The sequence below is a fragment of the Myxococcus dinghuensis genome, assembly GCF_024198235.1.
GTDB lineage: Bacteria > Myxococcota > Myxococcia > Myxococcales > Myxococcaceae > Myxococcus > Myxococcus dinghuensis.
The window spans coordinates 1-86652 of sequence record NZ_JAKCFB010000037.1 but is presented as its reverse complement, the minus strand read 5'-3'; the positions used below and the strand labels follow the sequence as shown (position 1 = coordinate 86652).

77 protein-coding genes and 6 tRNA genes are annotated in these 86652 nt (G+C 70.5%); 56 read left to right on the top strand and 27 right to left on the bottom strand.

What is annotated here, in order from left to right; genetic code table 11:
* Nucleotides 1-198: 198 nt before the first annotated feature.
* Nucleotides 199-936, bottom strand: coding sequence for a hypothetical protein (locus LZ198_RS33640; RefSeq protein WP_253976223.1), 738 nt, complete (start codon nucleotides 934-936; stop codon nucleotides 199-201).
* 34 nt (nucleotides 937-970) lie between these two features.
* Between LZ198_RS33640 and LZ198_RS33635 the strand changes: the two genes are divergently transcribed.
* The 13 genes from LZ198_RS33635 (at nucleotide 971) to LZ198_RS33575 (ending at nucleotide 8568) form a co-directional block, all read left to right on the top strand.
* A complete protein-coding gene (locus tag LZ198_RS33635; protein ID WP_253976222.1) occupies nucleotides 971-1474 on the top strand; it encodes a regulatory protein RecX in 504 nt (167 codons plus the stop codon).
* A gap of 10 nt (nucleotides 1475-1484) precedes the next feature.
* Entirely contained in the window at nucleotides 1485-2261 is a 777-nt protein-coding gene (locus LZ198_RS33630) for an outer membrane protein assembly factor BamD (protein ID WP_253976221.1), read from the top strand.
* A complete protein-coding gene (locus LZ198_RS33625) occupies nucleotides 2258-2962 on the top strand; it encodes a hypothetical protein (RefSeq protein ID WP_253976220.1) in 705 nt (234 codons plus the stop codon). The genes LZ198_RS33630 and LZ198_RS33625 overlap by 4 nt, the downstream gene beginning before the upstream one ends.
* Nucleotides 2963-3004: 42 nt before the next feature.
* Nucleotides 3005-3727 (top strand): tetratricopeptide repeat protein, encoded by a 723-nt coding sequence (locus tag LZ198_RS33620; RefSeq protein ID WP_253976219.1) that lies wholly within the window; start codon nucleotides 3005-3007, stop codon nucleotides 3725-3727.
* A 5-nt stretch (nucleotides 3728-3732) separates the two neighbouring features.
* Entirely contained in the window at nucleotides 3733-4668 is a 936-nt protein-coding gene (locus LZ198_RS33615; RefSeq protein ID WP_253976230.1) for an FHA domain-containing protein, read from the top strand.
* A gap of 45 nt (nucleotides 4669-4713) precedes the next feature.
* The gene (gene selD, locus LZ198_RS33610) at nucleotides 4714-5772 is read left to right on the top strand and encodes a selenide, water dikinase SelD (RefSeq protein WP_256560149.1); all 1059 of its coding nucleotides are present in this window, start codon (nucleotides 4714-4716) and stop codon (nucleotides 5770-5772) included.
* Nucleotides 5773-5833: 61 nt separating this feature from the next.
* Nucleotides 5834-6643: an N-acetylmuramoyl-L-alanine amidase family protein gene (locus LZ198_RS33605; protein ID WP_253976218.1), complete on the top strand. Its 810-nt coding sequence runs from the start codon at nucleotides 5834-5836 to the stop codon at nucleotides 6641-6643.
* A gap of 89 nt (nucleotides 6644-6732) precedes the next feature.
* Nucleotides 6733-7446, top strand: coding sequence for a ribonuclease PH (rph, locus tag LZ198_RS33600; RefSeq protein ID WP_253976217.1), 714 nt, complete (start codon nucleotides 6733-6735; stop codon nucleotides 7444-7446).
* Nucleotides 7443-8036 (top strand): XTP/dITP diphosphatase, encoded by a 594-nt coding sequence (locus LZ198_RS33595; protein WP_253976216.1) that lies wholly within the window; start codon nucleotides 7443-7445, stop codon nucleotides 8034-8036. Before rph ends, LZ198_RS33595 begins: the two co-directional genes overlap by 4 nt.
* 88 nt (nucleotides 8037-8124) lie before the next feature.
* Nucleotides 8125-8198: transfer RNA gene (locus LZ198_RS33590), tRNA-Pro, on the top strand.
* Nucleotides 8199-8234: 36 nt separating this feature from the next.
* A tRNA-Arg gene (locus LZ198_RS33585) sits at nucleotides 8235-8311 on the top strand.
* Between the two features lie 86 nt (nucleotides 8312-8397).
* Nucleotides 8398-8471 (top strand) — tRNA-His (locus LZ198_RS33580).
* A gap of 23 nt (nucleotides 8472-8494) precedes the next feature.
* A tRNA-Arg gene (locus LZ198_RS33575) sits at nucleotides 8495-8568 on the top strand.
* A gap of 163 nt (nucleotides 8569-8731) precedes the next feature.
* Here LZ198_RS33575 and bet read toward each other — a convergent pair.
* Nucleotides 8732-9820 (bottom strand): phage recombination protein Bet, encoded by a 1089-nt coding sequence (bet, locus tag LZ198_RS33570; RefSeq protein WP_253976215.1) that lies wholly within the window; start codon nucleotides 9818-9820, stop codon nucleotides 8732-8734.
* Between the two features lie 372 nt (nucleotides 9821-10192).
* On the opposite strand from bet, the gene LZ198_RS33565 reads away from it, so the two are divergent.
* The 16 genes from LZ198_RS33565 (at nucleotide 10193) to LZ198_RS33490 (ending at nucleotide 26827) form a co-directional block, all read left to right on the top strand.
* A tRNA-Lys gene (locus LZ198_RS33565) sits at nucleotides 10193-10265 on the top strand.
* 103 nt (nucleotides 10266-10368) lie between these two features.
* A tRNA-Leu gene (locus tag LZ198_RS33560) sits at nucleotides 10369-10450 on the top strand.
* 101 nt (nucleotides 10451-10551) lie between these two features.
* Nucleotides 10552-11829, top strand: coding sequence for a trigger factor (tig, locus tag LZ198_RS33555; protein WP_253976214.1), 1278 nt, complete (start codon nucleotides 10552-10554; stop codon nucleotides 11827-11829).
* Nucleotides 11830-11862: 33 nt separating this feature from the next.
* Nucleotides 11863-12483: an ATP-dependent Clp endopeptidase proteolytic subunit ClpP gene (gene clpP, locus LZ198_RS33550; protein ID WP_253976213.1), complete on the top strand. Its 621-nt coding sequence runs from the start codon at nucleotides 11863-11865 to the stop codon at nucleotides 12481-12483.
* A 213-nt stretch (nucleotides 12484-12696) separates the two neighbouring features.
* Complete coding sequence (clpX, locus tag LZ198_RS33545; RefSeq protein ID WP_234062687.1) at nucleotides 12697-13974, top strand: ATP-dependent Clp protease ATP-binding subunit ClpX; 1278 nt, start codon at nucleotides 12697-12699, stop codon at nucleotides 13972-13974.
* A 300-nt stretch (nucleotides 13975-14274) separates the two neighbouring features.
* Nucleotides 14275-16344, top strand: coding sequence for a prolyl oligopeptidase family serine peptidase (locus tag LZ198_RS33540; RefSeq protein ID WP_253976212.1), 2070 nt, complete (start codon nucleotides 14275-14277; stop codon nucleotides 16342-16344).
* A gap of 198 nt (nucleotides 16345-16542) precedes the next feature.
* Nucleotides 16543-18993, top strand: coding sequence for an endopeptidase La (lon, locus tag LZ198_RS33535; protein ID WP_253976211.1), 2451 nt, complete (start codon nucleotides 16543-16545; stop codon nucleotides 18991-18993).
* Between the two features lie 440 nt (nucleotides 18994-19433).
* Nucleotides 19434-21020 carry a peptide ABC transporter substrate-binding protein gene (locus LZ198_RS33530; RefSeq protein WP_253976228.1) on the top strand — a complete coding sequence of 529 codons (1587 nt, stop codon included), beginning with the start codon at nucleotides 19434-19436 and terminating at the stop codon, nucleotides 21018-21020.
* Nucleotides 21017-21901: an ABC transporter permease subunit gene (locus LZ198_RS33525; RefSeq protein WP_253976210.1), complete on the top strand. Its 885-nt coding sequence runs from the start codon at nucleotides 21017-21019 to the stop codon at nucleotides 21899-21901. Before LZ198_RS33530 ends, LZ198_RS33525 begins: the two co-directional genes overlap by 4 nt.
* Nucleotides 21898-22710 (top strand): ABC transporter permease subunit, encoded by an 813-nt coding sequence (locus tag LZ198_RS33520; RefSeq protein WP_253976209.1) that lies wholly within the window; start codon nucleotides 21898-21900, stop codon nucleotides 22708-22710. The genes LZ198_RS33525 and LZ198_RS33520 overlap by 4 nt, the downstream gene beginning before the upstream one ends.
* Before the next feature lie 94 nt (nucleotides 22711-22804).
* Nucleotides 22805-23266 (top strand): response regulator, encoded by a 462-nt coding sequence (locus LZ198_RS33515; RefSeq protein ID WP_253976208.1) that lies wholly within the window; start codon nucleotides 22805-22807, stop codon nucleotides 23264-23266.
* Between the two features lie 64 nt (nucleotides 23267-23330).
* The gene (locus LZ198_RS33510) at nucleotides 23331-23876 is read left to right on the top strand and encodes a YqgE/AlgH family protein (protein WP_253976207.1); all 546 of its coding nucleotides are present in this window, start codon (nucleotides 23331-23333) and stop codon (nucleotides 23874-23876) included.
* Nucleotides 23876-24133, top strand: coding sequence for a BolA family protein (locus LZ198_RS33505; RefSeq protein ID WP_253976206.1), 258 nt, complete (start codon nucleotides 23876-23878; stop codon nucleotides 24131-24133). The genes LZ198_RS33510 and LZ198_RS33505 overlap by 1 nt, the downstream gene beginning before the upstream one ends.
* 16 nt (nucleotides 24134-24149) lie before the next feature.
* Nucleotides 24150-24470 carry a Grx4 family monothiol glutaredoxin gene (gene grxD / locus LZ198_RS33500; RefSeq protein ID WP_253976205.1) on the top strand — a complete coding sequence of 107 codons (321 nt, stop codon included), beginning with the start codon at nucleotides 24150-24152 and terminating at the stop codon, nucleotides 24468-24470.
* 79 nt (nucleotides 24471-24549) lie between these two features.
* On the top strand, nucleotides 24550-26004 hold the full coding sequence (locus LZ198_RS33495; protein ID WP_253976204.1) for a DUF2914 domain-containing protein: 1455 nt from the start codon (nucleotides 24550-24552) through the stop codon (nucleotides 26002-26004).
* A gap of 115 nt (nucleotides 26005-26119) precedes the next feature.
* Nucleotides 26120-26827, top strand: a complete 708-nt coding sequence (locus tag LZ198_RS33490) for a hypothetical protein (protein ID WP_253976203.1) — start codon at nucleotides 26120-26122, stop codon at nucleotides 26825-26827.
* Nucleotides 26828-26846: 19 nt separating this feature from the next.
* Here LZ198_RS33490 and LZ198_RS33485 read toward each other — a convergent pair whose 3' ends face one another.
* The 4 genes from LZ198_RS33485 to LZ198_RS33470 form a co-directional block, all read right to left on the bottom strand.
* Nucleotides 26847-27599, bottom strand: a complete 753-nt coding sequence (locus LZ198_RS33485; protein WP_253976202.1) for a hypothetical protein — start codon at nucleotides 27597-27599, stop codon at nucleotides 26847-26849.
* Nucleotides 27600-27696: 97 nt separating this feature from the next.
* On the bottom strand, nucleotides 27697-28521 hold the full coding sequence (locus LZ198_RS33480) for an NIPSNAP family protein (protein ID WP_253976201.1): 825 nt from the start codon (nucleotides 28519-28521) through the stop codon (nucleotides 27697-27699).
* 129 nt (nucleotides 28522-28650) lie between these two features.
* The gene (locus LZ198_RS33475) at nucleotides 28651-28890 is read right to left on the bottom strand and encodes a hypothetical protein (protein ID WP_253976200.1); all 240 of its coding nucleotides are present in this window, start codon (nucleotides 28888-28890) and stop codon (nucleotides 28651-28653) included.
* A gap of 161 nt (nucleotides 28891-29051) precedes the next feature.
* Nucleotides 29052-29582 (bottom strand): hypothetical protein, encoded by a 531-nt coding sequence (locus LZ198_RS33470; protein WP_253976199.1) that lies wholly within the window; start codon nucleotides 29580-29582, stop codon nucleotides 29052-29054.
* 467 nt (nucleotides 29583-30049) lie between these two features.
* Between LZ198_RS33470 and LZ198_RS33465 the strand changes: the two genes are divergently transcribed.
* On the top strand, nucleotides 30050-31132 hold the full coding sequence (locus tag LZ198_RS33465; protein ID WP_253976198.1) for a winged helix DNA-binding domain-containing protein: 1083 nt from the start codon (nucleotides 30050-30052) through the stop codon (nucleotides 31130-31132).
* A 96-nt stretch (nucleotides 31133-31228) separates the two neighbouring features.
* On the opposite strand, the gene LZ198_RS33460 is transcribed toward LZ198_RS33465, so the two are convergent.
* Both LZ198_RS33460 and LZ198_RS33455 read right to left on the bottom strand, forming a co-directional pair.
* Entirely contained in the window at nucleotides 31229-32866 is a 1638-nt protein-coding gene (locus tag LZ198_RS33460; RefSeq protein ID WP_253976197.1) for an aminopeptidase P family protein, read from the bottom strand.
* A 33-nt stretch (nucleotides 32867-32899) separates the two neighbouring features.
* A complete protein-coding gene (locus LZ198_RS33455) occupies nucleotides 32900-33664 on the bottom strand; it encodes a 16S rRNA (uracil(1498)-N(3))-methyltransferase (RefSeq protein ID WP_253976196.1) in 765 nt (254 codons plus the stop codon).
* 147 nt (nucleotides 33665-33811) lie between these two features.
* On the opposite strand from LZ198_RS33455, the gene LZ198_RS33450 reads away from it, so the two are divergent.
* The gene (locus tag LZ198_RS33450) at nucleotides 33812-35008 is read left to right on the top strand and encodes a tRNA-uridine aminocarboxypropyltransferase (protein ID WP_253976195.1); all 1197 of its coding nucleotides are present in this window, start codon (nucleotides 33812-33814) and stop codon (nucleotides 35006-35008) included.
* Between the two features lie 253 nt (nucleotides 35009-35261).
* Here LZ198_RS33450 and LZ198_RS33445 read toward each other — a convergent pair whose 3' ends face one another.
* Nucleotides 35262-37022 carry a FecR domain-containing protein gene (locus tag LZ198_RS33445; RefSeq protein ID WP_253976194.1) on the bottom strand — a complete coding sequence of 587 codons (1761 nt, stop codon included), beginning with the start codon at nucleotides 37020-37022 and terminating at the stop codon, nucleotides 35262-35264.
* On the bottom strand, nucleotides 37009-37674 hold the full coding sequence (locus LZ198_RS33440) for an RNA polymerase sigma factor (RefSeq protein ID WP_253976193.1): 666 nt from the start codon (nucleotides 37672-37674) through the stop codon (nucleotides 37009-37011). Before LZ198_RS33440 ends, LZ198_RS33445 begins: the two co-directional genes overlap by 14 nt.
* A 286-nt stretch (nucleotides 37675-37960) precedes the next feature.
* Here LZ198_RS33440 and LZ198_RS33435 point away from each other — a divergent pair, with 286 nt between their 5' ends.
* Entirely contained in the window at nucleotides 37961-39103 is a 1143-nt protein-coding gene (locus LZ198_RS33435) for a DUF7107 domain-containing protein (RefSeq protein ID WP_253976192.1), read from the top strand.
* 27 nt (nucleotides 39104-39130) lie between these two features.
* Here LZ198_RS33435 and LZ198_RS33430 read toward each other — a convergent pair whose 3' ends face one another.
* Nucleotides 39131-40129, bottom strand: a complete 999-nt coding sequence (locus LZ198_RS33430) for a class I SAM-dependent methyltransferase (RefSeq protein WP_253976191.1) — start codon at nucleotides 40127-40129, stop codon at nucleotides 39131-39133.
* Here LZ198_RS33430 and LZ198_RS33425 point away from each other — a divergent pair.
* Genes LZ198_RS33425 through LZ198_RS33415 form a run of 3 tightly spaced genes read left to right on the top strand, consistent with a single transcriptional unit; the run spans nucleotide 40128 to nucleotide 42845 of the window.
* Nucleotides 40128-40820 (top strand): UdgX family uracil-DNA binding protein, encoded by a 693-nt coding sequence (locus LZ198_RS33425; RefSeq protein ID WP_253976190.1) that lies wholly within the window; start codon nucleotides 40128-40130, stop codon nucleotides 40818-40820. The genes LZ198_RS33430 and LZ198_RS33425 overlap by 2 nt on opposite strands.
* Before the next feature lie 55 nt (nucleotides 40821-40875).
* Nucleotides 40876-41637, top strand: coding sequence for a crotonase/enoyl-CoA hydratase family protein (locus LZ198_RS33420; protein ID WP_253976189.1), 762 nt, complete (start codon nucleotides 40876-40878; stop codon nucleotides 41635-41637).
* Between the two features lie 59 nt (nucleotides 41638-41696).
* A complete protein-coding gene (locus LZ198_RS33415) occupies nucleotides 41697-42845 on the top strand; it encodes a cystathionine gamma-synthase (protein ID WP_253976188.1) in 1149 nt (382 codons plus the stop codon).
* Nucleotides 42846-42914: 69 nt separating this feature from the next.
* Here the strand turns inward: LZ198_RS33415 and LZ198_RS33410 are convergent, their stop codons facing one another.
* Both LZ198_RS33410 and LZ198_RS33405 read right to left on the bottom strand, forming a co-directional pair.
* Nucleotides 42915-44336 carry a tail fiber domain-containing protein gene (locus LZ198_RS33410; RefSeq protein WP_253976187.1) on the bottom strand — a complete coding sequence of 474 codons (1422 nt, stop codon included), beginning with the start codon at nucleotides 44334-44336 and terminating at the stop codon, nucleotides 42915-42917.
* Between the two features lie 98 nt (nucleotides 44337-44434).
* On the bottom strand, nucleotides 44435-45601 hold the full coding sequence (locus tag LZ198_RS33405) for a hypothetical protein (protein WP_253976186.1): 1167 nt from the start codon (nucleotides 45599-45601) through the stop codon (nucleotides 44435-44437).
* Between the two features lie 262 nt (nucleotides 45602-45863).
* On the opposite strand from LZ198_RS33405, the gene LZ198_RS33400 reads away from it, so the two are divergent.
* The 4 genes from LZ198_RS33400 (at nucleotide 45864) to LZ198_RS33385 (ending at nucleotide 50378) form a co-directional block, all read left to right on the top strand.
* Nucleotides 45864-46703 (top strand): hypothetical protein, encoded by an 840-nt coding sequence (locus LZ198_RS33400; RefSeq protein WP_253976185.1) that lies wholly within the window; start codon nucleotides 45864-45866, stop codon nucleotides 46701-46703.
* Complete coding sequence (locus tag LZ198_RS33395; protein WP_323383177.1) at nucleotides 46600-47646, top strand: S8 family peptidase; 1047 nt, start codon at nucleotides 46600-46602, stop codon at nucleotides 47644-47646. The genes LZ198_RS33400 and LZ198_RS33395 overlap by 104 nt, the downstream gene beginning before the upstream one ends.
* The gene (locus LZ198_RS33390) at nucleotides 47643-49799 is read left to right on the top strand and encodes a hypothetical protein (protein ID WP_253976183.1); all 2157 of its coding nucleotides are present in this window, start codon (nucleotides 47643-47645) and stop codon (nucleotides 49797-49799) included. The genes LZ198_RS33395 and LZ198_RS33390 overlap by 4 nt, the downstream gene beginning before the upstream one ends.
* A 120-nt stretch (nucleotides 49800-49919) precedes the next feature.
* A complete protein-coding gene (locus LZ198_RS33385; protein WP_253976182.1) occupies nucleotides 49920-50378 on the top strand; it encodes a MaoC family dehydratase in 459 nt (152 codons plus the stop codon).
* A gap of 28 nt (nucleotides 50379-50406) precedes the next feature.
* Here the strand turns inward: LZ198_RS33385 and LZ198_RS33380 are convergent, their stop codons facing one another.
* From LZ198_RS33380 to LZ198_RS33365, 4 genes are all read right to left on the bottom strand, one after another.
* Nucleotides 50407-51222: an isocitrate lyase/PEP mutase family protein gene (locus LZ198_RS33380; RefSeq protein WP_253976181.1), complete on the bottom strand. Its 816-nt coding sequence runs from the start codon at nucleotides 51220-51222 to the stop codon at nucleotides 50407-50409.
* Nucleotides 51223-51259: 37 nt separating this feature from the next.
* Complete coding sequence (gene ogt, locus LZ198_RS33375) at nucleotides 51260-51808, bottom strand: methylated-DNA--[protein]-cysteine S-methyltransferase (RefSeq protein ID WP_253976180.1); 549 nt, start codon at nucleotides 51806-51808, stop codon at nucleotides 51260-51262.
* Complete coding sequence (locus tag LZ198_RS33370) at nucleotides 51801-53288, bottom strand: AlkA N-terminal domain-containing protein (protein ID WP_253976227.1); 1488 nt, start codon at nucleotides 53286-53288, stop codon at nucleotides 51801-51803. The genes ogt and LZ198_RS33370 overlap by 8 nt, the downstream gene beginning before the upstream one ends.
* A 119-nt stretch (nucleotides 53289-53407) precedes the next feature.
* Nucleotides 53408-54847, bottom strand: coding sequence for a pyridoxal phosphate-dependent decarboxylase family protein (locus LZ198_RS33365; protein ID WP_253976226.1), 1440 nt, complete (start codon nucleotides 54845-54847; stop codon nucleotides 53408-53410).
* An 80-nt stretch (nucleotides 54848-54927) separates the two neighbouring features.
* Between LZ198_RS33365 and LZ198_RS33360 the strand changes: the two genes are divergently transcribed.
* Entirely contained in the window at nucleotides 54928-56358 is a 1431-nt protein-coding gene (locus LZ198_RS33360; protein WP_253976179.1) for an aminotransferase-like domain-containing protein, read from the top strand.
* Between the two features lie 33 nt (nucleotides 56359-56391).
* On the opposite strand, the gene LZ198_RS33355 is transcribed toward LZ198_RS33360, so the two are convergent.
* Nucleotides 56392-57759, bottom strand: coding sequence for a pyridoxal-phosphate dependent enzyme (locus tag LZ198_RS33355; RefSeq protein ID WP_253976178.1), 1368 nt, complete (start codon nucleotides 57757-57759; stop codon nucleotides 56392-56394).
* Between the two features lie 359 nt (nucleotides 57760-58118).
* Between LZ198_RS33355 and LZ198_RS33350 the strand changes: the two genes are divergently transcribed.
* Nucleotides 58119-59159, top strand: a complete 1041-nt coding sequence (locus LZ198_RS33350) for an aminoglycoside phosphotransferase family protein (protein WP_253976177.1) — start codon at nucleotides 58119-58121, stop codon at nucleotides 59157-59159.
* Nucleotides 59160-59202: 43 nt separating this feature from the next.
* Nucleotides 59203-60234: a sugar phosphate nucleotidyltransferase gene (locus LZ198_RS33345; protein WP_253976176.1), complete on the top strand. Its 1032-nt coding sequence runs from the start codon at nucleotides 59203-59205 to the stop codon at nucleotides 60232-60234.
* Between the two features lie 42 nt (nucleotides 60235-60276).
* Here the strand turns inward: LZ198_RS33345 and LZ198_RS33340 are convergent, their stop codons facing one another.
* Both LZ198_RS33340 and LZ198_RS33335 read right to left on the bottom strand, forming a co-directional pair.
* Nucleotides 60277-61041, bottom strand: coding sequence for a Stp1/IreP family PP2C-type Ser/Thr phosphatase (locus LZ198_RS33340; protein WP_253976175.1), 765 nt, complete (start codon nucleotides 61039-61041; stop codon nucleotides 60277-60279).
* Nucleotides 61042-61132: 91 nt separating this feature from the next.
* Nucleotides 61133-61495 (bottom strand): DUF192 domain-containing protein, encoded by a 363-nt coding sequence (locus LZ198_RS33335; RefSeq protein ID WP_253976174.1) that lies wholly within the window; start codon nucleotides 61493-61495, stop codon nucleotides 61133-61135.
* Nucleotides 61496-61512: 17 nt separating this feature from the next.
* On the opposite strand from LZ198_RS33335, the gene LZ198_RS33330 reads away from it, so the two are divergent.
* From LZ198_RS33330 to rsmA, 5 genes are all read left to right on the top strand, one after another.
* Entirely contained in the window at nucleotides 61513-62016 is a 504-nt protein-coding gene (locus LZ198_RS33330; protein WP_253976173.1) for a tRNA (cytidine(34)-2'-O)-methyltransferase, read from the top strand.
* A gap of 34 nt (nucleotides 62017-62050) precedes the next feature.
* Complete coding sequence (locus LZ198_RS33325; protein WP_253976172.1) at nucleotides 62051-67942, top strand: J domain-containing protein; 5892 nt, start codon at nucleotides 62051-62053, stop codon at nucleotides 67940-67942.
* A gap of 215 nt (nucleotides 67943-68157) precedes the next feature.
* Nucleotides 68158-70884 carry a response regulator gene (locus tag LZ198_RS33320; protein ID WP_253976171.1) on the top strand — a complete coding sequence of 909 codons (2727 nt, stop codon included), beginning with the start codon at nucleotides 68158-68160 and terminating at the stop codon, nucleotides 70882-70884.
* 50 nt (nucleotides 70885-70934) lie between these two features.
* Nucleotides 70935-71930: a tRNA (adenosine(37)-N6)-threonylcarbamoyltransferase complex transferase subunit TsaD gene (gene tsaD, locus LZ198_RS33315; RefSeq protein WP_253976170.1), complete on the top strand. Its 996-nt coding sequence runs from the start codon at nucleotides 70935-70937 to the stop codon at nucleotides 71928-71930.
* A 14-nt stretch (nucleotides 71931-71944) separates the two neighbouring features.
* On the top strand, nucleotides 71945-72817 hold the full coding sequence (gene rsmA / locus LZ198_RS33310) for a 16S rRNA (adenine(1518)-N(6)/adenine(1519)-N(6))-dimethyltransferase RsmA (protein WP_253976169.1): 873 nt from the start codon (nucleotides 71945-71947) through the stop codon (nucleotides 72815-72817).
* Nucleotides 72818-72835: 18 nt separating this feature from the next.
* Here rsmA and LZ198_RS33305 read toward each other — a convergent pair whose 3' ends face one another.
* A complete protein-coding gene (locus LZ198_RS33305) occupies nucleotides 72836-73114 on the bottom strand; it encodes a hypothetical protein (RefSeq protein ID WP_253976168.1) in 279 nt (92 codons plus the stop codon).
* A gap of 223 nt (nucleotides 73115-73337) precedes the next feature.
* On the opposite strand from LZ198_RS33305, the gene LZ198_RS33300 reads away from it, so the two are divergent.
* The 5 genes from LZ198_RS33300 (at nucleotide 73338) to LZ198_RS33280 (ending at nucleotide 76999) form a co-directional block, all read left to right on the top strand.
* Nucleotides 73338-73982, top strand: coding sequence for a deoxynucleoside kinase (locus LZ198_RS33300; RefSeq protein ID WP_253976167.1), 645 nt, complete (start codon nucleotides 73338-73340; stop codon nucleotides 73980-73982).
* A 164-nt stretch (nucleotides 73983-74146) separates the two neighbouring features.
* The gene (gene panB / locus LZ198_RS33295) at nucleotides 74147-75064 is read left to right on the top strand and encodes a 3-methyl-2-oxobutanoate hydroxymethyltransferase (protein WP_253976166.1); all 918 of its coding nucleotides are present in this window, start codon (nucleotides 74147-74149) and stop codon (nucleotides 75062-75064) included.
* A gap of 2 nt (nucleotides 75065-75066) precedes the next feature.
* Complete coding sequence (gene panC, locus LZ198_RS33290; RefSeq protein WP_253976165.1) at nucleotides 75067-75921, top strand: pantoate--beta-alanine ligase; 855 nt, start codon at nucleotides 75067-75069, stop codon at nucleotides 75919-75921.
* Between the two features lie 16 nt (nucleotides 75922-75937).
* On the top strand, nucleotides 75938-76426 hold the full coding sequence (smpB, locus tag LZ198_RS33285) for an SsrA-binding protein SmpB (RefSeq protein WP_253976164.1): 489 nt from the start codon (nucleotides 75938-75940) through the stop codon (nucleotides 76424-76426).
* A gap of 36 nt (nucleotides 76427-76462) precedes the next feature.
* Nucleotides 76463-76999 (top strand): ClpXP protease specificity-enhancing factor SspB, encoded by a 537-nt coding sequence (locus LZ198_RS33280; protein WP_253976163.1) that lies wholly within the window; start codon nucleotides 76463-76465, stop codon nucleotides 76997-76999.
* A gap of 69 nt (nucleotides 77000-77068) precedes the next feature.
* On the opposite strand, the gene LZ198_RS43515 is transcribed toward LZ198_RS33280, so the two are convergent.
* From LZ198_RS43515 to LZ198_RS33250, 6 genes are all read right to left on the bottom strand, one after another.
* Nucleotides 77069-78889 (bottom strand): protein kinase domain-containing protein, encoded by a 1821-nt coding sequence (locus tag LZ198_RS43515; protein ID WP_253976162.1) that lies wholly within the window; start codon nucleotides 78887-78889, stop codon nucleotides 77069-77071.
* A gap of 22 nt (nucleotides 78890-78911) precedes the next feature.
* Nucleotides 78912-79250 (bottom strand): DUF971 domain-containing protein, encoded by a 339-nt coding sequence (locus tag LZ198_RS33270; protein WP_253976161.1) that lies wholly within the window; start codon nucleotides 79248-79250, stop codon nucleotides 78912-78914.
* 75 nt (nucleotides 79251-79325) lie between these two features.
* Nucleotides 79326-81029, bottom strand: coding sequence for an HD domain-containing phosphohydrolase (locus LZ198_RS33265; RefSeq protein WP_253976160.1), 1704 nt, complete (start codon nucleotides 81027-81029; stop codon nucleotides 79326-79328).
* Between the two features lie 19 nt (nucleotides 81030-81048).
* The gene (locus LZ198_RS33260) at nucleotides 81049-81951 is read right to left on the bottom strand and encodes a peptidoglycan-binding protein LysM (protein ID WP_253976159.1); all 903 of its coding nucleotides are present in this window, start codon (nucleotides 81949-81951) and stop codon (nucleotides 81049-81051) included.
* Entirely contained in the window at nucleotides 81948-82397 is a 450-nt protein-coding gene (locus LZ198_RS33255; protein ID WP_253976225.1) for a FecR family protein, read from the bottom strand. The genes LZ198_RS33260 and LZ198_RS33255 overlap by 4 nt, the downstream gene beginning before the upstream one ends.
* 67 nt (nucleotides 82398-82464) lie before the next feature.
* A complete protein-coding gene (locus LZ198_RS33250) occupies nucleotides 82465-83268 on the bottom strand; it encodes a carbon-nitrogen hydrolase family protein (RefSeq protein ID WP_253976158.1) in 804 nt (267 codons plus the stop codon).
* 209 nt (nucleotides 83269-83477) lie between these two features.
* Between LZ198_RS33250 and LZ198_RS33245 the strand changes: the two genes are divergently transcribed.
* The 4 genes from LZ198_RS33245 to LZ198_RS33230 form a co-directional block, all read left to right on the top strand.
* Nucleotides 83478-83963, top strand: coding sequence for a ribosome maturation factor RimP (locus LZ198_RS33245; protein WP_253976157.1), 486 nt, complete (start codon nucleotides 83478-83480; stop codon nucleotides 83961-83963).
* A gap of 63 nt (nucleotides 83964-84026) precedes the next feature.
* Nucleotides 84027-85727 carry a transcription termination factor NusA gene (gene nusA / locus LZ198_RS33240; RefSeq protein ID WP_253976156.1) on the top strand — a complete coding sequence of 567 codons (1701 nt, stop codon included), beginning with the start codon at nucleotides 84027-84029 and terminating at the stop codon, nucleotides 85725-85727.
* A 23-nt stretch (nucleotides 85728-85750) separates the two neighbouring features.
* On the top strand, nucleotides 85751-86059 hold the full coding sequence (locus tag LZ198_RS33235) for a DUF448 domain-containing protein (RefSeq protein ID WP_323383171.1): 309 nt from the start codon (nucleotides 85751-85753) through the stop codon (nucleotides 86057-86059).
* Nucleotides 86060-86175: 116 nt separating this feature from the next.
* Nucleotides 86176-86652, top strand: a 477-nt coding sequence (locus LZ198_RS33230; RefSeq protein ID WP_253976224.1) for a translation initiation factor IF-2 N-terminal domain-containing protein, incomplete at its 3' end; no start/stop codon positions are given.

Below are 86652 nucleotides of genomic sequence, written 5' to 3'. Positions count from 1 at the left end.
CCCGGCGTGGCCCGTCCCTCCGGCCCCGCGCCCGCGGTGGCCCGTCCCGCCGCGCCGCCCGTAGCGCGTCCGCCCGCGCCGGCCCCGGCAGCACCCGCCGCTCCGGCCGCCGGGGGCGACGACGACTTCCAGATCGAACGCTTCTGAAGTGGGCGTCTCCGGCGGGCGCCGTCACGGGCCCGCCGCGAAGCCGTGCTCCTACGCGTCCTCTTCGCCCAGCATCGCGCGCAGGCGGGACAGGCGCAGGGGGCCCATGAGGCCCTCGCGGGAGAGCGCCTGGAGCAGCAGGGCGGTGGCGTGGATCTTCGCCTCCTGCTCCTCCTCGGGCTTGTCGGCGACCTCCGCGTCCAGCAGCGCCTCGATGTGCTCGGGGTTGATGGGGGCGGGGCCTTCCGCCCAGGCGATGTCGAACAGGGCGCGCGCCATGCCCTCTCGCACCTTGCGCTCGGCGTCGTTGCCCGCGCCCTTCACGAAGCCCAGGAACAGCGCGTCCACCGCCTCCTTCGTGAGGCCGGCCAGCGCGGGCACCTCGCCCAGGGCCTCCTTCACGTACTCGCGGTCGAACGTGTCCACGTCCTGCTCGTAGCCGAAGGCCTCCTCCAGGAGGATGGAGGCGATGAACGCGTCCGTCTCCTCCTCGCTGGCGCCTTCCTCGGTCAACGCCGCGCGCGCCTTGCCCGCCGGCTCGGCCAGCTCCGCGTCGTCGAGGATGGCGCGCGCGGACGCGTGCGCGGCCAGCAGCACCAGCGCGGCCTGGGCGTCCGAGGACAGGACGCGGCCTCCCACGTCCATGAGGATGGCGGCCTGCCGGGGATGGGCGCGGGCCGCCTCGGTGAAGGACGTCTCTTCCGGGGACAGGGAGTCGCCCGCCTGCTGCTTGCGGAGCGTCTCCTTCGCGACATCGGCGGTGAGGAAGCGGGCGAGGACAGGATGCATGCCGGGCCTGTTACCACATGCTAGGTATCCCGCCATGCTCCCGGAGGACGAAGGCCCGGAGGCCGTCCAGCGCGCCACGGATGTCGGCGTGAAGCTGCTCGGCGCGCGGGCCCGCACCCGCCACGAACTCGACGCCGCCCTGGAGAAGAAGGGCTTTGCCCCCGCCGTGCGCGACGCGGCCCTGGCGCGGCTGGAGGGGTGGGGCTACCTCGACGACGCGCGCTTCGGCCGCGCGCGGGCGGAGGTGCTGCTGCGCGACGGCAAGGGCCCCGGCGCCGTGCTCCAGCGTCTGGCCGCTCACGGACTGTCGGACGACGCGGCCCGGGAGGCCCTCCAGGACGCCAGCACCCAGGTGGACTTCGACGCCCCCGCCGCGGCGCGCGCGGTGCTCAGGAAGCGGGGGCTGGCGGCCCGCCCCTCCGACGGGAAGGCATGGGCGAAGGCCGCACGCCTCCTGTCGGGCCGTGGATTCTCGCCGGACGTCGTCCACCAGGTACTCGGTGAACCTCCACTGGACCCCTCGGGGCGGGACGAATAGCGTGCCGGCGATGCGTTCCGTCGTCGCCTTCCTGACCGCCGTCCTGCTCTTCTCCTCCGGCTGCGCCTCCCTCTCCGGGAGCCAGGCGGGAGAGCCTGACTACGCCGCCACCGCCGAGGAGAACCTCAAGCTCGGCTCCGAGGCCCTGGAGAACAAGGACCTCCTCAAGGCCCAGAAGTACTTCGAGTACGTCCGGGCGAAGTACCCATACCAGGAGGCCGCGCGAGACGCGGAGCTGCGGCTGGCCGACGTGGAGTTCGCCCGCGAGGCCTTCCCCGAGGCCCGCGACCAGTTCCAGGCCTTCATCAAGCTGCACCCCACCCACCCCAAGGTGGACTACGCGGCCTACCGTTCGGCCCTCACCCACGTGGAGGAGTTCCCCTCCACCTTCTTCGCGCTGCCGCCGGCCCAGGAGAAGGACCAGGGGGAGATCCGCGCCGCGCTCGCCACCATGGAGGAGTTCATCCGCCAGTACCCCGACTCCGAGTACACCCCGGAGGCGCGCAAGCACGCGGCGGAGGCGCGCAAGCGGCTGGCGGAGCACGAGCTGTACGTCGCGCGCTTCTACCAGAAGCGTGAGCGCTGGAAGGCCGTGGCCCAGCGCCTGGAGGCGCTGCTCAGCAAGTACCCGGGCACCGTCTACGAGGAGACCGCCCTCTTCGACCTGCACGCCGCCTACCTGAAGCTCAACGACGCGAAGCGCGCCGAGGACACCCTGCGCCAGGTGCTGCGCCGCCTGCCGGGCACTCCCGCCGCGGAGAAGGCCCAGCGCATGCTGGGTTCGTGAGGTCCACGCAGGAGTGGAGCCGCCTGGGCGGCCTGGTCATCGCCGGGTTGGCGGTGGTCGCCGCCTGCGCCGTGCTCATCCCCCGGCTGCTGGGCTTCGCCGCGGGGCCGGAGGCGGAGGTCATCACCGCCCTGAAGGAAGCCGAGTCCCAGGGCGTGTCGCTGGCCCTCCCCGGCGTCACCCGGCCCCTGACCTCGCAGAAGGTGCGCTTCGCCCGCATCACCGTCGTCGTCGCCCCGGACCGCAAGTCCGCCGAGGCGCTCGCCACCCTCGACTTCGAGGGCACCCTGGGGGAGACCCGGGTGGGCACCGCCGGGGTGGAGCGCGTCCCCTTCGTCTACCGCGACGGCGGCTGGCACCCCCGGACCTCCGTGGCGCCCCGGCTGGTCGCGGTGGTGTCGGCGCTGGAGGCGCGGCGGCGGGGCCTGGAGGCCGCGGACGCGGAGTCCCTGGCCCGGCTCGCGGGCCCCGGAATTCCGGGAGTGGGCGGCCCCGAATGGACCGAACTGAAGTCGACGCGAGGACGCGTCTATCGGGCCGAGGCGTGGTACATCCGGTTGGAGCGGGAGGACGCTGTCGTCACGGAGCACTGGCGGTTGCAGGGCTCCCTCCCGTCAAGGCCGGTGGACACCCGGGGTCAACGGGCCTTGTCGCTCACCCTTCACGGTGACGAATTCTTGTTTTCGCCCGGGCTCATGTAGGCTACCCCGCGTCGGAGGCAGGGCCCGAGGACGGGCCGAGTCATGGAAGAGCCCCTCAAGCAGCTACTGACCCTCGGGCGCGGCTACTTCGAGAAGAAGCAGTACGCCCAGGCCGAGCAGTACCTCGCGAAGATCGTCGAGACACATCCGACGTTCGCGGACGTATTCAACATGCTCGGCATCATCTACCACGACCAGGGCCAGTTCGCCCGGGCGCAGCGGGCGTTCGAGTCCGCGCTGAACCTCAATCCGGCCTACACCGAAGCGGCGCTGAACCTCGCGGTCATCTACAACGACATGGGCAAGTACGCCGAGGCGAAGGAGGTCTACCAGGCCGCCCTCTCCCGGCAGAAGACCGGCCCTGGCGAGCTCGACCCCTACGTCGAGAAGAAGATCGCCAACATGTACGGCGAGATTGGCGACGTCTACGCGTCCAGCGGCGCGTGGCAGAAGGCCATCGAGGAGTACCGCCGCGCGCTCGGCCTGTGCCCGCAGTTCGTCGACATCCGCCTCAAGCTGGGCAACGCCCTGCGCGACGCGGGTGACAACGCGGCCGCCATCGCCGAGTACGAGCAGGTCATCGCGCAGAACCCGTCCTTCCTTCCGGGCCGCATCCAGTACGGCGTGGCGCTGTATTCGGCGGGACGCAGGGCGGAGGCTGTGCAGGTCTGGGAGGACGTGCTGGCGCGAAGCCCGGACAACAAGAGCGCGCAGATGTACCTCAACCTGGTGAAGGACCCCGGCAAGGTGGAGCAGGCGGGGTGATGACCATGGACATTTCGAAGAGCTTTGCCCTCAAGTTCATCTCCGGGAAGTACCAGGGCGGCGAGTTCCCGCTGAAGGCGGACAAGCAGATCGTCATCGGCCGCTCGAGCGAGCTGGACATGGTGCTCGTCGAGGACATGGTCTCGCGCAAGCACGCGAAGATCAGCTTCGCCGAGGGGAAGATCACCATCGAGGACCTGGGCTCGACCAACGGCACCTTCGTCAACGGCGAGAAGGTGAAGCAGGCCCGGCTCAAGGAGGGGGACCGCATCCTCATCGGCACCTCCATCCTCAAGCTCGTGCACCAGGGCGCCGACGGCGCCAACGTGGACGAGAGCCTGGCCAAGCAGAAGCTGGAGGAGGCCGCCGCCGCCCAGGCCGCGCGCACCACCACCAAGGGCAGCTCCATGACGGGGAAGATCGAGGAGATCCCCCTGCCGGACCTGCTCCAGTTGTTCCACACGTCCAAGAAGAACGGCGTGCTGGTGGTCAACAGCTCCCAGGAAGGGAAGATCTACCTGCGCCAGGGCCGCGTGTACTACGCGGTCATCAACGAGAACCACAACCTGGGGCCGCAGAAGAGCTTCAACCGCATCATCACCTGGGAGTCCGGCGACTTCGAGCTGCGTCCGGCGGACAGCCAGGAGTTCATGGTGGAGCTGGACTCGTCCACGGAGGCGCTGCTGATGGACGCGCTCCGTCAGCTCGACGAGCTCAAGCGCCTCCAGCCGAGCCTGCCGCCGCCGGAGGCCACGCTCCAGCTGGCCATCCCCCTGGGGCCCGCGCTCCGGGAGCTGACGCCGGAGCTCCTGGACGTGCTCCAACTGGTCATCAACACCGGAAGCCTGGCGGGCATCCTGGACCGTGCGGACGCCGACGACGTCATCACGGCCGAGGCGCTGGTCCAGCTCATCAAGCGCGAGTACGTACGCATCAGCTGACATGAGCGGTCCGCTCCCCGGGCGGGCCTCGCGAGGGGAGCGGACATGACGAACCAGACGCGGGTGAAGCCCAAGCGGCTCACCGAGCTGAGCCACTGCGCGGGCTGCGCGGCGAAGCTGAAGGCCTCCGAGCTGTCCGAGATCCTCGGACAGCTCAAGCCCCTGAAGGCCCCCCAGGCGCTGGTGGGCTTCGCCACCAACGACGACGCGGCCGTCTACAAGCTGGCGCCGGGCATGGCGGTGGTGGAGACGGTCGACTTCTTCCCGCCCGTGGTGGACGACCCGTTCCAGTTCGGCGCCATCGCCGCGGCGAACGCGCTGTCGGACATCTACGCCATGGGCGCGCGTCCGCTGTTCGCGCTCAACCTGGTGTGCTTCCCGGACGAGCTGCCGCGGTCCGTGCTGTCGAAGATCCTCGCGGGCGGCCAGTCCAAGGCGGACGAGGCGGGCATCCCCATCCTCGGCGGCCACAGCATCCGGGACCCGGAGCCCAAGTTCGGCATGGCCGTCACCGGGGTGGTGCACCCGAAGAAGGTGCTCACCAACGCGGGGGCGCGGCCCGGGGACGTGCTGCTGCTCACCAAGCCCCTGGGCTCCGGCATCGCCACCACGGCCATCAAGCGCGGCGTCGCGTCGCGGGAGCTGGCGAAGCGGGTGATGGCGGTGATGTCCACGCTCAACCGCGCCGCGGGCGAGGTCTTCGCCTCCGGGAAGTTCAAGGTGAACGCCCTCACCGACGTGACGGGGTACGGCCTGCTGGGTCACCTGCTGGAGATGATGACCGGGGCGAAGACGCGCGCGGCGCTGGACCTGGAGCGCATCCCCCTCATCGCGGACGTGCCCTCGCTGGCCGAGTCCGGCGTGGTGCCCGGGGGCACGCGGTCCAACCTGGAGCACGTGAAGAAGAAGGTCCGCTTCCCCAAGGGTCTGCCGGAGGCCATCCAGTGGGTGCTCGCGGATGCGCAGACGAACGGGGGGCTGCTGGCCAGCGTTCCCGCGCGAGACGCGCTGAAGGCACTGAAGGCGCTGGAGCGGGCGGGCGTGGACGCGGCCCTCATCGGCGAGGTCCGGGCCGGGCGGGCAGGCATCGACGTCATCGGCTGAGCGCCTCGGCCGGGCGGGGATTTCGCGCCCGGGGTGGGCCTCCGGTAGCATGGCGCCCGGCATGACGCTGTCGCTCCGCCCCCTCGTGGCCGTCCTCGTGCTGTGCTGGCTCCTCCCCGTCCCCTCCGGGGCGGGGGAGCGGCCCGCGCGCATCGTCATCGACCCGGGCCACGGAGGCCTGAAGGAAGGCGCCAAGGGCCCCGGCGCGCTGCGGGAGAAGGAGGTCGCCCTGCAAATCGCGCTGCGCCTGCGGGCCAGGCTGGAGGCGGCCGGCGGTGACGTGTACCTGACGCGCGAGCGCGACGCGCTGGTGTCGCTCACCGAGCGGGTGGCGATGACCAACGACCACGGCGCGGACCTCTTCATCTCCATCCACGCCAACTCCATGCCCACGCCCCGCATGCGCGCGCGGACGGAGGGCATCGAGACGTACTTCCTCTCCGCGAGCGCCTCGGGCGAGGCCGCGCTGGCGGTGGCGGACCGGGAGAACGCGGAGGCGCCCATGTCCCGCGCCTCGCGCGGCGACTCCACGCTGGCCCTCATCCTGGACGACCTGGTGCGCACGGAGGCGCACTCGGACTCCTCGCGGCTGGCCTACGCCATCCACCCCCGGCTCATCGCCCGCACGCGGGGGGCGGACCGGGGCGTCCAGCAGGCGCCCTTCTTCGTCCTCTCCGGGGTGGAGTGCCCCGCCGTCCTCGTCGAGGTGGGCTACATCTCCCATCCGGAGGAGGGCGTGCGGCTGGCGCGCGAGGACTACCAGGAGAAGCTGGCCGAGGCCATCAGCGAGGGCGTGCTCGCCTTCCTGCGTGACACGCGGCGCCGGGACGCCTCCAGGCTCCCCCAGGTGGCGGGCTCGTCGACGCCCTGAGTCGTCACGGGCGCATGAAGTCGGACGACCCCCGCGCCGCGTGGCTCTGGTAGAGAGGAGGCGCCTACCTCCCTTCCCAGGAGCTCGCCGTGCGTTCCTTCCAACGTGGTGCACTGGACCTTCGCCCCGTCACCCTCACCCCCGGAGTCACGCGCTACGCGGAGGGCTCCGTGCAGGTGGAGTTCGGCCACACCCGCGTGCTCGTCACCTGCTCCACCGAGGAGCGCGTCCCGCCGCACCTGGTGGGCAAGGGCACCGGCTGGGTGACGGCGGAGTACGGCATGCTCCCGCGCGCCACGCACACGCGCAGCCAGCGCGAGGCGGCCAAGGGCAAGCAGTCCGGCCGCACCATGGAGATCCAACGCCTCATCGGCCGCTCCCTGCGCGCCGCCGTGGACCTGTCCACGCTGGGCCCGCGCACCCTCACGCTGGACTGTGACGTGCTCCAGGCGGACGGCGGCACGCGCACCGCGTCGATTACCGGCGCCTACGTGGCCATGGTGCTCGCGCTGCGCTCGCTCCAGAAGCAGGGCGTCATCAGCAAGCAGCCCAAGCTGACGCCGCTGGCGGCGGTGTCCGTGGGCGTGGTGGGCGGCGAGGTGCGCGTCGACCTGGACTACGAGGAGGACTCGAAGGCGGACGTGGACCTGAACATCGTCGCCACCGGGGACGGGCGCATGGTGGAGGTGCAGGGCACCGCGGAGCACCAGTTGTTCGACCGCAAGACGCTCGACGCGATGCTCGACGGGGGGCTGGCCGCCATCCAGCAGCTCGTGGCCGCGCAGGCGAAGGTGCTGGAGTGAGCGGGGGCAAGCCCCGGCTGCTGTTCGCCACCACCAACAAGGGCAAGGTGCGCGAATTGCGCGAGCTGGTGGGGGACGCGGTGGAGGTGGTGTCGCTCGCGGACCTGCCGCCCGTGCCGGAGCCGGAGGAGGACGGCGACACCTTCGAGGCCAACGCGGTGAAGAAGGCGCTGGAGTACGCGCGCGCCACCGGGCTGCCCGCGCTGGCGGACGACTCCGGGCTGTGCGTGGACGCGCTCGACGGCCGCCCCGGTGTGCTGTCCGCCCGCTACGCCCCGGGCGACGACAAGGCCCGCTACGAGAAGCTGCTGGCTGAATTGACCGGGGTGCCGGACGCCCGGCGCGGGGCGTCGTTCCGCTGCGCGCTGGCGTTGGCCTGGCCGGACGGGCGCACGCACGTGGAGGAGGGGCGGTGCGAGGGCCGCATCGGCCACGCGCCCCGGGGCAGCCACGGCTTCGGCTACGACCCCGTCTTCGTCTTTCCCGACAGTGGCCGGTCGATGGCGGAGCTGACGTCCGAGGAGAAGTCGGCCATCTCCCACCGGGGCGCGGCCTTCCGGAAGATGAAGTCGCGGTTGCTGGCGCTCTGAAGCGGCCCGCGTGTTGACGGAAGAGCGAGTCAGACACGTTGCCCTTGCGCGTCCGTCCGCGATGGTTCAACAATGCCGCACGACTTTTCGGGGCGTAGCGCAGCCTGGTAGCGCACCTGCCTTGGGCGCAGGGGGTCGGAGGTTCGAATCCTCTCGCCCCGACTTGACGTAACGTTGTGGATGCAGGCGGCCCGGCCAGCTCCAATAGCTCAGCTGGATAGAGCACCGACCTTCTAAGTCGGGGGTCGCAGGTTCGAGTCCTGCTTGGGGCGCCAACCTGCTGGGCATCACATTTGGGCCTTGTACTGGCCCCGGTTTCCGCGATAGGGAAGCCGCGCTTCAAACGCCGTAGGCAGTGACGGCGGCCATAGCTCAACTGGTCAGAGCGCCGGACTGTGACTCCGGAGGTTACCGGTTCGACCCCGGTTGGCCGCCCACCTTTTCCCCCTTCATTTCTTGCGCTCGTAGCTCAACTGGATAGAGCACTGGGCTTCGAACCCAGGGGTTGGGGGTTCAAGTCCCTCCGAGCGCGCTCTCCCAACTCCCCGAGACTCCACCGGATTCTCTATTCGGTGTTCGAGGCTCGAAACGGGACTTGGATTTCGCCACCAACAATCCACCAACAAAATCTCCTCGTCGAGGAGTGGCAGTGCCCCCGTCCGGGAAGGGACGGAGGCCCGCCAGACTGTTAATCCTCAGGCTCCGTGCGTCGCGCCGTTGCCGTTCTTCTCCGTGGAGGGGACGCGGCAGCGCAGCTCCGTCTCCGCCTCCAGCGCGAGCAGGTTCTCCCGCATCGCCTTGGCCCAGCGCGCGCGCGGCTGCTCCATCAGCTTCTCGTTCGCCAGGTCGATGCTCTCGCTGAGCTCCTCATCGGAGAGCTCGGAGGCCGTCTTCCCCTTGTACGGGCCGAACGCCACCACCACCGCGCTCGCCTTGAGGCGGGGCGTGGGCTCCGGCGCGTCGTCCTTCTCCGGCGTCGACGTCTCCGTCGCGGACCTCTTCGGAGGCAGCGGCGCCAGGGGCACGTCCACGTCCAGCCGCGGGGCCTGGTCCTCCTTCACCGTCGCCTGCGGCGCGGGCAGGGTGGGGAAGGACGCCTTCACCGGGCCGGGGCGCGCGCCCAGCACCTCGTAGGCGCCGCCCGTGGCCGGCTCCGGCGTGGAGTCGAAGTCCTCGGCCGGCATCTCCTCGCGGACGTACAGCCCGCCGAAGGCCTCCGGGTAGGCCTTGCGCAGCGCCGCCACGCGCGCGCACTTCTCGATCATCGTCGTGGGAATCTTGGCCCACAGCGGCGTCTGCTGGACGTAGCCGCTGAAGTCCAGCCACACGACGACGGGCAGCTTCCCGTCCCGGACCACGCGCGACCAGGCCCCCACCAGCGCGCCCTTGCGCTTGGCCGGGTTGAAGCGGTGCACCACCTCGCCCCGCCCCTGGTCCACCACGATGTCGTCCTCGGCGAACACGGCGCTCGCCTGGATGCCCTTGAAGTCCGGGAAGCGCTCGGCGCGCGCGAGCATGCCGGCCTCGGAGGGCTGGAACTCGTACTTGTTCACCCAGTTGGGGCGCTCCCGGTTGCCCACGTTCTGCCGCCGGGCCACGCAGAAGGCCTCCTTGAGGAGGGGGTCCAGTCCGCTGCGCTTGCACTGCTCGATGAAGAGGGCGAACTCGTCCTCGCTGATGCCCCGGGGGCAGATGGTGCGCCGGATGAGCTCCATGCGCTCCCGGCTCCAGCCGCCGAGCGCGGCGCCGGCGTCTTCCACCTTGGGGGGGATGTTGGCTTCCATCTCTGTCGTCTCCTGCATACGTCCTGCGCGAAAAGGGCGGACGACCTCCGTCCGCCCGCCTGTGCCTCGGCGGCGCGACTCCTGGACCCCAGGGGCAGGTGACGCGTGCGTCCGGCGGACCGGGCCCGGGACGCGCGCCGTGGCGACGTTCAACAGGGGAGACGTGGACCTGTTTCATGGAGGAGCCGCCACCGTCGCAGCCAGCCCGTCGGGCGGGCGGCGCGGCGTTACTCGGACTCCCTGTGGTGGAGATGATCGCCCCCGGCGTGGGAATGCACGGCGGACGAAAATAGATTTTGACAGCACGCCCAGGCTTCTGTAGTTACCGCCGCCACTTGGACGTCACGCAGCCGACGGGCCGAGCGCAGTGCCGGGAGCGTAGCTCAATTGGCAGAGCAATGGACTCTTAATCCATAGGTTGTGGGTTCGATTCCCTCCGCTCTCATCACGGGGTCTCTCCAGAAATGGAGAGGCCCCGTTTCTTTTTCCGCCGTCCCTGCCGTCCAGTGGACGTTTCGCGGTATGACGGCGGCCTCACGCGAGTGCTCGGGCGGGTGGCGAAACTGGTAGACGCGCCAGACTTAGGATCTGGTACCGCAAGGTGTGAGGGTTCGAGTCCCTCCTCGCCCATTTCGCGTTGACCCGTTCGTGCCTATCCCCTAAAGGCGCACGTCCCACTTAACCGGCGCTGCCCGGGACGACTGTCCGCGGCGGCGGCGAGCGAGGCCCGAATGAAGGTCCAGGTCGAGGAGCTCTCTCCCATCGAGACGAAGCTCTCCATCGAGGTCGAAACCGCCCGCGTGGCGGATGAGCTGAACCGCGCCTATTCCGCGCTCGGTCAGCAGGTGCGGCTCCCCGGCTTCCGCCAGGGCAAGGTGCCCCGCCGCATCCTCGAGCAGCGCTTCCGTGGTCAGGTCGAGGACGAGGTCATCCAGCGCGTGGTCCAGACCGCCTATCTGGACGCCGTGCGCGAGCACAAGGTGGAGGTCGTCGCCAGCCCGCAGGTCACCAACGGTGGCCTCAAGGCGGACGCCCCGTTCACCTTCGAGGCCCGCGTCGAGGTCAAGCCCAAGGTGGAGGCCAAGGAGTACGCGGAGCTGCCGCTCGCCAAGGTGGACGCGGCCGTCTCCGACGAGCAGGTGAACGAGCAGCTGGAGCGCATGCGCCAGTCGCTGGGCCGGCTCGACCCCGTGACCGACCGCACCTCCGCCGCCTCCGGCGACTACGCCACCGTGGACTTCGACGCCACCGTGGACGGCCAGCCCTTCCCGGGCAGCAAGGCCGAGGGCATCACCGTCCAGGTGCAGCCCGGTGAGCTGGTCGAGTCGAAGATCGCCGCCCTGGAGGGCGTGAAGGTGGGCGAGTCCAAGGACATCGACTACGCCTTCCCCGCCGACTACCGGGTGGAAGAGGTGAAGGGGAAGACGGGCCGCTTCCACGTCACCCTCAAGGACCTCAAGAAGGAGGTCGTCCCCGAGCTCAACGACGACTTCGCCAAGGAGACGGGCATCGCCCAGTCCCTGGACGAGCTGCGCACCAAGCTCCGCACAGACATGGAGAAGGCGCGCCGTTCGCAGGCGGACAACGACGAGCGCGAGGCCCTGGTCAAGGTGCTCGTGGAGCGCAACGCGTTCGACGTGCCGCGCGCCATGGTGGAGCGCGCCATGGACTCCATGCTGCGGGGCGCCCTGCAGCAGTTGCAGCGCTCGGGCGTCGACCCCAGCCGCCTCAACCTGGACTTCAACCGCCTGCGCGAGGAGATGCGCGAGAAGGCCGTCCAGGAAGTGAAGGGCACGCTGCTCCTGGAGTCCATCGCCCTCAAGGAGGGCATCCAGGCCAACGACGCGGACGTGGACGCGCGCATCGAGCAGCTCGCCACCGAGGCGGGTCAGCCCGTGGCCACCGTGAGGAAGTACTTCAAGGGCCCGGACGAGCGGCTCGGGTTGGCTCTGCGACTCCGGGAGGAAAAGACGATTGAATTCCTGAAGGGGCGAGCGAAGTATTCGTGAGGTTCGCTTTCCGAGCCCTCTCTCGAGGTCGACATGCCCTTCATGCCCGTTCCCTACGTCATCGAGCAGACGCACCGCGGTGAGCGCTCGTACGACATCTACAGCCGGCTCCTGAAGGACCGCATCATCATGCTGGGCACGGAGATCGACGACGACGTGGCCAACGTCATCGTCGCCCAGCTGCTGTTCCTCGAGTCCGAGGATCCGGACAAGGACATCAACCTCTACATCAACTCGCCCGGCGGCTCCGTGACGGCCGGCATGGCCATCTACGACACGATGCAGTACGTCAAGCCGCCGGTCTCCACCATCTGCGTGGGACAGGCGGCGTCCATGGGGGCCGTCCTCCTGCTCGCTGGGACGAAGGGCAAGCGCTACGCCCTGCCGTCCAGCCGCATCATGATCCACCAGCCGCTCGGTGGGGTGCGGGGCCAGGCGACGGACATCGAAATCCAGGCGCGCGAAATCCTCCGGATGAAGGCGAAGCTCAACGAGCTCATCGTCAAGCACACCGGCCAGGGCATCGAGCGCGTGGAGAAGGACACGGACCGGGACTACTTCATGGGTGCCACGGAGGCGAAGGCCTACGGCATCATCGATGAGATCCAGAACCCCCGGAAGGTCGTGGGGCTGGGCAAGGACGAGAAGAAGTAGCCGGTCGCCGGGGCTTGGTGCCTCGGCTGGCAGCCGGAGCCGCGGGAATCTCTCCCCGCGACTCCGGCTTTCTGCTTTCTGCGCCCGTCACCCGCCCCTGTTAAGTACCGGGAAGGCGCGTGGACGATCCGGATGGGGGCTGACTAGATTGCCCCAAGGCCGGGTTCGGGGCGTGGGACGGGCGGCGGCTCTACAGGCGCAGCGAGGGATTTCATGGCGGGTAAGAACGTGGAGAAGCGAGACAACCAGACCCTCTGCTGCTCCTTCTGCGGCAAGTCGCAGAAGGAGGTGAAGAAGCTCATCGCGGGACCGACGGTCTACATCTGCGACGAGTGCATCGGGCTGTGCAACGACATCATCGCGGAGGAGATCGACCGCGAGGAGACCAAGGACACCAAGCTGCGCATCCCCCGGCCCTCCGAAATCAAGGCCGTGCTGGACGAGTACGTCATCGGCCAGGAGCGCGCGAAGAAGACGCTGTCGGTGGCGGTGCACAACCACTACAAGCGCATCGAGTCCAAGGTCGCCATGGAGGACGTGGAGCTCCAGAAGAGCAACATCCTCCTGCTGGGCCCCACCGGTAGCGGCAAGACGCTGCTGGCGCAGACGCTGGCGCGCATCCTCAACGTCCCCTTCACCATCGCGGACGCCACGTGCCTCACGGAGGCCGGCTACGTGGGCGAGGACGTGGAGAACATCATCGTCAACCTGCTCCAGGCGGCCGACCACGACATCGAGCGCGCCCAGCGCGGCATCGTCTACATCGACGAGATCGACAAGATCGCCCGCAAGTCGGAGAACCCCTCCATCACCCGCGACGTCAGCGGCGAGGGCGTGCAGCAGGCGCTCCTGAAGATCATCGAGGGCACGGTGGCCAACGTCCCGCCCAAGGGCGGCCGCAAGCACCCGCAGCAGGAGTTCCTGCAGGTGGACACCACCAACATCCTCTTCATCTGCGGCGGCGCGTTCGGCGGGTTGGACCAGGTCATCGAGCGCCGCCTGGGCGGACGCAGCCTGGGCTTCGGCGCGGACATCCAGTCGAAGAAGCAGCGCAACCTCACGGAGCTGCTCAAGCACGTGGAGCCGGAGGACCTGCTCAAGTTCGGCATGATTCCGGAGTTCATCGGCCGCCTGCCCATCATCACCGCGCTGGAGGAGCTGGACGAGCCCGCGCTCATCAACATCCTCAACCAGCCGAAGAACGCGCTCACCAAGCAGTACCGCAAGCTCTTCGAGCTGGACGGCGTGGCGCTGAAGTTCACGGACGGCGCCCTCAAGGCCATCGCCAGCGAGGCCATCCGCCGCAAGGCGGGCGCCCGCGGCCTGCGCTCCATCCTGGAGTCGGCCATGCTGGACGTGATGTACGAAATCCCCTCCCGCAAGACGGTGCGCGAGGTGCTCATCTCCGAGGAGGTCATCCTCAAGAAGAGCGAGCCGGTGGTGCTGCACGCCACCGACAAGGAGGCCGAACCGAAGAAGGAATCGGCCTGAGCCACCCGCCCGGAGGCCCCTTCCAAGGGCCCCCGGTCGTGACTTGACGGGGCGCGTCAAGGGTCGTTCCAGACGACCCGGGCGCGCCCTGTTCATTGCCGGGGGAGGAGCACTCCCGGCGGCGCCACGGTTTTTGTGGGACGCGCCAGTGGCTTTCTGTATGTGCTCTTCCGTATGAGAGCCCTGCTTGTGTCTCCTGTGTTGATGCTCATGGCCTGCGTCAGCTCGACGGGGGCCGTGCGGGAATCGACCCCAGCGGCGCCGGGCGCGTCGCGGGCTTCCTCGGAGGGACACGCGCGCATGGACTACCCGGTGACGCGGGCGGACGCGGTGGTGGACTCGGTGCACGGCGTGCCCGTGGCGGACGCCTACCGGTGGCTGGAAGACGAGAAGGCGCCGGAGGTGCAGGCGTGGATGCGCGCCCAGGACACGCTGGCGCGGCAGACGCTCGCCCAGGTGCCCGTGCGCGACGCGCTGGTGCGCCGCTTCAACGCGCTGTTCTACGTGGACGCCATCTCCACCCCCATGCGCCGGGGTGACCGCTACTTCTACATCCGCACCCACAAGGACAAGGAGAAGAGTGTCCTGTACTGGCGTGACGGCGAGAACGGGCCGGAGAAGGTCCTGCTGGACCCGAACACCTGGAGCGCGGATGGCTCCGTGTCCATGGGCACCTGGGCGCCCTCGTGGGATGGCCGCAAGCTGGCCTTCGCCCAGCGGCCCAACGCGGCGGACGAGGCCGTGCTGCACGTGGTGGACGTGGACACCGGCGTCTGGTCCGAGGTCGACGTCATCGAGGGGGGCAAGTACGCCTCGCCCAAGTGGACGCCGGACGGCAAGGGCTTCTACTACGAGTGGCTGCCCACCGACTCCTCCATCCCCGTGGACGAGCGCCCCGGCCACACCACGCTGCGCTACCACGCGCTGGGGCAGTCGCCGGCGAAGGACGTCGTCATCCACCCGCGCACCGGGGACCCGTCCACCTTCCTGGCCGGGGACCTGAGCCGGGACGGGCGCTACCTGTTCGTCGTCATCTCGCGCGGCTGGAGCGAGAACGACATCTACTGGAAGCGCGTGGGCGAGAAGGACTTCCGCCTGCTGGTGAAGGGCGAGGGGGCGACCTACAGCCTGCACGCCTGGAAGGACGTCTTCTACGTCACCACGGACGAGGGGGCCCCCAAGGGGCGCATCTTCGCGGTGGACCCCCGGCACCCCGAGCGCGCGGCGTGGAAGGAGCTCGTCCCCGAGGACACGACGGCGTCGCTGCAGTCCCTGTCCGTCGTCGGCGGGCACCTGGCGCTGGAGTACATGAAGGACGCCACCACGGAGGTGCGCGTGACGACGCTCGACGGGCGGCCCGTGCGCACGGTGGCGCTGCCCGGCGTGGGCGCGGCGTCCAACCTGTACGGTCTGGAGGACCGCGACGAGGCGTACTTCATCTTCACGTCCTTCACCACGCCCCGGCTCGTCTTCAAGACGTCCGTGGCCACGGGGGCCTCGTCGCTGTGGGCGAAGGTGGAGCTGCCCATGGACCCGTCCGCGTACACCGTGGACCAGGTCTTCTACCCGTCGAAGGACGGCACCCGGGTGCCCATGTTCCTGGTGTACCGCAAGGGCCTGGCGCGCGACGGCAACGCCCCCACGCTGCTCTACGGGTACGGCGGCTTCAACGTGAACATGCAGCCGGCCTTCCGGGCCAGCATCCTGCCCTGGCTGGACGCGGGCGGGGTGTACGCGGTGGCCAACCTGCGCGGGGGCGGCGAGTACGGCAAGGAGTGGCACGAGGCGGGCCGGCTGGGGCGCAAGCAGAACGTCTTCGACGACTTCCACGCGGCGGCCGAGTACCTCGTGCGGGAGAAGTACACCCAGCCCCGCCGGCTGGCCATCCACGGCGGCAGCAACGGCGGCCTGCTGGTGGGGGCGGCCATGACGCAGCGGCCGGAGCTCTACGGCGCGGTGGTGTGCGCGGTGCCCCTGCTGGACATGGTGCGCTACCACCTCTTCGGCAGCGGCCGGACCTGGATTCCGGAGTACGGCTCCGCGGAGAAGCCGGAGGACTTCCAGACGCTGTATGCCTACTCGCCCTACCACCACGTCCGCCCGGACGTGCGCTACCCGGCGCTGCTGATGATGTCCGCGGACCACGACGACCGGGTGGACCCCATGCACGCCCGCAAGTTCGTCGCCGCGGTGCAGAACGTGGTGGGCAACCAGGCGCCCGCACTGCTTCGCATCGAAATGAACGCCGGACACAGTGGCGCGGACCAGGTGGTCCGGAGCATTGAGTCCAGTGCGGACCTCTATGCGTTCCTTTTCCAGGTGTTGGAGGTGGGAGGGCTCCAGGGTGGGGTGCCAGCGCAGGCCCGCTGACACCCCGGGCGGACGCCCGAGACGGCTTCGGGTGTTCCCTTGATGGCAGCAGCACCTTCCCCAATGTTGAGGCGGGGAACGGTGTCTGAAACCGACGTGTTATAGACGTGCTTCACCCCCGGTATGCGCTTGCTGGTCGAGCAACCGGGCAACTCTTCAGGGGCCTACCTTCCCGGCAGGCCAGCAGGTGGCGGATACATGTTCTTCGGACGTGACGACAAGAAGGAAGCCCAGAAGCGCGGACTCACCGTCCCGCTCTTGCCCCTTCGGGACATCATCGTGTTCCCGCACATGGTGGTTCCGCTGTTCGTCGGCCGGGAGAAGTCCATCGCGGCGTTGAAGGACGCGATGGCGCACAAGGGGCCGGACGACAAGGCCGTCATCCTGCTGGCCGCCCAGAAGAAGGCCAAGACGAACGACCCCTCTCCCGACGACATCTTCCACTTCGGAACGGTGGGCCACGTCATCCAGCTCCTGTCCCTGCCGGACGGCACGGTGAAGGTGCTCGTGGAAGGCGTGCGCCGCGCCCGGGTGAAGAAGTTCCACCCGAACGACGCCTTCTTCATGGTGGAGGTGGAGGAGGTCGAGGAGCAGACGGAGAAGAGCGTGGAGCTGGAGGCGCTCGTTCGCAGCGTCCACTCCGTGTTCGAGGCCTTCGTCAAACTCAACAAGCGCATCCCGCCGGAGATGCTGATGCAGGTGGCCAGCATCGATGACCCGGCGCGGCTGGCCGACACCATCGTCGCGCACCTGTCGCTGAAGCTGAACGACAAGCAGGCGCTGCTCGAGACGGAGTCCCCGGCCAAGCGGCTGGAGAAGCTCTACGAGCTGATGCAGGGCGAGATCGAAATCCTCCAGGTGGAGAAGAAGATCCGCACCCGCGTCAAGAAGCAGATGGAGAAGACCCAGAAGGAGTACTACCTGAATGAGCAGATGCAGGCCATTCAGAAGGAGCTGGGTGAGCGCGACGAGTTCAAGAACGAGATCCAGGAGATCGAAGAGAAGCTGAAGAACAAGCGGATGAGCAAGGAGGCCACGCTCAAGGTCAAGAAGGAGCTGAAGAAGCTCCGGATGATGAGCCCGATGAGCGCCGAGGCCACGGTCGTCCGCAACTACATCGACTGGATCATCAGCCTGCCCTGGTACGACGAGACGCAGGACCGTCTCGACGTGACGGAGGCGGAGACGGTGCTCAACGAGGACCACTACGGCCTGAAGAAGCCGAAGGAGCGCATCCTCGAGTACCTCGCGGTGCAGCAGCTGGTGAAGAAGCTCAAGGGCCCCGTGCTGTGCTTCGTGGGTCCTCCGGGCGTGGGCAAGACGTCGCTGGCGCGCTCCATCGCGCGGGCCACGGGCCGCAAGTTCGTGCGCCTGTCCCTGGGCGGCGTGCGTGACGAGGCGGAGATCCGCGGCCACCGGCGCACGTACATCGGCGCGATGCCGGGCAAGCTCATCCAGTCGCTGAAGAAGGCGGGCAGCAACAACCCCGTCTTCCTGCTCGACGAGATCGACAAGATGTCCACCGACTTCCGTGGCGACCCGAGCGCGGCGCTGCTGGAGGTGCTGGACCCCGAGCAGAACCACAACTTCAACGACCACTACCTGGACCTCGACTACGACCTGTCCAAGGTGATGTTCATCTGCACCGCGAACACGATGCACAACATCCCCGGTCCGCTGCAGGACCGCATGGAGGTCATCCGCATCGCGGGGTACACCGAGCCGGAGAAGCTCTCCATCGCCCGGCGCTACCTCATCCCGAAGGAGCAGGAGGCCAACGGGCTGACGGACATCAAGGTCGACTTCAGCCACGAGGCGCTGCGCACCATCATCCACCGCTACACGCGCGAGTCCGGCGTGCGCTCGCTGGAGCGTGAGATTGGCGGCGTGTTCCGCAAGATTGCCCGCGACGTGCTGAAGAACGGCAAGCGGGACATCGAGGTGGACCGGAAGATGGCGATGAAGTTCCTGGGCACCCCGCGCTACCGCTACGGCGTGGCGGAGCGGGAGGACCAGGTGGGCATCGTCACGGGCCTGGCGTGGACGGAGCTGGGCGGGGAGATCCTCACCACCGAGGCCACCGTGATGCCGGGCAAGGGCAAGCTCATCATCACCGGCAAGCTGGGCGAGGTGATGCAGGAGTCGGCGCAGGCCGCCATGTCGTACGTGCGCAGCCGGGCGGAGCGCTTCGGCATCGACCGCAAGGTGTTCGAGAACTACGACATCCACGTCCACCTGCCGGAGGGCGCGATTCCCAAGGACGGTCCGTCCGCGGGTGTCACCATCTGCACGGCGCTGGTGAGCGCGCTCACGCGCATCCACATCCGCCGCGACGTGGCCATGACGGGGGAAATCACCCTGCGCGGGCGCGTGCTGCCCATCGGTGGCCTGAAGGAGAAGACGCTGGCCGCGCACCGCGCGGGCATCAAGACGGTCCTCATCCCGAAGGCGAACAAGAAGGACCTGAAGGACATCCCGCTGAAGATCCGCAAGCAGCTGCGCATCGTCCCGGTGGAGTTCGTGGACGACGTGCTGCGCGAGGCGCTGGTGCTGGAGAAGCCGGAGGAGTTCGGCCGCTCCAAGCCCGTCACCGACGGCCTCAAGCTGCCGGCCACCGGCGACGCTCCCACCGCCCCGGCTCCGGCCTAGCGGCGGGCGGACGACGGCCCGGGGCTCCTGCTGACCGGGGCCCCTCGATGCGCCAGGACATCGGATGACCCTCGGGTCGCCGGTCTCCTGGCGTCGTCGTCTGCGGGGCAGGCCACACAGCGGCTCGGGGTGGGGCTGGGCCCTGCCTCGTGGCGCGCGTCCCAGCCGCGGGGGGACGTGAGGTGGCGCGGCGCGCGCGTGGCGTGCCGGGCGCCTCGCGGGGGCTCATGGGACGGGCCCGGAGCACCAGGAGGCCGAGCGGGGGCCTGGGCATTCCTGGCTTCCCCTTTCCTGGAGTCCGGTGCTTCGGGGTACAACGTGCGGCGGTGTCCGCGCGCGCTCGACTCGTCTGGTGGTGTCTGCTCCTCGGTTGGGTGACCGGGGCGTGTGGGCCGTGCGGCTTCCAGCCGGACCCAGGCGTGAAGGTCGTGGTGCCGGCCATGCCCACCACGCTCGACTGGAGCCACTCGGATCCGGAGAGCTGGGCGAACTATCCGGTGATGCTGGCCACCCAGCGGGGGCTGACGCAGCTGGGCTCGGACCACTCCGTCCAGCCGGGGTTGGCCGAGCGCTGGGAGCGCTCCCGCGACGCCGACGGGCGCGAGGTATACGTCTTCCACCTGCGCCAGGACGTGCACTGGTCGGATGGCTCGCTGCTCACCGCGCGCGACTTCGTCGTGGGCTGGCGGCGCTCGCTGCGGGGACGCGAGCGCGGGGAGATGGCGGACCTGGAGGGGGCCTCGGAGGCGCTGGCGCTCCAGGAGAGGCTCGCGCCGGAGGCGGAGGTCCGCGCGGCGCTCGAGCGCGTGGGCGTCGAGGCCGTGGACGCGCACACGCTGAAGGTCACCCTGGCGCATCCGCGCAGCTACTTCCTGGCCCGCGTGGCCAACGTCTACATCTTCTATCCGGCGCCGGCCGCGGACCTCGAGGGGCGCTCCGACGAGGCGGTGCGTGACTACTTCGACCGGCCGCGCGACGGACGCCCGCTGGCGCTGGGGCCGTACCGCGTGGAGAGCTGGGACCGCGCGGGCGAGCGCGTGCGGTTGGTGCACAACCCCCGCTCGGCGTTCCCGGTACCGCTGGACCCGGGCGAGACGCCCGTGCCCGTCATCACCCTGATGAAGTCGGAGATCGGCCCCGCGCTGTACGAACGGGGCCGCGTGGACTTCGTCTTCGTGGACAGCGCCGCGGCCCTGCGCGTGCGTCGACCCGACGACCTCCAGCGCGAGCCGCTCCTGTCCACGTACTACCTCGCGTTCAACACGGAGACGCCGCCGCTCGACCGGCCGGAGGTCCGCCGCGCGCTGTCCCGCGCCCTGGACCGGGAGGCGCTGATGGCGGGGTTGCTGCCGGCCGCGAGGCCCTCGCACGTGTTGCTGCCGCCGGAGCTGCCCGGCGCCGCCACCGCCGAGGAGGCCACGCGCCTGCCCCACTACGAGCCCGAACGGGCCCGCGCGGAGCTGGCGGGCCTGGCGGGCCTGGACCGCCCCCTGCGGCTCATCTACCGCGCTGGAGACAACTTCGTGCCGGAGGTGGCCATCGCCGAGCGCGTGGTGGCGCAGCTGGCGAAGGTGGGCGTGCAGGTGGTGTTGGAGGCGCGCTCGGACTTCACGGCGGAGGTCTCGCGGCGGACCGCGCAGGGCCCGCGTGCGTATGACCTCTACCTGCGGCGGCTGGGCGGGGACTACGCGCACCCCAACACGTTCTTCACGCTGTTCGAGCGCGAGGGCAACCACCAGACGGGCTGGGAGACCCAAGGAGGCGGTGAGCCCATGCGCCGCTTCGAGCAACTGCTGGAGTCGGCGGACGCGGAGTCCGACGAGGCCCGGGCGCGCGCGTCGTACGTGCAGGCCCAGGAGGTGCTCATCGGGGAGCAGGCGGTGATTGCCCCGCTGTACCATCCCGACCGCTACTTCCGGGCCCGCGACTCGCTCAGTGGCCTGGACGTGGACCCGTTCAACTTCCTGGCCCTGCGCACGTTGCGACAGGCCGCGCCCGCCGCGAAGCAGGCGGAGGGGACGCCATGAGGACCGTGCTCCAGCGGCTCGCGCGCCAGTTGGTGCTGGTCCCCGTGGTCGCGGTGGCCTCGTACTTCCTCATGGCGATGCTGCCGCTCACCACCGAGAGCGAGACGAAGCGACAGGTGTCTCCGGAGCTGGCGGCGTCCTATCGCCGCGACCTGGGCATCGGCGAGCCGCTGGGCTTCCTGCGCCCGTGGGAGAAGCTGTTCCGCGGCGAGCGCCTGGGCACCAGCGCGCAGGGCATCACCGGCGACGAGCTGGTGCGCAAGCTGTCCGGCAGCGTCGGCGTGGGGCTGATGGCGCTCCCGCTCGCCTTGGCGTGGGCGCTCGGGTTCGCGCTCCTGCGCACGCGGTGGCGCAAGGGGCGCTGGGCCGTGCTGGGGGACGCGGTGCCCGCCGTCGCCTTCGGCACGCCCGTGTTCATCCCCGCGCTGCTCGTGGCGCCCGCCGTCGTCGAGCGGGGACACCTGCTCCCGGAGCTGTGCGCCGCGCTCGTCACGTCCCTCTGGCCCGGCATCTTCCTGGGCACGCTCGTGGGAGACGCCCTGGAGACGGAGCTGTCGCGGGACTACGTGCGCACCGCGCTCGGCAAGGGGCTGGCTCCGGGCGCGGTGCTGCGCCGCCACGTGCTGCCCAACGTGATGCCCGCGCTGCTGGACGCCGTCGGGCCGGTGGCCACCGCGCTGCTGGCCGGCTCCTTCGCGGCGGAGCGCGTGCTGGGCCTGCCGTACTTCGGCCAGCTCTACGTGCTCGCGGTGCTCAACAAGCAGGTGGCCGTCGTGGTGGTGGCCACCACCACCTTCGCGTCGCTGCTCGTCGTCGTCAGCCTGGGCATCGAGGCGGTCCGCTATTGGGTGGATCCGCGCTCGCGGGAGGCCCGGGCATGAACGCCATCCCTCCGCGCGCCCGCTTCGGCTTCGTCCTGCTGGTGGGGTTGGGCCTGCTGAGCCTCGTGGCCGGGCGGCTGTTCCCGGACTGGCTCGCGAGCAGCTGCCCGCTGGGCGTGGACCCCACGCGGCCGGACCGCACCGTGTGCGAGCTGGCCTTCGGGGGCCTCTGGGTGTCGCTCGCGGTGGGGCTCGTCGCCGGCGCGCTGTCCACGCTCATCGGCCTGGTCGTCGCCGCGGTGGCGCGGCTCGCGGGAGGGCCGCTGGAGCAGGTCGTCCTGCGCGCGGTGGACGCCGTCTTCGCGCTGCCGGACGTGCTGGTGGTGATGGTGCTCCAACTGGCGGGCCAGTCGCTGTCGGACGCGGGGCTCGGGGGCGGGCTGGGGCCCTTCGGGTTGATGGTGGTCTCGCTCTCCCTGGTGGGCTGGGCCGGGCCGGCGCGCATGTTCCGCAACCGCCTGGCCACGCTGGAGGGCCAGGAGTTCGTCGCGGCGGCGCGCGCGCTCGGCGGAGGCGGCCTGCACGTGCTGCGGGTCCACCTGTGGCCCGCGCTGCGCCCCTTCGCGCTGGCGGTGTTCTTGAGCCGCCTGCCCACCGCCATCCTCACCGAGTCCACCGTGAGCTTCTTCGGCATCGCCCGGATGGAGCCCATGTCGCTGGGGCGCTACCTGGGCACCAGCTACGCGGCGCTCATCTACGAGGGCGGCGGCCGTGTGGTGCTGCCCGCGTGGGCGCTGCTGGTGCTGCTGGTGCTCGGCGCGTCGCTCGCCTCCCAGGCGCTCTCGGCGAGCCCTCGCAAGGCCTCCTGAGGAGGGCCTCCGGGGCGCGTTGGCTGTGGAATTCCCAACGACGGCATGTGGGTTCCCATCACACGGAAACCTTTTGCCCGCATCGGTGAACTCCATGTCCCTGCCGACCATCGAAGAGCTGTCCACGTCCCTGGGTACCGAGACGCGCGAGCGAGCCGAACGCACGGACGAGCTGAAGCTGGAAACCGTGCGTGGCGCGGTGCTCGTCGTCGAGGATGACCCCACGCACCGGGAGATCCTGGTGGAGATGCTCGCGGGGTGGGGCTACGAGCCGCTGCCCGTGGGCAGCGCGGAGGAGGCGGAGTTCGCCGTGCGCAACAAGCGCATGGACGCCGCCATCGTCGACGTGTTCCTCCCCGGCCGCAGCGGCGCCACGCTGATGTCGCGGCTGCGCGAGCGCTTCCCACAGGCGGTGCTCATCGGCGTGAGCGCGATGAGCGACGCGGCCATGGCGCGCAAGTGCAAGGGCCTGGGCGCGGACCTCTTCATCGGCAAGCCGCTCAACCCGGAGCGGCTCTCCGAGGCGCTCCAGTCCCGCCACACCAGCTGGCACTAGCACGCGTGGCGCGAGGGGCGGTTGCAGGTTGCGCCGCCCCCCGTGAACGGTCGATGCTCCAGTCGTGAAGAACCTCGCTCCCGGCTTCCTGTTGGCCATGCCTCAGCTCGGGGACCCGAACTTCTACCGCTCGGTCATCTTGATGATCGAACACGGGGAGTCGGGTTCCATGGGGCTCGTCGTCAACCGGGGCGCGCCGCTGACGCTGGGAGAGCTGGCTCGCGGGCAGAAGATGGACATCGCCTCCGAGCGCGAGAGCCATCCGGTGTTCATCGGAGGGCCCGTGGAGCCGCAGCGCGGCTTCGTGCTGCATGACGACCGCGAGCTGACGGAGAAGCACGCCGTGCTGCCAGGGCTGTTCCTGAGCGTGACGCTCGACGCGCTGGGGCCGCTCCTGGAGCGCACCGCGCCCCGGCTGCGCTTCTGCCTGGGGTATGCGGGCTGGGGCCCCCGTCAGCTGGAGAGTGAGATCGCCGCGGGCTCGTGGTTGTTCACGGAGGCCACGGCGGAGGCGGTGCTGGGCCAGGAGCCCGGCAAGTTGTGGGAGACCACGTTGCGTGGCATGGGCGTCGACCCGGCCATGCTGGTGATGGGAAGGGGAATGAACTGATGTTGGATCCAGAATTCATCCGCGGCCGCATCCTGGGGGCCCTGCCGGGCTCCGAGGTGGAGGTGCGGGACACGACCGGGACGGGTGACCACTTCGAGGCACGCGTGGTGAGCCCGGACTTCGCCGGCAAGGCGATGGTGCAGCAGCACCAGCTCGTGTATGCGCCGCTCCAAGAGTGGCTGAAGTCCGGCGAGCTGCACGCGCTGGCGCTGAAGACCTATTCTCCCGAGCAGTGGAAGAAGCTCGGGAACCGCTAGAGAAGGAGCACTGCTCATGACCCCCGAGCTCAAGTCCCGGTTCGACCAGATCACCCAGTCGCACCCCATCGTCCTCTTCATGAAGGGCAACGCCCTGTTCCCGCAGTGCGGCTTCTCCGCGCGCGCCCTGGAGCTGCTCAGGCCCTACGGTGAGATCTTCACCGTGGACGTGCTCGCGGACCCGGAGGTCCGGCAGGGCATCAAGGACTACACGAACTGGCCCACCATTCCGCAGATCTTCATCCGCGGGCAGTTCGTGGGGGGCTCGGACATCCTCATGGAGCTGGCCGAGCGCGGTGAGCTGGCGGACCTGGTCGCCGGCAAGTCACCCGCCTGAGTCGGGCCGGAGGAGGAGGGGAGACCCGCTCCCCGCTCCCGGATAGGATGGGCGGCCGCACCCGCGAGGAGCCGCAGCAGTGGTCAACGCCACCCCGCCCGATACTTCCCAGAAGCAGGATGAGACCGCGGACGCGCCGGGGACACCGGCCGCCGCGGGCCCGAACGCCGCCGAGACGAACGCCGCCGTCGCCCTGACGGACTCCCCGCTGACGGGCGCGACGCCCGTGGCGGTGGACCCGGACGACCTGGTCGCCACGGCGAAGACGCCCACCCTGATGGACAAGGTGCAGGCGTTCCGTACCCGCTACGAGAAGTGGGAGATGGCCGCCTTCTTCTTCGGCGGCTTCCTCTACGACATCCTCTCGCTCAGCCGCATCGACGACACGCTGACGATGGTGCAGAGCTTCGCGTACCTGCTCATCCTGGCGTCGCTGCTGCTGTTGGAGCAGCGCTACCCGGAGGGTGTGGAGCCGCCGAGGTTCCTGGCCAAGGTGTGGCGTTGGCGCGAGGACGCCATCCACTTCTTCTTCGGCAGCCTCCTCAGCGTGTTCATGCTGCTGCTCTTCAAGAGCACGTCGGGCATCCTGCCGTACTTCTTCGTGGTGGGCATGTTCGCGCTGCTGGTGGCGAACGAGCTGCCACGCTTCCGCCAGTTGGGGCCCGTGGTCCGCATCGCGCTGCTCAGCCTGTGCGTGACGATGTACTTCGCGTGCCTGCTGCCGGTGGTGTTCGGCCGTATCGGCCTCTGGGTGTTCCTGCTGGCCGTGGCGCTGGGGTGCGCGAGCGTCTTCGGGTTGATGCGGTTGATGGAGCGCTGGCGCCCGGACCTGGAGTACCTGGTGCGCAGGGTGGCGTTGCCGGGCTTCGGCGTCCAGGCCGCGCTGTTGGGCTGCTACCTGATGGGCGTCATCCCGCCCATCCCGCTGGCGGTGCAGTACTCCGGCGTCTTCCACGACGTGAAGCGCGTCAGCCCCGGCGTGTACCAGCTCACGTCGGTGGATGACTCCGTCTGGTACAAGCCGTGGACGTGGTTCGGCCCGGACTTCGTCATCCGGCCCGGCGACAAGCCGTACTACTTCTTCCGCATCTTCGCGCCGAAGAACTTCGCCCCCTACAAGGTGCGGGTGCGCTGGTACTACGACCACCCCGAGAAGGGCTGGACGACCAACGGCAGCGGCTTCGTCGCCAACGTCAGCAGCAACGGCACGGACGGGGGCTACCGCTACTACGCCACCACCTCCAACCTGAAGCCGGGCCACTGGCGCGTGGTGCTGGAGACGGAGGACGGGCATGAAATCAACCGCCTGTCCTTCACCGCCGGCGCGGACGCGCGAACCGAGCCCCGTGAGCTGAAGGTGGAGTACTCCACGCTCAAGGAGCTGCTGCCGTTGAGCGCGGAGGCCTGGGAGAAGACGCGCAAGGACGCGCCCGCGAGCACGACGCCAGGGGCTCCCACGCCCGGGTCGCCCGCGCCGCTGCCCGCCGACGAGGCCGCCCCGGTGGCGCCCCAGGCGGTTCCGTCGACACCCTGAGCCCCGCCGCGACCCATCGCCTCCGGTGCGTGCGTATGTCACTCGCGCGCGCCGGACGCCCGGGCTCCTCGGGATTGCCGTGCACGTGACTGGCTTTCGAGAAGAGGATCGTGTCTTGGAGAACAAGGGCTTGAAGCGGTGGGTGGTCTGCGGATGGGTGTGCGTGGGCGCGCTGGCGCTGGGGTGCTCGTCGGCTCCGAAGGGGCCCACCATGCAGGAGCGGCGGGCGGCGATCCGCGACGCGTATTCGAAGACCTACCGGGGCGCGGAGGGATTCCAGGCGGCCCGGTGGGGGATGCCGCTCGAGGAGGTCCGCGCCGCGATTCCCGAGGCCGAGCTGGGGGTGGATGGCGTACTCCGGCTGAAGACGACCATCGCGGACGCGCCGGCGGAGGTCTCCTTCGGCTTTTTGAAGGAGCGCCTGGCGGCGGTGGACGTGTTCTTCCCCGAGGTGAAGGACGAGCTCGCGTTCCGCGGGCTGCTGAAGGACCTGCTGACGCGCAAGTACGGCACGCCCCGGCATCCCCGGGAGGTGCGCCGCGAGGTCAAGCGGGGCCTCATCCCCCAGCGCTTCGCCGCGGACCTCGCGCCGCAGGCGCCCACTCCCGAGACGCTGGAGGGCACGCTCGCGGCGAAGGGCGCCTTCAAGCTCGTCGACCGCTGGGTCACCGGTGAGAGCCTGGTGAACCTGGGCCAGTGGCGGCTGCCCGACTCCGGTGTCATGTCCATCCAGTACGAGAGCGCCTTCTACGCGCCCGGCCGGACGGACCTGGACCGGCGCACCTTCAACGAGGCGCGCGAGGAGCTGGTGAAGGAGCTGTAGCGGGGGCGCCGCGCGCGCGTCAGAACGCGTCCGCCTGGGCGCGGCGCCGGGTGGCGAGGTCCTCGAACACGTCGGCGCGGATGACCTGGGCGAAGTCGCGTCCCTCGTAGTGGAGGGTCAGCATCCGCTCGTTGCGGCCCTCGTTCAGGCCCTCGCCGCCCATCAGGTAGACGGACGTCTCGTCCGTGCGCCAGGTGGCCGTCACGAGCGCGTGGAGGCGGCGGACGAAGCCGTCTGCGCGAGCGACCGCGTCCGGCGGAACGGCGACCGCGTAGGTGGGGATGGGCTCACCGGGTCCGGGGCGCGACTGGGGGAGGGTGTCCGTGAAGAAGGCGAGCGTCCAGGAGAGGTCCGTCCCCACCTTCCGCCGGTTGGCGTGGCTCGCCTCCTCGTTCAACAGCGTCCTGTACCCGCGCGGCCGCCCGTACTTCGCCACCATGGCGTCCACCAGCACCTGGTGCTCCTGCCGGACGTCGAACGTCTCCGTGAAGCGCACCAGCACGTTGCCCAGGTGCCCGTCCGTGAAGACGAAGAGCACCATGCCTTGCAGCCCGGCCAGCTCGGTGGGCATGAAGAGGTCGCCTCGCGTCGTGGGCTGGACCTCCGGGTGCAATGCGCGCACCTCGTCGGGCGTCATCCCCCAGCGGGTGGCCTGGAAGCCCTCCCCGCCGCGATGGTTCTGCGCGTACCCCGCTTGGAGCAGGGCCCGCTGCTCCGAGACCGACGAACCGCAACCCAGCAGGACCAGCAACACCACCCCGTAACGATTCATGGCGGCATCCTCATGTGTCCAGGAGGCTGTGGCAACTGAGTTGTCATTCGGCTGGGGCCGTCGGGCGAGCATCCGGGACGGCGCGGTGGGAAGGGCTTCAGCGCAGCAGCGAGCGGGCGGTGGGCTCGAGCAGGAGTGTCTCCGGGGCGGCGTCGAGCAGGGCGCGCAGCGCGGGCTGGACCTCCATCGTCCACTTTCGGGAGCGCGCCAGCTTCGCCACGTGCTCGGTGGCGTGTTCGCGGCTGGGGAACAGCGTGAACAGGACGAGCACGTGCTCTCCCTCCCGCACGGGGAGGGCGGGGAAGGTGTTCTGGGCGTACTCGCTCTGGAACAGGGCCAGCGGCGTGGCGCCCGTCTCGGCGAGGACGGGCAGGAGCCGCCGCCGCACGAACCGGAGGAACGCGTCGTCCACGGGGGCGCTCCGGTGGAGGAGGGTGACGTGCACCACGGACGGGGGGCGCTCGGACGTTCCTACCGGGGGGCGAGTCACTCCGGAGGTGGTGAAGGTCGGCCCGCCGGGGACGGGGCGCAGCAGCAGGACGTTCGTCGAGTCCTGCATCGTCGCGTTGGCTGCTTCCCGGTGCAGCTTCCACACAGGGCCGCCGTAGAAGCGCTTCAGCATCTCCTCGCGCGAGCGCATGTCCGTGAAGCCGCGCAGCCAGACGAAGCGGTCGGGGCGCTCGGTGTCGCGGAACTGGCCCACGAGCGTCGCGCCCTGCTCCTCCTGGCTCTCCACGAACTCCCGGTCGAACAACTCGATGAGGACGTCTCGCTGACCGGGACGCAGCGTGTATTGCCTCAGTTCGAGGACGGCACAGCAGCCGGGCGCCGTGGCCTTCGCGGCGGGTGAGGCCGGGGCGCTTGCCTCCGCCTCCGTTGTCAGCAGCACCAACGACGACATCAACACGAGCGACGCGCGCATCCAGTCTCCAGTCCTGGGGGATGCGCGCCACCGTAAGGGCCAATGCGGACACTTCCGGCCCTCATTCGGACCGGCCCGGGACGCGGCCCCTCCGGGTGGGCCGCTCCCTTCGCGCCGTGGAGGCTGGGGCTACTCACACTTCTGGGGGCAGCTCTGCTCGAGCCGCTCACACCGGAGCTGCTGCTCCGGCGTGGTGGCGTTCTGCCAGCAGCGGCTGCTCTGCACGGCGCACGCCTCCAGACAGGCCTCGCGGGCCGTCTGGGCATGCTCGTCCACTCCGAGGTCGGACGACGTGTCGAGGGCCTCCGGTCCACCACAGCCCATCAGACCGCCTGCGATGACGGCCACCGCCAACAAGGACTTCCCCATGTGCAGCCTCCTGTTCCGCGTGGATGCGGCTCCGCTCGTGGGAGCCTGCATGCGGACCATGAAAGGCGACGCGGGCGGGTGTCCGCCACGAGTCCTGGACTACCCGTTGGCGGTGGCACTTCCAGGCGGGAGCGCCGTGGCCCCCGCCCGGGTGACTGCGATTACTGGCAGTTGTCCATGTCGTAGTTGAAGTCCTTGCGCGGCGTCTGGCCCGGGTCCTGGTTGATGGCCGCGATGTTCAGCTCCTGGTAGGAGACGGTCTGGCTGCTGCCGATGACCATCTGCGTCCGCTCCACGCGCGTGGTGGAGAGCACCACCTTGCCCGTCGTGCCGTTGGGCTCGATGCGGAAGCAGTTCATGATGCGCGGGTCGACGGTGGACTTGCGGCACTGGGTGTACTGGCCCAACACGGTGCGCTGCGTGTACGTGCAGCGGCAGTCCCACGGGTCGTTCACCTCGGAATAGTAGGCGGCCTCGTAGCCCGTCGCCGTCTGGACGACCTCGACGTAGGTGCCGTCGCGCGGCTCGTCACAGCGCAGGAGCACGTCGCCCACCGCGCCCTGCTTCACCTCGGTCGTCTCGGGAATGACCTCCGTCGCCGACATCGGATCCTGCCGGGTGGCGCCGTCGCACCCCAGACCCACGAGGGAACCCATGATGATGAACGCGGAGAGACGCAGGGAAGAACGCATTGATGTCCTCGGGAAGAATGTCCGGGTCATCCCGGACATCGGATATGGGAGCTTTTTCTCATCTCGTGTGCAATGCACATTTCGATGACGTCACTCCGAGCACGGCCCTCCCCGGTCCTTCCGCGAAGGAGGGGAAGGGCCCTCTCGATACCTGACAGATGGCTGTCACACCTGGGTGTCAGGGTCCGTCACACGAAGCCGTTGTGACCTGCCGTCCCCCTGAAAACCCAGGCCCCATGTTCCCTATCTCTTGGATGTTGCTGCCATTTTCCGTCATCCCCGTGGAGCGGACGGCTTCCCGCCGACGGGCGGCGAAGGACCCATCACGTCGCCTCCGGGTGGTGGCCCCACTCCGCGAGGTGAAGGAGGTTGCTCCCGTGGTGTCACGGCGCAAGCGAGTCACGCCGGCCAGCGCGCCGCGTCGGAAGGCCTCGAGGGGTCCCGTCCCGGTTCTCTCGTCGCGAGAATTGAACCGGGCCCTGCTCCAACGGCAGTTCCTGTTGGAGCGGACCTCTCGTGGGGTGCCGGAGGTGCTGGAGCAGCTCGTCGGCCTCCAGGCCCAGGCCGGGAACGCCCCCTACGTGGGGCTGTGGACTCGCCTGGCGCGCTTCCAGCTCGAGGACCTGACCCGGTTGTACACGTCGCGTCGTGTGGTCCGCGCGACGCTGATGCGCGCCACGCAGCACCTCGTCACGGCAAGCGACTTCCTGGGGCTGCGGCCCGCGCTCCAGCCGGTGCTGGACCGGGGCTTCCAGTACAGCCCCCACCGACGCGCGCTGGAGGGGGTGGACCTGGAGGCGGTCCTCGCGGAGGGGCGGCGGCTGCTCTCGGATGGGCCCTTGAGCAACGTGGAGCTCGGTCGGCGGCTCCACGCGCGGTGGCCCGAGCACGACGCACGCGGCCTGGGCTTCCTGGTGCGCTCCCTCTCCGAGCCGCTCGTCACCGTGCCTCCGTTCGGCACGTGGGGCGTGGGGGGCGAGGTCGAGTTCACGCCGGCCGAAGCCTGGCTCGGTCGCCCCATGGGGCCGGCCCTCTCCGAGGAGGATGTGGTGCTGCGCTACCTGCGCGCCTTCGGCCCCGCGAGCGTGAAGGACATGCAGACCTGGTCCGGACTGTCCGGGCTGCGCGAGGTCGTGGCGAGGCTCGGTGGGCGGCTGCGGATGTTCCGGGACGAGAAGGGCCGCGAGTTGTTCGATGTGCCCGATGCCCCGCGACCGGACGGAGATACGCCCGCGCCCGTGCGGTTCCTTCCCGAGTTCGACAACGTGCTGCTGTCTCACACGGACCGCTCGCGCATCATCTCCGAGGAGCACCGTCGCCGCGTCTTCACCGTCAACGGCATCATCCGCGCGACGGTGTTGGTGGATGGCTTCGTGCGGGGGATGTGGCGGGTCGAGCGCGAGAAGACGGGCGCCACGCTCTGTATCGAACCGTTCGCCCGCATCTCACGAGAGGACCGCGCGGCCCTGACGGAGGAGGGGCTCCGGCTGCTCTCGTGTGTCGCCGCCGACGCCCCGACGCACGACGTGCGCTTCTCCCGCGTGTCCTGAGCGGGACGGCAGCTTCCATCTGCCGCGCCAGGAGTCACGTCCTCGGCGCGGCGCCGCGCGCTCCTCGACAGGGAGGGCGCGCGGGCTCGGGGACGGCTACTTGCGCTTGCCGGTCTTCTTCGCGGGGGCCTTGGCGGCCTTCTTCGCCTGGGCCTTCACCTTGGATGCGGTCTTCGCCTTGGCGGGGGCGGCCTTCTTCGCGCCGGTGGCCTTGTCACCCTTCCACAGGCCGCTCATCCACGCCTCGACGTCCTTCACCGTGCGGGGGATGTTGCCGGACAGCACCTTGCAGCCGCGCGCGGTGATGACGATGTCGTCCTCGATGCGCACGCCGATGCCGCGGTAGCGCGCGGGCACCGTGAGGTCGTCCTTCTGGAAGTACAGGCCGGGCTCCACCGTGAGCACCATGCCCGCCTGGAGCTTTCCGTACTTGTACGCTTCCTGGCGCGCCTGCGCGCAGTCGTGCACGTCCAGGCCGAGCATGTGGCTGACGTTGTGCAGCGAGTAGCGCTTGTAGAACTGGTGCTCGTCCTGGAGCGCCTCCTCGGCGTCCTCGAGGATGCCCAGCTTCTCCAGGCCCTGGGCCAGCACGCGCATGGCGTGGCGGTTGGGCTCCATGAAGTCGTTGCCCGGCCTGGCCGCGGCGAACGCGGCCTCCTGCGCGGCGTACACCACCTCGTAGATGGCCTTCTGCTCCGGGGAGAAGCGGCCGGAGATGGGCAGCGTGCGGGTGATGTCCGCGGTGTAGAGCGAGTGGCCCTCCACGCCCGCGTCGAGCAGCAGCAGGTCGCCGGGCACCAGCGGGCCGTCATTGCGCGTCCAGTGGAGCACGCACGCGTGCGAGCCGCTGGCGGCGATGGTGTTGTAGCCCACGTCGTTGCCTTCCACGCGCGCGCGCAGGTTGAAGACGCCCTCCACGTAGCGCTCGCTCTTGGCCTGCTGCTTCAGGCTGCGGATGACGTCCTCGAAGCCGCGCTGCGTGGCGTCGATGCTCACCTGCAGCTCGCGCAGCTCCTGTGCGTCCTTGACGAGGCGCATCTCCGACAGCGTGGTGGCCAGCGCCTTGTCGCGCTCGCCGCCCGCGGGCACGCTGTCGTCCACCTTGGCGGAGAAGCTCCGCAGCACGCGGGTGGACTTCGCCGCCGCGCCCTGGAGCTTCGCCAGGTAGTCCGCGAGCGTGTCCAGGCCACGCACCTCGTCGATGTCGTGGTACGCGCGGCTCTCCGGCACGCCCATGCGCGGCCCCACCCACAGCTCGCCCTTCACGCGGTCCGTGAAGAACGTCGAGTTGCTGCGGCCGGGGTTGGGCTCCACGAAGAGGATGTCCGTGTGGCCGCCGTCGGCCTTGGGCTCCAGCACCAGCACGCAGTCCGGCTCCATGCCGCCGGTGAGGTAGTAGTAGTCCGTGCCGGGACGGAAGCGGAAGAAGGTGTCGTTGGCGCGCACCTTCTCGTGGCCGGTGGGGATGACCAGCGTCTCGCCGGGGAACGCCTTCGACAGGGCCTTGCGGCGCGCCTTGAAGGCCGCGGCGAACTTGTGCTTCGGCGGCAGCTTCTGCGACTGCGGCTTCCACTGCGTCAGCATGAAGTCGAGCAGTGCCTGCGGCGGCAGGGAGTCGTGGCTCGCGGGCTTCGCCGCGGGAGCCTGGGGCTCGGAGGTGACGAGGGACTGCTGCTCACCGACAGCCGGTTGCGTGCTGTCGGAGACACCGGACGATGAGATGGACGTGGCCATGGCGGCCCACTTTGGCCAGCGCCCCGTCCCCCTTCAAGTCCGAGATGCACCGTGACGCGAAGCGGTGTCTTCCTTGAGAAGGGCTACTTGCCCGACGAGCACGGGAACAGCCGTCTCCACGCGCAGGATTCGCGGCCCCAACGAGAAAGGCCGGAAGCCGTGGGATTCCAACAGTTGGGCCTCGAAGGAAACCCAGCCGCCATCGGGGCCGATGGCGAGCACGACGCGCTCGGGCAGGTCGGCCGCCGCGGTGCGCAAGGGCTGGGTCGCCGGGGGATGGGGGAGCAGGCGTCGCGCGGTGGGGGGGAACAGGCTGTCGAGCTCGTCCTCGACGAAGGGGCGGAAGCGCTCGCGGACGAGGACCTCGGGGAGGTGGGTGTCACGGGCCTGTTCCAGGCCCTGGAGGAGGAGGTCCTTCACGAAGTCCGCGTCGAGCACCTTGGAGTCGAAGTAGCTCTTCTCCACGCGGGCCGCGTTGACGAGCACCACGCGGTCCACGCCGAGCGAGGCCACCGCGGGCAGCACCTTCTTGAGGGCCTTGGGGCGGGGGATGGCGAGCAGCAGGTCGATGCCCGCGCGGGGGGGAGGGGGGTCGGTGAGGGTGACGCGCAGGTGGAGCACGCCGGGGGTGTTCTCCAGCACCTCTCCCGCGCCGGTGAGGCCGTCCAGCCTGCCCACCCGGAGGGATTCGCCGGGTTCGGCGCGCAACACCTCGCGCGCGTGCTGGGCGCGTCGGCCGGTGAGACGGGCGGTGCCGTCCGGCAGGAAGTCCTCGTCGAAGAGCAGCAGCAGGTTCACGTCCGTCTCTGTACTCCCAAGGCGGGGTGGGGTGGGAGACGGTTTCCGACAGGGGACGGGGCGTGTGCCGCCCGGTTCCCGGGCCGCCGTGCGGGCCTTCCACCGGGAGTGCTTGCCCGGCCCGGGGCCGTGCCGTAAAGCCGGGGCGTGCGTTCCCTTTGTCTTCGCTGCCACCGCCCCGAGAGCGCCTGCTACTGCTCGCAACTGCCGCCCCAGTTGGACACGCGGACCCGCGTCGTCTTCCTGCAGCACCCGCGTGAGCGGCGCGTGGCCATCGGCACGGCGCGCATGGCGCACCTGGCGCTGTCCAACTCCGAACTCCATGTCGGGGTGGACTTCACGGGGCACGCGCGGCTGGAGGCGCTGGCGGCGCGGCCGGAGTCCGTGGCGGTGCTCTTCCCGGGGGAGGACGCCATCTCCGTGGAGGATGCGCGCGCGAAGCCGCCGGAGACGCTCATCGTCGTGGACGGCACGTGGCCCCAGGCGAAGAAGGTCGTGATGCGCAACCCGGTGCTCGCGGGGCTGCCGCGCATCGGCTTCGTGCCGCGCCGGCCGAGCAACTACCGCATCCGGGCGGAGCCCGCGGACCACTGCGTGTCCACCATCGAGGCGGTGGTGGAGATCCTGGGACTGCTGGAGGGGCAGCCGGAGAAGTTCGACACGATGCTGCGCGCGTTCGAGTACATGGTGGACACGCAGTTGGATCGCCAGTCCTCGCGCACCACGCCACACCGGCGGCGCATCCACTTCGGTCCGTGGCGTCCGCCGTTGGAGCTGCGCACGCTGGCGGAGCGCTTCCAGAACCTGGTCGTGTTCTACGGCGAGGCGAACGCGCACCCGACGGGGACGGACATCCCTTCCGAACTGGTGCACGTGGTGGCGAGCCGTCTGGCGACGGGGGAGCGGTTCGAGGCGGTCATCGCCCCGGAGCAGCCGCTGGCGCGCAGCACGCCGTTGCATGTCGAGCTGTCGGAGGAGGCGCTGCACGCGGGGGAGCCCCGGGCGCGGGCGATGGCGCGCTTCGAGGCGTTCCTGCGGCCGGACGACGAGCTGGCGGTGTGGACGACGTTCGCGCTGGACCTGCTGTGGGAGGGTGGGGTGGCGCGGCGGACGGCGCGCAACGTGCGGCTGGCCACGGCGCGCGCGCTGGAGGGCAAGGCGGGCGGCGTGGAGCACGCGATGGAATTGCTCGGCGGACCGGACGTGCCCCTGTGGGCGCCCGGCCGCGCGGGCGTGCGCATCCGCGCGCTGGAGTCCGTGGTGCGCGTGCTGGTGGAGCGTGGATTGGCGCTTGAGCCGATGAAGCGCGTCAAGCAGCCGGCGCGGACGGGGACCGAGGGCTGACGGACGGTCTTCCGAGCCAATGGCTCGTGTCGTTGCTCGCGAGCGCTGGTGGGAGGATGTCGTGGAGCGACGTCGCCAGATACAGCCGGGGAGCGCATGGCCTTCCTCGGCGCGGCGTTGGGCGCTCATGACCGGAGGCCGTCATCGATGGTCATGCTGATGGTGGCGGCACCCCAATGCTGATGGGTGTGCCGAACCAAGGACGTTCCAGCGCGGCCATCACCCTCCACTCCTGCCCTGACGAGGGCCCTCGTCACGGCAGCAGCGCGGAGGTCGCCTCGCGCACGTAGCGTCCACGCGGGAAGTCGTTCAGGTACTGGCGATATTCGAGCTTCGCGTCGGTGCCCTGGAGGCGCTCCTCGAAGCAGCGCGCCTTCAGGTAGCGGGCCTGCTCCCGGTGGTCCGCGCGCGGACTCTTGACGGCGATCTCCTCCAGCCCCGTGAGGAAGCCCTCGCACGTGCGGGGACCCAACTGGAGCCTCACGTAGCCGAGGAAGCGCTCATCCGCGTCCTTCGACATCAGCGCCATGGGGATGAGGGGCCCCCGCTTCTTCTTGGGCTGCGGCTGCTCGGCCACCTGTTCGGATGGAGGCGTGGGCGGCAGATGCTCCGTGACGGAAGTCGCCGGGTACGGTTCGAACTCTTGCGACAAGTCGGGCCGAGGGTCCGTCGTCGCAGTGCCTCCGGTGGGGACGGGCGTCACGGGAGGCTGTGCCTGCGCGGTGCTGGAGGGAACAGGCTGTGTCGCCATGGCGACCACCTGAGGCGTGTGTTGGACGTTTCCCGAGTGGGCGAGGTCCGTACCCACGGGTGAGCCCGGGGGGGACGCCTTCTCCGCGTTGGAGCGCGCCACCGGCTTCTGTGCCGCGAGGGGCCTCGCCTCCATCTTCTGGAGGCCCGAGGGGTGGAGCGGCGCGACGGACGCCGGGGGCGCGACTTCGGCGGTCCCCCTCACCTGGGGTCGCGCATCGACCGGCGGCTCCGTGGTTCCAACCCACGGAGCCGGAGTTCCCTCCGGTGCCGGAGCCCCCGCGACGGAGGAACCCTCGGGGCCCTCCTCGTGCTGCGTCTGCACGGACGTGCTCGCCAGGGCCTCCATCGCAGCGATGGCTTCGCGGTCGGGCTCGGACAGCGCCGTCTGCTCCACCTGGAGGGCGCCTGTCTCCTCGTGCAGCTCCATGCGCTCTCCCGCGCCGACGAGGCGCGCGGGGTGTCCGGCGACCTCCACCCGGACGCGGCCCTCGGACACCGCCACGGAGGCACCGTGCGCGGTGCGCTCCACCGTGAACACCGTCCCCACCACGGACACGCGCAGCCCCGCGGCCTCCACGAGGAAGGCCTTCCGCTCCGCATGCGAGGCCTGGACCGACAGTCGCCCCTGTCGCACGGTGAGGTGCACGTCGCGCGCTTCGGCTCGGGACAGCTCCACCTCCGAGTCCGCCGACACCCGCACGTGGCTGGCGTCGGGCAGGCGCAGCATCGCGGAGGCTCGCGACGGCGTCTTCACCGCGACCCCGGAGCGCAGCTTCATGCCGGTGCGCAGCGGTTGCTCCTCCCCCGTCCGCGCCGTCACCAGCGCCCCCGCGGCATCCTCCGCGCGAATCGCCTCCACGGCGTCATCCGGTGGGGGCACGGAGCCCGTCACCACCACTGTCTCCGCGCCGATGACGGGGCTCCCCGCGGAGCCCACCGGCTGGAGCCTCACCCACCACAGCACGAGCACGGCCGCGACGGCGCCCGCGAGCGCCACCCCCCAGGTCCAGCGGGTCCTGGGCGCACGGCGCTCCAGGTGCGCGGCCGCCGCGCTCCGGATCCGCGCCCCCACGTCGTCCCAGTGCACCTCGGGCGTCGCCGCGCGCGCGTCCTGGAGCAGGGCGCGCTGGGCCTTCACCTGCTCCAGCGCCGTGGAGCACGCGGAGCACCGCGCCAGATGCGCCTCCATCTCCTCGCGTACCCGGCCGGGCAGCTCGTCCGCGGCGAGCGCCCACAATCCCCCGGCTTCAAGGTGCGCCATGGGGACCTCCAGGGCGGCGGTGTGCGAGCAGGCGCTGCATGGCGACGTTGAACTCCAGCCGCGCGTGGTGGAGACGGCTTCGGACGGTGTTGGGCGAGCTTCCCACAGCCTCGGCGATCTCGTCCGGGCCCATGCCGCACAGCTCGTAGTACACGAAGACGATGCGCTTCTTGGGCTTGAGCTTCTCCAGCGCCGTCTCCACGAGCCGCGCCGCCTGGCGTCGCTCGGCGGCGCGCTCCGGGTCCTCCTCGGACGACACCTGGTCCGGCGGCTCCGCGAAGGGGTCCTCCGGCCGCCGCCGCTTCCAGCGCAGGTGCGACAGGGCCACGTTGGCGCAGACGCGATAGAAGAACGTCCGGAACCGGGACTCGCCCCGGTAGTTCTTCACCGCCGTCAGCAGCCGCAGATAGGTCTCCTGCAGCAGGTCCTCCACGTCCACGCGGTTGCCCACCAGATGGCGCAAGGTGCGTGCGGCGTCCACCCGGGTCAGCTCGTAGAGCTGATCGAACGCGGTCAGGTCCCCCTCCTGGATGCGGCGTACCAGCAGGTGCAGGCGCACCTCGTCCGCGGGAGGGGGCGGGGGGGAGCCCGTGCCGGAGCGCTCCTCGGGCGAGGCCGCCGACACCAGCGATGGCGCTTCACGGAAAATCACCGGACGCTCTTCCTCTGGGACGCGCCGAGAGGTCCCCCCCTTTGGGAACACCCCACCGTCCATGTGAAAGGTCCAGGTCAGCACACTCGCTCCGTGCCCCTGGGTCGCCGCAGCGACGCGCGGCGATCAAAGAATATTTTTGATCAGGCGTCAGCGCCGCGGCGACGAAGGCGGAAGAAACCGGACAACCCACCCGGTGGCCGGACCGGTCCCTGACTTGTTGGAGTCTCCGTTCATGACTTCCCCCGCACGCGGCCTATGGTGGCCGCTCCTGGTGCTTTGCGCCATGACTTCGTCCTGCGTCATCCGCGAGAGCGATGACGACTGGCTGGATGAGGACGAGTGCTCCTGCGTGACGAGCGCGGACTGCGGCACGAACCAGTACTGTCGCGCCGGAACATGTCGGGACCTGTCCCCGGACTCTCGCGGCTGTTCCAGCTCGTTCGAGTGCGCCGGCAGCGAGTTCTGCATCAACTCCGTCTGCAGCCAGCCCTGCGCGAAGGATCGCGACTGCGGTGACGGCCGCCGGTGCAAGGACGCCTTCTGCGAGCCCACCTCCCGGAGCGACGGTGGCACGCGCCCGGACGCCGGGTCGGACGGTGGCACGCGCCCGGACGGTGGCAGCGATGGCGGCACGCGTCCCGACGGGGGCAGCGACGGTGGTACCCGCCCGGACGGCGGGTCGGACGGCGGCGCTCCGCTCCAGTGCCGCGTGAACGCGGACTGCGGCACCGGCAACTACTGCATCAACAACCAGTGCTTCCGCGGCTGCGCCACCGACACGCAGTGCGCCAGCACCGACTCGTGCGTGTTCGGCGTGTGCCGCCCGCGGCCCCCGGACCCGAACGCCTGCACCTGGGCCACCGACTGCGTGGCGGGCAAGGACTGCGTGGATGGCCAGTGCCGCGCGCCCTGCGGGTCCACCACCCAGTGCCCGGCGGAGGCCACGTGTCAGATCGGCTACTGCATGCCCATTCCCCAGGGCGGCCAGTGCCGGGCCAACTGCGAGTGCCCGTCGGGCCAGGTGTGCGCCAACGGCCAGTGTCGCTCCACGGAGCCGGAGCCCGGGCAGACGTGCCTCGCCACGTGTGACTGCCCCTCCGGCCAGGTCTGCACCGGGGGCTACTGCAAGGCGCCGCCTCCGCCGCAGCCCCAGGACGCGGGCACGGGCTCGGGCAAGACGTGCCTGGCCAACTGCGACTGCCCGTCGGGCCAGGTGTGCAACAGCGGCTACTGCAAGGCGCCGCCTCCGCCGGAGGACGCGGGGACGACGCCCACCGTGTGCCGCGCCAACTGCGAGTGCCCCTCCGGTCAGCAGTGCGCGGAGGGCGCGTGCAAGCCCGTCAACCAGGGCAGCGGCAAGGCCTGCGTGGCCAACTGCGAGTGCCCCGCTGGCGAGCACTGCCAGGACAACGTCTGCTGGCTGTAGTCCGCGTGCGTCCGGTGGCGCCCTGCTTCAGGGAGCCACCAGGCGCCAGCAGCGGTGGATGTCCTTGCGCTGGAAGTCCTCGGGGAGGGAGCGGGGGGTGAGCTCCTCCACGGACTTCCAGGCGCGAGGGACGCGTGCGTCCAGTTGGAAGCCGAGGAAGTTGTTGGAGAAGTAGAGCACGCCCCCGGGCGTCAGCAGCGTCCGGAGGGCGTCCAACAGCCGCACGTGGTCGCGCTGCACGTTGAAGGAGCCGGTCATCTTCTTCGACGTGGAGAACGAGGGCGGGTCGCAGACGATGAGGTCGAAGCGCTCGGGGCCCCCCGCCTGCGCCTCGACCCACGCCTTGGCGTCCGCGCGGATGAGCTCGTGCCGCGCGTCCGCCAGCCCGTTCAGGTCGAGGTTGTCCTCGGCCCAGTCCAGGTACGTGTTGGACAGGTCCACCGTCACCGTGCTCCGGGCGCCGCCCGCGGCGGCGTAGACGGTGAAGGCGCCCGTGTACGCGAAGAGGTTGAGGAAGCGCTTGCCCTTGGCCTCCTCGCGCACGCGCGCGCGGGTGAGGCGGTGGTCCATGAACAGCCCGGTGTCCAGGTAGTCACCCAGGTTGACCCAGAACTTCAGGCCCTGCTCCTCGACGACGAGCCGTCCGCTGCCCTCGCCCACGCGGCCGTACTGGGCCTTGCCCCAGGGCTGGGGGGTGTGCGTCTTCACGAAGACGTGCTCGGCGGGGATGCCCAGCACCTGGGTCACCGCCGCCAGCACCTCCTCGCGTTGGGCCTCGGCCGCGCCGGACTTGATGGCGCGGCGGCGCGGGTACTCGGTGACGTGCGCCCGGTCGCCGTAGAGGTCCACGGCGAAGGGGTACTCGGGGATGTCCCGGTCGTAGACGCGGAAGGCCGTCAGCCCCTCGGCGCGGGCCCACCTGCGGAAGTGCTTCGCTCCCTTTCGCAGGCGGTTGGCGAACGCGCCGGTCGCTCCTCCCGCCGCCTCGTCGCCGTCTCCGTCGTGCATACCTTGTGGGTCAGCCATGCCCAAGCGTCCCTCCGTCCAGACCACCGCGGCCCCACTCATCCCCGAGTCTCCGACGTACGACAAGCTCCGAGATGCCGCCGCCGGCTGTCGGGCCTGTCCCCTGTGGGAGACGGCCACGCGGACGGTCTTCGGCGAGCCCGTGGGGCGCCCGCATGGGGGGCCTCGGGTGATGTTGGTGGGGGAGCAGCCGGGAGACCAGGAGGACCGCGAGGGCAGGCCCTTCGTGGGGCCCTCCGGCCGGTTGCTGGACGAGGCGCTGGAGGCGGCCGGCATCGACCGCTCGCAGGTCTACGTCACCAACACGGTGAAGCACTTCAAGTGGAAGGGCGAGGAGGGGGGCCGGCGCCTCCACGCCAAGCCCACCACGACGGAGATTCGCGCGTGCCTGCCGTGGCTGGCCGCGGAGCTCCGCGTCTTCCGCCCGGACGTCCTCGTGTGTCTGGGCGCCACCGCGGCGCAGGCCCTCCTGGGCAAGGACTTCCGGGTGACGAGGCAGCGCGGCGAGCCCGTCGACTCCGACTGGGCGCGCATCGTCGTGGCCACCGTGCACCCGTCCTCCATCCTCCGCGCGCCGGACCCGGAGGCGCGCGAGCGCCAGCTCGACGCCTTCATCGACGACCTGCGCGCGGTGGCCCGGCTCATCCACGGCCTGGGCGCCTCGGGGGAAGGGGCCCACGCCTCGCCCTGAGCGGATGAAGGCCGGCGTTGCGGCGGCGACCCGGGAAGGGGAAGACTCGCGCCCCATGAACGTGCGCGTCGAGAAGAGCGGCCCCGTGACCACCGTCATCCTCCAGCGGCCGGACGTCCGCAACGCGGTGGACGGCCCCACCGCGCAGGCGCTTGCGGACGCCTTCCGCGCCTTCGACGCGGACCCGGACGCGCGCGTGGGTGTGTTGGCCGGCGACGGCGGCACCTTCTGCGCCGGCGCGGACCTGAAGGCCGTGTCGGAGGGGCGCATGCCCCGGCTCCAGGTGGATGGCGATGGGCCCATGGGCCCGTCGCGCATGGTGCTGGGCAAGCCCGTCATCGCGGCCATCGGCGGCCACGCGGTGGCGGGTGGGCTGGAGCTGGCGCTGTGGTGCGACCTGCGCGTGGCGGAGGAGGACGCGGTGCTGGGCGTCTTCTGCCGGCGCTGGGGCGTGCCCCTCATCGACGGCGGGACGGTGCGCCTGCCCCGGCTCATCGGCCTGTCGCGCGCCATGGACCTCATCCTCACCGGCCGGCCGGTGTCCGCCGAGGAGGCCCTGGCCATGGGACTGGTCAACCGCGTGGTTCCCCGGGGGCAGGCGCGCGCGGCGGCCGAGGCGCTCGCCCGCGAGGTGGCCGCCTTCCCCCAGGCCTGCATGAACGCGGACCGGGCCTCCGCCTACGCCCAGGCGGGCCTGTCGCAGGAGGAAGCGCTGCGTCAGGAGTTCGTGGGGGGCGTCCGGGTGCTGGAGTCGGAGTCCATCGCCGGGGCGACCCGCTTCGCGAAGGGGGCGGGGCGGCACGGTTCGTTCGAATAGGGGCGGGTGGGGCGGCCGGGCTGATGCGCGGCCGGGGGCCCTGTGTTAGTCCCACGCCCATGCGCTTCGACACCCTCGCCATTCATGCCGGTCAGGAGCCGGACCCCACGACGGGCGCCATCATGACCCCCGTCTACCTGACCTCCACCTACGTCCAGGACGGGCCCGGGGAGCACAAGGGCTACGAGTACAGCCGGACGCAGAACCCCACCCGCAAGGCGCTCCAGGACTGTCTGGCCGCGCTCGAGGGCGCGAAGTACGGCGCCGCCTTCGCCTCCGGCCTCGCGGGCACGGACATGCTGATGCACATGTTGGAGCACGGCGACCACGTCGTCGTCTCCGACGACGTGTACGGCGGCACCTTCCGCATCTTCGACAAGGTCTTCAAGCGCTGCGGCCTGAGCTACTCCTTCGTCGACCTGTCCCAGCCGGGGGCCTTCGAGGCGGCCATCACCCCGAAGACGAAGATGGTGTGGGTGGAGACGCCCACCAACCCGATGCTCAAGCTCATCGACCTGGCGCGCATCGCCGAGGTCGCCAAGAAGCACGGCATCCTGTCCGTCGCGGACAACACCTTCATGACGCCGTACTTCCAGCGCCCGCTGGACCTCGGCTTCGACGTGGTGGCGCACTCCACCACCAAGTACCTCAACGGCCACAGCGACGTGGTGGGCGGCTTCGTCTGCACCAGCCGCGATGACGTCGCCGAGCGGATGTACTTCCTCCAGAACGCGGTGGGCGGCGTGTCCGGCGCGTTCGACAGCTTCCTCGTGCTGCGCGGCGTGAAGACGCTGCACGTGCGCATGGACCGCCACGCGCAGAACGCGATGAAGGTGGCGCAGTTCCTGGCCACGCACCCGAAGGTGAAGAAGGTCACCTACCCGGGCCTGGAGACCCACCCGCAGCACCAGCTCGCGCGCCAGCAGATGAAGGGCTTCGGCGGCATGCTGACCTTCGACATCCACGGCGGGCTGGAGGCGGCGCGCACCTTCCTCAAGACGGTGAAGGTGTTCGCCTGCGCCGAGTCGCTCGGTGGCGTCGAGTCGCTCATCGAGCACCCGGCCATCATGACCCACGCCTCCGTCCCCAAGGAGACGCGCGAGAAGCTGGGCATCGCCGACGGCTTCATCCGCCTGTCCGTGGGCATCGAGGACGCGCAGGACCTCATCGACGACCTCTCCCAGGCGCTCGAGGTCGTGAAGAAGTAGGTCGTGGGTCGGGATGTCCAGGGCCTCCCCGCCGCCTGAGTCCGGGCGCGAGGGGAGGCCCTTCGTCCGTCAGGGGCGCGGCGCCTTCTGCCCCAGGGCCTGCCGCAGCTCCGACAGGCCCTGGCGCAGCTCGGCCATCTCGGCCTTGAGCGCGTCCACCTCGGCCGTCTTCGCGGCCAGCTCGCGCGTGCGCAGCTCCAGCGCCTGGATGGCGGCCATGTTCACGCCGTTGATGTCGAGCATGCCGATGCTCCGGTCGCTCGAGCCCAGGCCGAAGGCCTCGTGGAAGTCCTGCGCGACGGGACCCAGGTGGCGCACCCCGCCCTCCGTGCCCTTGAAGCGCCACGTCTCGACGGGAATCTTCGCCACCTTGCGCAGCAGGGCCTCGCGGTCGACGGGCCGGAAGTCCTCCTTCACGTCACGGTCCGACGTGCACTCGAACGCGCCCGAGTTGGGATACAGGTTGCAGCCGGTGGAGAGCGAGGAGCTGGTCCGCAGCCGGATGCCGCCGATGGCGCGAACGGTGAACTGGTTGGCCTCGGTGGACTCCGCGACGGTCGCGGTGGAGTTGTCACCCCAGATGAACGTGCCGGCGTACCCCTTCGTGGAGACCGCGCGGCCCATGGCGATGCTGTAGTCGCCGTTCGCGGTGACCAGCCCGCCCATCGCCACCGCGGCGCGCCCCGCGGCCGTGGCCACGGTGCCCGACGCCAGCGACGCGGAGCCCGAGGCGTTGTTCGACACGCCCAGGCACGTCGCGTTGGTGCCGCTGGCGGAGCAGCTCTCTCCGAACGCGGTGGCGCCCTGGCCGCTGGCGGTGTTGAGGTTGCCGACCGCGAAGGAGTACGTGCCGATGTTGCCGTCGTTCCACTGCGTGTCGGCGTAGCCGGCGCGGAACGCGCCCAGGTGTGGCAGCCACATCATGCGGATGCCAGCGCCGCTCATGGGCACTCGCCCCACCATCTGCTCACCCCGCGCCAGCAGGCCTCCCGCGGAGTCCACCGTGAGGAGCGGGAACCCCGTCCAGGAGGGCGTGGTGGAGGTCGAGAGGACCTGGAGCAGGGGCGTGGCCTTCGCCGGGTCGGAGGTGGCGTCCACGCGCAGGTCGGATTTCGTCGTCAGCCGCCCCTGGGTCTGCCCCGTTCCGGACAGCGCGAAGGAGCCCGCCTGGGTCGTGGTCCCGTTCTGGATGTAGTCGTCGCTGCCAGGAAGGGGGATGCGCGCGTTGGCGAGCCGGGGATCTCCGCTCGCCACCGCGGAGTTCTCGCCCTCGCCGTACCGGACGCTCAGGACATTGTCCTGCAGGAGCAGGCCCGTGCCGACGTCCCAGGAGGGGCCCACGGGGCCCTGTGGTCCTTGGGGACCGGTGGGCCCCTGCACACCCTGTGTGCCCTGTCTCCCATCGACACCGTTGGAGCCGTCCGAGCCGCTGCAGGCCGTGCCTCCCATGGTGACGAGTCCCAGCGTGGCCAGCAGTGCCCTGACCTTCATGCGAATCCTCCAGGTGGAAAGTAGGGAGAGTCTAGCGACCTACGCGCCAGGTCGTCTGCGTCGCGAAGAGGATTCGTCGACGAGTCGGGAGCGACCGGCTACCAGTGTCGTACAGCGACCTCGTGGCCGGCGATGACGGCCCAGGTGGCGAGGGCACTGTTCACGCTCGCCCAGTAGCCATAGGCCTCGTAGTACCGGACGGCCCAGTGCGCCTGCAGGTCCGGCCGGCCCGGTGCGTCGGGCAGGTCGCCGTCGAGTCGTGGGTCGGAGGCGTCGCGGACGACGAGCCACGACGGGGAGAGGTTGCCCAGCTCCTCGGCGACGAGTCCCAGCACGGCGTCGCTCATCTCCACACCCGCCCCCTGGGACTCCAGGCCGTTGCGCGAGGTCCCGAACGCGAAGGCGTCCGTCGTGAGCATGGGGTGGAAGGCGGGCATGTCGCGCCCGTCGAGCCGGATGTCCGGCGAGTGGCGCGGCGCCTGGAGCCGCGGTCCGTCGAACGCGTAGCGCTTCGTGGGGGGGCCGAAGTCGGGCTCGGCCAGTCGGCCGGCGTGGGACTGCATCATGCGCTGTGCGTCGCTGAAGTAGCGGGTGGGCACCTCCAGGTCGCAGCGGTAGGTGGCGCCGTTGAAGGGTTCGTCACGGTATTGCTGGGACAGCCAGAAGCGCGCGGCGCGGGTGATGATGACGTCGCCCAGCGCATGGTCCGGGAAGGTGGCGCCCGCGGTGCCCATGGTGAGGACCATGCGTGGCGTCGTCTCGCGCAGCAGTTGGTGGAGCAGGTCCTTCACGGGCAGGGTGGTCGTGCCCTCGCGGGTGCGGAGGCCGTCCTGGTCGAGGTGGAGCTCCGACTTGAAGCACAGCACCCGCCATCCGCCGATGCGCGTGATGCACCAGCTCCCCAGCCGCTGGACGCGTCGCGCGGGCGCGGAGGGTCGGAGGCGCGGGAGGTAGTGGTCCCGGAGGTTCCGGTCGTAGGGATGCCAGGCGGTGCGTCGCACGCCCGGCGTGAGCGTATCCGCGAGCGCCTCGGCTTCGGCCACCGTCCAGGTGACGACGAGGAAGTCCACCTGGGGCAGGAGGTCGCCGGGGGCGGGATGGGGCACCCGCGGCGCCGGGTGAGGCTCCAGCCCTGGCGGCCAATCGAGGCCGAGGTGGACCGCCTCCGCCTCGGCCCAGGGTTGCTCCTCCTGCGTGGCGCCGTACTCGATGATGTGACGCGTGAGCAGCTCCGGTCGGCTCAGCAGGGAGTGGGGGTCGGGCAAGACGCACCTCGCGGCGGGCTCGCGGTGAAGCTATGGGGCGCGGAGGTGACCGGCTCGGCCCCCGGGACGGGCGGGGACGGAGCGGGCCGGCACCCGCCCCGCCACCCCCGCTCCCCCATGGCGTCGACGCACCCCTGCTCCTCGACGTGGGCGGCGTGACCTGGGGGGTGGAGACGACCCCGTTTGCGTCACATGCGAGCCATTGGAGAATCGCCGTAAGGAATTCGCCGTCACCACGTTCAACGGTTGTCAGGGGGAGTTCATGCGCTCGCGTTTTCTTCTGTCCGTGGTGCTCCTGGTGTCGACGACGGGGTGCCCGTTTCGTGGCTATCAATCCACGCCTGCTGCGGACGCATTGTGGGCGGTGCCCTCGGCGGGCGCTTCCGACGTCTCGGTGTATTTCTACCAACCCAAAGCGAAGGACGTGACCGCGTTGAAGGAGGGGCTCACGGAGGTCCGGGCCATCTTCGCCGACGAGGCCTTCCGGGGGCTGGTGCGTGAGGCCTCGGGGTGGATCGTGGGCGTGGAGACCTGCAAGGGGATGACGGAGCCCGTCGAGTACGCCACCGACGGCGAGGCGGTCGTCACCAACGTCCTCGCGCGGTCGTTCGTCGGCGTCCACTACCTCGTCAATCGTCACTTCGGAGCCATCGCCACCACGAACCTGGGCCGCCACGGAACCGCCTTCAATCCCTGGCAGGTCGAGAAGTGGCGGGACTCGAAGGTCTCCACCCGCGCGGAGTTCATCAACACCCTCGCGCACGAGCTCACCCATCTCGTGCCGGAGCCGCACGACGACCGCTGTGTCTTCTCGGACGCGGCGCGCACCCGATGCGACAAGTACCACGGCGAGCGCTTCCGCTACACGGACTCCGACCACACGCGATGCACCGAGCGTCAGCTCGTCAGCTACCGGCTCGGGGACATGACGGGGTGCTACTACGAGCTGCGACAGCAGGGGCAGCGCGTGGACACGAAGGAGGGGCGCGCCTCGTTCGATGCCTGCATGGTGGCGGCCCGGGAGATGGCGCCAGACGCGGAGCGGGAGTGCGAACAGACGCTCCGGCACGCGCGCTCCCTCTGCCGGTCTCCCAGCCCTTGAGCTTCGTTCTCGTCCGACTGACCGAAGGGGACCGCACATGCCTCCCGACCGACCTCGTTGGGCTCCGAGAGACGCCCAGCCCGTCCCTGGCGATGTCCCGTGGCACCTGACCGCGCTCCGGGTCCGCGAGGCCTGGCGCGCTTCCACGGGCGCCGGAATCCGCGTGGCGGTGCTCGACAATGGCGTGGCCTCCGTCGGTGGGTTGCCCGCGACGCGCGTGGAGCATTTCCGCCCGGATGGGACGCCGTGGGCGAACCCTCCCTTCGGACAGGCGCATGGGACGTATTGCGCGGGCCTCATCGCGTCGAGCCACGCGCGCAGCCCCGGGCTCGCTCCTGGCGCCACGGTGCTGAACTTCCCCATCGTCGGTCCAGACGGGCGGCCTTCGCTGGATGCGGTGGAGGAGGCGCTCGCGGTGGGGTGCTTCGCGGCCAGTGCGCAGGTCGTGTCGTGCAGCTTCCTGCTCGACGCGGTGACGCCCCGGCTCCAGCACGCGGTGCAGCTCCTGTCCCAGGCCGGCGTGTTCGTGGTGGGCGCCGCGGGCAACACGCCGGACACCACGGCGGCCTTTCCGGAGCAGGTGCAGGGCATCTTCACCGCGACGGCGCTCGGCTCCACGGGGCGCGTGCTCCCGACCGCGAGCCTCGATGACTGGGTCGACGTCGCGGCACCCGGGGAGGCGCTGCGCGTGGTGCAGCCCGACGGGCGATGGACGACCTGGAATGGACTGACCTCGGGCGCCGCCGCCATCACCGCGGGCGCAGCCGCGCTCGCGCTGGGGCTGTGTGACACGCAGGACGAGCTTCGCAAGATGGGGCAAGCCCTGCCCGGTCTCATCCGCTCCACGTCCTCTCAGATATCTCCTGAGATGCCCTTCGGAAGGCTCGCGCCTCTTCCGTTGGTCAAGGCCGCGCTGGCGCTACTGGGGGCCTTGTCGTCATGACTCTGACCAGTCTCGCGGTTGTGCTCGTGGTGTCCCTGTCCGCCGAACCGCCGGAGTGCCGGACGCGCATCCAACCCGCGTTGCCGACCATCCCCGCGCGCCATCTGGAGCAGCGGGACTTCATGGTCCAGCTGGAGATGCTCTGCCGAAGGGTCGCGGAGCTGCATGTGGAGAGCGTGGTGAGCCAGCCGGGGCCCTTCTCGACGGAGAGCCTCGACAAGGAGCGCATCGACGCTGCGATGGCGCCTGCCGTGGGCGGCCGTCTTGCGGCGGAGACGACGGCGCTTCGGGCAAGCGCAGTCGCCTCCCTGAAGTCCCTGGGGGAAACCTGCTCGAACGTGCATCGAATGGGCACTGGAGGTGGGCTCACCGAGGTGGATGTCTCAACGCTTCGGGCGCTCGACACGGACCAGGCGATTCTCGAGGTGCGTGGCGCGCTCGCCAGGCTCCACGTGCCAGCCCCCGGGGCTGCCAACACGGTTGAGTCCTGGTTCTCCGGGGCACCAGGAAGCGGGGCCCTGCAATCCACCGTGCCCACTGTGGCGAACCCGATCGACGCGGTGCAGTCCGCCGTCATCAACGGTCTGGCGGAGTTCCTGGTCACCCGCGCGAAGGCCGAGGCCTTGTTGTTCCTGTCCGAGAAGCTCGAGGCCCAGCTCTGCTCGGGCGAGGGACGCGACTACTTCCGGAACTTCTGCACCGCGTTCAGTTCCCTGGAGGTGAAGCTGCCGCTCAGCAGCATGGGCATCTATCTGCGGGCCGCGGCGTCGAGGGACCTGCAGCGGCTGCCCGAACTGGCGCTGGCCGGTGCGAGCTGCGTGAACGAGACGACGGCCGAACCGCTGTCCGCGGCGCGCCTGGGGCTGTCGTTCTACCGCGAGGCCCGGGACGGCCGCTCCCCGTTGGAGTTGGCGCGGAACCTCCAGTTCGCGACGCTCGAATGCGAGACCCCGGGCCAGGTCCGCTTCAAGGGAAACGTCCAAGGGACCCTGACGTGCCAGAAGACGGTGGGTGCAGTGAAGCGTGGCTCGGCGGTCGTCGATGCCATCTTGCGCGAGGACGGCTGGACGCAGGTGGTGGCGCTGCCGCACGACAACCCCAAGTGGGGCTACCTGACGGTGTCCGTCGTGCTCTCCGTGGAGAAGGCGATGAAGACGCCCGTTGCCGCCAGCAGCTTCTCCAAGCTCGTTTCCGGAATCACCACCGCCGCACGCGAGGCGCACCGCATTCAGGAGCTGCTGACGCAGATGCGCGACGAGAAGCTGAACGCGGATGGCCGTCCGGAGCGCTTCACGTCGCGAGATCGGCTCGCCCTGGTCGCCCAATCCGTTCAGGTGGTGGCGACCGTGGGTGCCTCGTTCGCACGAGAGTTCGACCCTGGCAGTGACTCCGTGGTGGCGAATGTGATGACGGCGTTGGGCGCCATCTCGGAGGTGGGGCAGCGGCTGACGGAGTCCACGGACTCCGGAGCGCTGGTCATGGCGATGCTGGACCTCTCGGCGAACTTGTCCAGGACCATCCCAGGACTCGACGGCCAGCTTCCGCCCGTCGTGCTCAAGGGGTTGCCGCTCGTGGTCGAGCTGGCCAACGCGAAGGACAGCGACACCGTGGCACGCACGCTCGAGGCCGCCGCCGCGCCCGTGGGCAGCTATCGGACCAAGTATGAAGGGACGCAGTTGACGCTCAACGCGCTGCTGGGTGCAGCCTACTCCTACGAGCTGCTGGACGACGTGACGGGGAAGACGAACGGGAGCGCCCTCTCCGTGTTCGCGCCCATCGGGTTCCAGCTCAGTGGCCCGCTCTCTCCCAAGTTCTACATCGGCGGCATGCTCTCGGTGCTGGACCTGGGGGCGGTGGTGTCCCCCCGGCTGAAGTCGGAGACGCAGACGGTGCAGGAGGGCGTGACGGAGAAGGTGCTCGCGGAGCCGAACATCGGCTTCGCGCAGGTGCTCTCGCCAGGCGCCTTCGTGACCTTCGGCCTGTTCAGGTCGCCGGTCGTGTTCGGTGGCGGCGTGTCGATGGTGCCCGCGTTGCGGAAGGTCTCCACGACGGAGACGCTGCCGGATGGCAGCGCCGTGGTCACGGTCGACGAACGCAACGCCTTCCGCATCTCCGTCTTCCTGTCGATGGACCTGACGCTGCTGTCGTTCTGAGCACTCTCGGGAAAGCGTCCCCCGGACCCGAAGTGCGGGGGACTGCCCGCCGGGCAAAACGCCGCGCGGCCGTGTCAATGCGTTGCGAGGAGGCGGCGGCCGACCTATTGAGGTCGGACCATGCGCTACTTCGATGACTTCCAGCCGGGTGAGTCGAGCGAGGCTGGGCCCTATGTGGTCACGCGCGAGGAGATCATCGCCTTCGCGAAGCAGTTCGACCCGCAGCCCTTCCATCTGAGTGACGAAGGAGGGCGCGAAGGCATTTTCGGCGGCCTCGTCGCGAGCGGGTGGCACACCGCTTCCATCTGCCACAAGCTCGCGGTGGAGCACCTCCTGAGCAAGACCGCGAGCCTGGGCTCGCCTGGCCTGGACGAGCTGCGCTGGCTCAAGCCCGTTCGTCCGGGCGACGCGTTGACCGCGCGCTTCGAGGTCCTCTCCACCACTCCGTCCAAGAGCAAGCCGGACCGGGGCGCCATCAAGTTCCGCTTCGAGGTCCGCAACCAGAAGGGCGAGGTGGTGATGTCGGAGATCGCCAACGCCCTGTTCTCGCGCAAGCCCCAGGACGGCGCGGCGACGTAGTCGCCACCAACCCCGCGGTTCGCGCCGCTCAGCGCGCCTTCATCAGCGTGTTGAGCGTGGGGTAGGGCATCGCGCCCGGGACGAGCGGCGCGGCGCTGCCGTCGCGGAGGAAGCCCGTGGCCAGCGCCGCGACGCGCCCGAAGATGGCCTTGGCGAGCGTGGCCCCCGCGCTGAGGCGGCGGACGCCCAGCGCCTGCAACTCCTCGAGCGCTGGCAGCGCCGGATCCGCCATGAGGTTCAGCGGCAGCCCCACCGACGCGGCGAGGGTCCGGATGTCGTTTGCCGCGGTCAGCCCAGGGACGAACAGGCCATCCGCGCCCGCCGCGCGGTAGCGCTCCGCCCGCGCGAGCGTCTCTTCCAGCCGGCGCTCCTCGGGGACGAGCTTCTGCAGGTAGACGTCGGTGCGCGCGTTCACGAAGACGTCGAGTCCCACCCGCTGGGAGGCCCGCCGCGCGGCCTGGATCTTCGCGGCGAGCAGCTCCACGGGGCTGGTGCCGTCCTCCAGGTTGATGCCCACCGCGCCCGCGCGCAGGACGCCCTCCACCACCTCGCCCACCGCCTCGGGGTCGTCCGAGTAGCCGCCCTCGATGTCCGCGGTGAGCGGGGCCTCCACCACGCGGGTGATGGAGGCGAGGACGTCCAGCAGGACCTTCACGGGGAGCGCGTCGCCGTCCGGATAGCCCCGGGCCCAGGCGACGCCCGCGCTGCTGGTGGCGAGCGCCGGGGCACCCAGGCTCTCCACGACACGGGCCGTCCCCGCGTCCCAGGTGTTGGCGAGGAGCAGGAGCCCGCTGGCGTGGAGCTGACGGAAGGCCTGGGCCCGGGTTGCGTGGGGAGTCGACATGGGAGCTGCCTTTCTTCGTGGGGTGTGGAGGGTGGGGTCAGCGCGCGGAGGAGAGGAGCGGACCGAGGCTCGCGCGGGACTCGTGGGCGAGCAGCCAGCGCTTTCGTTCGAGTCCGCCGCCGTAGCCCGTCAGCGTACCATTGGCGCCCACCACGCGATGGCATGGGACGACGATGCCCACGGGGTTCGCGCCATTGGCGAGGCCGACGGCGCGCACGGCGGCGGGGCGACCGATGCGCCGCGCCAGCTCCGAGTAGGTGATGGTGGCGCCACAGGGGATGTCGCGCAGCGCCGTCCAGACCTCGCGTTGGAACGCGGTGCCCGCGGTGCGCGTGGGCATCGCGTCGATGATGTCGAGCCGGCCGGTGAAGTAGTCGCGCATCCTCCCGGTGAGGCCTCCGGGGTCTCGTGCGGGCTCGAGCGTGTAGCCGCCCTCGCCATAGTGCTGACGCAGCAGGCGCCGCATCCGCTCTTCGTACTCCGTCCAGTCGACGGCGCGCAGATGGCCCTCCGTGTCGGCCACGACGATGAGCTCGCCGATGGGGGTCTGCGTCCTGTCGATGAGCAGCTTCAAGGGGTCAGCCATGGCGGGTCTCCAGCGGGCGCGTGCCAGGGTCCGCGGCCCAGAGATGTTGTGCGGCGTAGGCGCGCCAGGGCCTCCAGGGCTCCGCGCGTGTCAGCAGGGCTTCGGGGGTGGGGCGCGTGCCGGCGTCGGTGGCCGCGCTGCGAAGCAGGGCCACGTCGCTGGCGGGGAACGCGTCGGTCTCCCTCAGCGCGCGCAGGGCGATGTACTGCGCCGTCCATTCGCCCACGCCGCGGATGGCGCGCAGTCGCGCGACGCCCTCTTCGATGGTGCCGAAGGGGTGGAACAGCAGCGGGTCGGCCAGGGCCGCCTCCGCCAACGCCTTGAGCGCGGTCTTCCTCGCGGTGGGCATCCCCAGGGGCCCCAGGTCCGTGGCCGCGACGCGCTCCGGGGAGGGGAAGACCCGCGAGAGGGGCGTGTCGTCCGCCTTCGTCGTCGAGCACAGCGCGACGAGCCTCCCCGCGAGCCGCCGCGCAGCCTCCACCGTCACCTGCTGCCCGAGGACGGCGCGGACCGCCAGCTCGAACCCATCCCAGGCCCCCGGCGCGCGCAGCCCCGGGCGCAGGGCCACCATCGGCGCGAGGAACGGGTCTCTCGACAGGTGTTCACCAATCGTCTCGATGTCCGCTCCCACGTCGAAGACGCGCCGCACCCGGGCGACGACCGTCGGCAGGGCCTCGACGCGGGGGAGGTGGACCGTCACCACCAGGTTGTTGCGCGCGGGCTCGTGGGTGACCTCCACCGTGCCCACGTCGCCGTCCTGCGCCACGGTGCGGCGGTAGCGCGTGTCGGAGACCTCCTCCACGCCGTCGATGGCGCGCGCGGCCAGGTAGGCGAGCATCGACCTCCAGTCGTACGGAGGCCGGTAGCGCAGGCGCAGCGTCACGCCCGCGACCCCTTCTCCTGGCGTGGCGGTCTGCTTGCGGCGCAGTGCCCCTGGTGGGCGGGCGTAGAGGGCCTGGAACGTCTCGTTGAAGCGGCGGATGCTGCCGAAGCCGGACGCGAGCGCCACCTGCGACAGGGGCATGCGCGTCTCCTGGATGAGCTGCTTCGCGAAGAGCACGCGGCGCGTCTGGGCGACGGCGACCGGCGTGGCGCCCAGGTGTTGGCGGAACAGCCGTCGGAGCTGACGGTCGCCCACGCCCAGCCGCTCGGCGAGCGCCTCCACGCCGGATTCGCCGCCGTCCAGCGCGCCCTCCGCGATGAGCGCCAGCGCGCGCGACACGGTGTTGGACGTGCCCCGCCAGGACGCGAGGTCGGGAGCCGTCTCGGGCCGGCAGCGCAGGCAGGGGCGGAAGCCCGCCTCCTGGGCGGAGGCCGCGGAGGCGTGGAACTGGCAGTTCTCCCGCTTGGGCGTGCGCGCCGGGCAGACAGGGCGGCAGTAGACGCCCGTGGACGTCACCGCCACGAACAGGCGACCGTCGAAGCGGGTGTCTCGCGTGGTCAGCGCGCGATAGCAGGCGTCGGTGTCGAGCAGGTCCATGCGCCAGACAGTGTCATCCCCCCGCGACGGGCGCTCGCGGTTTTCGGACATCCATCATGGACCCCTCCGAACCCGTGAGGGCCACTTGTCTCCTGGCGCCCTGGAGAGGAGGCGGCCCATCAGCCCGAGAGCGCTTCTCCCAGCGCGCGCAGGTGGGCGAGCAACCCCTGGGTCTCCGCGGCCGTCGCGCGGTGGTTGACGAGGCAGGCCCTGAGCGCGGTGTGTCCCTTCAGCTTCGTCCCGGTCAGGAAGTACGTCCCGCGTCGCTCGCATTCCTCCAGGAGCCGGTCGTTCAGCGCGTCCACCGCGTCCTCGCCCAGGGCGCGCAGCTTCGCCGGGGCGTAGCGGAAGCACACGATGGAGAGTGGGGCGGGGGCCATCAGCTCGAAGTCCGGGGACCGTTCGACGTCCGCCGCGAGCTGTCGCATGAGCCGCACGTTCTCCTCGATGACCGCCGCCAGCTTGCGGCTGCCGTAGACCTGGAACTGCATCCAGACCTTGAGGGCGCGGAAGCTGCGCGACAACTGGAACGTGTGGCCCATCCAATCCCAGCGCTCCGCGCTGTCGCTCTTCGCTCGCAGGTAGGGCGCGGCATAGCCGAACGCGTTCCGGAGGCTCGTCCAGTCCCGGACGAGGGCACAGCCCGCCTCGAAGGGGACCTGGAGCCATTTGTGCGGGTCGAGCGCGATGGAGTCCGCGCGCCGCATGCCTCGGAACGACTCCCGCGTGAGGTCCACCGACGCCGCCGCGGCGCCGTAGGCTCCGTCGACGTGGAACCAGAGGCCATGGCGCGCGGCCACGTCCGCGAGCGCGTCGAGGTCGTCCACGCTCCCGGTGTTGACGGTGCCGGCGTTGCCCACCACGCAGAAGGGGCGCAGGCCGTCGCGCTGGTCCTGGACGATGCGCGCCTCCAGCGCCGCCACGTCGACGCGGTAGTGGGCGTCGACCGGAATCCGCCGCAGATACCGGCTCCCGATGCCGAGCATCTCCACGGACTTCATCACGCACGAGTGCGTCTCCGCGGAGGCATAGAGCGTCAGCGGACGCCCGGCCTGGCAGCCCTCCTCGCGGGTCTCGGGCGCCTGGGCGTCCCGCGCGACGCGCAGGCAGTACAGGTTCGCCTCGCTGCCGCCGCTCACCAGGGCGCCTCCCGCCTCGTCGCGGTAGCCGATGAACTCCGACAGCCAGCGCAGGGTGGTGCGCTCGATTTCGGCCGCGGCGGAGGCGAGGTGCCACTTCGCGTGGTTCACGTTCAGCGCGGCGCAGAGCAGCTCCGCCAGGATGCCCACCTGACTTCCACCGGACATCACGTAGGCGAAGAAGCGCGGGCTGATGTTCAGGGTGGAGTGCTCGAAGATGAAGGGGATGTCCCGGGCCAGCACCTCCTCGGGGGCGCGGCCTTCCGTGGGCAGGGGGCCGGAGAACCGGTCCGCGACGAGCCGGGGCGCGCTGGAGTGGGTGACCCGTTTCTGGTCCAGGCCGGCATAGAGCGAGAGCACCTGTTCGCAGGAGCGCTCCAGCAACTGGCGGAAGCGGGGGAGGTCGAGGTCGAGCGTCATGCCCCTCACGGTAGAGCCGTCCTCCGGGAGGATACAGATGCAGAAAACGGAATCCCGTGGGATACAGTTCCAGGATGCCCATGGCCCGGACGAAGTACGAGCGACTGGCCGCCGAGCTCGAGCGGCAGATCTCCAGCAACCTGGTGAAGCCCGGCGAGCGGCTGAGCTCCGTCCGCGAGCTCAGCCGCGTGAAGCGGGTGGGGCTGAACACGGCGGTCCGCGCGCTCGCGCTCCTGGAGGACCGGGGGCTCATCGTGTCCAAGCCCCAATCTGGCTTCTACGTGTTGGGGCCGCGTACGCCCCCGGGCGTCAGCTCGCCCCCCATGCGCCTGAGTGTCCCGCAGGCGGTGCAGGTGCCGGAGCTGGTCTCCACCCTCTTCGAGTCGGCGAAGAACCGGGAGGTCCTCCCCCTGGGCGCTGCCTGCCTCTCCGCCGAGCTGTACCCCAACGAGGCCATCAACCGGATGACGCGCCGGGTGGTCCGTGAGCAGCCTCGCCTGATGGGCAGCTATGCGCTGCCGCCGGGAGACTTCGAGTACCGCCGACAGGTGTCGCGCAGGCTGGAGCGGTTCGGCACCTTCGTCGCGCCCGCCGACATCGTCGCCACGAATGGCGCCATGGAGTCGCTCGGCCTGGCGCTGCGCGCGACCTGTGCGCCGGGTGACACGGTGCTCATCGAGTCACCGCAGTACTTCGGCATCCTCCAGGCGCTCCAGCACCTGCGGTTGAAGGTGGTGGAGCTCCCCGCGCACCCGGTCGAGGGCATCCGGCTGGAGCAGGTCGAGGAGGTCCTCTCTCGCAGGGACATCGCCGCGGGGCTCTTCACGCCCAACTTCAGCAACCCCATGGGGACGCTGATGAGCGACGAGAAGAAGGCCGCGCTCGTCGCGCTCTTCGCGCGACACGACGTGCCGCTCATCGAGGACGACATCTACGCGGAGCTGTCGTTCCAGCAGTTGCGCCCCAGGCCGCTGAGGGCCTTCGACACCCGGGGCGGCGTGCTGACCTGCGCGTCGTTCTCCAAGACGGTCTCCCCGGGGCTCAAGGTGGGGTGGCTCGCGCCGGGACGACATCTGGAGAAGGTGCAGGCGCTCCAGCTCGCCTCCTCCATGGGCGGCAGCCCCGTGTCGCAGCGGGTGATGGCCAGCTACCTGGCCTCGAAGGAGTACGAGCGGAACCTGAGGGAGCTGCGGCTGCACTGCTCGGTGCAGGTGGAGCGCTTCTCCCGGCACCTCCTGGACCACTTCCCCGAGGGCACGCGCACCTCGCAACCGAAGGGCGGGTTCGTGCTCTGGGTGGAGCTGCCGAAGCGGGTGGACTCCGTGGAGCTGTACCGCCGGGCCCTGGCGGAGGGCATCTCCCTCTCCCCGGGGACGCTGTTCTCCACGCGGGACCTCTACCGCCACTACATCCGGCTCAACTGCGGCAACGTCTGGTCCCCGAAACTGGAGCAGGGGCTGACGCGGTTGGGGCGCCTGGCGACCACGCTCGCGAGGGCCCGCCCGTCCTAGCGCGGGTCCTCGCTCACGTCCGAGGCCGCTGGCTCAGGCCCCGCTGCGGTGCAGGAAGTCGATGAGGTCGATCTTCGTGACGATGGCGACGACCTTCTCGCCCTCCTTCACGACGGCCACGTTGTCCTGCGCGAAGATCTCACGCAGGCGGGCGATGCTGGTGTCCGGCGACAGCGCGCCCTGCAGCGGGGCGACGATGGCGTCGATGGTGTCGGCGAACTTCACCTTCCCCGCGACGAGGGCGTTGAGCAGGTCGTACTCGTGCACCATGCCCACCGCGCGGCCGTCCTCGGAGACCACCGGCATCTGGCTGATGCCGTGACCGCGCATCGTCTCCACCACGTGGTCGACGCGGTCACCCTTGCGCGCCGTCTTCACCTCGCCGCGCTTGCTCCCGATGATGTCGCGCACCGTGCCGGCGCCCTTGTCCTCGAGGAAGCCGTTGTCGCGCATCCACTCGTCGGAGTGGAACTTGCTGATGTAGCTGCTGCCGGAGTCGGGGAGGATGACGACGATGGTCTTGCCCTTGCCCACCTCCTTCGCCAGCTGGACGGCCACGTGCAGCGCCGCGCCGGAGGAGCCACCCGCGAAGATGCCCTCCTCGCGCGCCAGCCGCCGCGCCGCCACGAAGCACTGGCGGTCATCCACCTGCCGCACGTCGTCCACGACCTTGAAGTCCATGGCGCCGCACAGCATGTCCTCGCCGATGCCCTCGACCTTGTAGACGTGCGGCTCGGTCAGCTTGCCCGTCTTGAAGTAGCCCTCGTAGACGGAGCCCACCGGGTCCACGCCCACGTTCTTCAGGCCGGGGATCTTCTCCTTGAGGTACTTGCCGGCGCCGCTCATCGTGCCGCCGGTGCCCAGGCCGGAGACGAAGTAGTCGATCTTCCCCTGCGTCTGCTCGAAGATCTCCGGACCGGTGAGGCTGTAGTGCGCCTCGATGTTGTCCGGGTTGTGGTACTGGTTGAGCATGAACGCGCCGGGCGTCTCGCGGTGCAGGCGCTTGGCCGTCTCGTAGTAGCTGCGCGGGTCCTCGGCGGGGACGTTGGTCGGCGTCACCACCACCTGCGCGCCCAGCGCCTTCAGGCGGTTGATCTTCTCCAGGGACATCTTGTCCGGCATGGTGAAGATGCACTTGTAGCCCTTCACCGCCGCGGCCAGCGCCACGCCCATGCCGGTGTTGCCGGACGTGTTCTCGACGATGGTGCCGCCCGGCTTGAGCTTCCCCTCCCGCTCCGCCTTTTCGATGATGTAGAGCGCCATGCGGTCCTTGATGGACGCGCCCGGGTTCATGAACTCGCACTTGACCAGCACGGTCGCGTCGTTCGGCCCGACGAGCTTGTTGAGCTTGACCAGCGGCGTGTCGCCAATGGCGGTGAGGATGTTGTCGTGGATGTCCATCGCGGCTTCCAGAAAAAGGGGGTTCGCGGCGCGTCTTATATGTCGCCGCCGGGGCCCGGTCACCAGCGCCCATCGCCCGGACCGCGGGTCCATGGTGGGCAACAGCGTCCGCCCCTCGACCCATCCACGCCGAGGGCGTCCTCCAGCCGCCGGGTGCGTCCGACGGGGGTGGGGCTCGTCGGCCCGGCGGGAGGGCCGGGTCGCGACGCGGTGCGCCCAGGCTCCGGACACCCCCGTCGCCTACGCGACAGCCCGGCGAGCCGGGGGCCATGCGCGGCGTGTGACCTTTGACGCGGGGGGACGCGCCTCCCATACTCGGGCCCTCTCCTCCCAAACCCCCTTTGGAGAACCCCGTCGATATGGAACTCGAGGCCGCCCTGCGCGACCAGGTGGGACAGGCCATTGGCCGTCCCGTTCCCCAGGCCCCCATCAAGAAGCTGAAGGGTGACGCGAGCAACCGCTCGTACTACCGCGTCGGCGCGTCCCCGGAGAGCTGGGTGGTGATGGTGATGCCGCTCGACGCGACGAAGAAGAGCGAGGAGGCCACCAAGGGCGAGCCGCCGAAGGAGCTGCCCTTCGTCAACGTCCACCGCTACCTGCACAAGCTGGGCGTGCGCGTGCCCACCATCCTGCGCTACGACGAGCCGGCGGGGATGATGGTGCTGGAGGACCTGAGTGACATCACCTTCGAGTCCGCGCTCGAGGGCGGCAAGCACAACCACGCGCTCTACACCCGCGCGGTGGACCTGCTGGCCCGGCTGCGCGCCCAGGCGGAGAAGCACCTGGACCCGGACTGCCTGGCCTTCACGCGCGCCTTCGACGAGGACCTCTACGACTGGGAGCTGCACCACTTCCGCGAGTGGGGCCTGGAGGCCTGGAGCGGGAAGCAGCCCACCGACGCCGAGCGCGCGGAGCTGGACCGCACCTTCCGCGACATCGCGAAGCAGCTGGCCGCCGCGCCCCGGGGCTTCACCCACCGCGACTACCAGAGCCGCAACATCATGGTGAAGGAGGGCGAGCTGGTCGTCATCGACTTCCAGGACGCGCTCCAGGGGCCCCGCCAGTACGACCTGGTGGCCCTGCTGCGGGACAGCTACGTGGAGCTGGACCGCGAGTTCGTGGACGCGATGCTCGACCGCTACATCGCCACGTTCCAGGAGGCGAGCGGTGAGCGCATCGACGCGGTGGAGTTCAAGGCGTTCTTCGACCTGCTCACCGTGCAGCGCAAGCTGAAGGACGCCGGCCGCTTCGAGTTCATCCACCGCGTGAAGGGCAACCCGGGCTTCCTCGTGTCCATCCCCGCGTCGCTGCGCTACGTGCGCGAGGCGTTCCGCCGCAGGCCGGAGCTGAAGGGCCTCCAGGCGCTGGTGGCGAAGTACGTCCCCGAACTGGCGCCCTGAGCCGGGCCTCGTCCAGTCCAACGCCGCGAGAGGGGAGACGACGATGAAGGCGATGGTGCTCTGCGCGGGGTTGGGAACCCGCCTGCGGCCACTCACCGAGCGCTGGCCCAAGCCGGCGCTGCCGCTGCTGGGCCAGCCGCTCCTGCGCTACCACCTGGCGGTGTTGAAGGCGGCGGGCGTCGGCGCGGTGGGCATCAACACCCACCACCTGCCGGACACCATGGCGGACGTGGCCCGCGTGGAGTGCGAGCGCGCGGGGCTGCCGCTGCACGTCGTGCACGAGCCCGTCATCCAGGGCACGGGCGGCGGCATCCGGGGGCTGCGGTCGTTCCTGGGCGACGACGACTTCATCGTCTTCAACGGCGACATCCTCTACCCCGTGGACCTGCGACCGGTGGTGGCCATGCACCGGGCCTCCGGCGCGGTGGCCACCATGGTGCTCCAGCCCATGCCGGAGGCGGAGAAGTACGCCGCGGTGGAGCTGGACGCGGCCGGGCGGGTGCGGCGCATCGCCGGGCACGGTCCCGGCGGGGACGGGCTGACGCCGTGGCACTTCACGGGTGTGCACGTGATGTCGCCGCGCGTCTTCGACTTCATGCGCGCGGAGGGCCCCGAGGACATCAACCGCGAGGTCTACGTGCGCGCGCTCACCGAGGGGCAGGTGGTGCGCGGCGTCCGCGTGGACGGGTACTGGTCCGACCTGGGCACGCCGTCGCGCTACCTGGCCACGGTGCAGGACGTGCTCGCCGGTCGGGTGCGCCTGGAGTGGCTGGGGGCGGACTCGCCGCTGGCGGGCCTGGCTCGCGGGCCAGGCACGTCGTGGGTGGCGCCAGGGGCGCACGCGGGCGAGGCGCGGGTGGAGGGGCCGGCGTACCTGGGGCGGGGAGTCCGCGTGGCGGCGGGCGCCGTCGTGGGTGCGTCCGTGGCGCTGGAGGCGGGCGTGGAGGTGGGCGCGGGAGCCCGGCTGGAGCGCGCCGCCGTCTTCGAGGGGACGCGGGTGGCTCCGGGCGAGGTGCTCACCGAGGTGCTCGCCTGGGGCGCGCACCGTGTGCCCGCGCCGCTGACGGGGCGATGAGGGGGCCTTCACGGGGCCCGCGGTGAGGCGGGCCCCGGGGCTTCAGTTGGCGTGGTAGCGCGCCAGGATGCAGGTGACGTTGTCGTTGCCGCCCGCGGCGTTGGCCATGTCGATGAGCTGCGAGCAGGCCTTGTCCAGCTCCGGGGTGCGCGCGAGGATCTCCTGCATCTGCGCGTCCGTCACCATGCCGCTCAGGCCGTCCGAGCACAGCAGGAAGACGTCGCCCACCTGCGGCTCGACGCGCGACACGTCGACCTGGACGGACTCCTTCATGCCCAGGGCGCGGACGATGACGTTCTTGTGCGGGAAGTTCTCGACCTCCTCGGGCGAGAGCTTCTTCGCCTTGAGGTAGTCGTTGAGCAGCGAGTGGTCCTCGGTGATCTGCTTCAGCGTCCCGGACCGGAAGAAGTACACGCGGCTGTCGCCCACGTGCCCGACGTAGGCCACGTCCGAGGCGAAGTGCACGCTGACGATGGTCGTCCCCATGCCCTTGTACTTCGACTCGCTGCTGGCCCGCTCGAAGATGCGCGCGTTGGCGAGCTTGATGCCCGTGGCCAGCCGGTTCTCGTCGTAGTTGCGCTGCTTGTCCATCTTGAAGGGCCAGGTGCTGTCCTGGTCCTTGGACGTCATCTTGTAGAACTCACCCAGCTCGTCCACGGCGATGCGGCTGGCGATCTCCCCCGAGGAGTGGCCACCCATCCCGTCCGCGACGATGAAGAGGTGCTCCTCGGGCAGCATGAGGAAGTTGTCCTCGTTGTGATTCCGCTTCATCCCGACGTGGGTGCTGCCGGCTACCTCGATGCGCATGCGCGGGGACTCTTCCAAAGGGGCGAGAAACTCGGGGCGGAAGTTACCAAAGCGCTCGGAAATCGGTCAAAAGACGTGCGGGTCGGGGCTTTCAGGCCGGGGGAGCGGGCTCGAAGCTCAGGCGGTCGCCCTCCTGGGTGCCGCTGGCGGCCAGCACCCCCGCGGGCAGCTCCAGGACGGAGCGTGCCTGGAAATACACGGAGGTGGTCCGCCAGGGGGGCAGGGCCATCATCTGCTTGACGATGCGCCCCTGGGCGTCCAGGAAGGCGACGTCGATGGGGATCCGCATGAAGAAGGTATGGATGGAGTTGCAGGGCTGGATGTGGAGCCCCTGGCCCATGTCGAGCCGGGTCACCCCCATCAACCCCTTGAAGCGGCGGGCGAACGTGGTGGCCCGTTCGGCCTGGTCCGCCAGCGGCTTCTGTCGCGTCTCGTTGATCACCTTCCAGCGCATGTAGCGCGTTCTACCCCATGCTCGAGCCCCTGGCGCGTCCTCTGCATCTGGTCCTGGTGTCCCCCCAGATTCCCCCCAACACGGGCAACGTGGCCCGGCTGTGCGCCGTGACGGGGTGTCGGCTCATCCTGGTGGAGCCCCTGGGTTTCTCCATCGACGACCGGCACTTGAAGCGCGCGGGGCTGGACTACTGGGACAAGGTCTTCCTGCGGCTGTATCCCACCTATTCGGCCTACGTGGCGGAGTACCCGGAGGCCCGGCGGTGGCTGTTCTCCGCCCGGGCGGAGACGTCGCTGTTCGAGGCGCGCTTCGAGGCGGGGGACCACCTGGTGTTCGGCTCGGAGGTGACGGGGCTCCTGCCGGAGGTGATGGAGGGGGGGACGGGGACGCCGGTGACGATTCCCATGTTGGAGGAGCGTCGGAGCCTGAACCTGTCCACGGCGGTGGGGATTGGGACGTACGAGGCCCTGCGACAGGTATGTTTCACGGGGGCAGGCGGGCGTGGGCCCCCGGCAAGTTGAGGGGACCTCGGGAGGGACTACACTGCGCGGCAGGATGACCCCGTCGCAGGCCGCCGAAGCGCTGTACTCCGCCCACAAGTCCCGAGCCACCGGATGGCTGACGTTGTCCGCCGGGGGGCGGCAATCGCGGCTGACGTTGCGCGGCGGCGACCTGGTGGGGACGCGGCTGGGGTTCGGGTTCCAGAGTCCGGCGCAGGCGCTCCTGCAGAGCGGGTTGTTGAGCGCGGAGGCGCTGGACGCGCTGTGGGCACGGGGCGGGACGGGGGAGCCGGACGAGGATCTGCTGGAGGCTCACGGGCTCCGACCCGACACGGTGGCCGAGCAGCAGGTGCTGGCCCACGTGCGGCGGTTGAGTGAGCTGGCCGAGGTGGCCGCGTTCGAGCCGGGGAGCGTGGAGGAGGAGTTCCGTCCCATCGCCGGCTCGCGGGTGGTGCGCGCGGCGCTGGAGCGGCCGAGGGCGCGGAGTTCCGGGGCGCGGGTGTATCGCTGTGTCGACATGGCGGCGTGCGAGCCGTGGCTGACGGATGCCTCGGAGCGGGAGCTGCTCGCGACGCTGGAGTCGTTCCGGATGCCCGGGGCGCTCACGCCTGCGCGGGAGGCCCTGCTGCTCGTGCTCGAGCGCGAGGGCTGTGTCGAGTCCCTGACGGTCGAGGAGTGGGAGGCGCGGGAGCGGGCACGGAGGGAGGAGGAGGCTCGACGCGAGGAAGAGGCCCGGCTGCGTGCGGAGGAAGAGGCTCGACGCGCGGAAGAGGCGCGACTGGCGGAAGACGCCAGGCTGCGTGCGGAGGAGGAGGCCCGGCTCGCGGACGAGCGTCGGCTCGCCGAAGAGGCGCGACTGGCCGAAGAGGCGCGGCTGGCCGAAGAGGCCCGGCTCGAGGAGGAGCGTCGGCTCGCCGAAGAGGCACGACTCGAGGAGGAGCGTCGTCTAGCCGAAGAGGCTCGGCTGGCGGAAGAGGCTCGGCTCGCGGAGGAGCGTCGGCTGGCGGAGGAGGCCCGGCTCGCTGAAGAGGCGCGACTGGCGGAGGAGGCTCGGCTCGCTGAAGAGGCGCGACTCGCGGAAGAGGCTCGGCTGGCGGAAGAGGCCCGACTCGCGGAGGAGCGTCGGCTCGCCGAAGAGGCGCGACTGGCCGAAGAGGCCCGACTCGCGGAGGAGCGTCGGCTCGCCGAAGAGGCGCGACTGGCCGAAGAGGCCCGACTCGCGGAGGAGCGTCGGCTCGCCGAAGAGGCGCGACTGGCCGAAGAGGCGCGACTGGCCGAAGAGGAGGCGGCCCGCCTCGCGGAAGCGGCTCGCCTTGCAGAAGAGGCACGTCTGGCCGAAGAGGCTCGACTTCGTGCAGAGGAGGCGGCTCGCCTCGCAGAAGAGGCGCGTGTCGCGGAAGAGGCCCGTCTCAAGGAAGAGGCTCGGCTGCGTGCGGAGCAAGAGGCACGCCTCGCCGAAGAGGCACGACTTGCGAAGGAGGCCCGCCTCGCCGAAGAGGCCCGTCTGCGAGCAGCGGAGGAGGCGCGGCTGGCCGAAGAGGCCCGCCTCACCGAGGAAGCCCGCCTCGCGGAAGAGGCTCGACTGGCCGAGGAGGCTCGGCTGGCCGAAGAGGCTCGACTGGCCGAGGAGGCTCGGCTGGCCGAAGAGGCTCGACTTCGTGCAGAGGAGGAGGCCCGCCTCGCGGAAGAGGCTCGGCTGGCGGAAGAGGCCCGGCTGCGTGCGGAGGAAGAGGCTCGGCTCGCGGAGGAGCGTCGACTCGCGGAAGAGGCCCGGCTGCGTGCGGAGGAAGAGGCTCGGCTCGCGGAGGAGCGTCGACTCGCGGAAGAGGCCCGGCTTGTTGAAGAAGCTCGACTCGCCGAAGAGGCTCGGCAGGCTGCGGAAGAGGCACGACTCGCCGAAGAGCATCGGTTGGCGGAGGAGGCCCGTCTCGCGGAGGAGGCCCGTCGCGCTGAAGCGGCTCGGCTGGCGGAAGAGGCCCGACTCGCGGAAGAGCGTCGGTTGGCAGAGGAGGCCCGACTCGCGGAGGAACGCCGTCTCGCCGAAGAAGCTCGGCTAGCGGAAGAAGCCCGGCTCCGTGCTGAGGAAGACGCTCGGCTGGCGGAGGAAGATCGGCTTCGCGCCGAAGAAGAGGCGCGACTGGCCGAACAACGCCGGCTGGAGGAAGAAGCTCGGCTGCGTGCGGAGGAAGAGGCTCGGCTCGCTGAAGAATCCCGGCTGCGTGCGGAGGAGGAGGCTCGGCTCGCGGAGGAGCGTCGTCTCGCCGAAGAGGCTCGACTGGCTGAGGAGGCCCGGCAGCGTGCGGAGGAAGAGGCACGACTTGCCGAAGAGGCCCGCCTCGCCGAAGAGGCTCGACTGGCTGAGGAGCGTCGTCTCGCTGAAGAAGCTCGGCTGGCGGAGGAGGCCCGCCTGGCGGAAGAAGCCCGGCTGCGTGCGGAGGAAGAAGCACTCCTCGCGGAAGAGGCTCGGCTGGCAGAGGAGGCCCGTTTCGCTGAGGAGCGTCGCCTTGCAGAAGAGGCTCGGCTTCGTGCGGAGGAAGAGGCTCGGATCCGCGCAGAAGAAGAGGCACGACTCGTCGAAGAAGCCCGACAGCGTGCAGAAGAAGAGGCACGACAGGAAGAGGAACGTCGCCTTGCAGAGGAGGCACGTCTTGCCGAGGAAGAACGCTTGTCCGAAGAGCGTCGCCTCGCTGAGGAGGCGCGTCTCGCTGAAGAGACTCGACTTCGTGCTGAAGAAGAGGCGCGTCTGGCCGAAGAGCGTCGCCTAGCCGAAGAGGCCCGGCTGCGAGCAGAGGAGGAAGCTCGGATAGCGGAGGAAGCGCGCCTAGCGGAAGAACGCCGACTGGCCGAAGAAGCCCGGCTGCGTGCGGAGGAAGAGGCCCGGCTCGCAGAGGAGCGTCGTCTCGCCGAAGAGGCGCGACTGGCCGAAGAGGGCCGACTCGCGGAGGAGCGTCGCCTCGCGGAAGAGGCTCGACTCGCCGAAGAGACACGACTGGCCGAAGAGGCTCGGCTGGCGGAGGCGGCCCGCCTCGCGGAAGAGGCTCGGCTGGCGGAAGAGGCCCGACTCGCGGAGGAGCGTCGGCTGGCGGAGGAGGCTCGGCTCGCTGAAGAGGCGCGACTCCGCGCGGAGGAAGAGGCCCGACTCGCGGAGGAGCGTCGGCTCGCCGAAGAGGCGCGACTGGCCGAAGAGGCGCGACTGGCCGAAGAGGAGGCGGCCCGCCTCGCGGAAGCGGCTCGCCTTGCAGAAGAGGCACGTCTGGCCGAAGAGGCTCGACTTGCGGAGGCGGCCCGCCTCGCGGAAGAGGCTCGACTTGCGGAAGAGGCTCGGCTGCGTGCGGAGGAAGAGGCACGCCTCGCCGAAGAGGCACGACTTGCGAAGGAGGCCCTCCTCGCCGAAGAGGCCCGTCTGCGAGCAGCGGAGGAGGCGCGGCTGGCCGAAGAGGCCCGCCTCGCCGAGGAAGCGCGACTGCGCGCAGAAGAAGCACGGCTGGCCGAAGAGGCGCGACTGCGAGAAGAGGAGGAGGCCCGCCTCGCGGAAGAGGCTCGACTGGCCGAGGAGGCCCGCCTCGCGGAAGAGGCTCGGCTGGCTGAAGAGGCTCGGCTGGCGGAAGAGGCCCGTCTGCGTGCGGAGGAAGAGGCTCGGCTCGCGGAGGAGCGTCGACTCGCGGAAGAGGCCCGGCTTGTTGAAGAAGCTCGACTCGCCGAAGAGGCTCGGCAGGCTGCGGAAGAGGCACGACTCGCCGAAGAGGCCCGGCTAGTCGACGAAGCCCGCCTCGCAGAGGAGCGCCATCGCGCTGAGGAAGCACGACACGCCGAGGAGATCCGCCTCGAGATCGAGCGGCGTCGCGCGGAGGCGGTACGTCGCGCGAAGGAGGCGCGTCTCGCGGAGCAGGCGCGTCAGGCCGAGGAGGCTCGGCTCATGGCCGAGGCGCAGGCGCGCCAGGCGGAAGAGGCGCGTCTGGTCGAGGCCGCCCGACTCGAGGCGGAGGCTCGCCAGTCCCCGCCGGCCATCGGCCCTGTCAGCGACGACGCCGAGGCCCTCACGCTCGATGTCGGCGACATCCTCCTCGCGGACTCCGAGGAGCCATCCCCATCGGAGTCGTCCTCCTGGTCCACCAACGTTCCGCCGCTCGCGTCCTCCCCGCAGGGGGGGCTCTCGTTCCAGACCGAGAGCCGCGACGCGCTGCGCTCCGCACGCGAGAAGGCCCAGGCCGAGTTCGCGCATGACCTGGAAGAGGTCCGGCGCCGTTCGCGGACCCAGCCGCTGGAGTCCTGGCTGGCCGACGAGCCACCGCGCACGACTCCGCCCACCCGGACCAAGGACCAGGTCCCGGTGCAGATCGAATCATGGCGGGCGAAGGAGACGGCGCTCACGTCTGCCGACGAGGTGGAGTCGGAGCTCCCGCTGCTGGAGGCGGAGCCCGAGCCCGAATTCTGGGCCGAGGCCATGCCGGAGTCGGAGCCACTGCCGACGCCGCCCGCCCTCCCGTCGCGTCCTGGCTCGGGCCCCCCGGTGCTCACGCCCGTGGCACGCCAGCCCTCCGTGCCGAAGGCCGGCCCCCCGGTGCTCTCGCCCGTGGGCCCTCCGCCGCGCGCCGAGCCTGCCCGCGCGGAGCCCTCCGACAGCCTCTGGACCGCGAAGCCCGCGCCCGTCGCCGCGCCGCCGCCCTTGCGACTGGGCCCGGCGGCTCCCCGGGCCAGCGACGAAGACCTCTGGCGCATCGTCTCCTTCGACAAGGACGAGGCCGCCGAAAACCTGACCGCCTCCTTCGAGGCGGCGCTCCAGCAGGTGGATGCCCACCTGGAAACGCTCGTCCGCTCGGATGTCAATCAGGCGAACGTCGGCGGCGACGAGCCGCCAGTCGAGGCCATCGTCGAAGCGACGATCGAGTCCAGCTTCGACCCCTTCCCCGGTGACAACGGGGAGCCAACTGGAGACACTGCGTGGGCCGAGCCGTCCGGAGACCTGGACGACTGGGACTTCGACGAGGACGACGTGGCGGCAGATCCCTCCAACCCCGACGAGGCAGCGAAGCTCCGGCGACAGCGCCTGCTGCGCCGTGCGATGGAGAACATGGGCGTGCTGGGCGCCCGCGCCGCTCCGGCCACGGCCCCGGTGGGCGCCGTGCCGACGACCCCCGCCGCCGCGGCCACCCAGCCCGCCGCCCCCACCGAGCCGCCCAAGCCGGACGAGGCGCGCCACGCCCAGCAGATCGAGCAGCGCTACGCCGACGTCCAGGCCCGGCGCGACCACTTCTACGTGCTCGGCGTCTCCCAGGACGCCACGCGCGAGCAGGTGAAGGCCGCCTTCCTCAGCCTCGCGAAGGTGTTCCACCCGGATCGCCTCCCGCCCACGCTGCCGCACCTGTCGCAGAAGATCACCTCCGTCTTCGAGGGGATCCGCGAGGCCTACGAGGTCCTCTACGACGACGCCCGGCGCAAGGCCTACATCCAGACCCTCCAGGCCCAGCAGTCGCTGCCCAAGGCCCCCGTGGCCACCGCCGCTCCGGCCGCGTCTTCCGGTGGCCGCCCGGCTCCGGGGCGCCCGGAGAGCAGCGCGGACGACCTGTACAAGATGGGCGAGGTCTACTTCCGCAAGCGCGACTTCCTGACCGCGTCGGATCACTACGAGCGCGCCCACGCCCTGGATCCGAAGGCCACCTACCTGGCGGCTCGCGCCTGGGCCATCTACATGGATCCGGCCCGCAAGGCGGACATGGCCAAGGCCAAGCAGATGATGCTGGACGCGGTGCGGGCCGACCCCAACTGCGACCGGGCGCACTATCAGCTCGGGGTCATCGCGCGGGTCGAGGGCGACATGGACCGGGCGGAGAAGCACTTCCGGGAAGCGGTGCGCGCCAATTCCAAGCACCTGGAGGCGAACCAGGAGCTGCGGCTGATCGACATGCGGAAGAAGAACCCACCCAAGAAGGGCGGCTTCTTCCGCTGAGGGCCGCTCCCGCTCCGCGTCATGCGACCCCCTCCTCGAGGCTCGAAGCGACCCGAGTGGGACATACCCCAGGGGCGCCCGGGGACCTCCCGGCTGGCGGGAGGCCAGCCTGCTCCCGCCGCGCTCCAACCCATTGACATGCCTGGAAAGCGGGCAGGATGCTCCCCGCGCCGGGCTCTTCGCGAGTCGTCTTCCGTGATGAAAGGCAAGTAACCGTGGCCAAGCAGCACCTGCTCCTGGTGGATGGAGACGCGAAGAGCCTCCGCGTCATGGAGGTCAGCCTCAAGAAGGCTGGCTTCTCCGTGACGACGGCCATTCACGGCAAGGATGCGATCGAGAAGGTGCAGATCAGCCCGCCGGATCTGGTGCTCGCGGACACCAAGATGCCGGAGATGGACGGCTTCGAGCTGTGCAAGGCGCTCAAGTCGGATGAGCGCTTCAAGTTCATCCCGTTCGTCTTCCTGACCAGCCAGAAGTCCGTCGAGTTCAAGGTGCGCGGCCTGGAACTCGGTGGCGACGACTACCTGACGAAGCCGATCTACATCAAAGAGATCGTCACCCGCGTGAAGATGATCCTCCAGAAGGCGGAGAAGGAGAGGATCGAGAAGCGGGAGACGACCAAGGGCGGCTTCGGCGGCAGCCTCGCGGACATGGGCGTCGTGGACCTGGTCCAGACGTTCGAGATCGGCCGCAAGACGGGCGTCATCTCCATCCAGGGCGAGCGCACCGGCACCGTCTATTTCAAGGAGGGTCGCGTCATCGACGCGGAGCTGGGCCGGCTCAAGGGCGAGAACGCCTTCTACCGGCTGCTCAATACCTTCGAGGGACAGTTCGACGTCCAGTTCACCTCGCTGGACCGGCCCGAGCGCATCGAGATCTCCACGCAGGGCCTGTTGATGGAGGGCATGCGGCGCCTCGACGAGTGGGGCCGCATGCTCGAGCAGTTGCCTCCGCTGGAGACGGTGTTCGAGATCGACTACCACCAGCTCGCCGACCGGCTCTCGGAGATTCCGGACGAGGTGAACGGCCTCTTGCGCCTGTTCGACGGCAAGCGCGCGCTGAGCCGCGTGGTGGAGGACTCGGACTTCGAGGACCTGGCCGCGCTGGGCATCATCAGCAAGCTCTACTTCGAGGGCCTCATCCGCGAGCTGGGCAATGCCCCGCTGGAGCCGGTGCAGAGCAGCAAGCCCGGTATCGAGCAGTGGCTCAACGCCTCTCCGCCGCCGAGCGCGCCCGTGGAGCCCGCCCCGGTCGCGCCGCAGCCCGTCGCCGCGCCCGTGGAGCCGGAGCCGCCGCCCGCCGTCGTCGCCGTCGAGGCGCCGCCCGCGCGCCCCATGCCGCCGAGTGTCCTCGCTCCGCCCGCGGGAGTGGAGGAGGAGCCGGTCGAACCCGTCGAGGCCCCGGTCGAGCCCCGCCCGGTGGCGCCGGCCGCCGTGGTCGTCTTCCCGGCGCGTCCCAAGCGCTTCCTTGGCGGAGGCAACGCGGAGGAGGATCCGGAGGCCCCCACGCTGCCGCCCACCGTGGCGGAGGGGTCGTCGTTCCTCGTCGAGCCGCCTCCGGCCCACCGCGCGGTGGAGCACGCGCACCGCAGCCTGTTGCTCGACTGGAGCCGGGTCGACACCGAGGGCATCAGCGCGCCCACCACGTGGGGCCCCGCGTCCGGGTGGGCCCCGGGCCCGCGTGCCTTCCAGGCGTCCGGAGCGCAGCCGGTCGGGGTTCCCGCCGCGAGCGCGTTCGCCCCCGAGCCGACGTCGTCCCCGCGCGCGCCCATCTTCGGCGGCGCCGCCGTGGGCCCCAATCCGTTCCCGCCCGTGCCCCCGCCGACGCCGGCACCGCCCTCGTCCGAGGTGACGCTGGTGAGTGGCCAGGAAGGGCCGGCCGTGGACATCGACCCGGTCGCCGAGGTCGAGGAGGTCCCGGTCCCCGCGCCGCAGCAGCTCGCGCTGCCGCCCTATCCGGGGCACGGCGCACCAGAGCGCCCCGCGCCGGTCGTCACCGAGGAGCCGCCGACGCCGACGGCCCCGCTGACCCTGGCTCCGGTCCCGGCCCCCGTGTCCGCCGCGCCGACGCCCGTGGTCGCGCCGACGCCCGGGGTCACCCCGTCTCCACAGCCCGCGCCCCAGCCGGCGCCCACGGTCGCGGAGGACGTGGCGGCCGTGCGTCCGAAGCGCACGGGGCTCTATGTCGGCGTGGGGCTCGTCCTCATCGCCGCCGTCGCCGCGGTGCTGATGTTCGGCCGGGGGGAGCCGCCCGCCGACGCCGCGCCCGTCCAGAGCTCGAACGTCGCGGCGCCCGGGTCGCAGGCGTCCTCCACGAACACGAAGACACCCACGCCGCCGGAGTCGGTGAAGACGCCGGAAGGAACGACCGCCGCACCGGAGCCGGACGCGGGGCAGGCCGTGGCCCAGCCGCCGCCCACCACGTCGAGCCCGGACTCGGGGGCGGCCATCGTCGAGGCGCCCGTCGCCACGGGGGCGGACTCGGGGACGGCCGGGGTCCAGGCGCTGCCCACGGCGAGCGCGGACGCCGGGGGCGCGGTCGTCGAGGCGCCGCCCCAGGTCAATCCGGAGGAGCGCTTCGCCCAGCTCATGAAGCAGGCGCGCAGCGCCACGGTGGGCAACCGCCACAAGGCCGCGGCGTCCAACTACCGCGAGGCCCTCAAGCTCAAGCCCGCGTCGATCGAGGCCAAGGAGGGCCTGGGCATCGCGCTGGTGAACGGCTTCGAGTCGGAGGGCGCGTTCCGGGAGGCGGCGAAGCTGCTGGGCGACGTCGTCCGGGAGGACGACAAGAACTCCCGCGCCTGGCTGTCGCTGGGCATGGCCTTCCAGTCCACCGGGCGGAATACCCAGGCGGCGGAGGCCTATAAGAAGTATCTGTTGCTGGAACCCACGGGGGCTTCCGCCAAAGAGGTCCGCTCGATTCTGGATACCATCGGAAAGTGAGCAGGCGGCGGAGCGGTCCGCCCCCGTCTCTGGAAGTGAAGTGAGTCGCCTTGCTCGTCCTCGGTCTGGAAACCTCCTGTGATGAGACCGCCGCCGCCGTCGTCGAGGACGGCCGTCGCGCGCTGTCGGACGTCGTCTCCACCCAGGTGGACATCCACCGTCGCTGGGGCGGGGTGGTGCCGGAGCTGGCCTCCCGCAACCACATCGTCCAGGTGATGCCGGTCGTCCACGAAGCCCTGTCACGCGCGGGCAAGACGCTCGACGACATCGACCTCATCGCCGTCACGTCCGGCCCCGGCCTCATCGGCGCGCTGCTCGTGGGGCTGCAGGTGGCCAAGGGGCTGAGCCTCGCCACCGGCAAGCCCTTCGTCGGCGCCAACCACCTGGAGGGCCACCTGCTGGCCATCCGCCTGCTGGAGGACGCGCCGGAGCCGCCGTTCCTGGGGCTGGTGGTCTCCGGGGGCCACACCAGCCTCTACGAGGTGAAGGCCTTCGGTCAGTACCGGCTGGTGGGCAGCACCCGCGACGACGCGGCCGGCGAGGCGTACGACAAGACGGCGCGCATCCTCGGGCTGCCGTACCCCGGCGGGTTGCCCATCGACCAGTTGGCGCAGCAGGGGGACCCGGAGGCCATCCGGTTCCCTCGCGCGCTGCCGGGCGACAACTTCGACGTGTCCTTCTCCGGCCTGAAGACGGCGGTGCTGCACCACGTGCAGAAGCACGGCGTGCCGCAGGGGCAGGCGCTGTCGGACCTGTGCGCGTCCTTCCAGGAGGCGGTGGCGGACGTGCTGTCCAAGAAGCTCGTCGCCGCCGCGCGCCGGCTGGGCCACAAGCACCTGGTGCTGTGCGGCGGCGTGGCGGCCAACTCCCGGCTGCGGGCGCTGTGCAAGCAGCGCGCGGAGGAGCGGGGGCTGCGGATGTTCCTGCCGCCCGTGCGGTTGTGCACGGACAATGGCGCGATGATCGCCGTGGCGGGGTATGAGGCGTGGCGACGGGGCCTTCGTGGGGACTTCCGCCTGGCGGCGGACCCCGCGTGGCGCATGTGAGCGAGGGACATCCGGTGGAATCGCCAAGAGACATCCTCAAGCGGCACGGCCTGCGCGCCAAGTACAGTTGGGGCCAGAACTTCCTCGGGGACGAGGACGCGCTGGAGGCCATCGCGGACGCGCTGCACCTGCGCGAGGGCGAGCCCGTGGTGGAGCTGGGCCCCGGCCTGGGCCACCTGACGCGCTTCCTCGCCGCCACCGGCGCCCGCGTCACCGCGGTGGAGCGCGACCGGGACATGGTGACGGTGCTGGAGAAGGAGGCCATCCCCGGCGTGCGCGTGGTGGCCGGCAACGCGGCCACCGTGGACTTCGCGCAGGTCGCGGGCGCGCCCGACGTCGCCGTCGCGGGCAACCTGCCGTACCACCTGACGAGCCCCATCCTCTTCCGGGTGCTGGAGCAGCGCGCGCACGTCTCGCGCGCGGTGTTCACGCTCCAGAAGGAGGTCGTGGAGCGGCTGGCCGCTGCGCCGGGCTCGCGCGACTACGGCCTGCTCACGGTGCTGCTCGGCCTGCACTTCGACGCGGAGAACGTCCTCACGCTGGAGGCGTGGCGCTTCCACCCGCCGCCGAAGGTGGACTCCGCGGTGCTGTCGCTCACCCGCCGCGCCGCGCCGCGCGCGCCCATCGTCGACGAGGCGCGCTTCACCCGCGTCGTGAAGGCGTCGTTCGCCCAGCGCCGCAAGACGCTGCTCAACTCCCTCAAGTCCGACAAGACGCTGGCGCCGCCGGACGTGCTGCTCGCCGCGCTGGAGACGGCGGGCATCGACCCGCAGCGCCGCGCGGAGACGCTCGCGCCGGAGGAGTTCGCCGCCATCGAGCGCGCGCTCGGTTCCGTGGTGCCGGGCGCGCCCGCGCCGGAGGCCCGGACGGAGGACGCGGAGGAGTAGGGGAGGGGCGCGCGGGCCCTACCGGCCGCGCTGCCCGAGCGCCTGGAGCAGCCCACCCTGCTGCTCCAGGTAGGCGCGGAACTCCGCCTCCGGGATGCGCATCCGGGCGAGCACGCCGCGGAGGATGTCGTCCACGGTGCCGTCCTTGCGACGCTTGAGCTCGAGGGCCGTCTTGAGGAGGACCACGCCATAGAGCGGGTCCGGCTCCACGACGGGTGCGGCCGGCGCCTTGGGCGTGGTGCTCTGGCGGGCCTCTTCGAGGCGCACCACCGTCTTCACCCGCTGCCTGCCGCTCATGTCCGGAGACCACCCCGCGCACACGCCATGGAATCGCGGCGGACCGTAGGGGATGCCCTCCGGAGCGTCAAGCGAGCCCTGGGGTTTCACGTCCCGGGAGGTCCGTGGAAAATTGCCGGACGCGCGCGGTCCATGTTGTGTTATCCGCGCGTCCGCGAGGCCGCGCGACACGAACGCGCGCGGCGGGTCGCACTGTGCATTCCGGGTCGGGAGGCCTCGGCGGATGGACTACCGCTACATCGTGGTCGAGGGGCCCATCGGCGTGGGCAAGACGTCTCTCTCCAACATCCTCTCCGAGCGCCTGAGTGCCCGGCGCGTCCTGGAGGTGGTGGAGGAGAACCCGTTCCTCTCCAGCTTCTACACGGACCGGCAGAAGTTCGCGTTCCAGACGCAGATCTTCTTCCTCCTGTCGCGCTTCCGGCAGCAGCAGGAGCTGTTCCAGCAGGACCTCTTCCGCTCCGTCACGGTCAGCGACTACCTGTTCGCCAAGGACCGCATCTTCGCCCACCTCAACCTCGACGCCCACGAGCTGGCCCTCTACGAGCGCGTCTTCGAGGCGCTCGGGCCCCGCGTCACCAAGCCGGACGTCGTCGTCTACCTCCAGGCCCGCCTCGACGTGCTCCTGTCGCGCATCAAGAAGCGCGGCCGCGAGTTCGAGCGCAAGTTCGACTCCGCGTATCTGGAGGGGCTCGTCCACGCGTACAACACCTTCTTCTCCCACTACACGGAGACCCCCCTCCTCGTGGTGGACACCTCCGACATCGACTTCGTGAACAACGAGGCAGATCGGGAAGACCTGCTGACGGCCATCTCGAAGGCGACGTCCGGGGTCCAGCACTACGTGCCGAAGGGGTCCCGCCGGGCCTGATTCCAGGCTCCTGGCGGGTCGTCCGCTCGAAGTCGCCCCATGCGCGTCGCGAGGGCGTTAGAGTGCGGGCGTCGGTCGCATGGCCTCCGGCGATCCCCGGCAGGGGACGGCGAGGGGCATGGGACCGGCGATGCCGTTCCACCCTTACCCTCAGGAGGTGAACCGTGAAGGACAAGGTCACCATCCACACGCTGAAGCGCTTCAAGCAGATCGGTCAGAAGATCTGCATGGTCACTGCCTACGACGCCACGTTCGCCCACATCCTCGACCAGTCGGGGGCGGACGTCCTGCTCGTGGGGGACTCGCTGGGCATGGTCATCCAGGGCCACGAATCCACGCTCCCGGTGACGATGGACCAGATGGTCTACCACACGGCCATGGTCGCCCGCGGTTCGCGCCGGGCCCACGTCGTGGCGGACCTGCCGTTCATGAGCTACCAGGTCTCCGTCCAGGATGCGGTGCGCAACGCGGGTCGCCTGGTGAGCGAGGGCGGCGCCGGAAGCGTGAAGCTGGAGGGTGGCGCCGAGTTCGCGGACACGGTGCGGGCCATCGTCCGCGCGAGCATCCCCGTCATGGGGCACCTGGGCCTGACGCCCCAGTCGGTGCACAAGATGGGCGGCTACGTCGTCCAGGGCCGTGACGAGGAGCAGGCGCGCAAGATTCTCGACGACGCGCTCGCCCTGGAGGCCGCCGGGGCCTACGCGCTGGTGCTCGAGGGCGTGCCGCTGGAGCTGGCGCGCACCATCACCCAGAGCCTGAGCATCCCCACCATCGGCATCGGCGCGGGGCGTCACTGCGACGGGCAGGTGCTGGTCTGCTACGACCTGCTGGGCATGAACCCGGACTTCAAGCCGAAGTTCGTCAAGCGCTTCGCCAACCTGCACGGCGCCATCACCGACGCGGCGGGCGCGTACTTCTCCGAGGTCCGCGACGGCGTGTTCCCGGACGAGGACCACTCCTTCAAGGCGACCAAGGGCATCCGCCTGCTGACGCCGGAGGGGGGGGCCAAGCTCCCCGCGCCGGAGGCCGCGGCCGAGGGTGAGAAGGAGAAGGTCGGCCCCATCTACGGGATTCCGGTCTGAGCATGGCGCCCGTCGTCCTGCGCAGTGTGGAGGAAGTGAAGGCGTGGGCGACGGGCTTGCGCCGTGAGGGGCGCCGGCTCGCGCTGGTGCCCACCATGGGGTACCTGCACGAAGGGCACCTCTCGCTCATCCGCGAGGGGCGCCGTCGTGTGGACGCGGTGGCGGCTTCCATCTTCGTCAACCCCACCCAGTTCGGTCCCCGGGAGGACCTGTCGCGCTACCCGCGCGACTTCGAGGGGGACCTGGCCAAGTGCGCCTCCGCGGGCGCCGAGGCCGTCTTCGCGCCCACGCCGGAGGTGATGTACCCCTCTGGCTACCAGACGTACGTGGAGGTGACGGAGGTGAGCCAGGGGCTGTGCGGCGCCCGGCGTCCCGGCCACTTCCGGGGCGTGGCCACCATCGTCACCCAGCTCCTGTCCCTCTTCCGGCCCGACGTGGCCCTCTTCGGGGAGAAGGACTACCAGCAGCTCCAGGTCATCCGCGCCCTCAACCGGGACCTGCACCTGGGCGCGGAAATCGTCGGGATGCCGACGATTCGCGAGGCCGACGGTCTGGCGATGAGCAGCCGGAATGCCTACCTGTCCGCCGAGGAACGGCAGCGGGCGCTCTCGCTCTCTCGGGGGCTGCGCGCCGCGGTGATGCTGCTCCAAGGAGGGACCCGGGACGCCCAGGCGTTGGTGGGCGCCGTCCGACACGAGCTGTCGCAGGCGGGACTTCGCGAGGACTATGTGGAGCTGGTCGACGCGGAGCGGCTCACCCCGCTCGCCTCGGTGGCTCCCGGGCAGGCGGCGCGCCTGCTGGTGGCTGCCTTCAGCGGCGCCACACGCCTCATCGACAACATGCAACTCGGCGGTTAGGAGACCCAGGACACGTATGGCATCGGGTGGAAAGTCGAAGGGACCGGGCGGAGAGTCCGGCGTGAGGGTCATCGCCGAGAACCGGCGTGCGCGCTTCGACTACACCGTCGACGAGAAGCTGGAGGCGGGTCTGGAGCTCACGGGGAGCGAGGTGAAGTCGCTGCGAGAAGGGGTGGCCAACCTCTCGGACGCCTATGCGCTCCCCAAGGGCAGTGAGCTGTTCCTGCTCAATGCCCACATCGGCTCCTACCGCGCCGCCAGCGTGTTCGACCACCTGCCCACCCGGGGCCGGAAGCTGTTGATGCACCGGGCGGAAATCGACCGGTGGACCACCAAGGTGCGGGAACGCGGGTATTCCATCATCCCGCTGCTGCTGTATTTCAAGAAGGGGCGCGCCAAGGTGGAGCTCGGGCTCTGCCGGGGCAAGACGCACGAAGACCGGCGCCACGACATCAAGGAGCGGGAGACGAAGCGGGAGATGGACCGGGCCATGCGTCGCCGTTGAGCGGCGAGTGGCCTGGCGCTCCTCGCGGGAACGCGGATGGACGACAAGAAGGATCTCGACAAGAAAGAGCGGCTGTTGGCCGCGCTGGACCAGGGGATGGTGATGATCCACCTGGATGCGCGCCGGCCCGGCGTGCTCGTTCCCGCTTCCCTCCGGAATGAGTCGCACCTGCGCCTGAACCTCTCCTATCGCTTCGACCCACCCGACCTCACGGTGGGGGAGTGGGGCGTGCGCAGCACGCTGAGCTTCTCCGGCTCGCGCTTCAAGGTCGCGGTGCCGTGGTCGGCGCTGTTCGCCATCGCCAGCCACGTGACGAAGGAGTCGTGGATGTACCTGGAGGACATGCCACCGGAGCTGCTGCAGCAGGCCCCGGGCGCGCGTCCCGCGCCGCAGCCGGCGCCCACCCCGGTGCCCGCGGCCGCCGGCGAGCGGCCCCGCACGATGCTGCGCGAGGTCCCCTGCGAGCCCCACGACGAGGCGCCGTCCGCGCCGCCTCCGCCGGAGGTCCCTCCCGAGGGGCCGAAGGACGACTCGCCTCCGCCCCGTCGAGGCCACCTGCGCCTCGTGAAGTGAGGCGCGGCGTTCCCCTCCGCGCCGGATGTCCCTGGCGCCGCGGCCCCTTCCTCGAGGGGGCCTCGCGGCTCAGCGCTGGAGCTTCACCTCGAGCCGCGTGGCCTGTCCGCCCGGGAAGGTCCCCTGCCACGTGCGGTAGCCCTTGAGCTTCACCTGCACGGGGACGGTGCCCTCGGGGTAGAGGTTGTCGAGCGCGAGCGGCGTCGTGCCCACGGACTTGCCGTCGACGAGGACGGTCGCGCCGGTGGGCTCGCTCAGCAGCATGAGCACGGGGGCCGCCATCGCCATGGGGCGGTCCATGGAGGCCATCAACCGCCCCGACACGGTGTGGCGGTGAGGCCAGAGCCACACGCTCCCCCCAACGGCCAACGCCACGCCGAGCAGCGCGACGGCGTATCGTCCCCAGGGGCGTCGCGTGGACACGGGCGCGTCCCAGTCGCTCTCGGGTCGGGGCGCGCGCTCCTCCAGTTGGAGGTCATCCGCGCCGGCGCTCGACACGCTCGGCGCGGTGCTGTGAGCGGCCATCGCCGCCACGCTGTCCGCCAGGGAGAGGGTCGGTGAGGCGGGCAGGTCTGAAAGGGCCTGTCCCCCGGGGGAGGCGAGGCCGGCCCCCGCGCGCGCCGGGACGGTCTCCCGAGGCCCGAAGGCCGCGAAGCGCTCCGTGTTCCAGGGGAGAGGCGCCTGGGGGCCGTTCGATGCGCTCGGGGACGTGTCTGCCTGTGCTTGGGAACGCGCACCTCGGGCAACGTGTGGGACCGCGCCGCTGGCCACGGTGCCGCACGCGGCGCACGGCGCATTCGAACCGGAGCGAGGCGTGCCGCAGCGGGCACAGCGCTGAACGAGTCGTCCGCTCGCGCTCAGCTCGGTGCCCGGGATGTCGAACGGCTCGTCCACGTCCACCGCGAGGCCCGGCGCGGCTTCATGTCCGTATGGCGGAGCTGGCGCGCGGGCCGGGGCGTCTCCCTCGCCATCACCCACTTCCTTGAACGTGGGGGGAAGCCCCAGCGACTCGAGGAACGCGGCGAGGGTGTGCGTGCTCGCGGGCTCGCCGGACTGGGCGAGCCATCGCGCCAGCACCTCCGCGAGCCACTCCGTCGAGGGGAATCGGTGCTCGGGCGCGCGCGCCAGCATGCGCTGGACGGCGGTGGCCAGGGGGGCGGGGACATCGGGGGGGAACGGCGCGGGGGCCTGGGTGAGGATGGCCAGGGAGATGGCGTGCGCGTCCGGCGAGGCGGAGGCGAACGGGTGCCGCCCGGTGAGCAGCTCGTGGAAGACGAGGCCCAGCGAGAACTGGTCGCTCTGCGCGGTGGCGGGCGCTCCCTCGAGGACCTCCGGCGCGGTGTAGGCCTCCTTGCCCTTGAAGAGGCCCGGCTCGGTGTGGGACAGGCCGCTCAGCCGGGCGATGCCGAAGTCCGTCACCTTCACCTCACCCTCGCGCGACACGAGGATGTTGGACGGGGACACGTCCCGGTGCGCCATCAGCAGCGGTTGCCCGTCGACGCGCTTGCGGTAGGCGTGGTGGAGCCCGGCCAGCGTCTGGAGGGTGATGAAGGTCGCCAGGTGGGGCGGGAAGCGGTGCCCCTGGCGCGTGGCCGCGCGCAGCAGCACGCCCAGGTCCCAGCCGTCCACCAGCTCCATCACCAGGAAGAGCCCCTCGGGGCCCTGGGCCACGTCGTGGACGGTCGCGATGTTCTGGTGCTGCAGGTGCGTGGCGAGCCGGGCCTCGGCCAGGAACATGCGCGCGATGTCGGGCTCGCGCGCCAGGTGGGGCAGCACACGCTTGATGGCGACGACGCGCTCGAAGCCCTCGGCGGCGCGGGCGACGCCGAGGAAGAGCTCCGCCATGCCTCCGGACGCGAGGGGCCTGACGAGCCGGTAGCGAGGGTTCACGTCGGGCCTCCGGGGGCGCGCTTCAGGTGAGGGGCTGGGTGACTTCGCGCAGCAGCTTCCAGGGGTAGATGCCGGTGGTGTGGCCGTCGCTGAAGGCGAACGTCAGCGCGTAGTTGCCCACCGGGTGGACCTGCCGGATGCGCAGGTCGCCGGGCACCTTCGCCGGGTCGAGCGTGCGCTTGTTCGTCCACTCGTCCACGCACCCGGCGCACGGGCACTGCTGGCGCAGCACCTGCGCGGAGGCGCTCGTCCGGGCGCCGTCGTCCCACGACAGCTCCAGGAGGGAGCCGTCCGGGGACAGACGGATGTCCGTCGCGGTGGCGGTGGGGGTGGCGGGCTTGATGCGGTCCCAGAAACTCAACGTGTCACCTTCCGAGGTCTCGACTGTACCGCGCCTCCCTATCACCGTTCCCACGCAAAGCGGCGCGAGGACGCGTCAGGAGGCGAGCTTGACGGGCTGCCGGTGGCCTTCCAGGCGGATGCCCTTCTTGGCCAGCACCCTGCGCAGCGCCAGCACCACCTGCGGGTCCAACTGCGCGCCGCTCAGGCTGTCGAGGATCTCCATCGCCTTCTCCAGCGGCATGGCCTTCTGGTACGGGCGGGTGGAGGTGCAGGCGTCGAAGGTGTCCGCGCACGCGACGATGCGGGCGAGCAGGGGGATGCCCTCGCCCTGGAGCTTGTCCGGGTAGCCCGTCCCGTCCCAGCGCTCGTGGTGGTGACGCACGCACGCGCGCACCGCGCCCAGGAAGGACACCGGCCCGATGATGGCGTCGCCGATGGCCGGGTGCTCGCGCATGATGGCCATCTCCTGGTCCGTCAGCCGCGACTGCTTGCAGAGGATGGACTCGACGATGCCGATCTTGCCGATGTCGTGGAGGATGCCGCCGTACTGCAACTGCCGCAGCTCGCGCTCGGTGAGGTTCATCTCCCGGCCGACCTCCACGGAGATGTCGCCCACGCGTTGGCTGTGGCCGCGCGTGTACGCGTCCTTCGAATCGATGGAGTTGGCGAGCGCGACGATGGTCTCCAGGTAGCCCTTCTCCAGGCTCTCGTAGAGGCCCCGGTTCTCCATGTCGTACGCGAGCAACTGCTTGCTCATGTAGTTGAACGTCAGCGCCAGCTCGCCCAGCTCGTTCTTCTGCGGGATGTTCACCTCCACCCCGAACTTCCCGCGCGCCAGCTCCATGGCGCCGTCGGTGAAGACCTTGAGGGGGCGGGTGAGGTTGCGCGAGAAGAGCGCGGCGAGCACCAGCGCCACGAGGATGGCCGCGCCCAGGCCCACGAAGATGCGGCGCTCCATCGTCTCCACCTGGCGGTAGGCGTGCTCCACCGGCTGTTCGGAGACGATGGCCCAGCCCGTCTCCGGCAGCACCGTGTAGGCCGCCACCACCGCGTCCCGCCCCTCGCCGAAGTTGCCGACGTGGAACGTCTCCGTCCCCAGGGGACTGGCGCGCTGGCGCAGCAGGTGCGCCACCGGGCTGCGCTGCGAGACGTCTCCTCCGAGCGCGGCCACGCCACCCCCGCCGACGATGAGGTGGCCCCTGGGGTCCGCCAGGTACGCGAAGCCCGTGCTGCCCACGCGCTCCTGCTCCAGCATCTGCCGGAGGCCCGCCAGCGACACGTCCGCCGCGATGAAGCCCTGGACCGGCTCGCCCACGGGGAAGGCCAGCGTCACCACCGGCTCGCCGCCGCCCTCGGCCACCGCGTCCGAGTAGCGCGGTCCCTCCATGCCGTTCAGCAGCGCCTGGGCCCGGGCCTCGTGCGCAGCGAGCGCGGAGGGCGACACGTCGTGGCGGGAGAACGCCTGGAGTCCGGGGAGCCGCTTGCCGTCGGCGCCGAAGACGGTGAGCGCGAGCACCTCGCGCCGTTGCGACAGCACGGCGCCCAGGTGTGTCTGCTGCGCCGTCGTGGAGAGGGTGAAGAAGTCCGGCACGCGGGCCAGCCCCATCACCGCCTCGGTGGGCTCGCCCAGGAAGATCTCCGCCTTCAGCCGGAGTTGTTTCACGCGCTCCTGCGCCAGCTCCTGCGCGTCGCGCACCAGCAGCTCGCGTGTGTCCGAGACGGACAGCCACCCCACCATCAGCGTGGGCACGATGCTGACCACCAGCATCAACAGCAGGATGGCCTTGAACAGACTCACGGCGCGACACCTCCGGGGACTACTGCCACTGGCCCTTCTGGACCTCGAGTTTGAGCTTGTCCGGCGCCAGTTCGAACAGCCGTGGCGCCGAGCGCTCCGACCTGCCCGCGCCGCCCACCGCGCGCACCGTCCACCGGTAGCGCCCCGCGGGCAGTAGCGGCAGCTTCAGCTCGGGCGCGGTCGACGCCTGGGCGAGGACGGGCGTGGGCTGTGCGTCGCGCAGCACCTCCACCTCGTAACGCTCCGCCCCGGCCACCGCCGCCCAGACGAGCTTCACGGGCCCCAGCTTCCCCTGGGCGTCCGCCCGTCGCTTCAGGAGCGCGCCCTCCGCGGGCTGCTCGGGGCGGGGGATGGCCGGCGGGGAGGGGGGCACGGTGGGCGGGTGGCCCTTCTCCACGGATACCGTCTCACCCGGGCCCACGGGCCGGGTGACACCCTCGGCCTCGACGCGCACCGGAGGGCCGCGGGTGACGGTGACGGTGGTGGTGCCCGCGTCCGGGTGGACCTGCACGGTGAAGGCGGACGCCTGGGGGGCGCCCGGGGCGGCCACCTGCGCGCCGGCGGCGTTGGCCGCCTCGGAGGCCTGGGGGTAGCGCGCGGCGCGGAAGTGCTCCTCGGCCGCCTTGAGCCGGGCGGTCGCCTCCGGGAGCCCCGGCGCGTCCTTGGCCTGGGCCAGCAGCGTGCGCGCGGTCTCCAGTGCCTTGAGGGCCAGCACCCGCTCCTGGCCGGGCAGCTTCAGCCGCGTGCCCTCCGCGACCGTGTCCGACGACAGGTTGTTGAGCGCGCGCAGCTCGGCCGCCGCCGCCGCGTCCCCGAGCACGCGCGTGGCCACCTCGCGCAACGACTCGTTGGCGCCCACCACCGTGGAGTCCTGCGCGGGGGTCAGGCCCAGCCACGCGACCAGGAGCAGTGCCGTCCTCATTGGAAGACAATCTCCCTTCCCGCCTGGATGGTGGCCGCCGGCGTGGTGACGGAAAGCGACTGGGTGGCGGGTCGCTCGACCTCCGCGTCGATGCGGCCGCGCAGCACCGTCAGGTCCGTGCGCGGGCGCCCCGGCCGGGGCCGCGTCTCCGCGATGCCGATGAGCGAGTCACCCCCCAGGTGAACGGTGCTGCCGTTGCCGGCGAAGACGAGGTCCGCGCCCGCGCCGGCCTCGGTGCGCACCTTGTCGTTCTCGTACAGGGGGACGTTGTCGCTGGCGGTGCTCCACTCGTCAGCCGTGGCGCGTTTGATCTGCACGCTGCCCTTGAGCCCCCGCAGGTGCGCGCGTGGCGCGGGCAGCGGCGCGGTGGCCGGGGCCGACGCCTCCGGCTTGTCCTCGGAGTCGCAGCCGAGTGGCGAAGCCGTGAGTGCGAGCGCGAGCAGCATGGAGAGCCAGCGTCGTCCAGTCACGAGAGGGGGTCCGTCCAGGAGGGGAATCCAGGAAGACCCTATGCTAATCCAAACGGCGGTGCTGGAGGCAGGGGAGGTTGCGGCGGACGCGGGCCTGCAGCTCCGGGTCCACCGGCGCCACCGCCAGCCCCTCGCCCTCCGACGCCCGTGCCGTGACGAGCCCCCAGGGGTCCACCACCATGGAGTGCCCGTACGTCTGCCGGTTGGCCGAGTGCCGGCCCCCCTGGGCGGGCGCCAGCACGTACGCCTGGTTCTCGATGGCCCGGGCCCGCAGCAGCACCTCCCAGTGGTCCTTGCCCGTCATCATCGTGAAGGCCGCCGGCACCGCGAGGAGCGTCGCCCCGTCCCGGGACAGCCGCCGGTACAGCTCCGGGAACCGCACGTCGTAGCAGACCGACAGCCCCAGCCGTCCCACCTCCGTCTCCGCCGCGACCACCTCCGTCCCCGGCGCCACCGCCGCGGACTCCTGATAGGTGGTTCCATCACCTACATCCACGTCGAACAGGTGCATCTTCCGGTAGGTGGCCAGCCGCGCGCCGTCCGGGCCGAAGAGGACGCTGGTGTTGTACAGCCGCCCGCCAGGCGCCCCGGATTCGAGCACGCTGCCCGCGAGCAGGGTGACGCGCAGCTCGCGCGCCAGCTGCGCCATGCGCGACAGGGTGGGGCCCTCCAACGTCTCCGCCGCCGCGGGGCGCTCGGGCTCCGGCCCCATCCAGGAGAAGTTCTCCGGCAGTCCCACCAGCCGGGCGCCCAGCTCGGCGGCGCGCCGGACGAGCCGGGTAGCGGCTTCCACGTTGTGGGCCTTGTCCGCGGTGGACACCATCTGGGCGGCGGCGATGAGGTGCATGGGCCCGTTATAACGCCCGCCCGGTGCGCGGAACCCCTGGGAATTCCTGGACCTGTTGTCCAGGTTTCACGGGGCGCTAGAGGGAGCGTCCTTCCTTTACACTCCGCTGGGGCGTGTGTTACGGACGCGCCCGACATTTTTCGATGTGCATCTCGAAAAGTGGGCCGCCGTGCCCGCTTTTCGCGTTTTTGGAGACTGGTTTCCCGGTTATGTCGGAGAAGAACCTCAAGCAGACGGTGGAGGAGCGGGCGAGCGCGGTGCTCGACCCCATCGTCGCGGGTGAAGGCCTGGAGCTCGTGGACCTGGAGTTCGTCCGGGAGCGGGAGGGTTGGGTTCTTCGCCTCTTCATCGACAAGCCGGGCGGACGGGTGGGACTGGACGAGTGCAGTCAGGTCTCCCGCGCGGTGGATCCGGTGCTGGACGTGGAGGACATCATCCCCCACGAGTACAGCCTGGAGGTCTCCAGCCCCGGGGTGGACCGGCCGTTGAAGAAGCCGGCGCACTTCGAGCGAGTGAAGGGGCAGAAGGTCAAGGTGAAGACGTTCGGCCCGGTGGGAGACCCGCCGCGCAAGAACTTCACCGGCACCCTCACCGGGGTGGCGGGCGACGGCATCTCGGTGGAGGTGGAGGGGGCCGGTACCTTCCACATCCACTTCAAGGACATCGCCAAGGCGAACCTGGAGTTCGAGTTCTAGACGTCGACATACAGGGTCCCCCTCCGCGCGGGGGCGGCCCGTGGACCCATTCAGGAGAACACCATGCCCACGCAGCAAGCCAACCCGAGCGTCAACCTCAACCTCGTCCTGGACCAGGTCGCCAAGGACAAGGGCATCGACCGGGCTGTGCTGATTGCCACCCTCGAGGACGCGATGAAGACCGCGGCCAAGAAGCACTTTGGCCAGGACCGCAACCTCGAGGCCAAGTACGACCCCGAGAAGGGCGTGGTGGAGTTGTTCCAGGCCATCACCGTCGTCGAGGAGATCACCGACCCCGTCCAGGCGGTGAACCAGATCACCCTCGCCGAGTCCCACAAGAAGGGCATGGAAGTGGAGCCGGGCGACGAGCTCGTGTTCCAGATCTTCTACCGTGACGAGGACGCCAACGAGGCCAAGGCCCAGGACGACCAGTACGGCGACATCCTCCGCCTGAAGACCTTCCGCCGCGGCTTCGGCCGCATCGCGGCGCAGACGGCCAAGCAGGTCATCCTGCAGCGCACGCGCGACGCGGAGCGCGAGAACGTCTTCAACGAGTACAAGGACCGCAAGAACGAGATCGTCACCGGCATCGCCCGCCGGTTCGAGCGCGGCAACATCATCGTCGACCTGGGCCGCGCGGAGGCGGTGCTGCCGGTGCGCGAGCAGGTCCCCCGGGAGACCTACCGCCCCGGCGACCGCGTCCAGGCGTACGTGCTGGACGTGCTGCGCGAGTCCAAGGGTCCCCAGATCGTCCTCAGCCGCGCCTCCGTGAACCTGCTCACCAAGCTGTTCGAGATGGAGGTGCCCGAAATCGCCGAGGGCATCGTCGTCATCGAGGCGGCGGCGCGCGAGCCGGGTGGCCGCGCGAAGATCGCCGTGTCCAGCCGCGACTCGGACGTGGATCCGGTGGGCGCGTGCGTGGGCATGAAGGGCAGCCGCGTTCAGGCGGTGGTGCAGGAGCTGCGCGGAGAGAAGATCGACATCGTCCCCTACGACGAGGACCCCGCCCGCTTCGTCTGCTCCGCCCTGGCCCCCGCGGAGGTCAGCCGCGTCATCATCGACGAGGCCAACCACGCCATGGAGCTCATCGTCCCGGACGACCAGCTCAGCCTGGCCATCGGCCGGCGCGGCCAGAACGTGCGCCTGGCGGCCCAGCTGACCGGCTGGAAGCTGGACATCAACAGCGAGAGCCGGGTCCGGGAGATGCGTGAGTTCGCCAACCGCTCGCTCGGCGCGCTGCCCGGGGTCAACGAGATGCTGGTGGAGACGCTCTACGCGCACGGCTTCCGCCAGGCGCGCGACATCGCGGACGCCAACCCGGAGATGCTGGCGCAGATCCCCGGCATGGACCCCGCGCGCATCCCCTCCATGCAGGAGGCCGCCCGGAAGCGGATGGTCGAAGATCAGGCGGAGCTGTCCCGCATGGATTATGAAAGGGAGCAGGCCCGGCTGGCCGAGGCCCGACGCCACCCCGACGAGCTGTCCCAGGCCGAACGCCTGGCGCGGGTGCGGGGCGTTGGGGAGAAGACCATCGAGCAGCTCGCGGCGTCCGGCTACCGCACGGTGGAGGACATCGCCAACGAGAAGGACCTCGCGAAGCTGGGCGACGTCCCGGGCGTGGGCATCAAGAAGGCCCGCCAGCTCAAGAGCGCGGCGGAAAACTACCTGGTGGAGGAAGCCAAGCTGCGCGCGGAGCTGAACGCCGAGCGCGGCGCCATGGCGGCGACTTCGGAAGGTGGCGCGGAAGCCACCAAGTCGCCGTAAGCTAGGACGAGAGGAGCGAGGACGTGGGGCGCCCGACCGGCCGCTCGGAGCCGGGTGAGCAGAGCGCGTGGTCAGGCCCGGTCCGGACGTGCGTCGGATGCGGGTCCAAGCGACCGCAGGCGGAGCTCACCCGGTTCGTGGTAGGGCCCGGTGGTGCGGTGGTGGTGGACAGGGAGCGGCGGCTGCCCGGACGGGGCGCCTACCTGTGCGGTGTCGGTTGTCTGACGGCAGCGCTGAAGCGGAAGGCCTTTGGAAGGTGCTTTCGCGGGAAGGCGGGGTTGGTAGACCCGTCGCAGCTCGGGCAAGCATGGGTGCTTGCGCCAGCGCCATGAGGGCGAAGGGGTGTTGGGGGGGAGTGGGTGTTAAGGACCACTCGCACACATTTTCGGGTTTGAGCTAGGGTGCTGCGCCCCGGAGTCGGCGGGTGCAGCAGGCCAACAAGGGCAATATGTCGAAGAAGCGCGTCCACGAAATCGCCAAGGAGCTCAAGGGCCACGGCATTGAGCTCGACAACAAGGAGGTCGTGACCGAACTTTCCGCGCTCGGTTACGACGTCAAGAGCCATTCGTCCTCCCTCGATGACGACCAGGCGACCGCCGCCGTCCAGAAGATCCTGGACAAGCGCAAGCCGAAGCAGGCCGCTCCACCCGTGACGGCGAAGGGGTTCGTGGTGCGCCGCAAGGTCGGCTCACCTTCCACTGGCGCCTCCTCGGAGGCGGGCCAGGAGTCCATGGGCAACGACCAGGTCGACACCTCGGTGTCCGACCAGTCGTTCGTCGCCGAGCCGTCCGCGGCCGCCGTGGCGGAGACCCCGCGCGCGCCCGAGCCGCCGGTGGAGGCCGCCCCGCGCGCGCCCGAGCCGTCGCCGGTCGCCGAGCCGCCTCCCGCGCCCGAGCCGCCGCCCGCCGTCGCCGCCCCGGTGGCG

Excerpts from the sequence above, each read along its gene's own strand:
- LZ198_RS33640 (WP_253976223.1), bottom strand. The coding sequence starts at position 936 with ATGCATCCTGTCCTCGCCCGCTTCCTCACCGCCGATGTCGCGAAGGAG.
- LZ198_RS33635 (WP_253976222.1), top strand. The coding sequence starts at position 971 with ATGCTCCCGGAGGACGAAGGCCCGGAGGCCGTCCAGCGCGCCACGGAT.
- LZ198_RS33630 (WP_253976221.1), top strand. The coding sequence starts at position 1,485 with ATGCGTTCCGTCGTCGCCTTCCTGACCGCCGTCCTGCTCTTCTCCTCC.
- LZ198_RS33620 (WP_253976219.1), top strand. The coding sequence starts at position 3,005 with ATGGAAGAGCCCCTCAAGCAGCTACTGACCCTCGGGCGCGGCTACTTC.
- LZ198_RS33615 (WP_253976230.1), top strand. The coding sequence starts at position 3,733 with ATGGACATTTCGAAGAGCTTTGCCCTCAAGTTCATCTCCGGGAAGTAC.
- selD (WP_256560149.1), top strand. The coding sequence starts at position 4,714 with ATGACGAACCAGACGCGGGTGAAGCCCAAGCGGCTCACCGAGCTGAGC.
- LZ198_RS33605 (WP_253976218.1), top strand. The coding sequence starts at position 5,834 with ATGACGCTGTCGCTCCGCCCCCTCGTGGCCGTCCTCGTGCTGTGCTGG.
- bet (WP_253976215.1), bottom strand. The coding sequence starts at position 9,820 with ATGGAAGCCAACATCCCCCCCAAGGTGGAAGACGCCGGCGCCGCGCTC.
- tig (WP_253976214.1), top strand. The coding sequence starts at position 10,552 with ATGAAGGTCCAGGTCGAGGAGCTCTCTCCCATCGAGACGAAGCTCTCC.
- clpP (WP_253976213.1), top strand. The coding sequence starts at position 11,863 with ATGCCCTTCATGCCCGTTCCCTACGTCATCGAGCAGACGCACCGCGGT.
- clpX (WP_234062687.1), top strand. The coding sequence starts at position 12,697 with ATGGCGGGTAAGAACGTGGAGAAGCGAGACAACCAGACCCTCTGCTGC.
- LZ198_RS33540 (WP_253976212.1), top strand. The coding sequence starts at position 14,275 with ATGGACTACCCGGTGACGCGGGCGGACGCGGTGGTGGACTCGGTGCAC.
- lon (WP_253976211.1), top strand. The coding sequence starts at position 16,543 with ATGTTCTTCGGACGTGACGACAAGAAGGAAGCCCAGAAGCGCGGACTC.
- LZ198_RS33530 (WP_253976228.1), top strand. The coding sequence starts at position 19,434 with ATGCCCACCACGCTCGACTGGAGCCACTCGGATCCGGAGAGCTGGGCG.
- LZ198_RS33525 (WP_253976210.1), top strand. The coding sequence starts at position 21,017 with ATGAGGACCGTGCTCCAGCGGCTCGCGCGCCAGTTGGTGCTGGTCCCC.
- LZ198_RS33520 (WP_253976209.1), top strand. The coding sequence starts at position 21,898 with ATGAACGCCATCCCTCCGCGCGCCCGCTTCGGCTTCGTCCTGCTGGTG.
- LZ198_RS33515 (WP_253976208.1), top strand. The coding sequence starts at position 22,805 with ATGTCCCTGCCGACCATCGAAGAGCTGTCCACGTCCCTGGGTACCGAG.
- LZ198_RS33505 (WP_253976206.1), top strand. The coding sequence starts at position 23,876 with ATGTTGGATCCAGAATTCATCCGCGGCCGCATCCTGGGGGCCCTGCCG.
- grxD (WP_253976205.1), top strand. The coding sequence starts at position 24,150 with ATGACCCCCGAGCTCAAGTCCCGGTTCGACCAGATCACCCAGTCGCAC.
- LZ198_RS33485 (WP_253976202.1), bottom strand. The coding sequence starts at position 27,599 with ATGAATCGTTACGGGGTGGTGTTGCTGGTCCTGCTGGGTTGCGGTTCG.
- LZ198_RS33480 (WP_253976201.1), bottom strand. The coding sequence starts at position 28,521 with ATGCGCGCGTCGCTCGTGTTGATGTCGTCGTTGGTGCTGCTGACAACG.
- LZ198_RS33475 (WP_253976200.1), bottom strand. The coding sequence starts at position 28,890 with ATGGGGAAGTCCTTGTTGGCGGTGGCCGTCATCGCAGGCGGTCTGATG.
- LZ198_RS33470 (WP_253976199.1), bottom strand. The coding sequence starts at position 29,582 with ATGCGTTCTTCCCTGCGTCTCTCCGCGTTCATCATCATGGGTTCCCTC.
- LZ198_RS33460 (WP_253976197.1), bottom strand. The coding sequence starts at position 32,866 with ATGGCCACGTCCATCTCATCGTCCGGTGTCTCCGACAGCACGCAACCG.
- LZ198_RS33445 (WP_253976194.1), bottom strand. The coding sequence starts at position 37,022 with ATGGCGCACCTTGAAGCCGGGGGATTGTGGGCGCTCGCCGCGGACGAG.
- LZ198_RS33435 (WP_253976192.1), top strand. The coding sequence starts at position 37,961 with ATGACTTCGTCCTGCGTCATCCGCGAGAGCGATGACGACTGGCTGGAT.
- LZ198_RS33425 (WP_253976190.1), top strand. The coding sequence starts at position 40,128 with ATGCCCAAGCGTCCCTCCGTCCAGACCACCGCGGCCCCACTCATCCCC.
- LZ198_RS33430 (WP_253976191.1), bottom strand. The coding sequence starts at position 40,129 with ATGGCTGACCCACAAGGTATGCACGACGGAGACGGCGACGAGGCGGCG.
- LZ198_RS33420 (WP_253976189.1), top strand. The coding sequence starts at position 40,876 with ATGAACGTGCGCGTCGAGAAGAGCGGCCCCGTGACCACCGTCATCCTC.
- LZ198_RS33415 (WP_253976188.1), top strand. The coding sequence starts at position 41,697 with ATGCGCTTCGACACCCTCGCCATTCATGCCGGTCAGGAGCCGGACCCC.
- LZ198_RS33410 (WP_253976187.1), bottom strand. The coding sequence starts at position 44,336 with ATGAAGGTCAGGGCACTGCTGGCCACGCTGGGACTCGTCACCATGGGA.
- LZ198_RS33400 (WP_253976185.1), top strand. The coding sequence starts at position 45,864 with ATGCGCTCGCGTTTTCTTCTGTCCGTGGTGCTCCTGGTGTCGACGACG.
- LZ198_RS33395 (WP_323383177.1), top strand. The coding sequence starts at position 46,600 with ATGCCTGCATGGTGGCGGCCCGGGAGATGGCGCCAGACGCGGAGCGGG.
- LZ198_RS33390 (WP_253976183.1), top strand. The coding sequence starts at position 47,643 with ATGACTCTGACCAGTCTCGCGGTTGTGCTCGTGGTGTCCCTGTCCGCC.
- LZ198_RS33385 (WP_253976182.1), top strand. The coding sequence starts at position 49,920 with ATGCGCTACTTCGATGACTTCCAGCCGGGTGAGTCGAGCGAGGCTGGG.
- LZ198_RS33380 (WP_253976181.1), bottom strand. The coding sequence starts at position 51,222 with ATGTCGACTCCCCACGCAACCCGGGCCCAGGCCTTCCGTCAGCTCCAC.
- ogt (WP_253976180.1), bottom strand. The coding sequence starts at position 51,808 with ATGGCTGACCCCTTGAAGCTGCTCATCGACAGGACGCAGACCCCCATC.
- LZ198_RS33370 (WP_253976227.1), bottom strand. The coding sequence starts at position 53,288 with ATGGACCTGCTCGACACCGACGCCTGCTATCGCGCGCTGACCACGCGA.
- LZ198_RS33365 (WP_253976226.1), bottom strand. The coding sequence starts at position 54,847 with ATGACGCTCGACCTCGACCTCCCCCGCTTCCGCCAGTTGCTGGAGCGC.
- LZ198_RS33360 (WP_253976179.1), top strand. The coding sequence starts at position 54,928 with ATGGCCCGGACGAAGTACGAGCGACTGGCCGCCGAGCTCGAGCGGCAG.
- LZ198_RS33355 (WP_253976178.1), bottom strand. The coding sequence starts at position 57,759 with ATGGACATCCACGACAACATCCTCACCGCCATTGGCGACACGCCGCTG.
- LZ198_RS33350 (WP_253976177.1), top strand. The coding sequence starts at position 58,119 with ATGGAACTCGAGGCCGCCCTGCGCGACCAGGTGGGACAGGCCATTGGC.
- LZ198_RS33345 (WP_253976176.1), top strand. The coding sequence starts at position 59,203 with ATGAAGGCGATGGTGCTCTGCGCGGGGTTGGGAACCCGCCTGCGGCCA.
- LZ198_RS33340 (WP_253976175.1), bottom strand. The coding sequence starts at position 61,041 with ATGCGCATCGAGGTAGCCGGCAGCACCCACGTCGGGATGAAGCGGAAT.
- LZ198_RS33335 (WP_253976174.1), bottom strand. The coding sequence starts at position 61,495 with ATGCGCTGGAAGGTGATCAACGAGACGCGACAGAAGCCGCTGGCGGAC.
- LZ198_RS33330 (WP_253976173.1), top strand. The coding sequence starts at position 61,513 with ATGCTCGAGCCCCTGGCGCGTCCTCTGCATCTGGTCCTGGTGTCCCCC.
- LZ198_RS33325 (WP_253976172.1), top strand. The coding sequence starts at position 62,051 with ATGACCCCGTCGCAGGCCGCCGAAGCGCTGTACTCCGCCCACAAGTCC.
- LZ198_RS33305 (WP_253976168.1), bottom strand. The coding sequence starts at position 73,114 with ATGAGCGGCAGGCAGCGGGTGAAGACGGTGGTGCGCCTCGAAGAGGCC.
- LZ198_RS33300 (WP_253976167.1), top strand. The coding sequence starts at position 73,338 with ATGGACTACCGCTACATCGTGGTCGAGGGGCCCATCGGCGTGGGCAAG.
- panC (WP_253976165.1), top strand. The coding sequence starts at position 75,067 with ATGGCGCCCGTCGTCCTGCGCAGTGTGGAGGAAGTGAAGGCGTGGGCG.
- smpB (WP_253976164.1), top strand. The coding sequence starts at position 75,938 with ATGGCATCGGGTGGAAAGTCGAAGGGACCGGGCGGAGAGTCCGGCGTG.
- LZ198_RS33280 (WP_253976163.1), top strand. The coding sequence starts at position 76,463 with ATGGACGACAAGAAGGATCTCGACAAGAAAGAGCGGCTGTTGGCCGCG.
- LZ198_RS33260 (WP_253976159.1), bottom strand. The coding sequence starts at position 81,951 with ATGAGGACGGCACTGCTCCTGGTCGCGTGGCTGGGCCTGACCCCCGCG.
- LZ198_RS33255 (WP_253976225.1), bottom strand. The coding sequence starts at position 82,397 with ATGCTGCTCGCGCTCGCACTCACGGCTTCGCCACTCGGCTGCGACTCC.
- LZ198_RS33250 (WP_253976158.1), bottom strand. The coding sequence starts at position 83,268 with ATGCACCTCATCGCCGCCGCCCAGATGGTGTCCACCGCGGACAAGGCC.
- LZ198_RS33245 (WP_253976157.1), top strand. The coding sequence starts at position 83,478 with ATGTCGGAGAAGAACCTCAAGCAGACGGTGGAGGAGCGGGCGAGCGCG.
- nusA (WP_253976156.1), top strand. The coding sequence starts at position 84,027 with ATGCCCACGCAGCAAGCCAACCCGAGCGTCAACCTCAACCTCGTCCTG.